Consider the following 113,426-nt stretch of genomic DNA (forward strand, 5'->3'; position numbering starts at 1 on the left):
ACATCACCGGTCCAGCGGCCACCGCGCGCGGCATCCTCGGCGTAGAGATAATAAAAGCGTGATTTGAGATCGCCTTCGATCAGCGTGGCACAGGTTGAGGCTGGAACCTGCCACCAGCCTTCGCTGACCCAGCCTTCCTGAGCGCGATAACCGATCGCCACGCCCACCAGATTCGGCGTTCCGTTGCAGACGCGAAAATCGGCCCGAGCGGGTTGAGCAAAGAGCAAAGGCGATGCCAAAAGACTGACAAACAGGGCGAAATACCGCATTGGAATACGCCTTGCTACGGAAGTGAGTGTTTTGCGAGTGTGCACGGCTTCCGACGAAACTCCATTTTTCTTGGGCTCTTTCTTGCGACGATGCCTGAAGAAAGTCAACGCAATCCTAATCGATTAACACCTCGTGATTATCCGTATCCAGTTTGTCTGAATGGTGACAGGGCTGGAACAAAACTGTGAATGCACACTTTTGGAGCGTAAATTGATCTGATGGAATGAGATCGGCGCTCTACAGCGCCGTGCGTTTTATAAACGCACAAAGGACGCTGTAGCACTTTAAATTTGCTGCATCATTTTCGCCTTAAATCTCACCCGATTGAAGGAATGATGCAGTAAGCCTTTCTTTTGATGCATAATCTTGATCGTCCTCATTGCACGCCGGTCGGATGGCGCTCCAACGGGATGCGTTTGCTTTTCCCATGCTCTGCTTTCTGCTTCAGGCCTTCACCATTGCGCCCTCACGCCATTGCCATTATGCCTTCTGGCAAAACGGTCAGTCCGTCGCCGTTACTCCGGTTTGTAGCGTCCGATGTGTCCCATGATGATCAGAAACGATGGATTACGCATGTCAGACTTCTCTCCCTTTGAATTGATTGGTGGCGATGAGACGAAGGGACTGGTTCTTCTGGCCGATCATGCCATGAACCGGCTGCCTCAGTCCTATGGGTCTCTTGGCCTGCCGGATCAGGCCTTTGCCCGTCATATTGCCTTTGATATCGGCATCGAAGGACTGACCCGCAAGCTTGCGGAGCGGCTTGGGGTTCCTGCCGTGCTGGGCTGTTTCTCGCGGCTTTTGATCGATCCCAATCGCGGTGAGGACGATCCGACGCTGGTGATGAAGATTTCCGATGGCGCCATCATTCCCGGCAATCATCCGATCACATCCGAAGAGTGGCAAAGGCGGATCGAGACCTATCATCGCCCCTATCATGAGGCTGTCGAGCGTGTGATCGGGGCGGTGGCCGCGGCCAGCGGCAAGGCGCCGCTGGTGCTGTCGCTTCATTCCTATACACCGGCGTGGAAGGGCGTGCCGCGCCCATGGCATGCCGCCGTTCTCTGGGATAGTGACGACCGTGCCGTTCTGCCGCTGCTTGCTGCCCTGCGTGCGCCCGGCGATCTGCTGATCGGCGACAATGAGCCCTATGATGGCGCGCTGAAGGGCGATACCATGTACCGGCATTGCATGGTCAAGGGTCTGCCGCACGCGCTTCTGGAGGTGCGGCAGGATCTGATTGGCGACGAGGCGGGCATCGAGGGCTGGGCTGAACGGCTTGCGCCGATATTTGAACGGTTGAATGCCGATCCTACCTTGCATGACTATCGGCTTTTTGCTTCTCGCACCGGCCCTTATGATCGCGGCTGACCGTAAAACCGGCGTATTCTGAGGCGAATTCCGGTCGTGTTCGCCTGTATTCGTCTTTGTCGGGAAGGATGATGGCGTGGGAAAGGATGATGGGATGACGAGTTTGACCCCTGATCAACAGACTGAGCTGGAAGCGGCAGCCTTTCGTCGTCTTTTGACGCATCTGCGGGATCGTACGGATGTGCAGAATATCGAATTGATGAACCTGGCCGGCTTCTGCCGCAATTGTCTTGCCAACTGGTATCAGGATGCCGCTGATAAAGCCGGTATCGAAATGACCAGGGATGAAGCGCGGCGTTTCGTCTATGGCATGGCCTATGAGGACTGGAAAGAGCGATATCAGCGCGAGGCCAGCGATGCGCAAAAGCAGGCTTTTACGGAAAACCGGCCTGAGGAATAGTGCGCTTTCACGCAAAAAGGCTTGACGGCGCGCCTGCTTCACGGCAGTTCAGGCAACCTTTTCATGGCAAGGCCGCAGGATGCGACAGCATCGGGGCCTTGGACTGCATCCTTGTGAACGGAGCGCCGATTTAACAAGGATGCAGCATTATGTCGTGTCACAGCGCGCCCCGTTCCTTCTGTGAAAGATAGGGTGCTCGAAGGGCGGTGTTGGTCAAAAGAGATTGGCCATGCCGTGGCAAATTTTGTTTTACGGGTTTTTGCACGATCAGATGATGCGGTCTGATGGCAGAATACCCAGTCAAGGAAAGTCAAGGAGACCCAAATGTCTGATGCTCATGGCGTCGCCCGTGACCAGCTTCGCGCTTTTGTCGAGCGTATTGAACGGCTGGAAGAAGAAAAGAAAACCATTGCCGACGACATCAAGGATGTCTACGGCGAAGCCAAAGGCATGGGCTTCGACACCAAGATCCTGAAAAAGGTGATTGCGCTGCGCAAGAAAGACGATCAGGAGCGCATGGAAGAGGATCTCATCCTTGACACCTATCTCCACGCGCTTGGCATGATCGAAACGCCGCCGGAAGGCTGAGCGTTTCACACGCACGGTGAATAAAAAAACCCGCATTATGCGGGTTTTTTTATGGATAAACGGTCATTTCGCTGCGGCAATCTCCTGATCGCCAGCATGAAACTGCAGCCGGGCAAGGCGGGCATAAAGGCCCCCCTGTTGCGACAGGCTTTGATGCGTACCTTGTTCGACGACATGGCCGTCGTCGATGACCACGATGCGGTCGGCTTTCAGCACCGTTGCCAGACGATGGGCAATGACGATCGTGGTGCGCGATTGCATCAACTCGTCGAGCGCCTTTTGCACAAGGGTTTCGCTTTCTGCATCGAGCGCGGAGGTTGCCTCGTCAAGCAGCAGGACCGGCGCATTTTTCAGGATGGCGCGGGCAATGGCAATGCGCTGGCGCTGGCCGCCGGACAGCGTCATGCCGCGTTCGCCGACCTCGGTATCATAGGACTGGTCCAGCCTGTCGATAAACTCTGCCGCCTGCGCAGCCTTCGCCGCGGCAATGACCTGCTCGCGGCTGGCGCCGGGACAGCCGAAGGCGATATTGTCATGAATGGTGCCGGAAAAGATCGTTACATCCTGTGGCACCACGGCAATCCTGTCGCGCAGGTCTTTGAGGCTGACCTGACGGATATCGGTGCCGTCCAGACAGATACGGCCGGTGCCGGGGTCGTAATAGCGCAGGATCAGGGAGAAGATCGTGCTTTTTCCGGCTCCAGAAGGGCCGACCAGCGCCACGGTTTCTCCCGCTTCTACGGCCAGGCTCAAACCTTTCAGGGCGGAACGGCCGGGGCGGCTCGGATATGCGAAATGCACGTCCTCGAACCAGACCTCGCCGCGCGTCGGAGCGGGCAGGGGTTCGGGCCTTTTCGGTGACTGTACGGCGGACACCTCGCGCAGCAGTTCGCCCATGCGGTCGGCAGCACCGCCTGCCTGCATCAACTCGCCCCAGACCTCGGAGAGCTGACCGAGAGAGGAGGCGGCCAGAACCGAATAGAGCACGAACTGGCCAAGCGTTCCGGCTGTCATCGTGCCTGCTAGCACATTCTGCGCGCCATACCACAGCACGGCGACAATGCTGCCGAAGACCAGTGTGATGGCGACGCCGGTGAGAAAGGAGCGTGAGCGGATGGCCATGCGGGCGGCATGATAGGCCTCTTCAACAGCAGCATCATAGCGGGCAATGGCGGCCTTTTCTCCGTTGAAGGCCTGCACGGTGCGGGCGGCGGCAATGCTTTCTCCGGCAAAGGCTGCTGCATCGGCCAGCCGGTCCTGAGCGGAGCGGGAGCGGCGGCGCACCTTGCGGCCAAAGGCAATCAGCGGAAAGACGATAACGGGAATGGCGACCAGAACCAGCACCGACAGGCGCGGACTGGTATAGATCATCATCGCCACCGCGCCGATGCACATGATGCTGTTGCGCAGCGCCACCGACGCGCTGGCGCCGACGGCCGATTTGATCTGGGTGGCATCGGCTGTCAGCCGCGAGACGATTTCACCCGAAAGCGTGCGGTCGAAAAAGGCGGCGGACAGGCCGCTGACATGGGCAAAGACCTCGCGGCGCAGATCGGCAACGATGCGTTCGCCGATTGTCACCACATAATAATAGCGCATGGCGCTTGAGACGGCGAGAACCACGGCCAGCACCACCAGCATGGCGAAATATTTGTTGATGAAACCGGCATCCGAGACGGCCAGTCCGTGATCGATCATCCGGCGCACCGCCAGCGGCAGGGCAAGCGTCGTTGCCGCCGCGACAATCAGAAAAAACAGCGCGGCCAGAACCATGCCACGATAACGGGCGAGATAGGGCCTGAGACGCGCCAGCGGTTTCAGCGAGCGGCGTTTTGTCTCGCTTGCCGTTTCTGTATCCGTCATGGTCATCTCCAGTCCGCTTTTCTTTCGTTTTCACTACGGGCGTTTTCGTTCCGCGTCTTGCCGGGTAGGGCGTGATTTTCGCTTTATTGCTCATGCCCTGATGGCGGCGCATTGGGCATCGGGCGAAACGTGGGAACCTGTTTTCGCCAACCCGATGCATCAAAAGCAATCCTGATCGTCCTCTCGAACCGCTTATCGCCTGACCCCGTTCTTCTTCATAGGCCTGCGTGGAGAATGAATAAATGCACTCAGCCGATAAAAACCGCTCACATCTGCGCGTTTGATGGCAAACAGGCCATTTTGCTCCTCAAGATCGATGCAGGCGGAAGGTTCCTTGAAATCCTGCCCGGGAGCGTGTCTCTTTGCTGTTCCGGCTCTTGTTATCCTGACAGGGTTCATGTATAGGCACCCCATCCAAATTATGAGCTAGGGACGAGGACGTTCCCATGGCTTGATCTAATGTAGCGGGCCGGCTGACGCAATTGCGGCAAATGGACCCTCCGGCACAGCAGGAACACGTTATGAAGTCTAATATTCATCCCGACTACCACAAGATCAAGGTGGTCATGACCGACGGCACCGAATACGAAACCTACTCCACCTGGGGTTCGGAAGGCGCTGTGATGAACCTCGAAATCGATTCCAAGTCGCATCCGGCATGGACAGGCGGCAACCAGCAGCTCGTTGACCGTGGCGGCCGCGTTTCCAAGTTCAACAAGCGTTTCGGCGGCCTTGGCCTCTGAGCATCGTTTGATGTCTGACAAAAAGCCCGGCTTTTGCCGGGCTTTTTTATTGTAGGCTTTGCTTCTCCTGAGGGCGGTCAGTTCTCGAAAAGCTCGTCGGCTATCTGGGCGTAGCTGATCAGGGCAAACAGGGCGGCGCCGCCGATGATATTACCGGCAAGGGCAGGCACGAAAAATTGCCAGAGCGCCTGGAAAACCCCAAGTTCTCCCTTAAAGACCAGCAGAAAGGCTTCCACCGAGCCGGCAACGATATGGGCAAGCCCGAACAGCGCGATCAGATAGGTGATCAGGGCGATGACCAGAAAGGAAGCGCTTTGGGCGGAAGGCAGGAGCCAGACAATGGTGGCGATCAGCCAGCCGGCCATGATGCCATGCATGAAGGTGGCCGATGCCGAATGGCTGGTGGTTTCACGGGCAATGGCAAGTGCGGCCTCCTGCACACCTGGGGCATAAAACAGATCGGTGGCAAGCGCCAGCCCGAACAGCGCCGTTCCCGCCATGTTGGCGAGAAAGACCAGGCACCATAAGCGCAGAACGCTCAGCCCGCCCGAAAGCCCTGGACGGGCAAGAAAGGGTAAAACCGCGCTCAGGGTGATTTCCGTAAAAAGCTGCTGGCGGGCGAGAATGACGATGATGAAGCCGACAGAATAACCCCAGCATTCCACCAGAGGCCGCCAGGGCGCATCCGGCAGATGGTCGCGCAGTGCAGCCTGCGTCAGGACCGAAAAGCCGATGGAAAGGCCTGCGGCAAAGCCGGACCAGATCAGGCTGCTGGTGGGGCGGGAAAGCTCGTCCTCGCCTTCCTTGCGCACAATTTCATACACGGCGACGGGCCGAAGCTTGGCCCTGTCTTCCACCTCCTCCTGATCCTTGCGGCTGAGGCCCGGACTTTTGCTTTGATGCGGCTTCTGCGCGCGCTGTGCCGAAGGCTTAAGGGCGGGTGTCGAAGATTTTTCAGAAGAAGACATGAAGGCGCAGCCGATCCTGATGATGTAAACCTCTCACACCAATGGTCGGCATGCGGTTTGGTTCCAGCGGCTGAACGCAGGATCAGGAATCGATTGTCATAATGGCTTGCGGGCCGGGTTTGCGGCAGAGCGTGTCGTTGTGCAGTCCTCGCCAAACAGTAAATGCCCGGCTGGATTGGTCCAACCGGGCATGTGAAAAAATGCAAAGGAAGATTCAGTTCAGGCCAAAGGCTGTACGCAGCAGATTCAACTGTGCCTGAACGCTGTTTTCATTGTCGGGCATGATTGCCGCTTCATTCGGGCGGTAGATCTCCCGGTCGAGCAGGGCAATGCGGTTTTGCAGCCGCAGCGACCGTTCGATCAGTTCACGAAAGGCTTCCGGCAGATCGTTCCAGCCTGGTGCGTTCTTGTCGACATTGAAGCCGTCGAGACGGACCTTGCTTTTTTCGGCAAGAACCTGATCGCGCGACATTTCGCCATTGTTGACGGCGCGCTGCAAAAGCAGCCATGAGGCCATCTGCATCAGCCGTGTTGTCAGTCGCATGGATTCAGCTGCATAAAGAACGGATGCCATGCGCGGCAACACCTTGGCGGCGGCGCGTCCGGGTCCGTCCAGATAGGCGGCGGTTTCTTCTACCAGTCCCATGCCTTCGGCATAGGTTGCCTTGAATTGCGGCGACGAGGCGGCACGCCCGGCAAAGCTGACCGTATTCAATCCGAGTTCCGACATCGACATTATCCCTGTCTTACGCATCACTTCTTAACTCGTGCGGCCTTCGACGATGTCCAGCCGCTTTTCATGGACATCACGATGCTATCATTAGCGCAGTTGCGCAAGTTGTTTCTTAAGGAAGGGTTAATTCCCACAGTTTTAGGTAAATGTTGAAGATCATAAAAAAAGAGCCGCAAAAGCGGCTCTCAAGGTAAAACAGGGAGAAAAATCAGACCAATTCGCCAGTTGGAGAAACCGCCTGAATCCAGAAGTACTGGATAACCCAGAGAATTTCATAGAATGCTTAATGAATGATTAATATTGCTTCAGACTGATATGGAAAAGCGCATGCAACTTCATCCTCAGTCATTCACGGGTTTTTTCTACATCCGATAGGGGCTTTAATATTTTGAATGACTTATCTGCGCTTTTTCCCGAGATCAGTGCAAGATTCCAGCTTTGAGCCATATTTGGCCTGTGGTTGCGGCCAAATGGGGACTTTTCTTGGCATGGCGCAAAGTGATTCGCTTGCCCGAAGCTTGCGCAGGCGGCAAGGACTCGTGCTCCGCAAGATGGTGCCAGACGGGGTTTTCGGGGCTTGCTGCCTCAGGAGGCGGCGCGCAGGGCCGTTTCGGCCTGCGTATCTGCCCGATCGGCACGCGGGTCGAGCTCGGCCGATTGCGGCGTAACCGTCAGGGTCGAAAGCGGCGCGTGGCTGGTGGAGAAGTTTTCCTTCTCGTCCTGTGAAGGGGCAGCCCGCACGCGGCTCCTTAAAATGGCGTAGATGACAATCAGCCCATGGGCGAAGGCCGTGACGGCAAAAAGCGCATAGGGGCCAAGAGCCGTCATCACCGGGCCGCCAAGCGTGGGGCCGATGATGGTGCCGATGCCGTAAAGCAGCAGCAGACCGCCGGAGACTTTGACGAAATCGCCGCTTTCGGCAAAGTCGTTGGCATGGGCGACGGCGATGGGATAGAGCGTGTTGGCGGCTGCGCCGTAAAGGGCGACCATCGGAATGAGCAGGGTGGCACCATGGGGTTGCAAAAGCAGCAGCAGCAGTGCCGCAACGAGGCAGAGCAGCGACAGGCCCGCCATCACAAACCGCCGGTCAATTCTGTCGGAGAGCCTGCCTGCGGGAAACTGCGCCAGCGCTCCGGCAAAGATGGTGATGCTCAGCATGCTGGCTATCGTTACATCGCTCAACCCCACTCGAGCGCCAAAGACGGCTGAAAGCGTACCATAAGCACCATTGGCGGTGCCGATCAGCAGAATGCCGATACAGGAAACAGGTGAGTTTTTGTAGAGATTAGGCAGGTCGAGCTTGACCGAACTCAAGGGTTGTGGCGAGGCGGCATTGGACATGGTCGTCGGCAGCATGGCCAGGCAATAGAGAATGCCGCAGATCATAAACAGCACCGGCGTGTGAACATCGGCGAAGGGCAGGATCATCTGGCCGCCGACGGCGCCGAACAGGGTCGAGGCGATATAGAAGGAAAAGATCGCGCCGCGGCTTTCATTGGTGGCGCGCTCGTTGAGCCAGCTTTCGATGATCATCGAGGTTCCGGCCGTGCAAAATCCGGTGATGGCGCGAAGTCCCACCCAGACATAGGGGTTGACGGCAAGGCCATTCAAAAGCGCAATAATGGCGATGACGGCAATGAAGCTGGAAAAGGCGCGGACATGGCCGATGCGCATGACCAGTTTCGGTGAGAAAAAACAGCCGAGAACAAAGCCGATGGCCCAGGATGTGCCAAGAAAGCCGAGAATTTCGTTGGAATATCCTTCCGCTGAACCGCGAACCGGAAGCAAGAGGCCGTAAAGGCCATTGCCGAGATAGAGGAACAGGGTGCCGAGCATGAGTGCAAGAACGGGAAGGATTTTACGCGCCATGGAGGATCACTTCAAATTCTGACTGTGGTTGGCTGCCGCTGCCTGGTTCCTCGCACACCGTTTAACGATCTGCCGGATGGGCCCTGCTCTCGGATCACGATATGAAGGCCCGGGATTGAGCCCACGGATGGAAGGGGATATGCGACACATGATCATTCTGTCGGCAAACGCATGTATAATGCATGTGTTCCCTGTCGCACACTTCTTCTAACGAAATTAGGGCAGCGGGTCTGAACACTTCATGAATAAACTGATTTCGCTGTTCCTGATTTTGATGATGGCGGTGCAGATCATGCGTCCGCTGAACCTTCCGGGTCTTAAAAGGCGGCAGGATTTCTGGAAGCTGGCTGTTGCCGCTTTCGTCATCTGGACGGTGACGATCCTGATCCGGCCCTGATCTGGCTCTGAAAAAGAAAAACCCCGCCGGATGGCGGGGTCTGCTGCATGATAGGCCGGGGATAATCAGGCGGCCCGTTCCAGATCTTCCTTCCAGGTGCCGAGAGCGGCAAGGCTGTTCATTCTGGCGCGATGGGTAAAGGCGCGCTGACCGGCAGCGACATTTTCCGGGCGTCCGCCCCAGGCCTTGAGAGCGCTGTCCTGCAGGCCGCGGCCATAGGAATAGGTCAGTTCCCAGGGCAGGTCGAAACCGGCATTCATGGCGGAAAGATGCGCGGTTGCCTCTTCCACGGTCTGACCGCCGGAGAGGAAGGCAATGCCTGGCACAGCGGAAGGCACCGTGGCTTTCAGCACCTGAACCGTGCGCTCGGCGACCTCTTCCACCGAAGCCTTGCGCAGATTCTTGCCGTCGATCACCATATTCGGCTTCAGGATCATGCCTTCGAGCGAAACGCGGGCGTCATAGAGATCGGTAAAGACGGTGCGCAGCACCCATTCGGTTACTTCAGCGCATTTGGCAATGTCATGCGTGCCGGGCGCGCCGTCCATCAGTACTTCCGGCTCGACGATCGGCACGATGCCAGCTTCCTGGCAGAGCGCGGCATAGCGGGCGAGTGCCTGTGAATTGGCCTTGATCGCGCCCCATGTCGGCAGGCCATCGGCAATGGCGATCACGCCGCGCCATTTGGCAAAGCGGGCACCCGCCTTGTAATAGCTGTCGAGGCGTTCGCGCAGGCCATCAAGGCCCTCGGTGATGGTTTCACCGGGGAAACCTGCCATCGGCTTTGCGCCGCAATCGACCTTGATGCCGGGAATGGAGCCAGCGGCTTTGATGACATCAACGAAAGGTGTGCCGTCGGCAGCTTTCTGAAACAGGGTTTCTTCGTAGAGAATCACACCGGAGATGTATTTTTTCATCGCCTCATCGGCGCGAAACAGCATTTCGCGATAGTCGCGACGGCTGGTTTCGGTGGATTCAAGCCCGATCGTGTCGAAACGTTTCTTGATGGTGGACGTGGATTCGTCCGCGGCCAGAAGCCCCTTGCCATTCGCCACCATGGCGACGGCGATGTCTTCAAGTCTCTCACGCATGTCCATTCTCCCGAAAACGTGACTGATCGTTATCGCCTAACAGAAGAATGTGTCAGGAGAAATAGGCACTTAAGTTATTGAAACGATTGAATTCATTTCAATCGTTTAAAAATTCGCAATTTTTTCTAAAAAAATTCAATCGCAATTTGGTTCCTTGTTGAAAACTATTTAATTTTGTTATGGGGTAAAATAAAAACGCACGTCCCGGCTGACCAGGGCGTGCGCTGCTACGGACAAAACTGTGGTCTCGCTATCAGGCTGTCTTGCTCAAAACGGCAACGCCGGGAAGTTCCTTGCCTTCCATCCATTCGAGAAAGGCACCGCCAGCGGTCGAGACATAGGAGAAGTCGTCGGCGACGCCGGCATGATTGAGGGCCGAGACCGTATCGCCGCCTCCGGCCACGGATACGAGCTTGCCCGTGCGGGTGCAGTCAGCGGCATGTTTGGCCGCGGCAACGGTGGCCGTATCGAAGGGGGTGATTTCAAACGCGCCGAGAGGGCCGTTCCACACCAGCGTTGCCGCCTTGCCAATCCACTGATTGACCTTATCGACGGATTTCGGCCCGACATCGAGCATCATCGCATCGGCGGGAATGGCCGAGACGGTCACGGTTTCATGGGCGGCATTGGCCTTGAATTCGCGTGCCACGACACCGTCTTCCGGCAGTACGATGGTGCAGCCTGCGGTTTCGGCTTCAATCATGATCTCGCGGGCGGTTGCGGCCAGATCATGCTCGCACAATGATTTACCGACATCGATGCCTTGCGCGGCGAGAAAGGTATTGGCCATGCCGCCGCCGATCACCAGGGCATCGACCTTTTTCACCAGATTGGTGAGCAGGTCGATCTTGGTCGAGACCTTGGCGCCGCCGACAATGGCGACCACCGGGCGGGCGGGGTTGCCAAGTCCCTTTTCCAGCGCCTCAAGCTCGGCCTGCATGGTGCGGCCGGCATAGGCGGGCAGGTGATGGGCGAGACCTTCCGTCGAAGCATGGGCGCGGTGGGCGGCGGAAAAGGCGTCGTTGACGTAGAGATCGCCGTTTTTCGCCAACTCGGCGGTGAAGGCAGCGTCGTTCTTTTCCTCGCCTTTGTGGAAGCGGGTGTTTTCCAGAAGCAGGATATCACCGCTGTTCATCCGGGCAATCGCGTCTTGCGCCCTCTCACCGATGCAATCGGCAGCGAAGGCGATGGCCTGATCCAGCACTTCCTCGACGGCTGGCACGATCTGGCCAAGCGACATATCGGCGACCGCTTCGCCCTTGGGGCGACCGAAATGGGCGAGAAGAATGACTTTTGCGCCTTTGGCCGACAGTTCCTTGATCGTCGGCGCAACGCGCTCAATGCGGGTCGCATCCGTGACCTTGCCTTCACTCACAGGCACATTGAGGTCAACGCGGACAAGCACGCGCTTGCCAGAGATATCATGAAGATCGTCGAGCGTCTTGAAAGCCGGCATGGTCACATTCCCGTTCTAAACCGATTGAAATAGATGCGCTGTTGCGTGCGGACCTTACACCGCTTGCGGTGCGAGGCAAGTTCTGTTGTCGATCAAACCCAGAAATCGGGCAGGGTTTCGGCAAGGCGCGGGCCAATCCTCAGCGGGGCGATTTTTTCAGCAAGGCCGGTCCTGTCGGAAATCTCGACGCCGACGCCGCAGAGCGTGGCCGGTCCATGGGCGGCTTCAAAACGGCCTTTCGGCATTTTCGAGATGAAGCGGTTGAGCGGCTCTTCCTTGTCCATGCCGAGCGAGGAATCGTAATCGCCGCACATGCCCGCATCCGACATATAGGCGGTGCCGCCATTCAATATCTGATGGTCTGCGGTTGGCACATGGGTGTGGGTGCCGACAACGAAGCTGGCTCTCCCATCGACGAAATGGCCGAAACATTGTTTTTCGCTGGTGGCTTCGGCATGAAAATCGAAGACGATGGCGTCGGCCTGCTCCTTTAGCGGGCAGGCGTCGAGAATGGCTTCCGCCGCCTTGAAGGGATCGTCCAGCTCCGGATGCATGAAGACCCGACCCATGACATTCGAGACGAGAACGCGCGCGCCGTTACGGGCATAATACAGCCCGGAGCCCTTGCCGGGCGTACCGGCGGGATAATTGACCGGCCGCAGGAACTGGTCATGACGGGTGGAAAAGGAAACGGCCTCTTTCTGGTCCCAGACATGGTTGCCGGTGGTGACGACATCGGCACCGGCATTCAGTGTTTCGAGAAAGATATCCTCGGTGATACCAAAGCCGCCAGCGGCATTTTCGCCATTGACGATGACGAAATCCAGTTTCAGATCGGCAATCAGGCCCGGCAGTTTCTCCCACACAGCCACCCGGCCCGTCTTGCCCACCATGTCACCCAGAAAAAGCAGCCGCATTCGATTGTCCTGTCACGCCTTAAACCTGCGATAGCCGCTTTCGGTGATGATCCCATTCAGGGCGACATCATGCGGCTCGAAGGGCACTTCTGCCACTTCCTGACAGTCGAATGCAATGCCGATCAGAAGCGGATTTCGATCTTTCTCATGTAATCGGGCAATGGCGCGGTCATAATGGCCGGCGCCATAGCCGATGCGATTGCCTTTCCCGTCGAAGGCGGCAAGCGGTATCAGCAGGATATCGGGATCGACCACTTCAGCCTCTGGACCCGGCCCCATTGTGCCGAAGCCGGTCTTCACCAGAGCCATATCCGGCATCCACAGCCGGAAGCAGATTGTCTGGCGGTCCAGCACCACCGGCAGGCAAAGGCGCGCTCTGGCGTCGGCAAGCCTTCTCATCAGCGGCATCACATCCACTTCCGAGCGAATAGGATAAAACCCGGAAACCACTGTGCCCGCGGCAAAATCAATTGCCGCCGCGCCATGACGGGCAATGGCCTGCGAATACAGGATATGCAACTCTGGGTTTATATTGTCGCGGCAGTCAAGGCTGGTCTTGCGTAATTCGGCTTTGGTCAGGGCATTGCACATTGGGCTGAACTCTTGGTCTTTATGGAGCAGGATAGGCACGTTACAGGTGCAAAAAACCCAATCTTAACATTTGGCAGCTAATTTCATTCTAAAGTTTAAGAGGTCTTTTCCTCATATCAACAATACCTGTCAGGAAAAGCAGACGGGTTCAAGCAATATTAATGGGGCGTTTGCTTCCTGTTTGGCGCAGACGATTTACAGAAAAAGGGTTGGCATCATGAAAATCCTGCCACGGTTCGGTCTCGTGCAAGCTGTCACAGTGATGGGCTCGCTCATTCTCATTTTCAGTCTTGCCGCGGTTGCCTGGACGATTTCCGGTATCATCGACCGCAAGGTCGCCAGTGACGCCGTTGCCAGCCAGAATGCCAGCCTCAGGGTTGCAGCCACGCTTTTGGAGCGGGATCTTCCCGGTGTGAAGGTGCGCTGGGCGGCCAATGGCGATGTTGACAGGATTACGGCGCCGTCACTGCCGAAAAGTTTCGCCAGTCATGACATGATCGACAGCATTGGCCGGATGACCGGTCAGACGGCAACGCTGTTCACGCTGGACGATGCCGGAACTGGCTTCATCCGCCGCACGACCAATATCGTCAAGCCGGATGGCAAGCGCGCCGTTGGAACCGCGCTTGATCCGAAAGGTGCCGTGTTGCCGGTCATTCAGGCAGGCAAAACCTATAGCGGCAAGGCCGTTATTCTCGGCACACCCTATTACACGATTTATCAGCCGATCTTCTCCGATACGGACAAGGTCATCGGCATTTTGTATGCGGGTGTGCGCCAGGCCGATATCGCCAGCATCGGCAATGATATCAGCTGGGCGATTGCCATGACCTCGATCGTGGCCTTGGTGCTGTCGGTCTGTCTTCTGGTGTTTCTGACCCGCAGGATCATGCGGCCCATTCCCAATTTGACGGCTGCGGCTGAGCGCCTTGCCGAGGGACATACGGAATTCGACATTCCCCATCTCGATCTGAAGAACGAGATTGGCAGTCTTGCCCACGCGCTCGAGGTCTTCCGGCATGATGCGATGAAAAAGCGCCAGCTGGAGCAGGAAGCACTGGCCGCGCAGGAACGCAACGAGGCAGAACGCAACCGCCGCGAGGCGGAAAAGGATGCCTATTCGGCGGAGCGCCGGCGTTGCGCCGATGCGCTGGCTGTGGCACTCAATCGGCTCAGCCAGGGCGATCTGACGGTACGGATCGATGAAGTCTTCATGCCGGAACTGGAAACCCTGCGTCAGGACTTCAACAATTCCGCCGTCAATCTCGGCCTTGCCTTTGCCCGTCTCCGCGCAGAGGCGACCAATGTGGATGCCAGCGGCCAGGAAATGCGCAGCGCCGCCAACGATCTGGCCAGCCGCACCGAACGTCAGGCGATTTCGCTGGAAAAAACCTCCTCCGCGCTGGAAGAGGTGACCGTGACAGTGCGCGCCACTGCCGAGCGCGCGCAGGAAGCCTCTACCCTTGCCGCCGAAGCCGAGCGCAGCACCAAGGGCTCGTCCGATGTCGTTTCCGCAGCCGTGGATGCCATGGGCCGGATCGAGCAGGCGTCGAGCGAAATTTCCAAGATCATCAATGTCATCGACGAGATTGCCTTTCAGACCAATCTTCTGGCGTTGAATGCAGGGGTGGAAGCTGCCCGTGCCGGAGAGGCGGGCAAGGGCTTTGCCGTCGTCGCCCAGGAGGTGCGCGAGCTTGCCCAGCGCTCAGCCAATGCCGCCAAGGATATCAAAGGTCTGATCACCAAATCCGGCGAGGAAGTGGCCGGCGGCGTCAAGCTGGTGCGCGAAACCGGCGATGCGCTCGGCTCGATTGCCGGGCAGGTGGCCCGTATCAACAGCCTGATCGCCGATATGGCGGCCTCTTCACGCAAACAGACCGACGGTTTGCAGGACATCAATGCCTCGGTCAACCAGATGGATCAGTTTACCCGTGAAAACGCTGCCATGGTCGAGGAAGCCAATGCCGTGACCCACAAACTGGCCGAAAGCGCCAGCGCGCTGGTCAACCTCATCGCGCAGTTCAGGATCGGGAAAGAGATGGCATCGCCCGCCGTCACGCAGCCCGCGCAACCGGCTTCTGCCGCCGCTGCATCCTCGATGCGCGCAACGCAGCCTGCCGCAAGGATCAAGCCAGCGGTCGAATCCACCCGCCCGGTTCACTCACCGGCCCGCTCGATGATGGGTCGTCTTGCCGGTGCTTTTGCCTCCAAGGGTGGAGTTGTCGCCTCCCAAAAGACTGATGAGGCAAACTGGGAAGAATTCTGAGGCTGATAAGCCGCAACGTGCTTTACAGCGCTGTGCGCCAAATATGGCGAACGGCGCTGTAACACTTTTTATCTGCTGCATCATTTTCACCTTCAATCTCACCCGATTTCAGGAATGATGCAGTAAGAGGTGATACGTCGGTCGCGGATGTTCGCACCGCCGTTTTATTTGGGCACCAAGGCCGCCATGATGGATGCTGACCCTGTGTCTTTTTCCAGCAAGCCGTTGCGCACGCCATCCCGGTCGGCCTCGTTGCGGTTCTGGCTGGCCTTCAGCTTGCCCTCGATAAGCGTGACATTGATTTCAATGCCGACAATGCCTTTGAGTTGGCCTGCCACATAGGGTTCCGGTGCATCTTCCAGCGCCCAGGGGCGAGGATGGTCAGCTTCCTGCTGGTCTGTCAGCAGTTTGACCTGATGCCGCAGCCAGTCACTGTCATGGTGGACACGCACATGGCCGCGCACCTGCACCAGCTGATAATTCCAGGTCGGGACGACCTTGCCGGTTTCCTGCTTGGTTCGATACCAGCCGGGTGAGATATAGTGATCGGGGCCCATAAACACGACAAGGGCTTCAACGTCCTTCTCCAGCGCCTGCCATTGCGGATTGGCCCTGGCAAGATGGGCAATAAGAGAGGTCTTGCCGTCAGGTTCGGATTTCAGGAAAAATGGAACGGGATTGGCCAGAAGGCCTGCCGTTCCGGAAGAAATCAGCAATCCAAGCGGATGCTGGCGGATGAATGCGTGGAGCGTATCGATCTCCGTCTGGCGAAAATGCGGCGGTTGATACATGCTGTGTCCTTCATCGAGAGCATCGGCGCTCTCACCTGTTCCTTTTGCAGCCCAGCTTTAGAGCATTGTCCCGAGAAAAGTGTGAAGCGCTCTAGCGGTCCTCGTTTCACCCGTCGGATTCTGCCGTAGAGACATCCCAAACGTCTTCTAGCCAAGGAAGCTGACGCATCGTCTATGTCTTGGTGTCACAGGGGGGCTGTCAGCGTCTTATAAACGCATGCGCTGCAAGAGCGAAAGCGGAATGAACCGGAAATGGCTGAGAAAGTGCGATCCACGGCAACCGATGGAAATAAGTACGATCCTGGGAGCCTACAAAGTAGGTGGGCGCCATATGGCCAGACCCACGGGCCTGGTCAGGGACAGCTCCCTCAAGATCGGGTATGGCCCCAGGGATTGTGAGTTCCTGTCGAGAGGCGCAGACCGCAACTAAGATATAGGATGAATGCCGCTTTTGCGCCAGAGGCGGCAACGGGCAAAAGACTATTTATTTCAGGGATGCTGCGGCTCATGAGGATTGCTGAGCCTGCCGGTCAGTTCGTTCAGCCGTTCGGTCAGCGTCAGGATGGCGTTGACAATGTCTTCCTCGCGTTGATCGGCATGTCCGTTCGACTGCTCGAGGTTGGCAAGGCGCCGTCGCATCTCCTGGAATTCGTCCATGATCATGATGGCCGCCATCACCGTCAGGCGCAGATCGCCGATTTCACCAAACTGGTGCTTCAAGTGGCCGACATAGCGGTCAAATTCGGTGGCAAGGCCGATCAGGTGCTGTTCCTGGCCTTCCTCGCAGGCCATGCGATAGGCCTTTCCGTCAATAGTAACCGTCACCTGTGCCATATGCGTCCGATTTTCTCACTTTCGTCACTTGCAGTATCGCAGGGTCTGGCACATTGCGATGCCATGGCCTGCCGATCAACGATCCAGAACGGCCCTGATGGTTTCCATGGCCGTGACCAGACGCCGGGAAACCTCACGATTGACCTCTTCCAGACGGTTGGCGCGAAACTGCGATTGGTCAAGCTCCTGGGCAAGGCGGGCGCGATCGGCATGAACGCGCCGCACTTCAAGCTCAATGTCCACTTTGACCCGGTCAACGTCGAGGCGCATCTCAACGGCGTTTTCCAGGTTGGTCATGGCCTGATGCAGGGCACTGATCGCCGCCGCCATTCTGTCCGTCGCCATTCTCATCCATTCCGGTTCCGGTTCATCCTGCCTGTTACAGCATCGTGCGCTTTGTCAAACCCGCATGAAAGGCTGCAACGCTTTCAATCCACTGCATAATCCTAAAAAACGTATCCGCTGGCCAGAATCATGCGTCAGGCAGGTATCCGTTGCAGTTTTAAGATCCCCGATTTTCAGCTTCATTCTATCGCGGAAGACTTATGCGAAGCCTGTCCGGACAGGTCGAATCGACGTTTCAAATTTTAATTGCCTCTTGACACTAAGCAGACTTTCTTTTGCAAGCCAATCTTTCATCAGCAAGGATTCTCGGGTTTTCCGCAGCTTCTCGTGGCAAACCTGTTTCACGCTTTTGCGTGTGGCCACGTCTGCAGCATCCTGGTTGGTCATCCCGCTATTGTCCGTTATGGCTGGCCGGTGGTTCGCAAACGCACGCTTTGGCCTTTGCCTATCATTCGGGATTTGCACATAAAAAAGGCGAAGTGCGAAAAATATTTCGCAAGCCGCTCAAAAACTCCGCCCTTTGTTGACTTGCCCGTGTCACCTGTTAAGGATTTTGGACTTCCAGTCGTTTGTCGTCTGGCAAACCTCGTTCAAGTCCCGGAACAGGCGGAATAGTCATGATTTCTCCCGAAAAACACAGCCGGATGGCCAATGCGATCCGCTTCTTGTCCATGGATGCGGTCGAAAAGGCCAATTCCGGCCATCCCGGCATGCCGATGGGCATGGCCGATGTCGCAACCGTGCTGTTCAGCCGCTATCTGAGCTTCGATCCCAAAGCGCCGAAATGGCCCAATCGCGACCGCTTCGTGCTGTCGGCCGGTCATGGCTCGATGCTGCTTTATTCGCTGCTCTATCTGACCGGCTATGATGACATCAGCATTGATGACATCAAGAATTTCCGCCAGCTTGGCGCCAAGACCGCGGGCCATCCGGAATATGGCCACGCAGACGGCATCGAAACCACGACCGGTCCGCTCGGCCAGGGCATCGCCACCTCTGTCGGCATGGCGATTGCCGAAAAGAAGCTGGCCCAGGAATTCGGCCACGACCTGATGGATCACTATACTTACGTGATCGCTGGCGACGGCTGCCTGATGGAAGGCATCAGCCAGGAGGCGATTTCGCTCGCCGGTCATCTGAAGCTCAACAAACTGATCGTCTTCTGGGACGATAACGGCATTTCCATCGATGGGGCCATATCGCTTGCCGACAGCACCGATCAACATGCCCGTTTCCGCGCTTCCGGCTGGAACACGCTGGCCGTTGACGGTCACGATCCGGAAGCGATTGCTGCGGCCATTGATGAGGCCCGTACGTCCGACAAGCCGACGATGATTGCCTGCAAGACGGTGATCGGTTTCGGTGCGCCCAACAAGGCCGGCACCCATAAGGTGCATGGCTCGCCGCTTGGCGCGGAAGAGATTGCCGCCACCCGCAAGGCGCTCGGCTGGGATGCAGAACCCTTCGTCGTGCCCGCCGATGTGCTCGACGCCTGGCGCGAGGCCGGCAAGCGCGGCGCGCCGGTGCGTGAGGCCTGGGAAAAGCAGCTTGACGCCTCGGCCAACAAGGTGGAATTCAACCGTCGTTTTGCCGGAAAGCTGCCTGAAGGCTTCGATGCCGCCATCGACGCCTACAAGAAGAAGCTCGCCGAGACGAAACCGACGCTTGCCACACGCAAATCCTCCGAGGATGCGCTGGAGGTGATCAATGGCATCGTTGCCGAGACGGTTGGCGGCTCCGCCGACCTGACCGGCTCGAACAACACCAAGACCAGCCAGACCAAGTCGATCACACCGACGGATTTCTCCGGCCGCTACATCCATTACGGCATTCGCGAACACGGCATGGCGGCGGCGATGAACGGCATTGCCCTGCATGGCGGTCTCATTCCCTATTCCGGCGGCTTTCTGATCTTTTCCGATTATTGCCGTCCGTCGATCCGCCTGGCGGCGCTGATGGGCATCCGCGTCATTCATGTTCTGACGCATGATTCGATCGGTCTTGGCGAGGATGGCCCGACCCACCAGCCGGTGGAGCAGATGGCGGCGCTGCGCGCCATTCCCAATCTGATGATGTTCCGTCCGGCCGATGCGACCGAGGTGGCGGAATGCTGGCAGATTGCCCTTGAACATCAGGACCGTCCCTCCGGTCTGGCGCTGACACGGCAGAATCTGATTGCCGCCCGCACCAGCTATTCGGCGGAAAACCTTTCCGCCAGAGGCGCTTACGAGCTCATCGGTGCTGAAAACGCCAAGGTTTCGATCTTTGCGACCGGTTCGGAAGTCGAGCTGGCGATTGGTGCGCAGAAGGCGCTCTCCGAGAAGGGCATTGCCGCCCGCGTCGTTTCCGTGCCGTGCTTCGAGCTGTTTTTTGAGCAGCCCGACGATTACCGCAAGGCGGTGATTGGTGACGCGCCGGTGAAGATTGGCGTCGAAGCGGCCATCCGTCAGGGCTGGGATGCGATCATCGGTTCCGATGGCGCCTTCATCGGCATGCATTCCTTCGGTGCCTCAGGCCCCTACAAGGAACTCTACAAACATTTCGGCATCACCGTCGAGGCGATTGTCGAGGCAGCCGAAACCCGTCTGGGTTGAGGTCGCCGGTCCGGCTGAGAGGCCGGACCATTCCCGGATTGCTCCGGCACGGGCTGTCGGAGCCGACACTGACCATCAGGAGTGATTTCTATGACTGTGAAAGTTGCCATCAACGGCTTCGGGCGTATTGGCCGCAATGTGCTGCGTGCCATCGTTGAATCGGGCCGTACCGATATCGAAGTCGTGGCCATCAATGATCTCGGCCCGGTCGAGACCAATGCCCATCTGTTGAAATATGACAGCGTCCATGGCCGTTTCCCGGTTGAAGTGCGTGTTGAGGGCGATTCCATCGTCGTCAACGGCAAGGCGATCAAGGTAACCGCGATCAAGGACCCGGCCACCCTGCCGCATGGCGAACTGGGTGTCGATATCGCCATGGAATGCACGGGCATCTTCACCGCCCGCGACAAGGCTGCCGCCCATCTGACGGCTGGCGCCAAGCGCGTGATCGTGTCTGCTCCGGCCGATGGTGCCGACCTGACCGTGGTTTACGGCGTCAACCATGACAAGCTGACCAAGGACCATATGGTCATCTCCAACGCCTCCTGCACCACCAACTGCCTTGCGCCGGTGGTCAAGGTGCTGAACGATGCGGTCGGCATCGATCACGGCTTCATGACGACGATCCATTCCTACACCAACGATCAGCCGTCGCTTGACCAGATGCACAAGGATCTCTACCGCGCCCGTGCTGCGGCGCTGTCGATGATCCCGACATCCACCGGTGCGGCCAAGGCTGTCGGCCTGGTTCTGCCGGAGCTGAAGGGCAAGCTGGATGGCACCTCCGTGCGCGTCCCGACCCCGAATGTCTCGGTCGTTGACCTGAAATTCGTCGCCAAGCGTGCCACCACGGTGGAAGAGATCAACGAAGCGATCAAGGCCGCTGCAAATGCTGGTCCGCTCAAGGGCGTTCTCGGCTATACCGAAGAAAAGCTCGTCTCGCGCGATTTCAACCACGATCCGCATTCCTCGATCTTCGCCATCGACCAGACCAAGGTTCTGGAAGGCACCTTTGTTCGTATCCTCACCTGGTACGACAATGAATGGGGCTTCTCCAACCGCATGAACGATACGGCTGTGGCCTTTGCCAAGCTGATCTGATCTGATCTGATCTGATCGATACAGATGCTTTTTCATGGACGGATCGGGAAACCGGTCCGTCCATTTTATTTTACCACTGCCCTAATAGGATCATGATTTCCTCTGTATATTCTTGTTCTCTTTTGAAATTTGCAGATGTGTGGTCCGCGAATGATCCGGCAGTAGACAGCCTCTAGAGCATTTCACTGTTTCACGGAAACAGTGAAATGCTCTAACTCTTTGTTTTTACGCATTTCCGGACGGAAAACCGTTTTACACTTTTCTCGGGATACTGCTCTAATGTGTCTGAAGGCCATAGCGCGACAGATTCCTATTGGGCGCATCGGGTTGGTGAAAAACCGGTAACCACTTTTCCCTGACAAACTCCAAGCGCTTTGGGCAGTCGGGCTGTTGGCCACATGAGCAAAAAAAATTCTATTGCTTTGGAAAAATTGCGCTTTCCAAAGTATTCCTTCATTGTTTTGCACCTTTTTCGTGGGTTAGATTCATGAAGGGCGACGCAGCATGAAAGCAGGTAAAAGGGGTTAGGGGTTGGAGCATTTCTATATCGTCACACTGGTCTTGACGGCCCTTATTCTGCTGGCGGCTTTTTCCAGTCTGATTGCGTTTCGCTTCGGCGCGCCCTTGTTGCTTCTGTTCCTGATCATCGGTCTTCTGGCGGGAGAGGATGGTCTCGGCCTGCATTTCAACAATCATTCGGTTGCCTATACCATCGGTTCGCTGGCGCTGGCGGTGATCCTGTTCGATTCCGGCTATCACACGCCCTTGCAGGCCTTTCGTCAGGCCGCGGGACCGTCGATCACCATGGCGACCTTCGGCGTGTTGCTGACGGCGGGCAGCTTCGGGCTTCTGGCAGCTTGGATCCTGAATTTTTCCCTGTTGCAGGGGCTGCTGCTCGGCTCCATCGTTGCCTCCACCGATGCGGCAGCGGTGTTTTTCCTGCTGCGTATCGGCGGCATTAACATTCGCGACAAGGTGCGATCATCGCTGGAAGTGGAATCGGGCACCAACGATCCCATGGCGATCTTTCTCACCATGGCGATTGCGGGCATGTTGTCGGCGGGCAAGGATCACGCCGGTTTCGATATCGGCGTGGTGCGGCTGTTTCTCGAGCAGATGGGGCTTGGCCTCATTCTCGGCCTGCTCGGTGGTGCTGCCATCGTGGTGATCGTCAAGAAAATTCCGATCGATCGCGGATTGTTGCCGATCATCGTGCTGGCGCTGTCCATGGTGGTGTTTTCCTATACAGGTGCCATCGGCGGCAGCGGCTTTCTCGCCGTCTATGTCGCAGGTATCTATGCTGGAAACCGCAAGATCCCCGGCAATGCCAGCATTACCCGGTTTCAGGAGGGTATGACCTGGCTGGCGCAGATCATCATGTTCCTGGTGCTTGGGCTTTTGGCCACACCGTCGCAGTTCATCGGCATTCTGGTGCCCGGTGTCGTGCTCGGCCTGTTTCTCGTCTTTGTCTCCCGTCCGCTGGCAACATGGCTCTGCCTGATACCTTTTGACTATACCCAGCAGGAAAAAAGCTTCATTTCCTGGGTGGGCCTGCGCGGCGCCGTTTCGATCCTTCTGGCCATCGTGCCGGTGCTCTCCGGGCTCAAGCACGCAGAAACCTATTTCAATATCACCTTTATCGTGGTGATGATTTCGCTGGTGCTGCAGGGCTGGACGATCAAGCCGATGGCGAAAAAGCTCGGCCTGATCATTCCGCCGCGCATTGGTGCCATCGACAAGGTGGAGCTCGATCTGCCCGGTGCCGCCCATCACGAGCTGCTCTCCTATCGCGTTGTCGCCGACAGTCCGGTGCTCAGGGGCGAGCGCATTCCGCGTTGGGCCATGCCCTCGCTGGTAATCCGTGATGGCAAATCCATGCGCTATCAATATGCCGGGCGGCTTCGCGAAAACGATCAGGTCTATCTCTTCATCGCGCCGGGCTATTCGCGGCTGCTTGACCGGCTCTTTGCCAGCAAGGCCCCGGTGGAGGAAGATGACAGCGAGTTCTTCGGTACATTTACTCTCTCGCCCAGCCGCTCGGCGGCAGAGCTTGATGCCGCTTACGGGCCGGGCCTGATCAGCGATGTGGAAAAGCAGAAATCCCTTGCCGAACTGATGGAAAGCCGTCTCAATGGCCGGGCCGAATATGCTGACCGCGTTCGGCTTGGCCATCTGATCCTGATTGTCCGCGATATCGACGAGAACGGCCATATTTCCGCCGTCGGCCTGTCGATGGAAGCGGTGGCGCCACGTGACAATGTGCCGACCTTCCTCAGCCTGACCCGGCTGCTGCAATGGCTGGCAAGCCTGCCCAAAAATGTGCGGAAGCAGTGGCAGGGTTAGAGCATTTTCAGGCAAAGTGCATAGCTGTTTTCCGTCCGGAAATGCGTAAACACAAAGAATTAGAGTATTTCACTGTTTCCGTGAAACAGTGAAATACTCTAGGATATAAAAGCAGGACGTAGGAGAGGGGGTAGCCATTCCCCCTCGGTCCCGTGTAGATTGCGCCTTAGGCAAAGGTCAGGTGATGATGTTCCCCGACATGGGGCAGCTTTTCCGGCTGCGTGTTGGCCTTGGCGATTTCCCAGCCGAATTTTAGCGGATTGCCGGTTGAGGCCCAGATTTCGGCATCATCGATATGGAGCGCCAGCATGGTCAGCGCCGGATCGTTCTTGCCCTCCTGAAACCATGCTTCCACGACAGAGCTCCAGTATTCATCGATCTTGCCCCGGTCATGGCGGATCTCGATTACGCCGGACAGACAGGCGTGATAATCGTGGTTCTTGCCGATGACACAGAACATCGCTCGGCTGCCGGGGCGAAGTGCCTCGGTCAATTCCCCATCGGTGCGGGTGAAAAACCAGATCGTATTGGTTTTCGGATCGCCGTAAGGCGCCATGGGCTGCATGGGCAGGGTGGAGCCGACAAGGCCCAGCATTCCGGCATGAATGTTGTCGATTTCCTTCCACAGCTGGGCGACGGGCTCTTCACGGGCTTCTGACAGACTGACCATGTTGCATGTCCTTTCTCTTGACTGTTCTTCTTGGAAAAGCAACGGCAGGAGCGCGGTATTGTTCCCGCAAAGGCGCGGTCGCATCCCGAGCCTTTCTGCTTGAATGGCGGGGGACAGGGCCTTATAAGAGCGCCACTTGCTTGCAGGCAAAAGGTCGGATCAGCTCCGTCCCGATCACCGCAGATGACAAGCGGAACCTGTGCCTGAGGGCGCGTTCCGGTTTTGAAAAGACGATAAACAGATATCGCAGGGGTGCCATGGCTGGCCATTCACAGTTTAAAAACATCATGCACCGCAAGGGAAAACAGGATTCCGTGCGGTCGAAAATGTTCTCCAAGCTCGCACGCGAAATCACCGTTGCGGCCAAGACGGGCATGCCCGATCCGACAATGAACCCGCGCCTGCGTCTGGCGATCCAGAACGCCAAGGCGCAGTCCATGCCGAAGGACAATATCGAGCGCGCCATCAAGAAGGCCGCCGGCAATGACGGTGAAAACTATGATGAGGTCCGTTACGAGGGCTATGGTCCGGGCGGTGTTGCCGTCATCGTCGAAGCGCTGACCGATAACCGCAACCGCACAGCCTCCAATGTCCGCTCGATCTTTTCCAAGGCCGGCGGTGCACTCGGGGAAACCGGCTCGGTGTCCTTCTCCTTCGACCGCGTCGGCGAAATCGTCTACAAGAGCGAAGCAGGCGATGCCGACAAGATCATGGAAGCCGCCATCGAGGCCGGCGCCGAAGACGTGATCAGCGATGAAAGCGGCCATACGGTGATCTGCGGTTTCGAGGATATGGGCGAGGTCTCCAAGGCGCTCGAAGCCGTACTTGGCGAGGCCGAATCGGTCAAGGCGATCTGGAAGCCGCAAAACACCGTGCCGGTGGATGAGGAAAAGGCCCAGTCGCTGATGAAGCTGATCGACAATCTCGAAGACGATGACGACGTGCAGAACGTCTATGCCAATTTCGAGGTTTCGGAAGAAGTCATGGCCAAGCTCTCGGCCTGATTTTTTCGGATATATGCGGAACAGAAAACCCGGCTGTGAGCATCACAGCCGGGTTTTGTTATTTGATAGTCTCGACGCCTATCATCCTCGGCTCCAGGCCGACGATGAGAAGGGGATAGGTATCAGGCCGCTTCATCACGGGCATTGGCGATGACGCCGACGAGATCGTTGACGATCTGTTCGATCTGGCTGCGGTCGTCGCCTTCGGCCATGACGCGGATCAGCGGCTCGGTGCCGGAGGGACGGATGACCAGACGGCCATTGCGCGCCAGCTGACTTTCAGCATCGGCAATCGCCTCCTTGACGCTTTTCATTTCCAGCGGCTTGCCGCCGGCAATGCGGACATTGCGTAACAGCTGCGGCACGGGTTCGAAACGGCGGCAGATCTGGCTGACGGTCTTGCCGGTGCGCTTGACGGCGGCGAGAATCTGCAAGGCGGCAACAAGGCCGTCGCCGGTGGTGCCGTAATCCGACAGCACGATATGGCCGGATTGTTCGCCGCCGACATTGAAGTCGTGATGGCGCATATGTTCGACCACATAGCGGTCGCCGACCTTGGTGCGTGCCAGCGTCAGGCCCTGATCGTTGAGGAAGCGCTCCAGCCCGAGATTGGACATGACAGTGGCGACAATGCCGCCGCCCTTTAAAAGCTTGTCATTGGCAAAGCTTTCGGCGATCACCGCCATCAGCTGGTCGCCATCGACGATGGCCCCGGTCTCATCGACGATGATCACCCGGTCGGCGTCGCCATCGAGTGCGATACCGATATCGGCGCGCACTTCATGCACCTTTTTCTGCAAGGCGGCGGGATGGGTGGAGCCGCAATCCAGATTGATGTTTGTTCCGTTTGGCGTGTTGCCGATGGTGACAACCTCGGCACCCAATTCCCACAGCGCGGCGGGGGCGACCTTGTAGGCTGCGCCATTGGCGCAATCAATGGCAATCCTTAGCCCGTTCAGCGTCACGTCGCGCGGCATGGTGCGTTTGACGAATTCAATATAGCGGTAGATGTCGCCATCGACGCGCTTGGCGCGTCCTATATCCTCAGCCTTGGCCAGCGGCAGCGGCTCGTCCTGATCGAGCAGGGCCTCGATACGCGCCTCGATCTCATCGGACAGCTTGTAGCCATCCGGTCCGAACAGCTTGATGCCGTTATCGGCAAAGGGATTGTGCGAGGCCGAGATCATGACGCCGATATCGGCGCGCAGTGAGCGCGTCAGCATTGCGACCGCCGGTGTCGGGATCGGCCCGAGCAGGAAGACATCGAGCCCGGCGGCGGTAAAGCCTGCCACCAGCGCCGTTTCGAGCATATAGCCGGAAAGCCGCGTATCCTTGCCGATCACCACCCGGTGACGATGATCGCCGCGCCGGAAAATCGTGCCGACGGCAATGCCGACCTTCATGGCCAGATCGGGTGTCATGGGAAAGACATTCGCTTGTCCTCGAATGCCATCGGTTCCGAAATAACGACGCGCCATTTCAACTCCAAATCCAGAACGTGTCCTTCAGACGGTGCATCTCGCTCAGTCTGTTTCACGCTCAATGCCACAAATGTCGGCAAACAGCACGTAAATTAACGTCAAAGCAGCTTATAAGCTGTGACTGGCGCCTTGAAAGCCAGTGTCGCTTTTATCCTGAAATGGAGCGGATGAATCTGCGTTTCAATTCCATTGAAACGGACCGGTATTTTCGCTTCTTTGGTGCGCAGTTTATCGCCCCTTGCCTTGTTCTGGTCGTATGCTGCCGCAAACAGGTATTCTATGGGGCTTCCCGAAATTCCTTCTTAAAGGATTTTCGTATCGGTCTCTAAAGCGCTTGTAGAGCTATAAATAATCATTTTAAAACCCCTGAAAATTGTTAGGATTTTTTGTTATTATTGCTCAATTTAAAATTAAATTTTGAAATTATGTTTTTGCAAGCTTCACGCGATTTTGTGTGTCTATATTTATACTGGATGATTCGTCATGGGGCCGAAGTCTGAATATTCAGGGGACGTTTATGTTTGAGCAGTATGAATATTATGAGAAAATCTCTGACCATATCGATAAGGTCATCGATTTTATAAATAGTATTCCGGAAAATAAAATTTACGATATAAATTATATCGAAAATTTCATTATTCATGAAATTGGATTGAATAATGAATATCTCGAGCAGCAGCCGCCGGAATTGGGAGATTATTTCGGAAAAGGCCTGCATTTGTGGCAATATCCACGTCAGCTTGCGCGTTACATGGTCTGGTTGTCCTACAACGCGCAAAATATGACGTCGTATTGTGAGATTGGCTGCCGTTGGGGTGGTACATTTATCGTCGTGAACGAGTGGCTGAAAAAGATCGGAGCGCCGATTGAGTTTTCACTTGCAATCGATCCTGTGCCAGCGACACCTTTCATCAAGCGCTATATGGAAATCTCGGACACACCGGTTCATTACATCCAGAACCTGTCGACCTCACGGGACGTCATTGATTATCTCACCTGTGCCAAGCCGTCGATGGTGTTCATTGATGGCGACCATTCCATGAATGGCGTCATGTTCGATCATCTGCTCGTCCGGAAGTTTGCCGATATCATCGTGCATCACGATGTTGCTTCGGATGCGTGTCCCGCAACGACGCTGTTCTGGAGTTATGTCAAACAAGCCGAGGATGGCTTCGAAGCAAGCGAGTTTACGCAGCAGTACGACTCTGTGCCCGGTAATTTCCTGGGTATTGGCGTGCTGAAAAGGCTTTAGCTCTTTGTGACAGAGCCGTGTCGCGAGAAAAGTGTGAAACGGTTTTCCGTCCGAAAATCTGTAACATCATAAGTGAGAGCGGTGCAAACAGGAAAGGGGTATTCACTTTACCTCGGACCAAACTCTCACGCGCGTTACAGTGATTCGCATTCTGTGCAACCGCTTGAGCAGGTTTAACAAAACATAAAGCCCTCGCCGGACTATGGCGAGGGCTTTTCGTTTTACAGAATGCGTAAAATCAATGCGGCTGCGGCTCCATGCCCCCTTCGGCTTCACCAGCTTTCGGGGTGTCTTTCTTGCCGGTTGAGGGAACAGCAGAGCCACGATTGTTTTGGCTGTCGTCACCACTGTCGCGGTTGGGCTTGTCCCCCTTGAGCAGCGCCCGGATTTCATCGCCGGACAGTGTTTCATATTCGAGCAGACCTTCGGCCAGCGTCACGAAGTCATCATGCCGGTCGGTGAGGATGCGACGTGCTTCGGTATAGGCTTCGTCGATCAGGCGCCGCACTTCATTGTCGATCTTCTGGGCGGTGGATTCCGAGACATTGCGGGTCTGTGATACGGAATGGCCAAGGAAGACCTCCTGCTGGTTTTCGCCGTAAGCGACCTGACCGAGCACATCGGAAAAGCCCCATTGCGTCACCATGGCCCGGGCAAGCTTGGTGGCCTGCTCGATATCGGATGAGGCGCCGGAGGTGATGTTTTCCTTGCCGAAGGTGATTTCTTCAGCGACGCGGCCGCCCATCATGATGACAAGGCGCGAGACCATCCACTTGTAGCTCATGGAATAACGGTCGCCTTCCGGCAGCTGCATCACCATGCCGAGCGCACGACCGCGCGGAATGATCGTTGCCTTGTGCAGCGGATCGGCCACCGGCACGTTGAGCGCGGTGATGGCGTGGCCAGCCTCGTGATAGGCCGTAAGCTTCTTTTCGGCCTCGGTCATGGCGGAGGAACGGCGTTCGGCCCCCATCATGATCTTGTCCTTGGCGTCTTCAAATTCCTGCATGGTGACGACGCGCTTGTTGCGCCGCGCCGCCATCAGGGCCGCCTCGTTGACGAGGTTCATCAGATCCGCGCCGGAAAAGCCCGGCGTACCGCGTGCCAGCGTCTTGAGATCGACATTGGGTGCCAGCGGCACATTGCGGGCGTGAACCTTCAGAATTCGCTCACGTCCGACGATGTCCGGGTTCGGCACCACGACCTGACGGTCGAAACGGCCGGGACGCAGCAAAGCGGGGTCGAGAACGTCGGGACGGTTGGTGGCGGCAATCAGAATGATGCCTTCATTGGCCTCGAAACCGTCCATCTCGACCAGCAGCTGGTTGAGCGTCTGTTCGCGCTCGTCATTGCCGCCACCCAAGCCTGCGCCGCGATGACGGCCAACAGCATCGATTTCGTCGATGAAGATGATGCAGGGAGCATTTTTCTTCGCCTGCTCGAACATGTCGCGCACACGGCTTGCACCGACGCCGACAAACATTTCGACGAAATCCGAACCGGAAATGGTGAAGAAGGGCACATTGGCTTCGCCGGCCACAGAGCGGGCGAGCAAGGTCTTACCCGTGCCGGGCGGACCGACGAGCAGCACGCCGCGCGGTATCTTGCCACCCAGGCGCTGGAACTTCTGCGGATCACGCAGGAATTCGACGATTTCCTCAAGGTCCTGCTTGGCTTCGTCAACGCCGGCAACATCATCAAATGTGACGCGGCCATGCGCCTCGGTCAGAAGCTTGGCCTTGGATTTGCCAAAGCCCATGGCGCCGCGCGAACCGCCCTGCATCTGTCGCATGAAAAACAGCCAGACGCCAAGGATCAGCAGCATTGGCAAAAGCGTGCCGAGATAGCTTAGGAAACCGGATGAGCCGTCGCTTTCGGGGCGCGCGACGATCATCACATTCTTGCTTTGCAGCTTGTTGAGCAATTGGTCGTCGATAACCGGCGCATAGGTCTGGAAGGCAGCACCGCTTTCGCCATAGCTGCCGACAATGCGGTTGCCGGTGACGGTAACGTCCCGCACACGGCCCGAATCCACTTCGCGGACAAACTGCGAATAGGGAATCTCGCGCGAGCTTGTCTGCGAGGGGGACGTCTGGAACATGCTGAACAAAGCCACCAGCAGCAAAGCGATGATCGCCCAGAGCGCCAGATTTCGTAAATTTGGGTTCATTGAACTCCCCGGAATATGCCCGGCGCGACTGCGCGCCGTAATGTCAGAGTATAACATAGGTTTGTCTGAACGCCTTGCCAAGGCAAAGCACGCATCATGGCTTTTTTTCCGTTGAATCTCCGGTGAAACAACCGGGTTTCAGGGGAGGGGCGGCAAAAAGATCGCAAAAAGCCATGGCAAGCTGCCTTTCAAAGCCTGGCAGAAAGTCATGATAGGGCGCAATTATCGGTTTTATTTCAAGAGTTGCGGTTGGCATGTGCGGATGAATATGAGGCTGCGTCCGCAGAGCCCGCTCCAGAAGCGAAGGTTCGTCCCCCTTTCTTGCCGCAGGACGGGTTTCTGCCGCGGCGCCAACAGTGACCGCTTTCTCCGATCGATTGGTGATTTCAAACCGTCCGTCCCAAAGGATCGTGCTGCCGGGATCAAGCTCAAGCCGTGGAAGATTGCGATCCTCGCGCAAAAGCAGCAGGCCGTCGCGATGCCGGTGCGCCAGGCAGCGCCCAACGGTCAACCGTGCGCCGGGGGCGGCTTTAAAGAGAGACAGCAGCGCCGTCATCTGCTCCCGGCCCGGGCCGTGCGGACGTCCGCCAAGGCAGGCGGTAAGCCTGCTGATGGCGTGGATATGTGCCGGCGCCGTGTCCTGATCAAGGCTGTCACAGCCCATGCCCGGATGAAGAAGGATCAGACCGGGTGCGATGGGCCTGATATGGTTGCGGATCAGTTCGGCTGCGATCTGGGACAGGCGGTGTCGTGCCTGCCCATCCGCCGTGGCCGGTTCGACCCCGGTAAGTCTGAGCTGTGCCCGCTCATAAGCCGGATTGCTGTTGCTGGGGTCATCGACCCAGCCGTAATTCCTGCTGCTCAGATAGGTTCGGATTGTATCGCGGCGCAGTGTCAGAAACGGGCGGTAGATCCAGACACGGTTGCGGTAGAGCACTGCATCGGCCATGCCGGACAGGCCGGGGGCTGTGGGATTGGATTGGCGGCGGCGTCGCATTTCGATGGTTTCGGCCTGATCGTCGGCGGTGTGGCCGGTGACGATGGCATCGGCTCCAGCGGCAGCAGCAGCTTCGCTCAACAGCCGATAGCGAGCGGCGCGGGCGGCGGCGGAAACACCGGTTTGTGGTTTGGCGCCTTCCCAGACCATGATGGAATGGTCGATGCCAAGTGAGCGGCACAGGTCTGCCGCCTGGCGGGCTTCTTGTGCGGAGGCGGCTCTCAGCCCATGATCCACCGTGGCTGCTGCGAGACTGACAGGAAAGGGCAGGGCAGACGCGGCCTTCACGGCATTGTGCAGGCCGATCAGCAGACCGGTGGAATCGCTGCCACCGGACAGGGCCACAAGAAGGCGAAGTGGCCGAACGGCCTTTTGCAGAAAATCCGCCAGCGCAATCTCAACGGTCGGACAGCAACTGGCATCGCGCGCATCCGTCATGACGTTTAAGGCAGCGTGGGTGTCGACGGCCGCATGGATCAGCAGGCCAGACGCTTCTGTTCGCTGGACGCCTTGTTCAAAATGGCCTTGGAGGCATTGGGATAGCGCCGTGGCACTTCACGCAGCGTGGCGCAGGCCGTATCCTTGTTGTCGAGGGCGGCAAGAGACATGCCGAGTTTCAACAGCATATCCGGGGCCTTGGCCGATTTGCCGTAATCCTGATAGGATTTCAGGAAGGTTTCAGCGGCATCGCGATAGCGGTTTTGCGAATATTGTGCTTCTCCGAGCCAAAAATGAGCGTCGGCGGCACGGGCGCTTTTCGGAAAGCGGCTGATATAATCCTTGAACTCAGCCTCGGCGGATTTGTAGTCGCCGGCCAGAACATGGTTGTAGGCGGTCTGATAGAGGTCTTTTTCACTTCCGCCAGTTGAAGCCTGGGCTGATGTGGCATTCGGTCCGCTGGCATTGTCGCCAAGGCTGCCGTCGATCACGGCGCCGACGGCATCGCCATTCTTGTTGACGTCGAGCGAACCGAGTGTGGTTTCACCCGGCGCGGTGTTGTCGCGCCGGGACGAGCTGGTGTCACCGCTTACCGGAGCGGAACCGGACTGGTTGGCTTGTGGCGCTGAGGCGACGTCCGGGCTGGCCGGTCCGCCTGCGTCACTTCTTTTTTTTTCCAGCTGCTGGAATCGGAACTCGTTGTCTTCCTGGGTTTTGCGCATCTGTTCCTGCATCTGCAGCAACTGATAGCTCATATCCTCGATGCGGCCATTGAGCTGACGCACCTGATCCTGCAATTGCTGGATCTGAACGAGTTCGTTCGACACCGTGTTGTCGATCTGCTGCTGGACCTGAACGACTGGCGCGCCACCCACCGGCTCGGGCGGCGTCAGCGGTTGCTGGCCAAACAGCGAAAACGCATAGGCGCTGGTGCTTGCTTCAGGGACGCAGAGGGCGCTCATTGCCACCAACGAGGCCACGAGAAGTCTCTTCATATCGTCCTTCCTGTTTCTTTCGATCCTTGGCCGAGGACTGAACCTGTCCCTGAATAGGAGGGAAAGGAATACGGTCCGGCTTGGCCGCAGCATTTTCCACTTGCACAAAAAATGCAAGCAAGGGACTGCGAGGAACGTCATGTCATGTGACAAGGGCGGCCATTGGACCGCCCTTGTCTTGCTGATTTCACGCAGAATTTATTACTTGGCCCCACCGAGAACGGTGACTGCGCGGCGGTTCTGCGACCAGCAGGACTCGTCGTCGCACGTGGCAACCGGGCGTTCCTTGCCGTAGGAGATGGTCTTGATCCGGCTGGCCGGGATGCCGCGCGAGGCGAGATAGGCCTTGACGGCGGCGGCACGGCGGGCGCCGATGGCAAGGTTGTATTCGCGCGTGCCGCGTTCGTCGGCATGGCCTTCGATGGTGATCGGATACTGCGAGTAACGCTGCAGCCACTGGGCCTGACGGTCAAGCGTCTGCTGGGCATCGGCGCGCAGCGTGTTGCTGTTGGTGTCGAAGAACACACGGTCGCCGACATTGACGGTGAAGTCCTGCTGCGAGCCGGGCGTGGCAGCGCCAGCGCCAAGGCCGAGTTCGGCGGCATTGTTCGGCAGACCCTTCTTCGAAGCGCAGCCGGCGAGCGCCAGCGTCATGGTCAGCGCGATCAGTGCCGGATGGGTGGCAAGCTTGTGCATACGGCTCATCGCCGGGGTAAAAGTGCGGCTCATCGCCGGTCTCCTTGCAGTGTCAATCATGGCAGTTGTTCAAGTCGCATGTCTTTATGGTTGCCGGACTTTAATCAGATCTGGTTAATCATCGTCAAACAGTTATGGTTAATGATAACTGAAGATTTCCGTCAAAGTCATATCCCCGGCTGGTGAAATCTGTCGGTGCTCTATCGCACCAGACAGATCCTCGTATTTTCTGTTTCGTCGGGAAACGGTTTCGTAATCCCTCGAAAACTCTTGGTAGCGGGCGTCCGGCAAAACTTCTATTCAAGAAGCGGTGACCAGGCAGGGTCCGATGCGAAGGCAGGCGTCTTCACCGTCAGTTCATTATAGCCGGTGAGGTCGATGGAATGCAAATAGGGTCCCGGAGCGCCGGCAGGCTCGCTGAAATACATCAGCACACGGCCATTCGGTGCCCAGGTCGGGCCTTCATTGTGGAAGCCGGTGGTCAAAAGCCGCTCGCCGGAGCCATCGGGTTTCATCACGCCGATGGAGAATTTGCCACCCGACAGTTTGGTAAAGGCGATGAGATCGCCGCGCGGCGACCAGACCGGAGTGGAATAGGCCCCTTGACCGAAGGAAATACGGTGCTGGTTGGAGCCGTCGGCATTCATCACATAGATTTCCTGCTGACCGCCGCGGTCACTTTCAAAGGTGATCTGGCGACCGTCCGGCGAGTAGGAGGGCGATGTGTCGATGGCGTTGGTGCTGGTGAGCCGCGTGGTCGTGCGCGAGCGCAGGTCCATGGTGTAGATATTGGCGTTACCGTTTTCCGACAGGCTCATGATCACCCGCTGGCCGTCCGGCGAAAAGCGCGGTGCAAAGGTCATGCCGGGGAAATTGCCGACCACTTCGCGCTGCCCGGTTTCGAGCTGCAGCAGATAGACGCGCGGCTGCCCACCCTCATAGGACATATAGGTGATTTCCTGCCGGTTCGGCGAAAAGCGCGGCGTCATCACGATGCTGGCATTGTTGGTCAGCATTCGCACATTGGCGCCGTCCTGGTCCATGATGGCAAGCTGGCGCTGACGGTTGTTTTTCGGACCGGTTTCGGAAACGAAGACGATACGGGTGTCGAAATAGCCCTTTTCGCCGGTGATGCGCTCATAAATCGCATCGGCGATGATATGAGCAACGCGGCGCCAGTTTTCCGGCTGGGTATAGAATTGCTGGCCCGCCATCTGCTGACCGGCATAGGTATCCCAGAGGCGGAATTCGGCGCGCAGACGCCCGTCGCCTTCTTGGGTGATCTTTCCAACCACCAGCGCCTGGGCGTTGAGCACCGTCCAGTTCTGCATGTTGGGGGCGGCATCCGGATTGACGTTCTTTTCGATAAAGGCTGAATGGCTGATCGGCGCAAACAGGCCTGACCGCTTCAAATCGGCTTCCACCACAGAGGAAATCTGCGCACCGATGCCATTGGTCGAGGCGAAATCGGTGATCGCGATCGGCATCGGGTTAACGTTGCCCTTGCTGATATTGATCTGCACAAGAGCCATGGCCGGGCTTGAAAATGCACACGCCGCTGCGGCAAGCACAAAGAGGAAGCGCAAGAGGGGAGGGATTTTCATAAGGGCAAGCCTTTCTTGAAACCTGGTCCGGGAAGAGCGCCGGGCTCCGTTCCCTTCGGATTTAAACGATCGATTAGCCGTGGTGTTTCTGCGGCGGTTCATACCACAACCTCTGTTATTCCATGAATTCACTTGGGTCGAAGGTCACCTCGACCTCAGACCATGCGTCGTATTTATCCCGAGGTAGATTCTTGAATGGGGCGGATTTGAGGATAGCGCGCCGCGCACTGTCTTCCAGCATAGTTTTGGTGCTGCCGCTGATGCCATTGGCCGTGATGGTGGGCTCGCCGACCAGGTTGCCCGATTCATCCAGATGGAAGCGCGCCGTGATCGTCGCCCCCTGCTGCAGCTGGGTACCGGGAATGATGTACCAATTGTTCTGGATCTGGCCTCGCAGGGCGTCGATCTCGCTTTGTGACAGCGTCGAGCCCTGGGTGGTCTTCTTGCCGCCCAATGCCGCCTGATCGGTGGAACGTTTTGCCCCTCCGCCTGCGGCATCGGTCTTGTTCAAAAGAGCGGCAATCTCGTCGGCGTTGAAATCGCTTTCCTTCGAGGCTTTCGACTTGGCCATTTTCTGGTTGTGGTCGGCCTTCTTCACGTTCGGTGCCTTGGCCTCTTCGGTCTTCGGCTTTTCTTCCGGCTTCGGCTTGGGATCGGGTTTTTTGGTTTCTTCCGGCTTGGGCGGCGTCGGCCTTACCGCAGGCAGCGGTACGCTGGATGGCAGCGGGGTGTCATCCTGCTTGGGCGCATCCTGAGGCTTGTCCTCGGGTTTTGCCTCTGCCTTGGCATCCGGTTTGGCTGCTGGTGCAGGTGCGGGCTTCGGCTCGGTTGTGGGGATCGGCACATCTTTCGGCACGGGAACGGTGTCTTTAGACGGGGCAATCGCCGTCTCTTCCTTGGCAATATCCTTGACGTCGTTGTTTTCGTTGTCCGGATTGGGCTTGACCTGATCGACCTTTTCCGGGGCTGCGGCAACATCGTCCTGCACCGGACGCTTGTTCGGCGTCGGTGGGGTTTTCAGATCCATCTGGTTGTCGCCGAGATTTTCCGCATTGGGTACGGTGGCCGGTTTTTTAGTCGGCGTAGGGGCGGATTTTTCCCGCTTGGGTGCTTTTTTGTCACCCTGCTGAATCTGGGTCAATTCACTGATCGGGACGAGATCGACCGGCAAGGCCTCGACATCGGCCACCTGCATCGGAGCAGGGGCGCTCAATGTCAAAAGCGCCAGCGCCAGAACGACGCCGTGCAGGATGGCTGATGTGACGAGACTGCCTTTCATCGCGAAAGATCACTTGTCCTGTTCTTGCTGGGTGACCAGGCCGATATTCTTGAAGCCGGCAGTGGAAATCTGCGCCATCACCTTCATCACAGTGCCATAGGCGGCGGTGGTGTCGCCGCGCACATAGATGCGCTCGTTATAGCCGGTCGTGGCGATGGCCTTCAGCTTGTCCACGACATCATTGACGTCGATCTTCTGGTCTTGAATATAAACGTCCCCTTCCTTGTTCACCGAAATGGTGATCGGCTGGGTGTCGGAATTCATCGGGCTGGCCTTGGTTTGCGGCAGGTCGATCGGCACGCCGACCGTCAGCATCGGGGCTGCGACCATGAAGATGATCAACAGCACCAGCATGACGTCGACGAGCGGTGTAACGTTGATTTCGCTGACAAGGCCGCGCTTGCCGCCACGGCTGCGCCTGCCGCGCCGTCCGCCTCCGCCCGCTCCGCCTGCTCCTGCCGACATGCCCATGTTCGTTCACCCTTGGTCCCGGTTCTTCAGCCGCCTTAAGCCCGGCTCGCAGCTGACAGCGCCATGCCATCCATAAAAGGACAAATGACGCTGTAACACTTTAAATTTGCTGCATAATTCCGCAAATTTATCCCGATTTGAGGCATTGTGCAGCGGGCTGGCCGACGCCAGCCTGTTTGCGAGGTCTACCTTATTCTGCCGCCTGCCGCGATTGCAGCTTCTCGTCGATCTGGCGCGAGAGTATGGCGGAAAATTCATCGGCAAAGCCTTCCATGCGGGCGCCGAGCTTGCCTGCCTCGCCGGAAAATTTGTTGTAGGCGATAACGGCGGGAATGGCCGCGACCAGACCGATGGCGGTGGCCAGCAGGGCTTCGGCGATACCGGGGGCGACGACGGCGAGGTTGGTCGATTTTGATCCGGCAATGGCCTGGAAGGAGGTCATGATACCGACAACGGTACCGAAGAGACCGATGAAAGGACCGGCAGAGCCGATGGTCGCAAGCGAGCTCAGTCGGGCTTCCAGCTGTTCGCTTTCACGCGCCATGGTCACGTCCATCGCCCGGTCAATGCGCATCTGCAGGCCGATGGGAGAGCGCGCGCCGCGCTCGAAACTTTTCTTCCATTCGCGCATCGCGGCGACGAAAACGGCAGCAAGGCCGCTGTTTTGCCGCTCGGCCAGCGTGCGATAGAGTTCTTCCAGCGACTGCCCCGACCAGAAGACCTGTTCGAACTGGTCATACTGGCGGCGTGCGCTTCTGAAGCGGACGACCTTGTCGAAGACGATCGCCCAGGTCCATACTGATGCTCCGAGAAGCCCGAGCATGACCAGCTTGACGATAAAGCCTGCCTGCATGAACAACGACCACAGCGTTACATCCTGCGTCGCGGCTGCCAATCCTACATGTTCCATCGCGTCGTTCCCGAAATCCCAAACACCCTGAGCCTATTCCTTTCGCTTGCCCGCCGGACAAACGAAAGGAATAGGCTTTGACAAAAGACCGTGATCATGTGTGTTTCCGCCTTTCGGCAGACATGATCGCGGTCACCAAGAAAAACAGCCCCGCTTTGCCGGCCGGGCCGGTTTTGCCCTTTCGGCACACCGAACAGACAAACGACCTCATGATCCCTTTGACGAAAGAAAGCGGCTTATCCCGCCATTTCCGCCCGCATGGCAAAAGCATCCATCGCTTTCAGCCTGTGCATAGGCCCTGTGACATGGTCCATGGCACGTTATAGTGTGTCATGGAATCCACGCCGCAAGCGGCGCAAACCATTCAGCAGCCCCAAACAACCCAATCCGCCTTTATGGCGTTAATTTTGGTCAAAGGAAGGCGTGCGGCGCACAATCATACCCGCTTCACTAAGACAATATTATAGTTAATAAAACCTTATTCCGGTGCTTTTCCGGCCAGGAACTTTTCCGCGATCGTTTCCGGCAGGCGGCGCGGACGACCCAGCCGGTTGACCACGGCAATTACCACCTTGGCCTCGATCAGGCGCCTTCCTGCCGTTTCTATCGTCTGGCGTAGCACCATTTTCGCGCCGCCCGCCTTTTCGGTGATCGTCTCGATGGTGAGAATATCGTCCATCCGCGCCGGGCTCTTGAAGTCGATTTCCATACGGTGGACGACGAACACAAGCCCTTCCTCGTCGACGCCGATCAATTCGCTCTGTTCGCAGCCGAGGCAGCGCAGATAATCGGTGCGGCCACGTTCGAGAAAATGCAGATAGCGGGCATGATAAACCAGTCCGGAAAAATCGGTGTCCTCATAATAGACACGCTGGTGCAGGCGGTGACCGCCTTCGATCAAATGTCCAGCGATATGAAACTGTTCGGTCATGATCGTATTCCGTTTATCTGGTAAGGCATTGAAGGATATCGTCCATGGGACACAATAAGATCAGGGCAAAGCTGATCTGCGTTACAGGAAGGGCAAGAGTTTGGCAAAAGCAATTCACAGCATGATCCGGGTTCTCGACGGTGAGCGCTCCGTTGATTTTTACCGTTCGGCTTTCGGCTTTGAGATCGCCGACCGTCTCGATTTCGACAGTTTCACCCTGATCTATCTGAAGAATGACGAGAGCGGTTTTGAACTGGAGCTGACGGTGAACAAGGGGCGCAGCGAGCCTTATGCGCTTGGCGATGGCTATGGCCATTTCGCCGTTTCGGTCGGTGATCTCGACGCCGAGCATAACCGGCTGGAAACGCTCGGCCTTGCACCCAACCGGATCGTCGAGTTCAAGCGGGACGAGGTGATGATCGCCCGGTTTTTCTTCATCACCGATCCGGATGGCTACAAGATCGAAGTGCTGGAGCGCAGTGGCCGGTTCCAGTCAATCTGACTGGCAAAGCCGACGGTCAAGGAGCCGGATCAAATCCCAGATCACGCTCATCCCAGCCGAGTGCCTGCATGACATCGGCCCGGTCAGGCGCATCGTAGCGGGTGATAAATTCATCGATCTGCGGCGGTTTGATGCTGGTGCCTGCCAGCATGGCGTGAACCTGACCGCGATGATGGGTCTGGTGCTGGAAAAGATGGGACAGAAGATCGTCCGTCCGCTCGATCTGCAGATGCTCGCCCCGGTGAATAGTCGTGGTCTGGGCAAGCCGCTCCATGGTAAGACCATCGCAAAAGGCAATGAGTCGCCGGTCCACGGCAGACTGGGCGTGTTGGAGAGCCGTTATGCTGTCGCAAGGCTCTTCATGCTCAAAAGCCTTGAAGCCGAGCGTGCCTCCTTCCAGAGCATCGACATAGAACCAGTCGACAATCAGAATGTGATTGAGTGTTGCCCTGAGCGAGGGGAAAAACCCTGTGCGCGGCGCTTCGAATGCGCCGGGCTGTAACTGTGCGCAGGCTTCAAGCAGGCGATGATTGGCAGCCGCATTGTTGCGCGCCAGCTTGCGAAAAACCCGGCAAGGATCGTGGGATATGCCGTCGATCATGGTCGGCTCTGTCCTTCGTGGACGATCAGATGCTCGACCCGTTCTGGAAGTCGTGTGATATAATTCGCCAGAAAGGCAGGGCGGATGTCATGCATGGCAAAGCTGTCCGCATGGGCCGGAACCCAGCGGAATAGCACCTCCGTCGGGCCGTCGATGACCCGGTGAACGATCTCTTGGCGGTGAAAGGGCAGAGGCGTCTTCAGGGTGAGGAGATAGTAGAAACCCAGCTCATGGGCGCGGTAATCGTCAAAGCTGAAGAAGTTTTCCACTGTGAGCAGCAGTCTGTCGATCCCGACCTCGCGGTCCAGTTCCTCGCGCATTTCCCGAATGATCGTCTCTTCTGTGCTTTCGCCGATTTCGGCGCGCCCGCCCGGAAACGCCCAATAGCGGTCGCCCGCGCCCTGCTGCACCAAAACATGTCCTTCCTGGAAAATCAGCCCCGCCACGCGAAAGGAAAAGAGCTGCGGCTTTTTATCAAGCCGTATCATATGGCGCTCGCTGGTCATTTCTCGTCCAGATTGCCGTCGTTCCATACCAGATGGCGCGGGCTCTCAGGCAGATTTTCGATTTCGTCCACGATGAAATAGGGGGGAATATCGAGGGCGGTCAAGGCTTGCCGTGTCGCACGCACCCATTTGAATTCCAGTGCATTGTCACCATCCTGAATGCGGTGGATGATCTCGCTTTCATGAAAGGCCAGCGTTTCGGGCAGGTCCATCAGGTAGTAAAGTCCAAGCTCGTGCCAGTCGCGACCTTCATAATGGAAGAAATTTTCAACGCTCCACAACAGCCGGTGGATGGTGGCTTCGACGCCCAGTTCCTCGATCATTTCGCGCTTCAGCGTCTCTTCCGAGGTTTCGCCGATTTCGGCACGCCCGCCGGGAAAGGTCCAGAAGGGTTCATGCGTGGCGCGATGCACCAGAACATGGCCATCACGGAAGGCAAGACCGGCAATCCGCATCTGGAAAATGCGGCCCGGCTGTTTGATACGGATGCGGTTGTCCGGTTGCTTAGCCAAGATCGATCACCACGACTTCGGGCGGGGCGTCGAAGCGGATTGGCGCGACCGACAGGCCAAGCCCGCCGGAGACGATGAGGTTGCGCCCGCCTTCCTCGACATGGCCATAGACATAGCGCGAACCGTAGCGCGAGGGCACGACCGGCGTCCAGCCGAACAGATTGACCTGACCGCCATGGGTGTGGCCCGACAGGGTCAGCGACACCCGCTCGGGCACTTTCGGAAAGATATCCGGCTCATGGGCGAGCAGAATGACGGGGGCATCATCCGTCACCTGGGCCAGCGTGCCGGGCAGATCGTCCAGCCCCTGAATATGGTGATTGACGTTCAGATAGGCCCATTGGTCCTCCAGACCGGCAACCCAGAAAGGATGGGCATCGCCACCGAGCCGGACCGCGGAATTGGACATGGCATTGATGCCGACGGCGCGCAGCACCCTGTGCGCAATGGTTTCCTTCAGTCGCAGCCTTTGCGCCTCCGGGTCCTGCCACCAGTCGTGATTGCCCATGACGGCATGGACGCCATAAGGGGCCTTGAGCACAGACAGCGCTTTCGCCCAGTCTTCCGGCGCGACCGTGCCGGTGACGAATTTCATCCCCGACATGTAATCGCCGACCAGCAACATGACATCGCCGCCGAGCGTATTGGCGTAATCGCAGATGCGGGCAATGCGTTCGGGCGTCATCCATGGATAGGAGGCATGAAAATCGGCAAGAACCACCAGACGCAGGTTTTGCCCCTTCGGCCATCCGGGCGGCGTCAGCCGATAGCGGGTGGTTTTCAGCGCCAGCATCGGTTCATAGCCGAAGGCATAACCGCCAAGAGACAGAACACCCGCAGCAGATGCGGCCATGAGTTTGATGAAGCTGCGGCGATTGATCACAATATCGGGCTCTGGACTTGATTGTGCATTGGGTTTTGAAAGATTTTTACGGTCGATGGAGGTTGTTATGCTGTAAAACCGCCGCCATCAAGCCTGACGATCATCGGTCTGTCCAATCAATCATCGTCAAGTGTGAGTCGGAACTGCGCCGCCTCGATGTCCTTTGGCGGCTGCATGCCGAGATGTTTCCAGGCAATCGCCGTCAACACCCGCCCGCGCGGCGTGCGCTGGATGAAACCCTGCTGGATCAGATAGGGTTCGATAATGTCCTCGATGGCGTCGCGCGGTTCGGACAGACCGGCGGCAATGGTTTCGATGCCAACAGGACCGCCGCCGAAATTGACCGCAATCATCGAGAGATAGCGGTTGTCGAGCTGGTCGAGACCCATGGAATCGACGAGAAGCCGGGTCAGGGCCGTATCGGCAATCTCGCGGGTCACGGCTTCGGCGCGGGCCACCTCGGCAAAATCGCGCACCCGGCGCAAAAGCCGTCCGGCGATGCGCGGCGTGCCACGGGCGCGACGGGCAATTTCGCGCGCGCCTTCCTCGGTCATGCCAAGCCCCATCAGCCGCGCGCCGCGCCGGACGATCAGCTCCAGTTCCGGCACGGTATAAAAGGACAGGCGCACCGGTATGCCGAAGCGGTCGCGCAGCGGCGTGGTCAACAGGCCAAGCCGGGTGGTGGCGGCAACAAGGGTGAATTTGGCCAGATCGATCTTCACCGAGCGCGCCGCCGGACCTTCACCGATGATCAGGTCGAGCTGGAAATCCTCCATGGCCGGATAGAGAATTTCCTCAACCGCCGGGTTGAGCCGGTGGATTTCGTCGATGAACAGCACGTCACGCTCTTCGAGATTGGTCAAAAGGGCGGCAAGATCGCCCGCCTTGGCGATGACAGGACCGGAGGTGGAACGGAAATTGACGCCAAGCTCCTTGGCCATGATCTGCGCCAGCGTCGTCTTGCCGAGCCCCGGCGGGCCGACGAACAGCACGTGATCCAAAGCCTCGCCACGATTTTTCGCCGCTTCGATGAAGATCTTCAGGTTGGCGCGGGCCTCCGCCTGACCGGTGAAATCATCGAGCGTTTGCGGGCGAAGTGCGGCATCGATGTCTTCGCCACGCCTTTCCGGCGTCAGAACGGGATTTTGCGTGCTCATGTCAGAAGTTCCATATGGGGCACGGTCCGCGCCGCTCGTCTGTCGAATGTCATTGTGGTCTGGCAGCCCAAGGCCCGGTTCTTGAGCGCGATGAAAATATCGGCAAATTCTTCTGCGCTTCGGGCCATTTCATCCAGTGTCTGTTCGATCAGGGCTTCATCTTCCAAAATCAGATCGTCCGAATCGAGCAATCCTGACAGGATGGCCTTCAACTCTTCTTTCGACATTTTGATGCGCCGCCGCGCTGTCCAGATAAATTCCAGAAGCACGCTGCTGTTGATGAAACCGGGCTCTTCTGCCGTCAGGCGCTTGGCGAGCGCCAGCGCCTGTTTTGACTGGATGCTGTCGTCCTGACAGGTCAGCCGCAGCAGAATATTGGTATCGATACCGATCATTCGCTGCGCATCACATGATCGACGATTGCCTCACCGATGGCCTCATCCATCTCGTCAAGAGAAAGCGGCGCCATGCCCGGACGATGGAGAATGCCAGCCAGATCAGCAAGACGCTTGTTCTTGGCCTTCAAGATCACGTCACCATCGCGCACGACATATCTGATCTTGTCGCCGGGTTTCAGATTCAACAGTTCACGTACCTCAGCCGGCACTGTCGTCTGACCTTTTGTGGTCATGGTTCCGTAAAATATGTCCATGGCGCCTCCTTACATTTTTACAATAGTAAGGAAGTCTTCAAAGATCAAGGAATTCACCGCGACAGCTCCTTCAGGCCGAGCCGGATCAGCCTGGCGCTATCGGCATCCTCGCCGCCGTTTTTCAAGGCTGCGGCCACGGCATTGGCCGCCTGATCGCGGGAATAGCCGAGATTTGTCAGGGCCGAGACGGCATCGGCGACAGGGGCGGAGGCCACTCCTTCGCCGATCTCCTGTTTGAGGCCGATGGTGGTGCCTGCTTCTCCAGCAAAGGCAGGGGCCTTGTTTTTCAGTTCAGTCAGGATGCGGATCGCCACTTTCGGCCCGACGCCGGGAGCACGGGAAACGGCGGCCTTGTCCTGCAGCGCAATGGCATTGGCGAGATCGGCGGGCGGCAGGGTGGATAAAACCGCCAGCGCCACCTTCGAGCCGACCCCCTGAACGCTTTGCAGCAACAGGAACCATTCCCGTTCCAGAGCCGTCAGAAAGCCGAACAGCTTCAACTGATCTTCGCGCACATAGGTTTCGATGAACAGCGTCACCCGCTCCCCGGCGGAACCGATCCTGGACAGCGTTCGGGCCGAACAATAGGCGACATAACAGACGCCCTGCACATCGATCAGCACATGGTCGTCGCCGATCTCGTCGATCAATCCTTTGAGTTTTCCGATCATGCTTTACCCTGCCATGATTTTGCGCAGGCGTTCACCGCCGCGATTGTGGGCGTGACAGATGGCGATCGCCAGCGCATCGGCGGCGTCATTGCCCTTGAATTCCGCCTTGGGCATCAGAATTTTCAGCATCATATGGATCTGCTGTTTATCACCGTGACCGACGCCGATCACGGATTTCTTCACCGCATTCGGCGCATATTCGGCGACCGGCAGACCGGCGCGGGCAGGGGCCAGCATGGCAACGCCGCGCGCCTGACCAAGCTTCAGCGTCGCCACGGCATCCTTGTTGACGAAGGTCTGTTCCACGGCGGCCTCGTCAGGCTGGTGGCGGTGAATGACATCGGCCAGCCCGTCATGCAACTGGCAAAGGCGCGACGCGAGATCCATGTCGCCATCGGAGGTGACCGTGCCTGAGGCGACGAAGCGCAGCGAATTGCCAAGCGTTTCAATCACGCCCCAGCCGGTGCGCCTGAGGCCCGGATCAATGCCGATAATGCGAATCAGTGCTGTCATGCCGTTCACTCTAGTGGTTTTTCTGCGAGTCCTGCCAGCAAATAGTGAACAAAACAAAAACATTTATGCGTGCATAGCTCTCATGCGAGGCTGGCATTCCAGGATCGACCTCTTATATGAGGGCTTCACGTCAGTCTGTGGAGCATGACCGATGCAGCCAGTGCCTTTTTCCGTTCTCGACCTGTCCCCTATCGGTGAAGGGCAAAGCGTCAGCGAAGCGCTCGATGCCACGCGCCGCATGGCACAAACGGCGGAAGCGCATGGCTATCGGCGTTTCTGGCTGGCAGAGCATCACGGCATGCCCGGCATTGCCAGCGCTGCTACCTCGATTGTCATTGCCCATGTCGGTGCCGCGACCAAGACAATCCGCATCGGCTCGGGCGGTATCATGCTGCCCAATCATGCACCGATGGTCATTGCCGAACAATTCGGTACACTTGCGGCGCTGTTTCCGGGCCGGGTCGATCTCGGTCTTGGTCGCGCACCCGGAACCGACATGCGCACGGCAAGACTGCTGCGGCGCGATCTTGAAGCGGGGGCCGAAACCTTTCCTCACGATATTCGCGAGCTGCAATTGCTACTTGGGCCGGTGCAGGAAGGGCAGACGGTGATGGCCGTGCCGGGGGTGGACAGCCATGTGCCGGTCTGGCTGCTTGGCTCCAGCCTTTATAGCGCCCATCTGGCCGCGGCCATGGGTCTTCCTTATGCCTTTGCCTCGCATTTTGCCCCCGATCAAGTCTTTGAGGCCATTTCAATCTATCGTGACCGGTTTCAGCCGTCTGAGATATTGCAAAAACCATATATGATGGTGGGCGTGATGGCTGCCGTTGCTGAAACCGACGCAAGGGCGGCCTATCTCTTCACCTCGGCCCAGCAACAATTCGTCAATCTGCGCCGGAATCTGCGCCAGGCCTTTCCACGACCGGTGGAGACGATGGAGGGGTGGTGGAGCGATATGGAACGGTTCGGGGTGGAGCATTCCTTGCAATATGCCATGGTCGGATCCCCGATGACGGTTGCCGGAAAACTCGCAGATTTTCTCAAGCAGACCGGTGCCGACGAACTGATCGTATCCACGCCTGTTTACGATATCGAAGAGCGGCTTTTGTCACTGAGGTTGATGGCGCAGGTCAAGCAGGATCTGTTCGCAGATGCCTAAGGTGTGTTGACATTGAGCTTTGAGCGGGCTGCAAATGGCAATTTTATGCGCATCCGGTGCTCATGTACTTCAGTACACTCCGCTCCGGTTCTCGAAAATCACCATTTTCGCCTCCCTCAAAGCTCAATGTCAAAACACCCTGGAGCATCGGCCGAAAAGTGGGAACCGGTTTTCGGAAACAACCGATGCGGACACACAATCTGAGAGCATCGTGCCTGCCCCGACTTTCGGCAGGATGCTCTAGGGTCAAAACTCAATCATGATGGTTGTTCTGCAAGGCGTATTTTGTGTCTGAGTAGAAGGAAAGGTGCAGGAAATGCTCCCCATTTTCAAACCTTTCCGACGCCCGCAGGCACAAAATACGCCTTGCCCAAAGGGTTGAACGGGATGGGCCGCCTGATTGCGAACAATGCTCGACAAGGCAAACCGGCCTTGTCTTGCGCTTGTTCGCTGCCATACAATCCCATCCCGTTCAACAGAACACCCATCCTGATTGAGTTTTGACCCTAAAGCATGCGGGACGTGAACGTGTCACTGCACGAGCAGTGCCAAAATCTCTATGGTTAAAAATCAGGATTAATGCCGCCTTAACTATTTCCCGTCAAAATAGCGGTTGCTTGATAAGAAAAATGAAGCCTGGGTCGCCGAAGGCGCGAGGGAGCAACCACGATGAAAATCTCTGTTTTGGCTGTCATGATGGCGGGCATGATTGCTGCGCCTGCACTCGGTGCCGATCTGGTGCAGCCGGATCCTGCTCCGCCCGCCTATGCGCCAGAAATCCGTGTCAGCGACAACCCGTCCGGCTGGTATCTGCGCGGTGATGTCGGTTACTCCTTCAATCATCTGCGCGGCGCCCATTACTATCAGGGTTCGAATGCCAGCCTGGTTGATTTCACCAAGGCAGACGTCAAGAACAGCTATATGGCTGGCGTTGGCGTCGGTTATCAGGTCAACAGTCGGCTGCGCACCGACCTGACCTTCGATTACACCGGAAAATCCGATTTCAATGGCTCGACGCAAGGGTCCTGCGGTGTGGCCTCGGCCTGCACCTCGCGCGACATTTCCAGCTGGCAGGCCTATACGCTGATGGCCAATGCCTATATCGACCTTGGCACCTATAACCATATCACGCCCTATGTCGGTGCGGGCATCGGCGGCTCCTACGTCAAATGGGACGCGCTGCACAATACGTCCTGCGACGACAGCAATTCCAGCAATTGCGATGCGACGGAAATTCATGATGGGCGCGGCAAATGGCGCTTCGCCTATCAGGTGATGGCCGGTGCCTCCATCGATCTGACCTGCAACTGGAAGGCCGATATCGGTTACCGCTTCCGCCAGATTCTCGGCGGTGACATGTTCGGCTACCGTGACAATGGCGGACCCGGCAGCGACAAGGGGTTCACGACCCAGACGGTGCAGATCGGCGCGCGCTATCAGTTTGGCGGCTGCCCTCAGCCAGTGGCCTATGAAGCGCCGCCGCAGGTGCCGCTGGTTTATAAGTAACCGGCATTTTCTCCTGGTTTTAAAGATTTTTCGCCCTGTTCCGACCGTGTTTGGAGCAGGGCTTTCGCTTTTAGAGCTTTTCCGTGTTTCCGCGAAACATTGAAAAGCGATAAAATTTGCGGCAGCGCTCAACGGTTTTCTGACGGAAAAGGCGCTTGACAGATTGCCGACATGCAGTGTTACTAAGATAAGTGTTGATTAGACTAATTCATCATTTAACGATAGCTGGTTTTCTCACGTCATGTTCCGTTGGGGGCGAGGCTGGCGTATCATATTGAATGCAAAACAAGACTCGTTTCTGAGCACTGGAAGCCATTATGACGTCATCGTTGAAATCGCTTTTGTCCCCGGCTGTCTGGCCGGGATTTTTTCTGGCAGGCATGGCGGCTTCCGCCTTTGCCTTTTCCAGCAGTCATCCATTGCTGGTCTTTGTCGGCTTTTATCTGGCTGGCGTGCTTGCGCTTGGCGCATTGGAAAAGCTTGTGCCGCATCAAGAGGACTGGCTACGCTCCGATGGCGAGGCCATGAACGATATCGCACACACGCTGCTCACCAAGGGAGCCGTCGAAGCCCTGTCGGCGATTGCCACGCTGACGCCGCTGATTTCGGCGAGCATTCTCCAGCCGATCCTGAACTTCAAACCGGGTCTTTGGCCGGAGCATTGGCCGCTGTTCTTTCAGGTCGTGCTGGCGCTGATCATCGCCGAATTCGGGCTTTACTGGGCCCATCGCATCGCCCATGAGCGGCTGTTTTTCTGGCGCTTTCATGCGCTGCATCACAGCGTGGAAAAGCTTTGGGTGGTCAATACCGGTCGCTTTCATGTGATGGACAGCCTGTTCAAGGTCTGCCTCAGCCAAGTGCCGCTTTATCTCATGGGCGCGCCTTTGTCGGTCTTTCTCTGGGTGGGGGCGGTCACTGCCTATATCGGCCTGCTCACCCATTGCAATATCAGGGTGAAGACCGGGCCTCTGGATTATGTGTTCAGCACGCCAAACCTGCATCGCTGGCATCATTCGCGCGAGATCTGGGAAAGCAACACGAATTACGGCGAAAACCTCGTCCTGTTCGACCTGATCTTTTCCACCTATTACAATCCGGCCAAGGCGCCACCGAAGGATATCGGCATCAGCGGTCGTGTCGCCAAAGGCTTTGTCGGTCAAATTTTGCAGCCTTTCAGCCAGCGAGGTGTCGCTGAAATTCTCGGCAAGCAGCCTATAGAGTCCAATCTGCCACATGAGGCCATTTCTGAGCAGAAAACTGCTTGACGGGTTCCGCCGCCTTCTATAAAAGCGGCGGCGGGACACCTCTCCCCAACGAGAGGCCAATTACCTGGAAGGGTATACATATGGCTGATATCATCGCCCCTGAAGTGCGTCCGGCTAACACGCATTTTTCTTCCGGCCCTTGCTCGAAGCGCCCCGGCTGGACCATCGAAGCACTCTCCAATGCTCCTCTCGGTCGCTCGCACCGTGCCAAGGTTGGCAAGGAAAAGCTGAAGCTTGCCATCGATCTTACCCGTGAAATTTTGCAGGTTCCTGCCGATTATCGTATCGGCATCGTTCCTGCCTCCGATACCGGCGCTGTCGAAATGGCGCTCTGGTCGCTGCTCGGTGAGCGCGGCGTTGACATGCTGGCCTGGGAAAGTTTTGGTGCCGGCTGGGTGACGGATGTCGTCAAGCAACTCAAGCTCAAGGATGTGCGCAAGTTCGAGGCCGATTACGGTCTCCTGCCCAACCTTGCCGAGGTCGATTTCGACCGCGATGTCGTCTTTACCTGGAATGGCACCACCTCCGGCGTGCGTGTTCCCAATGCCGATTTCATTCCCGCAGACCGCAAGGGTCTGACCATTTGCGATGCAACCTCTGCGGCTTTCGCGCAAAATCTCGATTTTGCCAAGCTCGATGTCGTCACCTTCTCCTGGCAGAAGGTGCTGGGCGGTGAGGGCGGTCACGGTATGCTGATTGTGTCCCCGCGCGCTGTGGCACGTCTGGAAAGCTATGTGCCTGCATGGCCGCTGCCGAAGATTTTCCGCATGACCAAGGGCGGCAAGCTGATCGAAGGCATCTTCACCGGCGAAACCATCAATACGCCCTCCATGCTCTGCGTCGAGGATTATATCGATGCGCTGCAATGGGCCAAGTCGCTCGGCGGTCTCGATGCGCTGATCGCGCGCGCCGACGCCAATGCCGGTGTCATTCATGATTTCGTCGCCGCCAATGGCTGGATCGCCAATCTGGCACAGGTGGACGAAACCCGTTCCAATACATCCGTCTGCCTGACGATTGCCGATCCTGAGGTTCTGGCGCTGCCTGCCGACCAGCAGGGCGCTTTCGCCAAGGGCATGGTCTCCATTCTGGAAAAACAGGGTGTGGCGCTCGATATCGGTGCCTATCGCGATGCGCCTGCGGGCCTGCGCATCTGGGCCGGTGCGACCATCGAAACGGCGGATATGAAAGCGCTGATGCCCTGGCTGACCTTTGCCTATCAGACGCAGAAGGCGACACTTGCCAAGGCTGCGGCCTGAGCCATTTACAGCATCGGACCGAAAAGTGGGAACCGGTTTTCGGAAAAATCCGATGCGAAGACAAGATTTGAGAGCATCGTAAAGAAGTCAATTTCGGCACGATGCTCGATGGCCCTGCGCATCGGCGGGGCCTTTCCATTCAGCATTGATCGTTTGAAACGAACTCTTATTCGGAGGCCTCGTCATGGCACCTCGCGTTCTCGTATCCGATGAATTGTCGGAAACCGCCGTCCAGATCTTCCGCGATCGCGGCGTGGAAGTGGATTTCCAGCCGAAACTCGGCAAGGACAAGGATAAACTTGCCGAAATCATCGGTAATTACGATGGTCTGGCCATTCGCTCGGCCACCAAGGCGACAGAAAAGCTGATTGCCGCCGCCACCAATCTGAAGGTGATCGGTCGCGCCGGGATTGGCGTCGACAATGTCGATATTCCGGCAGCCTCCAAACGCGGTATCATCGTGATGAACACGCCGTTCGGCAATTCCATCACCACCGCCGAACACGCCATTGCCCTGATGTTTGCCGTCGCCCGGCAATTGCCTGCCGCCGATGCCTCCACCCAGGCCGGCAAGTGGGAAAAGTCGAAATTCATGGGTGTCGAAATCACTGGCAAGACGCTCGGTGTCATCGGGGCCGGCAATATCGGTGGCATCGTCTGCAAGAAGGCCATCGGGCTCGGCATGCATGTTCTGGCCTATGATCCCTTCCTCTCCGTCGAGCGCGCTCAGGAAATGGGCGTGACCAAGGTGGAGCTTGACGAGCTTCTGGCCCAGGCCGATTTCATCACGCTGCATGTGCCGATGACCGACAAGACCCGCGGCATTCTCTCGCGCGAGGCGCTGGCCAAGACCAAGAAGGGTGTCCGTATCATCAACTGCGCCCGTGGCGGTCTCGTTGATGAGGCAGCCCTTGCCGATGCGATCAAGGCCGGTCATGTCGCCGGTGCCGGTTTCGACGTGTTCGAGGTCGAGCCTGCCACGGAAAGCCCGCTTTTCGGCCTGCCGAATGTCGTCTGCACCCCGCATCTGGGCGCCTCCACCACGGAAGCTCAGGAAAATGTGGCGCTTCAGGTGGCCGAGCAGATGTCGGATTATCTGGTTAAGGGCGCGGTGTCGAACGCCATCAATATGCCTTCGATCACGGCGGAAGAAGCCCCGATCCTGAAGCCCTTCATCAAGCTGGCCGATGTGCTTGGCGCTTTCGTCGGTCAGGTGAATGACAGCCCGATCAAGGAAATCGAAATCCTCTATGATGGCGACACGGCCAGCATGAACACTCGTGCGCTGACGTCTGCGCTGCTGGCCGGTCTCATTCGTCCGCAGGTGGCCGATGTCAACATGGTGTCGGCACCCATCATGGTGAAGGAAAAGGGCATTGTCCTCTCCGAGGTCAAGCGTGACAAGACCGGCGTTTATGACGGCTATATCAAGCTGACGGTGACCACGGAAAAGCAGACCCGTTCGGTGGCCGGTACCGTGTTCTCCGACGGCAAGCCGCGTTTCATCCAGATCAAGGGCATCAACATGGATGCTGATGTCGGCGCGCATATGATCTACATCACCAATACCGACGTTCCCGGCATGATCGGTTTCATGGGAACGACGCTGGGCGACGCCAAGGTCAACATTGCCAATTTCCAGCTCGGCCGCGACAAGGAAGGTGGCGATGCCATCGCCCTGCTTTATGTCGATGGACCTGTAGACCAGGTCGTTCTCGACAAGCTGACCGCCAATCCGGCAATCAAACAGGCCAAGCTGATGACATTTGCGGTTGAATAAGCTGTCCTGATACTTCGAGATGGTGTACCGGCGGGGTTTTTCCTCGCCGGTTTTTTTGTTTTACTATAAAACTTGATGAAATTACTCTTGTTTTTTCTTGTGACTGCGGTTAGAGCATCGGGCGAAAAAGTGGACACCGGTTTTTCGCGAACCCGATGCGCCCCCAAAAAAAGAATTGAGAGCGTGCAATTCTGTGCATGTTGATGAAGGAGCGGTTTTCGTGTCTGTGACCAAGTTAAAGTCTTTTGTGGCTGGCGCTTTGCTGTCGGTCCTGTCTGGTGCAGCAGCCTTTGCCCAGCCGACGCATTATCCGCTGACGCTGGAGAATTGCGGGGTGAAAGTCACCTTCGACAAGGCGCCGCAGCGGGCGGTGGCACTGGGCCAGAATACGGCGGAAATCCTTTTGATGCTGGGGCTTGAGGACCGGGTGAAGGCCAGCGCCTTCTGGCCGACCAAGGTGCTGCCGGAGCTTGAAAAAGCCAATGAGAAAGTCAAGCTGCTGACGGTCGAGATGCCGACGCTGGAATCGATCCTGGCGGAGAAGCCGGATTTTGTCGCCGCGCAATTGCCGATCCTGCTCGGTCCCGACAGCAAGGTGGCCAAGCGCGACGATCTCGCGCAGCTTGGCATTCCAAGCTATCTTTCACCTGGCGTCTGCGCCACGAAGAAGACGACCGGTGATGTCTATGGCAGCCGTGATGCGCTGTGGAACATGAACCTGCTCTATCAGGAAATCGATGAGCTGTCGCAGATATTCGATGTGGCCGATCGCGGACAGGCGCTGATTGCCAGCTTCAAGGCACGCGAAGCGGCTTTGAAAGAACGGGTGAAAGGCACGAAGGATCTCTCTTTCGTTTTCTGGTTCTCCAGCTCTTCACCATCGGCGGATGCCTATGTCGGCGGCAAGAACAGCGCTTCGGGTTACATTGCCCATCTTCTCGGCGGCCATAACGCCATCACCACCGAGGCCGAATGGCCGACAGTGAGCTGGGAAGGGATCATTTCCGCCAATCCCGAGGTCATCGTTGCCGCAAGCCTTGACCGCAATCGCTGGTCGCTCGACAAGGCCGAAAACAAGATCGCTTTCCTGAAGAGTGATCCGGCGGTCAGCCAGCTTCCGGCGGTGAAAGAGAACCATATCGTCGTCATGGACGGGCAGGCGATGAACCCGACGATCCGCACGATTTACGGAGCCGAACAGGTGGCCGATCAGCTGGCCAAACAGGGGCTGATCCAGTGAACCTGTCTTTTGCCATGGGACGGGCCGGTTTCGGCCTGTTCCTGCTTCTGGGGCTGATCGCACTCACCTTTGTCATTGCCTTGGGCGTCGGTGTGGGCGAGCTTGCCATTCCGCTGCAAACGACGTTTTTATCGATTTCCAATAAACTGGGCCTGACCCATGTGCCCCTCGACCGGATTCAGGAAACGGTGATCTGGGATTTTCGTCTGAGCCGGGCGCTGGTTGCCGCCTGTTGCGGGGCAGGGCTTGCGATCAGCGGTGCGGTGCTGCAATCGCTGCTGCGCAATGCGCTGGCAGAGCCCTATGTGCTCGGCGTTTCAGCGGGCGCTTCGACCGGTGCGGTCGCCATTGTCGTGGTCGGTATTGGCGCAGGCGCGGTGTCGCTCTCGGCGGGTGCATTCATCGGTGCGTTTCTTGCCTTTGTCTTCGTGGCGCTTTTAACCCATGGCGCGCGTGGCGGCGCGGACCGGACGATCCTTGCCGGTGTTGCCGCCTCGCAGCTCTTCAATGCACTCACCTCCTATATCATCAGTACCTCGGCGAATGCCCAGCAGGCCCGTGATGTGATGTTCTGGCTGCTCGGCAGTTTCAGCGGCGTGCGCTGGCCGGAATTTCAACTGATCGTCGTCGTGGTGTCGATCGGTCTCATCCTCTGTCTCATCCATGCCCGGGCGCTGGACGCCTTCACCTTCGGTGACGATGCCGCCGCCTCACTCGGTCTTGCGGTCGGGCGGGTGCGGGTTGTGCTCTTCATGGTTACGGCCTTCATGACGGCAGCGATTGTCAGCATGGCGGGTTCCATCGGCTTCGTCGGTCTGGTGGTGCCGCATGTGGCGCGCTTTGCCGTCGGGCCGCTGCACGGGCGGCTTTTGCCCGCTTCGGCCCTGATCGGGGCGATTTTCATGGTACTGGCCGATATCGTCGCGCGCATCGCCATTGCGCCGCAAAGCCTGCCGATCGGCGTGGTCACCGCCCTGATCGGCGTGCCGTTCTTTGCCGTCATTCTCTATCGCTCGCGGAGTGTGGCATGAGCATCGTGGCGGAAGACCTCGTCTGGAGCGCAGGCAAGAGCGTGATTGTCGATCATGTGTCGATGCGCGTCTCGCCGGGCAGGATTGTTGGCCTGCTTGGGCCGAACGGGTCGGGTAAGTCCTCGCTGCTGCGCCTGCTTTGCGGTCTGCGACGGCCCGATTCAGGCCGGGTTTTGCTGGATGGGGTGGATATGGCAGGGATGAGCCGCCGTGCCATTGCCCGGCGTCTGGCACTGGTCGAGCAACAGGCAGCAACCGAGGCACGGCTTTCAGTGGCCGATGTGGTTCGCCTTGGCCGCACGCCACATCGTTCGCCGATGTCCGGCTGGACTCATGAGGATGATCGGTGTGTGCGTGACGCCATCGACAAGGTCGGCATGGCACACAAGGCGAAGCAGGACTGGCAGAGCCTTTCCGGTGGTGAGCGCCAGCGCGCCCATATTGCTCGCGCTTTGGCACAGGCGCCCAAAGAAATCCTGCTCGACGAACCCACCAACCATCTCGACATCCAGCACCAGATCGAGCTGATGCGCCTCATTCGCTCGCTATCGCTAACCACGGTGATCGCGCTGCATGATCTCAACCATGCCGCCATGTTCTGCGATGAGCTGATGGTGATGCAGAAAGGCCGCATCGTTGCCACCGGCGCGCCGGAAAACGTCTTGACCGAGGATCTGCTGCGCGACGTGTTCAAGGTCGAGGCCCGGCTGGAAACCTCGCCCTATCACGGCAGGCCACATATCCATTTTCTCGTGTGATCTGAGAGCATCGTCCGAAAAGTGGGAACCGGTTTTCGGAACAATCCGATGTTCTATCTTTTCAGGCGGGATTGTTTTTGATCAGCTCTTTTTCCGGCTGTTGCCCTGCGCAATCTGTCACTGGGGCGGCATGTCGCATTGATCATTTATCAGATTGCCCTAATTTGATGTTTGTCAGATTTGCGGCATGATGATTCATCCTTGTCTCGTTTGAGATGGTCTCATGTGCCGATCGGGCAGGGAACGGTTATCCTGAAGAGGGTTTCACCAAGCTCAAGGAGGTGCCGCAGTCATGTTCGCCCATTTCGATCCGGTTTTGCTGGCGCGCATCCAGTTTGCCTTTACGGTCTCCTTCCACATCATCTTTCCGGCCTTTTCCATCGGGCTTGCCAGTTATCTGGCGGTGCTGAACGGGCTTTATCTCTGGAAGAAAGACAAGGTCTATTTCGAGCTTTTCAATTTCTGGAAGACGATTTTTGCCGTCGGTTTCGGCATGGGCGTCGTGTCGGGCATTGTCATGTCCTATCAGTTCGGCACCAACTGGAGCGTGTTTGCCGACAAGGCAGGTCCGGTTGTCGGGCCGTTGATGGGCTATGAGGTTCTGACGGCCTTTTTCCTGGAGGCCGGTTTTCTCGGCGTCATGCTTTTCGGCCGTGACAAGGTGGGGCCGAAGCTGCATTTTTTTGCAACGCTGATGGTGGCGCTCGGCACGCTGATCTCCGCCACATGGATTCTTGCCGTTAATTCCTGGATGCAGACGCCTTCCGGTTTTGCCATGAATGACAAGGGCCAGTTCATCCCGGTCGACTGGTGGGCTATCGTGTTCAATCCCTCTTTTCCCTATCGCTTCGTCCATATGGTGCTGGCGGCTTATCTCACCACGGCGCTGGTGGTCGGCGCGGTCGGGGCCTTTCATCTGCTGCGGCACACCGCGCCGCGCCGTGCTGGCAAGATGTTTTCCATGGCCATGGGCATGGTGGCGGTGGTGGCGCCCTTGCAGATTATCGCCGGTGACCAGCAGGGGCTGAACACGCTGGAACATCAGCCGGTGAAGATCATGGCGATGGAAGGCCATTTCGACAGCCATCCGCATGGCGCACCGCTCATTCTGTTCGGCATTCCCGATCAGGCCAATCAGCGCATGGATTATGCGGTTGAAATTCCAAAACTTTCCAGCCTGATCCTGAAACATGATCTGAATGCGCCCCTCGGCGGTCTGTCTTCGGTGCCGCGCGATCTGCAGCCGCCGGTCATGGTGGTGTTCTTCACCTTCCGGCTGATGGTGGCGCTGGGTTTTGCCATGCTGGGCTTGGGATTGTGGAGCCTGTGGTGCCGCTACAGGGATACGCTGTATAGAAACCGCTGGCTGCATCGGGCTGCCGTCGCCATGGGGCCTGCCGGTTTCGTTGCGGTGCTGGCCGGGTGGGTGACGACGGAAGTTGGCCGCCAGCCCTATACGGTCTACGGCCATCTTTTGACGGCGCAGTCCCATTCGCCGATCGATGCCGAGGCGGTCGGCGCATCGCTGATTGCCTTCATCCTCGTCTATTTCTTCGTTTTTGGCGCAGGCACTTTCTACATTCTGCGGCTGATGGGACGACTGCCGCGCGATCCCACGCCGGAAATCGGCGATGCACCGCTGCGCACCACCGGGATTACCCCCGGTCTACCGGTCAAGACACTGCAGACAGGAGGCTCCCATGGTCATTGATTATGCCTTCATCTGGGCGGCGATCATCGCCTTTGCCGTTCTGGCCTATGTCATTCTCGACGGCTTCGATCTTGGCGTCGGTATTCTGTTTCCCTTCTTCAAGACAAAGCATGACCGCGACCAGATGATGAATTCCGTCGCCCCGGTCTGGGACGGCAACGAGACCTGGCTGGTGCTGGGCGGCGGCGGGCTGTTTGCCGTCTTTCCGCTTGCCTATGCCACGATCATGCCGGCGCTTTACATGCCGATCATCCTGATGCTGCTCGGGCTGATCTTTCGCGGTGTCGCCTTTGAATATCGCTGGCGCACCAAACGCTGGCTCGGTGTCTGGGATGTCGCCTTTGCCGGCGGCTCGTTTGTGGCGACGTTCATGCAGGGCATTGCGCTTGGCGCGCTGGTGCAGGGTATTCCGGTGGCCAACCGGGCCTATTCCGGCGGCTGGTGGGACTGGCTCACTCCCTTTTCCATCGCCACCGGTATGGCCCTGGTGATCGGTTACGTGCTGCTCGGTTCCACCTGGCTGGTGTTTCGCACGCAAGGGGCGCTTCGGAGCCGGGCGCGGCGTTTTGCCGTGATCTCAGCCGTGCTGACCGTGCTGGCCATGGGCATTTTCAGCCTGTGGACGGTCATGCTGAAACCGCTCTATATCAATCGCTGGTTCGGCTATCCGAACATGTTCTTCAGTATCATTGTGCCGCTGCTTGTGCTGGGCTGTGCCTATCAGATCTATCGCGGATTAAGGGATGATCGCGACCATCTGCCCTTTGTCGCCGCCCTTGGCCTGTTCGTGCTCGGCTATATCGGCATCGGCATCAGCTTCTATCCCTATATCGTGCCGGACAGCGTGACGATCCAGGATGCGGCAGCCCCCGATTCCAGCCTGAAATTTCTTCTCGTCGGAACGGCCTTTCTCATTCCGATCATTCTCCTTTATACGGGATATGCCTACTGGGTGTTCAGGGGCAAGATCGATCCAGATGAAGGGTATCATTGATGACAAAGCGCAGCCTCCCCCAACGTATCCTCTGGTTCATGATTTTCTGGATCGCCGGTGTGGCCGTCATCGGTGCGGTGGCCGCGTCCATCCGGCTGGTGCTGATGTCGAACAATGGCATGATCCATTGAAGTGGAAGGGTCTCACGCGGCTGCATCCTGCTTTATCGGATAAATCGGTTGCTCTTGATGAGGCTTCTCTTTTACCGGCCGTCCTGCATCTCCATATAAGGCGCAGGATGTTGAGGATGAAAGGATGGGGATGGTCATGCGGCTTTTAGAGCGTAATCCGACCGGCGTGAAACGAGGACCGAAGAGTGCTCTCTGGAAAATAGCGGCTGTGGTCCTGTTGGGTCTGTCGGTTGCTCTGACGGCAACGGATTTTGCCGAGGCACGCAAGGCCAGCAGTTTCAGCGGGTTCGGCAGTCGCGGCAGCCGCACATGGTCGGCACCGTCCACCACCACGACGGCCCCCTCTACCGCAGCGCCGATCCAGCGCAGCACCACGCCGAATTACGGCGCGCAGCCCGGTATGGCACAGACGGGCAGGGGCGGCTTTTTCGGCGGTTCGCTGATCGGCGGTCTGCTGATGGGGGGTCTGTTCGGCATGATGCTCGGCCACGGCTTTTTCGGCGGCGGCGGTCTCATCAGTTTTCTGTTCCAGCTTCTGCTGATTGCCGGTGTCGTCATGCTGGTCAGGCGGCTTTTCTCGGCTTCGTCTGCCGCGCGCGGCGGGGCGGCCTCGATGCGCGGCATGGGTGGTGGGAATGGTTTTCCCATTCCGCCGATCGGTTCGGGCGCGCGTGCAGGCCCTGTGGCAGGAAGCGTTGCGCGCGGCGACGAGATCGGCATAACGCCGCAGGATCTCGATCATTTCGAAGCGCTGCTGAAGGAGATGCAGCGCGCCTACAGCGCTGAGGATTATAACGCCCTGCGCCGGATCACCACGCCGGAGGCGATGAACTGGCTGACGGAAGAGCTTCAGGAGACTGCCCGCCGCGGTCTTCGCAACGAGGTGTCCGGTGTGACGCTGTTACAGGGTGATGTTGCCGATGCCTGGCGCGAGGGTCAGGTTGATTATGCCACCGTGGCGATGCGCTATGAGGCCGTCGATGTCATGCGCGAGCGTGAGAGCGGTCGGGTGGTGGAGGGCGATCCTGCCCATGCGGGCCAGTCGGTCGAGGTCTGGACTTTCCTGCGACGAGCGGGTGCTCCATGGGTGATTTCGGCGATCCAGTCCTCGTGATCGAGACTGTTTCTGGCGAAAACACGAAAGCGCCGTTCGTTTTGTAAACCGCACGGCGTTCAAGAGATGCGTGAGAGGGCTGCGGCCCTCTCTCTGTTTATGGGCACTGCTGCATTTGTCTCGCATAAGTTTCGGTGATGGCGGCAAAACGTCTGGCGCCCTGTAGCGCTTCCGGACGGGCGCGATAGGCTGCCCGCAAATAACCATCCTGACCGGAATGATAGGCCAGATACAGATGATAGGCATCGCTATAGGGAATGCCGAGGCGCATATGGCTTTGATAGTGGTACCAGCCGATGAAGCGGACGGAATCGGCAAAATTGGTGCGGCTGGCAAACAGGCGTCCGGTTTCGCGCTTGTAGCGGTCCCAGGTGCCGTCCAGCGCCTGCGAATAGCCATAGGCTGTGGATATGCGCTTCCACGGAATGAAGCCCAGCAGATAGCGCCGCGGTGGGCGCGCGCGGGCACGGAAACCCGATTCGGTGTAGATTGTTGCCATCAGCACCGGCACCGGCACGCCATATTCGCGTGATGTGGCGCGGGCGGCCCGCTTCCAGTTGTCGAAAACCCCATCGCGTTGCTCGAAGATGGCGCAGGCATTGCGGGTATATCTGGGCGGCTGGGCACAGCTTGCAAGCGCCAGCAAAAGGGCGAGAATCAGGAACTTACGCATGACACCTGTCCCGAAATCGGCCTGAGGTCCGCATGACCGGCATCCACTCAGGCGCTCTTCGTTTTGCCTTACAGCCCCTTGCGCCATACATTGGCACAGGGTTTGGCTGTAAAACTCGTGCACTAGAGCCTATTCGTTAAAATTTAACGAAAAGTTTGCTTTTCTCCTGACACGGTTCAAAGCTGTGGACAGACACGTGTAAAGACTGGACGAACGGCAAATCTGCAAGCCTTTGCCATGGATTGCTGCAGGACCCGCTTGAGATGCGGCGGGCAAAGGGCTATTTGGTTGGAAAGACGGCAGACAGGTTATTTGGGAACGCAGTCCGATGAACAAGACAATGCATAATCGTCAGCGCTGCGCATATCTGGTTGCTGGCCGGGTTTCTGGCCTGAAAGCCTCGTTGAGCTGTGGTTTTGCCATACTGCTGGCGGCAGGGATTGGTCTTGCCTGCGCCCCGGCCATGGCAGAGACCAATGCGGCTAAGGGACCGCCGCCCATGGCCTTCATCAAGGGATTGAAGGCGCCGATCCTCGCCAATCGGCATCGGGTTGAGCCACATGCCGCCTTCCAGACGATCGTTTACCCGGATTCTGCCGGTAAAGGTGAAAATACGCTGACGATCGAGATCGGCCTTTCCGGTGGTCCGCGTTACAGTCAGGCGGCGGCCAGCAATGATGCGCCGGATGAAATGAAGAAAATGCTGCCCGGTGTCGATATGAAGATCGTTCCGGGGCTTCGGGAAAACAATTATGGCGTCTATGGCATTGCCACCGGCACGCTTGGTAAAAACGGCGGAGCCTGTGTTTTCGCCTGGCAGGCCATGGCCAGCACCACGACCTACCAGAATTACGATCCGGTCGGTGATCCCGGTTTCATGAACCTGCCGGTGCGCATCACGCTGCGTTATTGCGATGCCAAGGCAACGCCGAAGGAATTGATCGCGCTGATGGATCATCTTTCGCTGCGCACCATCACCAGCAGCAGGCTTGATCTGCTGCGCTAAAGCGTTGTCACGGTATCAAGTGTGACACCGTTTTTCGTCCTGATAGTCTTTGGACCCGCCTTTACAGCGCCGTGCGCCCAATATGGCGCACAAAGGTCGCTGTAACACTTTTAATCACCTGCATCATTTTCACCTTAAATCTCACCCGATTTCAGGAATGATGTCGTAGCTGTTATTCACTGCTCTGTCCGTGTTTGAGCGGGCAGAGAGCGCCGCAGCCGCCAATGCCGGGCAGGGCATAACGCAGGCAGCAGACGCGGCGCTGTTTCTGCATGGCGCCCGTTTGCGCATCGATCCTGTGCTGGACAAGTCCGTATAGTGGGTTTTTCGATCCGTCCGGTCGCAATGGCGGATCGAGCAGGCGGCGGCCTTGCGCCGTCAACTGCGGTCGGTCTGAGCCGCCGATCTCGTCGACGATCCAGTCGAGATAGCTTGCGGCATTGTTCCACAGCAGACGTTGCGACAGGCCGCAGGCTTTGGACATGGCCGGGATAAGACGGTCCAGATGACCGTGCAGCAGGCCCTCGAACGCCTCTTCGATCTCGACCTGAGGAGTAAACTGTCCCGCATTTTGCAGAAGAAACCCCTCTGGTCGCGCGGTTTGCGGATCGAGCAGCACCGACAATCGTTCAAGCCCGACCGGCAGGACCAGCCGCAGCTCCAGCCAGAAGAGCGTGGTGGCGATGACCAGTGTGCTGAGATAAATCTGCGACCAGAATGACAGAACAGCGCGCTGATCCGTGCCAGAAGGAAAGCTGTCGGCAAACGGCGCGATCGCCTGCATGAGCCGATCCCGATCGGCAAGATCGGCGCAGGGAAGGGGCGGGTGCTCCGGGCGAGGATTTTTCAGCAGGAAGCGCCCCTTGATAAAGGCATAGCGCTGGCCTGTTGCCTCGTCCAGCAGACCGGCGAGATCGGTTGGTGGTCCACCATTTATCTTCGCCCGCTCATTCACGGCCGTCTGTCGTTTCGGCGCAACTGTCACATCCGTCTCTCCTGACAGCATTTCAGGCATGCCTGATAAAAAGCAGGATGCTGTCGAACAGATGGTGACAGTATAAACTATTCTCTTTTGGTCAAGTTATTCTGCCGCCATTCACTTCAATGATGCACCAATGCTGACGGTGGCCGAAGTTCCGGCAATCAGGCGCAGCGAGGCGGGTGGCGCATCGAGATGGATGCGCACCGGCACGCGCTGGGCCAGACGCACCCAGTTGAAGGTCGGGTTGATGTTTGGCAAAAGCCCGGAGGACGAGGAGCGCTCGCTGTCCTGAATGCCGGCGGCAATGCTGTCGACATGGCCGGCAAGTGGGGTTGGATCATTCATCAGGAGAATGGTTGCCTTGTCTCCCTTGTGGATGCGGGTCAGTTTGTTTTCCTCGAAATAGGCTTCAATGCGCAGAGAATCACTGTCCACCAATGCGATTTTTGCTGTGCCGCGACTGACGAAATCGCCGGGTTTCAGCTCGAGATTGGTCACGGTGCCGTTGACGGTGGCGGTGACATCGCTGCGGTCGAGATCAAGCGCTGCCGTATCGCGTGCGGCCTTTGCATTGTCATAGGCGGCCTTGGCCTGAACTTCGGCGGCAGCGGCCTTTTCCTTGGCTTCGGCAGAGCCGGACGCGCCCAGTTTTTCCTGTCGCTGGCGTTCAAGAATGGCTTCGTCCCAGGCGGATTTTTTCTCCTGCAGGCTGGCTTCTGCTTCGGCCAGCGCCAGCTCGAAACGCTTGCGGTCAACACGAAAAAGCACCTGCCCCTTTTGGACCGTCTGATTGTCCTTGACCATGACATCGGTGACGAGGCCGCTGACATCGGGGGCGATGTTGACGATGTCGGCGCGCACACGGGCATCCTGCGTCCATGGTTCCTCCATGTAATAGGTCCAGAGGTGGCGACCGACAAGAACAGCGGCGGCAACGACAATCAGGGTGACGCCCATGCGGGCGAAAAGCTTCAGCATATTCATGATAGGAACCAGTGATTGAGAGAAAGGAGAGCGCCGACCAGAAGCACGTAAAGTGCCAGATCGAACAGGCCGCGATGCCAAACGAGCCGGTAGAACCCAAACCAGGCGAGAAGCCGGATGATGAGGCTGTTGAGGACAAGGGCGATCAGCATGGCAATCAGCAGACGCGGTACGTATAGTCCATAAATTTCGATAGGCATGGAGGCTTACTCGGCAGCAATGGCGAAAGAGGAGGCGTGGCGGGGATCGGCTTCTTGCGGCGGTGTCGCCGTGGGAAACAGCACCCGGCGGATGCCGACAAGAGCATCGATGACAGCGCGGCGGTCAGCGTTTTCATCCTGGACAGTGACAGATCCGGCCGGGTTGGAAGCCGGGAGATGAGGATCTGTACTCTGCAAGAGCGGTGAGGGGATTTGCCCGGTCCGGCTCGTGTGAAGGGCTGCATCGATCGATTGGCGCAGATCCTCCGGGGCGGACAGAGTCTTGGCGCTGCGTGCCTGCCGCTTGTAGTGTTCGGCAATGCCGTGCAGAACCGCGACCACATTGTCTTTGATCGTGGCCGGCAGGTGCGGGCGCATATCCTGAAGGATTGCCACATTGAGGCCGAGGCGCAGATCGGCAAAGCCGTCGACATCGGCAAGCTCACGGGCATTCATCGCGGCAAGGCGCGGCACGAGCTGGCCCAGCCGGTCGAGATTGCGGGTGGCCAGCCGATAGGTGCCACCGACAGCGGCACCCGAGGCCATATCCGCCAGATCCTGCCAGCCTGAGCGCAACAGTCGCCGCGCCGCCAGCTCGGCACCGAAGGGGTGGGTGAGGCGGTTCCAGGCCAGCGCAAACCCCAGACCCAGCACGGTGGCAAGCCCGCCATTGGCGAAATTGACCATATTGGCGCTGTAACGATCCTGAAAGCCGATCAGCGTGGCGACATTGACCGCCAGAAGCAGCCCCATCATGCCGGTCTGCGGATTTGTGATCGCCGTGCCGAGATAGAGAAAGAACGGAGCAAGCACCATCACCATGATCGGAAAGCTGGTGACCATGGGAAAGACGCCATAGACATAGACAAAGGCGACGGCAACGGAGAGCGCCGTCCAGAGCGTCATGGCGCGGATCATCGGCGCGGGTCTGTCCTGAGCGGCGAAAAACGAGCCGGCCACAGCAGCCATGGCGACAAAGCTCGATCCCTGCGCAAAGCCCAGCGCCAGCCAGACCATGAAGGAGGCAAAGGTACCGCCCACCACGACTGCGGCCTTGAGCAGCAGCAGAGCGCGGTCATGGTGGCGACCGGAGGAGACAGGTTGGTGGGTCAGAAGCGCGCTATCCGGCAGGGTGGCTTTGCCTGAGCCGATGGCGTTGGCCAGCACGATGCAATCGTGCCACAGGCTGATGATCTGGCGAAGGCGTGCGAGCAGGCTGGTATAGAGGAGGCCGCTCCATGTCTCATTCTGGCAGGTGGCTTCCAGAGCGCCAAGACGCTGAAGGAAAATCTCGGCTGTCGCGGGTGCGCCGCCGGATTTTTCTCCGATCCATTCGGCCACCTCGGAAAGCAGGGTGACCAGGGGAGCTGGCAGGTCGCCCTCCTGCTGCTTCAAGGCATGCAGGCGGTCGGCCAGCGACGACATCTGCGGCAGAAGCATCAGCAGGCGGCCGCGCAGGGCCTTTGCCTGCGCGCGGATATCGCGTGCGCCATGGTCATAGCCAAGCTGGCTGATGATCAGGTCAAGGCTGGTGACGTCGGAGGCCAGCGCCTGCCGCTTGATCGGTGTCAGTGGGCTTGCACCTTCGCCTTTCAGGATTTCGCCGGCCCATGCGGCCGTATCGGCCAGCCAGCCATCAATACGGTCCTTGAAAGGGCCGCTCAGGCTTGCCGGAAACAGCAGCGTGTTGACCAGACTGGCGCAGACGATGCCCAGAATGATTTCCTCGGAGCGCGAAAGCGCCGTGGCGAAGACCGTGGCGGGGCTGGTGACGGAAGACAGCGCCACCAGCGGCAGGGTATAGCCCGCCAGCATGAAGACATAGCTGCGGGCACGCCGCTCCAGCATGGAGAAAAACAAAAGCGTGCCGGTCCAGAGCGATACGGTGATCGCCAGCAGGATCGGCTTGTCGGCCAAAAGCGGCAGCAGAGCCACAGAGGCAGCCGCACCGATCACGGTGCCGAGCGCCCGATAAAGCGCCTTGGAGCGGGTTGCCCCGGAAAAGGGATTGGAGACGATGTATACGGCAGACAAGGCCCAGTAAGGCCGTTCCAGATCGAAGGACAGCGCCAGATAGAGCGCCAGCATGCCGGCGATGAAGGTCTTGAGAGAAAAGAGCCAGTCGCGTGTGGTTGGCAGTGTCATGGCCTAGTCCTTCTGTTCGGATCCGACGCGTTCAGCCGAGCAACGTTCCTGCATCTGGTCCAGAATCTTCAGGAACAGCGTCAGTTCCTCCGGGCTGATGCCAGACAAGACGGTTTCCCGTTCGTCATCGAACAGGGCTTCGATCCGCGCGGCCATGGTTTCGCCGGCCTCTGTCAGCCACAGGCCCTTGGCGCGGCGATCGTTCGGGTCATCGCGCCGCTCGACAAGGCCGCGGCCTTCCAGCTGATCGAGAAGACGCACCAGCGAGGGGCCTTCAATGCCGACATGTTCGGCCAGAGCAATCTGGCGAATGCCGCCGCCAAGGCGGCTGATCCAGATCAGCGGTGCGGCGCAGGCTTCCGAAAGCCCATGCTGCACCAGCGCCGCATCGATATGGCGGCGCCAAAGCCGGGCATTGGTCAACAGCCGGGCGGTGAAAAGACGGCGAAGGGATTTGATATCTGTCATGTCAGCTAGATAGGAGAAAAATAATTAGGATACAAATGATTTTGATGCTTATCATGCTGCATAGGCGAATATCGGCTATGCGAAAAAAGAAAGGCAGATTCATCGCGTGCCTGTTGATTGCATAATCCCTTAAACCTGACTCGAGTGAATAAGAAAATTATGCAGCAAATATAAATATTTACAGAAAATCTTTGTGCGCCATTTATGGCGCATGGCGCGTAGAGCTTTTCAAGGTTTCACGGAAACACGAAAAAGCTCTCACTCATTGTTTTTCCGCATTTCCGGACGGAAAACCGTTTCACACTTTTCTCGGGGCAATGCCCTAGCCTCAGATGCGCCCGGCTTGTCTGATAAGGGTTGACCAGCGGCCTGGAGTCATGCCGAAAGCCCGGCGGAAATGGCGGGTGAAATGGGCCTGATCGGCAAATCCGACGCTGAAGGCGATGTCTGCCAGGCTGAGGCCGTCGATGATCAGCGACTTGGCCCGTTCCAGACGCCGCATGATGACATAGCGGTGCGGGCTGGTTCCGGTCAGCCGGCGAAATTGTCGCGCCAGTTCATAACGATCAAGCCCGGTCGCCGCCTCAAGATCGGTGGATCGGACGAGGCGATCGGCATGGCTGTCGAGAAAATCGCGCGCCAGCTGTACAGCCTTTTGCGCCGAGGCCCGCAGGGGCCGTGACGGATGCTGGGCATGTGCCTCAAGCCGGGAAACGATGCGCATTGTCGCATCATCCATCAGCAAATCCGTCGGCTGCTGCTCGAGATCGCCAAGAAGGTCGGCCAACGCCTGCAGCAGCTGTTTGTCCTTGACGATGGGATCGGAAACGAAAGGCAGGCTGTTGCGGTGATGACTGGCGGAGCCAATCACATGCGGGGAAAGATAGACCATGCGATAGATCAGGCCAACCTCGGTTCCGGCTGCGCCGTCATGTACCTCATCGGGATGAAGGACAAGGATATTGCCGGGCTGGCTGAACCGCGACGAGCCCCTGTAGCGAAAGGTCTGGACCCCATGCAGCGTCAAGCCAAGGGCATAGGTATCATGCCGATGCGGGGAAAAACCATGGCCGTGAAAGCGCGCTTCCAGACGCTCCATGCCGCCCGGCGTCAGTGAAATGCGCATGCCGTCGTTCAATGGTCCGTTACACGAATGTTCAAGACCGCTGAAGGTGTCCGGCGATAGGAAGGCTTGATGTTGAAGACCGGTGAAGGAGTTGGCCTGCATGTTCGAAACCAAGATTGCCCTTGTCGTTCGCGATGATCTTGCTGTCTGGCAAAAGCTGAATGTAACCGCTTTTCTGACAAGCGGCGTCGTCTCGCAGGCGCCTGATATCATCGGTGAAGCTTACCGGGACGGTGCCGGGCATGTCTACAATGCCATGACAATTCAGCCGATTATTGTTCTTGTGGCCGGTCAGGCTCAGCTCAAAACCATTCTGAACCGGGCATTGGAGCGGCAGATCGTGACATCGGCCTATATAGAAGAGATGTTTGCCACAGGCCATGACGCGGCCAATCGCGACGTTTTTTCCCGGTTCACGCCGGACACGGCCAATCTCGTTGGACTGGGTTTACGCGCCGAGCGCAAGATCGTCGACAAGATCACCAAGGGCGCAAGAATGCATCCGTGACATTAAGGTTTTCACGGCAGGCATGGTTCAATCTCTGTTAAAATGGTAGCGGGAGGCGGACTTGAACCGCCGACCTTGGGGTTATGAATCCCACGCTCTAACCACCTGAGCTATCCCGCCATGCTTTCCTTGCAAAGGGCCGGTTGGTGCCCGCGAAAGCGATGGGCGGCTTATAAGGCGTGGTTCCCGGTAAAGTCAAGCGACTTTCACAGAAAAATGGGCCGTCGGGTCATGGGCCTTTCAAGTCTTTGTTTTTCATGCGGCAACTGGCTTCGCCAGCAGGCTTTGCAAGGCCGCTTCCGCATCGGCGCGTCGCTCGGAACGATCGATGAAACCGCCGCCGTAAACGCGGGCATCCTCGCCCGGTGCCGAATAGAGGACGCAGGCCTGACCTGGGGCAACACCGGCCTCGCCAATGGCGAGATCGACGTAAAAACCGTTTTCATCCCGATTGAGGCTGGCGGGAGCGGGCGGGCGGGTGGAGCGCACCTTGGCAAAGCAAGCAAAGCCGTTACGGGCGTCCTCCTCGATCGGGCGGTCGCCCAGCCAGTTGATGTCGCGCAGATAGACGCGCCGTGTTTCCAGTGCTTCTTTCGGGCCTACGATCACCCTTTTTGAGCGGGCATCGAGATAAATCACGTAAAGCGGCTCGCCAGTGGCGACCCCCAGACCTTTGCGCTGGCCGATGGTGTAATGCAAAATGCCCTCATGGCGACCGAGCACGCGCCCGTCGAGATGGACGATTTCGCCGCTCAGGGCCGCATTCGGCTTGAGCTTGGTGATGATGTCGGCATATTTGCCCTGCGGGACGAAACAGATGTCCTGGCTGTCGGCCTTTTGCGCCACCACCAGCCCCATCTCCTCGGCCAGCCTGCGGGTTTCGGCCTTGGACATGGCGCCCAGCGGAAAGCGCAGATAATCGATCTGCTCCTGCGTGGTGGCAAACAGGAAATAGCTCTGGTCGCGCTCGCTGTCGACCGGGCGAAACAGCGCCCTGTGGCCTGCATTGCCGGGAAGGGGCAAGGCCTTGGAGCGGATATAATGGCCGGTTGCCAAGGCATCTGCCCCCAGCTCCCTTGCCGTGGCCAGAAGATCGGCAAATTTGACCGTCTGATTGCAGGCCACGCAGGGGATCGGCGTTTCCCCGGCGATATAGCTGTCCATGAAGGGATTGATCACGGTGTCGCGGAAGCGCTGCTCGTAATCCAGCACGTAATGAGGAATGCCCAGCGTTTCGCAGACCCGGCGCGCATCGTCGATATCCTGACCGGCGCAGCAGGAACCCGCCCGGTGGACAGCGGCACCGTGATCGTAAAGCTGGAGCGTGATGCCGAGCACATCATAGCCCTCGCGTTTCAACAGTCCCGCAACAACGGAACTGTCAACGCCGCCCGACATGGCAACGACGACGCGGGTGTCTTCGGGCTTCTTGTCAAAATCCAGCGTGTTCACGGCTCTTGGTCTTTCGATGGGCTTTTTGTTTTGGCGCAGGGTCTCACCGCAAAACCGGGCCCTACTTTTCGGTCCCATGCTCCAAGCGTTATGGTGATGCAATGATCCTGTAAAGGCCATATAGGAAAGACGAGGGATTGACGCAAGTTTTGCGTCCTTTCACCCGTCCCGTCCGTCCTGTCGTCTCAACGCAGAAGAGATGGAAAGGCCTGCTCTCCATCTCTTCTTTGCAATCGTTTTATCCCTTCATGCCTGAGGCGTGTCGGGAGAACGGTCTCAGCGACCGCTGCGGGCGGCGCCGCCACCCTGCTGGCGCTGGCGGTTGCCGCTGCGGGCCGGGCGGTTGTTGCCGCCGGGCTTGCGGTTTCCGGGCTGGCCCTGGCGCTCGCCCTTGGCCTCGTCGCGCGGGCCGCGTCCGCCCTGCGGGCGACCGTCCTTGCGCGGCTGGCCACCATTGCTGTGATTACGGTTGTTGCCGCCACGGCGGGCCGGGCGGGCCGGACGTTCGAGGCTGGCATGGGGCTCACCGCTGGCAATGGCGATCTCAATGCCCATCAGCCGCTCGATATCGTGCAGCAGGCGGCCTTCATCAGGTCCGCAAAAGGCAATGGCAATGCCGTCGCGACCGGCGCGCGCGGTGCGGCCGATGCGATGCACATAGGCGTCCGGCACTTCCGGCAGGTCATAGTTGAACACATGGCTGACGGCGGGAATATCGATACCGCGGGCGGCGACATCGGTGGCGATCAGCGTCTTGATCGAGCCATCGCGAAAACCCTTCAGCGCCCGTTCACGCTGGCCCTGGCTCTTGTTGCCATGGATGGCGGCAACGGAATGGCCGGTCAGATCCAGATGCTTCGTCAGCTTTTCCGCACCATGCTTGGTACGCAGGAAAACGATGGCGCGGCTGTCGGGATTGTCGGCCAGCGCCTGTTTCAAAAGCTCGGTCTTGTGGTTCTGACCGTTGACGAAGTGCACATATTGCTCGATCTTATCGGCTGCCTTGCCGGGCGGTGTGACTTCGACGCGTGCGGGGTCGGTGAGAAAGCTTGCGGCCAGATCGGCAATTGCCTTCGGCATGGTGGCCGAAAACAAGAGCGTCTGGCGCTTGGCCGGCACCATCTTGGCGATCTTGCGCAGATCGTGGATGAAGCCGAGATCAAGCATCTGGTCGGCCTCGTCCAGTACCAGATGGGTGACGGCCTTGAGTGACAGCGCATTGCGGGCGATCAGATCGAGAAGACGACCGGGCGTTGCCACCAGAATATCGGTGCCGCGCTCCAACTGGAACTGCTGCTTGTTGATCGAGGCGCCACCGACGACCTGATTGATCTTGAGCGGCGTCTTGCGCAGGTAACTGCGCAGATTGTCGGCGATCTGGTTCACCAGTTCACGGGTAGGGGCGAGGATCAGCGTGCGCGTGGTGCGCGCTTGCGGCCGGATGTTTTCTTTCAGAAGCAGTTCGAGGATCGGCAGGCCGAAGGCAGCGGTCTTGCCGGTGCCGGTCTGGGCAAGGCCAATCAGGTCGCGGCCGGTCAGAACGATCGGGATCGCCTGTTCCTGAATGGGTGTGGGTGTTTCAAAGCCGAGTGCCACCAACGTGGCGACAATGGAATTCGACAGGCCAAGTTCGTTAAAACCGGTCACTTCATATACCTTTCGGGGCGCCGGAAGCCTTGATCCCGCGCCCGCCTTATTGCGGTCGCGTCTGCTTCTGGCGTCAAGAACCCCGCGTGAATTGGGAACTTGTCAGTTGGAAAAATGCTTTCAGGCGCAGCAGGTGACTTTCACCTTATGCAATTGCGCCTTTCTCTTCCTTGCATGATCTGAATGGCAGGGCGCGCTCACGCGGCGGCCGGAAGAAGGAAAGACTGGTGCGGCTTTTGCATGGAAAGCCGCAAAATGTCAAGCGCCCGCATCAGACTGCGGGCGTTTTTGCTCAGTTCGGGTCAATGAAAGCCTCGAAAGGCTCCCGACTATAATGATCAATCCGGGCACACCCGCACGCGGTAGCCATAGCCATAATAATCATGGCGCCATTCATAATGGCAGGCCGGTACATAGACCTGGCGATAGATAACACGTGGCGGCGGTGGCGGTGGCGGCGCATATTCGGGATAGTAATACACCGGCCGGTGATAGGTGTCATTGATGATGGCGCTGCCGATAATGCCGCCCAAAGCGCCGGCAGCAACACCGCCCCAGAAATGCGGGCGGGCATCGGCGGCAGAGGTGGAGGCAATCAGGGATACGCCAACCACGGTCGCAAGGAGGCCCGCAGACATGGTCTTATGCAATACGGACATGATGTTATCCTTTCAAAGCGTTTCTCCGAGGAGATGATGGTGATCCTCGTCCCCAAACTCGGCGCTTTAATGGTCACTTTGCGGCATAAAGATTAAATGCCGTTCATCTCCGGTTTAGGCTCAAACCCCAATCAGGATGGGCGTTCTGTCTGAGTTTTGACCTTGGCCGCGCTCTTGTGGCAATAAACTGCAGGCCGACGATGACGTGAGTGGCATGAATGCGTCGATCAACAAGACGTCGAAGCCATAACATCATTAAAATCAATAATATATATAAATTTTATTATAATTAAGTTTTTTAAAATATTTGCACCCTAGGGTGGAATGCGCGGCAACGTTTTCTGTGGCATTCCGGAGACATCTTATGACGGTGGCGGATCTTTCAATTGCTAAACGCATCCTTTTGGCCATGGCTCTGCCATTGGTCGCCGTCGTCTATCTGGCGGTCGGGCAGATGGCGCAGACATGGCGTCACTATGACATGATGAGCGGCATCGTGGTGATGACAGGGGCGCTCGATACGCTTGGCACAACCGTTCATGCGCTGCAGGTCGAGCGCGGATTGACGGCGGGTTTTCTCGGCTCAAAGGGTGGCTTGAACGCAGCCGAGCTGAAACAGGCGCGTCAGGAGACCGACCGCAGTCTTGCGCAGATTGCCCGGCTGGAAAGCCGCATGGCCGAGCTTGCGACGCCGCAGCTTCACCGCACGCTGATGCAACTGACAAAAAGCCTTTCCTCTCTTGCAACGATGCGCCAGTCGGTCGATGACCTCGTCAGCAGCGGGGCGGACAGTTTCGGCTATTACACCCGGACCATTACCGAGGCGCGGCAGGCAGAGCGCGCCATGCCGCTCGACGCCATGCCGTTTGCGACAGCCAGGGCGTTTCTTTCGCTCGATCATCTGGAAAACGCCAAGGAGGCTGCTGGACAGGAACGGGGCATGGGCAACGGCTTTATCGCGGCGGGCAAGATGGATCCGGCCCGGTTTTCCACGTTCGTGATGATGGCTGGCGCGCAACAGGCAAGCTTGAGCAGTTTTTTTGCTTTGCAGTCCGAGGCGAAGGCTGCGGCGGACAAGGAACGCCTTGATGTGGTTTCCAGAGATGTCATCGATATGCGTCAGGCACTCATGGCTGGTGGGGCTGCCGCTGACCTCTCTGCTCTCAAGGCAAAAGCATGGTTTGCCGCCACGACGCAGCGCATCAATGTGATGTACGAGATCGAACGCGGCCTGTTGCAGGAGGCCGGTCAGAGTGCGCGCACGGATGCGGCAAAGGCATATCGCAGCCTGGTCGTCATGGTGCTTGTCTGGAGCCTGGCGGGCGTGGCGATCCTGACCATTTCGGTTCTTCTGGGCCTGTCTCTGGTGCGTCCGCTCAAGGCATTGACCGGGTGGATGGCAAAGCTGGCCGAGGGCGATGTGTCGGTCCATGCGATCTCGGCGCGCAAGGACGAGATCGGGGATATGGAGCGTGCCGTCGAGATCTTCCGTCTTGCGGCCATTCGCAACCAGACACTGGAAGCAGAGGCTGAACAGGCGCGTGAGGCGGCAGAGCGCGAGCGTGCCGAGATCCAGCGTCTGGCTGAGGAAGAGGCCGAACGCCTTTTGCTGCAGGCGACCGGCACGCTGGCCGAAGCGCTGCAGCGTCTTGCCGCCGGCGATATGATGTGTGACATCGAAAAGCCGCTTGCTGCGCGGTTTGAAGGATTGCGGCGCGATTTCAATCAGTCGGTGCGGCAATTGCGTGAGACCCTGCTACAGGTCGACGGGTCCGTCTCCGCTGTCGATGGCGGTGCACAGGAGGTGTCCGCAGCCTCCGGCGATCTGTCGCAACGCTCCGAACTGCAGGCTGCCTCGCTGGAGGAAACCGCAGCCGCGCTCGATGAAATCACCGCCAATGTCGCCTCCACCTCCCGGCGCACGGCGGAAGCACGTGGCGTTGCCCATTCCGCCAGCCAGCAGGCGCTCCGTTCCGGCGAGATCGTCGGCAATGCGGTTTCCGCGATGGACCGGATCGAGCAGTCCGCCGAACAGATCACCAACATCATTTCCGTTATCGACGAGATCGCCTTCCAGACCAATCTTCTGGCGCTCAATGCCGGTGTTGAGGCCGCGCGTGCCGGAGAAGCCGGAAAGGGTTTTGCCGTCGTGGCCCAAGAGGTGCGGGAACTTGCCCAGCGATCGGCCAAGGCCGCCAAGGAAATCAATGCGCTGATCCGCAATTCGGCCGACGCCGTCAAGGACGGGGTCAAGCTGGTGGATGAAACCGGCGAGGGCCTGCGCATGATCGGCGATCTGGTCAAATCCTTTACCGGCCATATGGATGCGATTGCCGCCGCCACGCAGGAGCAGTCTGCCGGTCTGGCCGAGGTCAATTCGGCGATCAATACCATGGATCAGTCCACCCAGAAAAACGCCGCCATGGTCGAGGAAATGACGGCGGCGGCGGCAACGCTCGGGCGTGAAAGCAGCAATCTGAAACAGATGGTGTCCCGTTTCACCCTCCTGCATAATTCCTTAAATCAGGTAGGATTTAAGGAGAAAATTATGCAGCAGATTTAGAGCATCGTGCGATCAATATGATGCATTCTGTTTGCTCAAACTTGCCGTCCCACAAGGCGGATGGCGCAGCGCGATGCTATGTCATCGGGCAAGCCATCCAACGCAGTGGGGGGCAAGTTTCAGCAAACCCGAAGGGCCGCATGTCTTTACGTCCTGATCAAGATTTTTCCCTCGCACGTACCAAGCGGTATGCCCTTCGGCAAAAATCTTGATCAGCCCATAAATTCATTGCGGCAGAATGCGTCATATTGATCGCACGGTGCTCTAAAGTGCTACAGCGTCCTATGTGCGTTTTATAAAACGCACGGCGCTGTAGACGGAAAAACCGGCTCGCGCATGGCGCCTGGCGACTGGCAGGCGGCCTGATCGCCGTTTGCAGCCACTGGCCCCCTCAACGCAATGCGTTCAATTCCTGCCGGTGGCGCTGCATCAACAGGAACCGGGCATAATCCTGGTCATAAACCCTTTGACGGGCCGGATCAGGCTGTATGAGCCGGCTTTTCGGCCCCATGCGCTGTCCGGCGGTGGCCAGACCAGCATGAAGCCCGCAGGCGGCTGCGGCATTCATGGCGGTGCCAACCAGAACGGCATCCGTTTCGTCCGCGACCATCACGGAGCAGCCGGTAGCATCGGCATAAAGCTCAGTGAGCAGGGGGTTTTTGACATGGCCCCCGGTGAGATGCAGGCGGGGCAGGGGCGCATCTCCCACCATCATTTCGAGAATTTGCCTGAGGCCCAGCGCAATGCCCAGACAGGCCCGCCAATAGAGGCGGCACAGTCCGTCAAAAGAGGCATCCAGCGTCAGGCCGCTGATCACGCCCCTTAGGGCTGGATCGGCGAAGGGGGAGCGGTTGCCGTGAAAATCGGGCAGCACATCGAGGGTGGCTGCAAAGGGGTCGCCTTCTGCGGCGCGCAGGGTCTGTATGCGCTCAATCACGCGCCGATGCAGGGCTGTCACCGGTTCGCCACCTTGTGCATGAAGGCGCAGAATGTGGTTGAGCAGCGCGCCGGTTGCCGACTGGCCGGCTTCCACCAGCCACAGATCGGCAAAAATCGCGCCGTAATAGGGGCCCCAGAGGCTGTGGCGGAAGAGCGGCTGGTGCGAAAGCGAAATGAGGCAGCTCGATGTGCCGCCGATCAGCGCTACCTGTGCCTGTCTGTCATTGGAAAGATCGGTGGTCCCGAGAACACCGAGGGCTCCGGCATAGGCGTCGACCATGCCCGCCGCCACGACGACCTGTGTCGACAGGCCGAGCGCGTCGGCCACCTCCGGTGTCAGCGTACCGATGGCGGTGCCAACAGCTTGCCCCCGTTCGGGAAGTCCCGCCGTATCGATCAGATCGTCCAATCCGACGCGATTGAGGAAATCCTGCTGCCAGCCGGGACGGGTATGGCCAAAAAAGCTCCATTTCGACGCCAGCGTGCAGAGCGAGCGGGCCGTCGAACCGGTGGCGCGAAAGGTGAGGTAATCGGCAAGGTCGAAAAACAGGCCTCCTTCAGCCCAGAGATCCGGGCGATGCCGTTTCAGCCACATCAGCTTGGGAATTTCCGCCTCCGGCGACATGACATTGCCGGTATGTTTCAGCACCGGGTGATCGATCCGAGAGCATTCCAGCGCCTCAGCACGGGCGCGGTGATCAAGCCAGGCCAGTGTGTCAAAGCGGTGCGGACCTTCTTCCCGCAAGCTCAGAGGCGAACCGTCGCGCTGTCTCAGCACCAGCGAGCAGGTGGCATCAAAACCAAGGGCGGCAATCCTGTCAGGGCTTATGCCGGAGGCGGCAAGGGCTGCGCGGATGGCGTGGATGCAGGCGGCCCAGATCTCGTCGCCATCATGCTCGCCCAGATGATCACGCGGCCGCGATAGCGTGATCATCCGCTCTTCACGGGAGAGAAGAGTACCATCGTCCGACACCACGCCAGCGCGTGCGCTGCCGGTTCCGACATCCACCGCAATCACATAATCCCGCATGACGGTTTGTTTCCATCCCAGATTTTGACTGCATCATTGCTGAAAACGTCTTGAAGCACTGGGCGATTATGCAGTGCAAGGCGCTTTCTGCAGTCAGTTATGCTTGTTTCCGGTGGCCGGTATTTCCTTTTGGCAAATTTTTGTCATAAAAAAAAGCCCATCGGCAAAACCGACGGGCCTCAAGACTGGAGATCAAGCATTCAGCATTCATGATAGCGTCATGCTTGGATGGTATGATACATGTTTTTTGTTAAGAGGCCATTGCTTTTTTGAATTGTGTTTTATTTGTGGCACTCATCGTGACGGCCAGCGTCGCAAGGCGGCCTCTCACATTGGCGTTTTCACGGCAGTCACCTCCACTTCGACCAGAAATTCCGGTCGGGTGAAGCCATTGACGATGAGCAATGTCGAGACCGGTTTCGGGTCACGGATATAGCGATCCCGGACGGCCATATAGGCGGGAAAATCCTCCCGCTTCGTGACAAAGCCGCCAATGCGGATCACATCGGCAAAATCCATGCCCGCTTCGGCAAGGATGGCGCCAATCGCCTGGAAACACAGCTCCGCCTGCGCGGTGATGTCGGCGGGGATCGTATCATCGGGACTGATGCCGAGCTGGCCGGAGGTGACAAGCAGCGCCCCCGGCTCGGCAATCAGCAGACCGTGATTATACTGGCCAAAAGGTTTGCGCACCGACGGCGGGTTGATCGGTTGTCGTGTCATGCCTTGTCCCAGCCGATAATGCCTTTGATTTCGAGAAAATCATGGATCGCCCAATCGGCATATTCGCGACCATTGCCGGATTGCTTGTAGCCGCCGAAGGGGGCCATGGTGTCCCATTCCGGATAGTTGAGATAGACAGAGCCTGCCCGCATCCGCGCGGCAATGCGGCGGGCATGATCGATATCCTCAGACTGGATATAGGCCGCCAGCCCGTAAACCGTGTCATTGGCGATTGCGACCGCCTCTTCTTCATCTGTGTAAGGCAGGATGGAGAGAACCGGACCGAAAATCTCTTCGCGGGCAATGGTCATGTCATTGCGGACATGTCCGAAAATGGTCGGGCGGATATAATAGCCGCGATTAAGCCCCTCGGGACGGCCCGGACCACCGGTGACCAGTGTTGCGCCTTCCTTGATGCCCGCCTCGATCAGCCGCTGGATCTTGTCATACTGGATCTGGCTGACGACCGGACCGAGATCGGTCGCTTCGGAGCGCGGATCGCCGGTGACGAAGGTTTCCGCTTCGGCCCTGGCGTAGGTGAGCGCCTCGTCATGCCGGTCGGCAGGCACCAGCATCCGTGTCGGCGCATCGCAGGACTGGCCGGTATTGCCGAAACAACTGCGCACGCCCTGGCGCACGGCGGCTTCAAAATCGGCATCCGGCAAAATGATATTGGCTGATTTGCCGCCCAGTTCCTGTGCGACGCGCTTCACCGTATCGGCGGCGGTCTTGGCGACGATGATGCCCGCCCGGGTCGAGCCGGTAAAGGAGACCATATCGACATCCGGGTGACCGGCCATGATCTGGCCGACATCCGGCCCGGTGCCGTTGACCATATTGTAGACACCCTTCGGCACGCCTGCGGCGTCCATGATTTCGGAAAAGACAATGCCGCTCAACGGCGCGATTTCCGAGGGTTTCAGCACCACGGTACAGCCGGTGGCAATTGCGGGAGCAACCTTGCAGACGATCTGGTTGAGCGGCCAGTTCCACGGCGTGATCAGCGCCACCACGCCGATCGGCTCCTTGACCACCATGGTCGAGCCGCGCTTTTCCGTGAATGAAAACTGTTCCAGCCCCTTGATCGTCGCTTCCAGATGGGCGCGGCCTGCCCAGGCCTGGGCGTCACGGGCAAAGCTTATCGGTGCGCCCATTTCCCGGCTGACGGCCTGGGCAATATCCTCAAACCGGCGGTTATATTCGTCGAGAATGCGTTTCAGAAGCGCCAGACGCTCCGCCACCGGCCATTGCGAGAAGCTGGCAAAGGCGCTTTTGGCCGCCGCAACCGCCTTATCGACATCGGCCTTTGCGCCGACGGCAATTTCGGTGAAGGCTTCTTCCGTTGCCGGATCGATCACCTCCAGCGTGGCGGGGTGAACCGGATCGACCCAGGCACCGTCGATGAAGAATTTCAGGTGATTGCTCATAACGCCTCCGCTCATTTTTCTGAACAGAAGGTAACGGTAAAAACAGGCCGCCCGCAAGTCGCTTGCTGTCACGCCTGATCGGGATCCTCCGGCAATTGCCAGTCGATGGGGGTCTCGCCATGGCGTTCGAGATAGGCATTGGCCTTTGAAAACGGACGGCTGCCGAAAAAGCCGTTATGGGCCGAAAGCGGCGAGGGGTGGGCCGATTTCAGCACCAGATGCCGGTTTTGATCGACAAATGCCGCTTTTTTCTGCGCGTAAGCGCCCCAGAGAATGAAAACGACATGCTCGCGGGTTTCTGCCACGGCATGGATCACCCGGTCGGTGAAGCGCTCCCAGCCCTTGCCCTGATGCGAGGCGGCGCGGCCTGCCTCCACCGTCAGAACGCTGTTTAACAACAATACGCCCTGACGCGCCCAATGTTCGAGAAAGCCGTGACGGACCGGGGCAATGCCAAGATCGGCCTGCATTTCCTTGTAGATATTGACGAGCGAGGGCGGAATGCGCGTGCCGGGCCGCACGGAAAAGCACAGGCCATGCGCCTGTCCCGGTCCGTGATAGGGGTCCTGTCCCAGAATGACCACCCGCACCTTGTCGATCGGGGTGAGGTCGAGCGCGCGAAAATAATCCGCGCCCTTGGGAAAGATCGTGGCGCCCTTCTGCTTTTCCGCGAGCAGAAACTGTTTGAGATGCTGCATGTAGGGCTGGTCGAATTCCGGCCCGATCGCGTCTTTCCAGCTTTCATCCAGTTTCACATCTGCCATCGTCTCTTCCTTCGGATCAACGTCATTCACATCAGGCCGGGCATGAGATTGAAGAACAGTACCATGACCAGACCGACCACCGAGACGATGGACTGGATGATCGAAATCGTCATGGTTGCCTCACCCATGGTCATACCGAACGATTCCTTCACCAGCCAGAAACCGGCATGGTTGGCATAGTTGAAAAACAATGAGCCGCAGCCGATGGACAGCGCCAGAAGCGGCGCATTCATGGCCTGTGCTGCGGCAAGCGGTGCCAGCAGACCCGAGGCGCCGACAATGCCGACCGTTGCCGATCCTGTCGAAACGGACAGAAGCATGGAAATGATCCAGCCGAGGATCAGCGGTGAGAGCGAAAATTGCTGGCTGAGATGCATGATGGCATTGCCAACGCCAGCGGCGGTCAGCACATGTTGAAAGGCGCCGCCACCGGCAATGATCAGCAGCACATTGGCGACCGGCTTCACGCTGCCGGTCAGGGCAGAGCGCAGGTCGTCGGCGCGGTCATAGCCGCGGCTGCCCAGCACCGCCACGGCAAACAGCACGCCGATCAGCATGGCGATCATCGGATTGCCGAGGAAAGAAGTGATTGCCAGAATGGCCGCTCCCTTGGCAAAGGTCAGTTCGGCAATCGAATTGGCCAGCATCAGAATGGCTGGAAGCAGGGCGGTCAACAGGCTGAGCGCCAAACCGGGCGTGGCCTTTTCGGCGCGTGCACCCTTTGAAATCGCCGAAAACTGCTCGATCAGCGCGGATTCCGGCCGCACCTTCAGCCGGGGCGTCACCCAGGCGCCGTAAATCGGCCCGCCGAGCAGAATGGCGGGAATGGCGGCGAGAAAACCATAGAGCATGGTTGCGCCGACATTGGTCTTGAGCGCGGCAATGGCCGTCAGCGGTCCCGGATGCGGTGGCACCATGCCATGCATGGCGGCAAGGGCGGCAATGACCGGCACGCCGATATAGACATAGGCCGAGCCTTTGACGGCTTTTGCCTCATCCAGCTTGCGTGCAACCGAGAAAATCAGTGGCAGGAGCACGACCAGCCCGACCTCGAAAAACATCGGAATGCCGATGACGAAGGCGACACCGGCCATGGCCCAGGGCAGAAACCGGGTCGACACCCGGTTGACGATCGTCTGTGAAATGCCTTCGGTCACGCCGGTATCGGCAAGGATCTTGCCGAGCATCGCCCCCAGTGCCACGACGATGCCGACCGCGCCGAGCGTGCTGCCCGCACCGCCAATGATCGCCTTGGTCAGCTTGTCTTGCGGCATTCCCGCCAGAAACCCGACGGCAATCGCGGTGAGCAAAAGCGCCAGAAGAGGGTGCATTCTGATCTTGGACACGATCAGGGCAACGAGAAAGACAACCCCCGCAAGGGCGATTGCCAGCAATTGAACATCTGAAGACGACATCATTTCTCCCGCGCGGAACGCCGCGCCTTTCGTTTCAAAGACAGCGCAATCATAAGTCTCTCATCCTTATGTTCCGATGCTGAATCAAGAGCCGGATCAATAACCGCCGTCAGCCTTGCCATTTTCGCCGCGCAACTGCGCCAGATGGCGGGCGGCGGCAGATGCGAGAAGCCCGACATCGCTGGTCATGGAAAGAAAGCCAATACCTTCGTCTTGTGCCAGACGGGCAAGGGCGGCATCGCCGGTCATAATGCCGACCGGCTTACCAAGCGCTTTGACCCGGCAAATAATGTCTCGGATGGCATCCTGAAGTTGAGGCGCATCGACCCGGCCGGGAAAGCCGAGATCTGCGGCCAGATCGGCCGGGCCGATCAGCACGGCATCCACGCCTTCTGTCGTGACGATGTCCTCCAGATTCTCCATGGCCTTGCGACTTTCGATCTGGACGATCAGGCAGATTTCGTCATTGGCGGTGGCGACATAGTCGCCGATGCGTCCGAAATTCGAGGCGCGCCCCAGTCCGGCCCCGAGACCGCGAATGCCCTGTGGCGGATAAAGACAGGCTTTGGCCGCAGCCTTTGCCTCTTCGCCGCTGTTGACCATCGGGATCAGCAGGGTTTGCGCGCCGATATCGAGCGCCTGCTTGATCAGCCAGCTTTCATTGACCGGCAGGCGGACAATGGGATGGGTGTCGAAACGGGCGATTACGGCAAGCTGGGCAGCCAGAAGTGGGATGTCGTTCGGCCCGTGTTCGGCATCGAGCAGCAGCCAGTCAAACCCGGAACCGGCACAAAGCTCGGCCACATGCGCACTTGCCAGCGCCACCCAGAGACCGTGAAGACGTCGGCTCTGGTCTTTCAGCGCCTGTTTGAACCGATTGTGGGGAGCGGGCACGGGAAGCCTCCTGAGAATGATTGCTCTTTCTAAAGCACATTGCGGCTTATCAGCCTCATGCAATGTGCTTTAAGTCTCTGAAGTGTCGCATGTACGTTATCGTTTCATTGAAGACAATGAAACGCGACATGCTTTAGCCTCCTCTGTGGCCAAAACTCAAGGCCATCTCTCTTGCCGGCAGGATCGCGCCTCTTGACGGAGGGATTTCTTCGCGGCTACCTCTTCTTTCGGAGGCTGATCATGGCGCGCAAGGCAGGGTTCAATTCACGGCTGGATGACGCCGCCCGTGCGGGCTGGCTCTACTATGTCGCGGGCCGCACCCAGGATGACATTGCCGCCGCCATGAATATTTCCCGCCAGAGCGCCCAGCGGCTGGTGTCGCTGGCCGTGTCGGAAAAACTGGTCAAGGTCAGGATCGATCACCCGATTGCCGTCTGTCTGGAACTGGCCGAGGCGGTGAAGGAAAAATACGGTCTGAAACAGGTGGAGATCGTGCCGACCGATCCCGGCTCGGAAGCCGCCACCACCGGCATTGCCGAGGCGGGTGCCGAGGAGCTGGAGCGCTGGCTGAAACGGCCTGAGCCGCTGACGCTGGCCATGGGCACGGGCCGCACGCTGCGCGCCGTCATCGACCAGTTGCCGCCGATGGAGTGTCCGCAGCACAAGATCGTCTCGCTCACCGGCAATATCAGCCCGGATGGGTCGGCGGCCTATTTCAACGTCATCTTTTCCATGGCCGATGCGGTGAAAGCACCGCATTTTCCCATGCCGCTGCCGGTCATCGTCTCGTCGCGGCAGGAGCGCGATCTTCTGCATCGCCAACCGCTTGTTGCCCCGACCATCGCCCTTGGCCGTACTGCCGACGCCGCCTTTGTCGGCATTGGCGAAATGACCATGGCGGGGCCGCTGGTGGAGGACGGCTTTCTCAGCAATGGCGAAATGCAGGCCCTGCTCGATGCTGGTGCCACCGGCGAAATCTGCGGCTGGATTTTCGATGGGCACGGAAAGCTTCTCGACAATCCGGTCAATGAGCGCGTCGCCAGCCTGACCATTCCAGACCGCAGCACCGCCACTGTCATCGGCATGGCGCGTGGCAAGCGCAAACACGCCGCCATTCGCGCCGCCATCCTTGGCGGCCATATCAACGGTCTGATCACCGACGAACAAGCGGCCCATTTTCTTCTCACAGAATAAGAACGCCCGCTCTCCTGCGTCTACCTGCTCTTGCTTGTGTCTGAACCTTCCTTGCCGGATTTCAGACGAGAATGGTTACGTCTTTTTCCATTCATGAATAATATCTTAAACAGCATCTTTGCGATGCAGCAACGATTCCGGCTTGACAATCTGTGTATGAAAGTGAGTAATTGCCCACGAGCGAGGCGAATGCTCATTGTCGGGGAGTGATCCCCGGCAAGGAAACAGGTGGCGATGAGGATCGCCACTGACGGTATCTCGAACCGCATTCCGGGCTGGGGGCAGAGAGGCTTCTCCGGGATGACCAATCTTCTGGGAGGAAGATGATGACAATGAAGACCCTGTTGCTGGGCGCCGTTTCGGTGCTGGCGCTTTCCGGTATGGCGTCAGCGGAGACCCTGACCATTGCCACGGTCAATAATGGCGATATGATCCGTATGCAGAAGCTGACGGATGATTTCACCAAGGCCAATCCCGACATTCAGCTGAAATGGGTGACGCTGGAAGAAAATATCCTGCGTCAGAAGGTCACCACCGATGTCGCCACCAAGGGTGGCCAGTATGACATCATGACCATCGGCATTTACGAAGCGCCGATCTGGGGCAAGCAGGGCTGGCTGGTGCCGCTCGACAAGCTGACCGCCGACAAGAGCTATGACGCCAACGATCTTCTGCCGGCCATCCGCTCGGGGCTCACGGTCAACGGCAAGCTGTATGCTGCACCTTTTTATGGCGAAAGCTCTTTCGTCATGTATCGCAAGGACCTGTTCGAGAAGGCCGGGCTGAAAATGCCGGAAAAGCCGACCTGGGACTTCATCGCCGACGCTGCCCGCAAGATCACCGACAAGTCCAAGGAAGTCTATGGCATCTGCCTGCGCGGCAAGGCCGGCTGGGGCGAGAACATGGCGTTTCTCACCGCCATGTCCAATTCCTTCGGGGCGCGCTGGTTCAATGAAAAATGGCAGCCGCAGTTCAACACGCCGGAATGGAAAAAGACGCTCGACTTCTATGTCAAGCTGATGAAGGATGCCGGTCCTCCGGGCGCGTCCTCCAACGGGTTCAACGAAAATCTGGCGCTGTTCCAGACCGGCAAATGCGGCATGTGGATTGATGCCACCGTCGCCGCCTCCTTCGTGACCGATCCCAAGGCCTCGAAGGTTGCCAATGAGGTCGGCTTTGCCCTTGCCCCGGATAACGGGCTTGGCAAGCGCGGCAACTGGCTTTGGTCTTGGAACCTCGCCATTCCGGCAGGCTCGAAGAAGGTGGCTGCGGCAGAAAAATTCATCGAATGGGCCACCAGCAAGCATTACACCGATCTGGTGGCGGAGAAAGACGGCTGGGCCAATGTGCCGCCGGGAACCCGTACGTCTCTTTATGACAATCCGAACTATCTGAAGGCTGCTCCCTTCGCCAAGATGACGCTGGAGAGCATCGATTCGGCCGATCCCAAGCATCCGACCGTCAAGCCCGTGCCATATGAGGGCGTGCAATATGTGGCGATCCCGGAATTCCAGGCGATCGGCACCGCTGTCGGTCAGCAGTTTTCCGCAGCTCTTGCCGGTCAGGAAAGTGTCGATCAGGCGCTGAAGACTGCGCAGATGCTGACCGAACGCGAGATGAAGAAGGCCGGTTATCCGAAGAAGTAAAATGCTTCGGTGGGCCTGAGCCTAAAGCATGTCGCGTTTCATTGTCTTCAATGAAACGCGACATGCGAAAAAACACAGGCTTAGAACACGTTGACTGAGGCTGATAAGCCGCCACCTGCTTTAAATCTGCTGCATAATTTTCACCTTAAATCTCACCCGATCCAAGGAATTATGCAGGAGGCGGCCCATCCCCTCTGCCCGGTAGGCTGAGGGGATAAGCTCTCACGTGACACATAAACGATAAACACCGTATCCAAGAGGCGGGCTCCATGGCGACCACCCAGACCCACTCCGCAGCCAGAGCGATGATGGCCCCATCGGTCATCCTGTTGTTCATCTGGATGATCGTACCGCTTGGCATGACCATCTATTTCTCCGTGCTCAACTATAATCTGCTGATGCCGGGGGCGCATGATTTCGTCGGTTTTCTCAACTATCAGTATTTTCTGACCGACCCGGCCTTTTTCGCGGCCATTGTCAACACGCTTCTGCTTGTGGGGGGCGTGCTCTTGATTTCCGTCATCGGTGGCATTCTGATGGCGCTTCTGCTCGACCAGCCGATTTTCGGTCAGGGCATTGTCCGCATTCTGGTGATTTCGCCCTTCTTCATCATGCCGACGGTTGCCGCGCTGGTGTGGAAGAACATGCTGATGAACCCGGTGAATGGCTTGTTTGCCTGGGGTTTTCGCCTCCTCGGTCTGCAACCGGTGGATTTTCTCGCCACCATGCCGCTCACCTCGATCATCCTGATCGTTGCGTGGCAATGGCTGCCCTTTGCCACGCTCATCCTGCTCACTGCGCTGCAGTCGCTGGATGAAGAGCAGAAGGAAGCCGCCGAAATGGACGGGGCCGGGCCGATTGCGAAATTCATCTATATCATCCTGCCGCATATGGCGCGTGCCATCACCGTGGTGGTGTTGATCGAAACCATTTTCCTGCTTTCCGTTTTCGCCGAAATCCTTGTGACCACCAATGGCGGACCCGGAACGGACAGCACCAATCTGACCTATCTGGTCTATACCCAGGCGCTGTTGCAATTCGACGTGGGCGGTGCTTCCGCCGGTGGCATCGTTGCCGTGGTTCTGGCCAATATCGTCGCCCTTGTCCTCATCCGCCTCATCGGCAAGAACCTGGAGGCATAAGAGCCATGGCCCGCGCCGTTTCCACCCAACGAAAACTGACTTTCACCGCCATCGCCTGGCTGATCGGGCTAATCATCTTCTTCCCGATTCTCTGGACCTTTCTCACCAGTTTCAAGACGGAAGGCGAAGCGATTGCCTCACCGCCATCCTTCCTGTTTTTCCACTGGACCACGGAAAACTATGCCGAGGTGCAAAGCCGCTCGGATTATCTCAGCCACTTCATGAATTCCGTGGCGATTTCCTTCGGCTCGACACTGCTCGGTCTTGCCATCGCCATTCCCGCCGCCTGGGCCATGGCCTTTTCGCCGACCAAGCGCACCAAGGATGTTTTGATGTGGATGCTCTCCACCAAAATGATGCCGCCAGTCGGCGCGCTGATCCCGATCTATCTGCTGTTCAAGAATTTCGGCCTTCTCGACACCAGAAGCGGGCTGATTGTCGTGCTGATGCTGATGAACCTGCCGATCATCGTCTGGATGCTCTACACCTATTTCAAGGAGATCCCGGGCGAAATCCTTGAAGCGGCGCGCATGGACGGGGCAACGCTGATGAAGGAGATCGTCTATGTGCTCACCCCGATGGCGGTGCCGGGCATTGCCTCCACCGTGCTGCTCAACATCATTCTGTCGTGGAACGAGGCTTTCTGGACGCTGAACCTCACCACGTCGAATGCCGCGCCGCTCACCACCTTCATCGCCTCCTATTCAAGCCCCGAAGGACTGTTTTATGCCAAGCTTTCGGCGGCCTCGACCATGGCGATTGCGCCCATCGTCATTCTCGGCTGGTTCAGCCAGAAGCAGCTGGTGCGTGGTCTGACTTTTGGCGCGGTCAAGTAAACAAGCAATTCCAGCAAAAGTGGACGCCGGTTTTGCGTCCGGAATTGCGAAAAAAAACAAGCAATTCCAGCAAAAGTGGATGCCGGTTTTGCGTTCGGAATTGCGAAAAAAGGAATGTAACCCATGGGCAGCATTACCCTCAAAAATGTCTCCAAGACTTTCGGCGAAGCCAAGGTCATTCCGAATATCGATCTGGAGATCGACAATGGCGAGTTTGTCGTCTTTGTCGGTCCGTCCGGCTGCGGCAAATCCACGCTTTTGAGGCTGATTGCCGGGCTTGAGGATGTCTCCGGCGGCAAAATCATGATCGATGGCGCCGATGCCACCGAGAAAAAGCCCTCCGAGCGCGGCCTTGCCATGGTGTTCCAGTCCTATGCGCTCTATCCGCATATGAGCGTGCGCTCCAATATCGGCTTTCCCTTGAAAATGGCAGGCGTCGACAAGGCCGAGATCAACCGCAAGGTCGAGGATGCCGCCCGCATCCTGAACCTGACCGATTATCTGGAGCGCAAGCCGCGCGCACTGTCCGGCGGCCAGCGCCAGCGCGTCGCCATCGGTCGCGCCATCGTGCGTGCGCCGCGCTGCTTCCTCTTCGATGAGCCTTTGTCCAACCTCGATGCGGCACTGCGCGTCAATATGCGCCTCGAAATCTCCGAACTGCATCAGAAGCTCGGCGCAACCTCGATCTATGTCACCCATGATCAGGTGGAAGCCATGACCATGGCCGACAAGATCGTTGTGCTCAATCGCGGCCATATCGAGCAGGTCGGCTCGCCGATGGAGCTTTACCGAAATCCGGCCAATCTTTTTGTTGCGGGCTTTATCGGCTCGCCGAAGATGAACCTGATTTCCGGCGAGACGGCAAAACGGCATGGTGGCCACACCATCGGCATCCGTCCGGAACATGTGAAGCTCTCCACCACCGAAGGCGCGTGGAAGGGCCAGGTGGTGATTGCCGAACATCTGGGCTCCGACACCTTCCTGCATGTCGATGTCGATGGCATCGGCCAGATCACCGCCCGCACCGATGGCGACATTCCGGTTCGCCATGGCGAAACCGTGTTCATCACCCCGGATGAAAACCGACTCTACCGTTTCAACGAGAAGGGACTTGCCGCATGAGCCAGCGTCTTGACGGCAAATCGGCGCTGATCACCGGATCGGCGCGTGGCATTGGCCGGGCTTTCGCCGAAGCCTATGTGCGCGAGGGCGCAACCGTCGCCATTGCCGACATCAATCTGGAGCGCGCAGAGGAGACGGCACGCGAGATCGGCCCTCAGGCCTATGCCGTGCCTCTCGACGTGACCCGACAGGAGAGCATCGATGCGGCCATCCGCATGGTTGAAGACAAGACCGGCGGGCTCGACATTCTGATCAACAACGCCGCTCTTTTCGATCTCGCTCCCATCGTCGAGATCACCCGCGAGAGCTATGACCGGCTGTTTTCCATCAATGTCGCCGGGTCTCTCTTCATGCTGCAGGCGGCGGCGAAAAGCATGATATCCCGCGGCAAGGGCGGCAAGATCATCAATATGGCGAGCCAGGCAGGCCGTCGTGGCGAGGCGCTGGTGGCGGTCTATTGCGCCACCAAGGCGGCGATCATTTCGCTGACCCAGTCGGCAGGCCTCGATCTGATCAAGCACGGCATCAATGTCAACGCCATAGCGCCGGGCGTGGTCGATGGCGAGCACTGGGACGGCGTCGATGCCCTGTTTGCCAGGCATGAAAACCGCCCTCTCGGTGAAAAGAAAAAGCTGGTTGGCGAAGCCGTGCCCTATGGCCGCATGGGTCAGCCCCAAGACCTCACCGGCATGGCGATCTTCCTCGCCTCCGATGAAGCCGAATACATCGTCGCCCAGACCTACAATGTCGATGGCGGCAACTGGATGAGTTGATCATGGCACATGTTTCAGGCTGCCCTCTGCAACCCTCGCTGATTTCCCGAAATACTGTCAGGACATAATCCCATGACCGTCAAACTATCGCTTGCCTCGCTCAAAGACGCCGCCGCGAAGGCCGCCATTCCCGCTTATGCGCGTGAAAGCCTCACGCCCGGCATCCTCCATTTCGGCGTCGGTAATTTTCACCGCGCCCATCAGGCGATCTATCTGCATGAACTGTTCAATCAGGGCAAGAATCTCGACTTTGCCATCATCGGGGCAGGCGTGCTGGCCTCTGACGCGACGATGAAGCAAAAGCTTGCCGCGCAGGATTACCTGACCACGGTGGTCGAGCAGGATGTGGCGAAAAGTGCGGCCACCGTCACCGGGCCGATGGTGGATTTCATCGCGGCCCCCGATTTCGACGCTATCATCGCAAAGCTGGCCGATCCGGCGATCCGCATCGTGTCGATGACCATTACCGAAGGCGGCTATTTCATCGATCCGGCCACCGGCAAGTTCGATCCGAAACATCCGGCCATTCTCGCCGATGCGAAAAACCCCGATCAGCCGAAAACCGTGTTCGGCCTGATCATTGCCGGGCTGAAGCGCCGCCGTGCTGCGGGGCATGCCCCCTTCACCGTGATGTGCTGCGACAATATTCCCGGCAATGGCGAGGTGACGGAGGCGACCGTGACCGGGCTTGCCGCACTTTTTGACCCGGATTTTGCCCACTGGATTCACGACAACGTCGCCTTTCCCAATGCGATGGTCGATCGCATCACGCCTGCCACCGGCGCACGCGAGATCGACATCACCCGCGACACCTATGGCATTGAGGATCAATGGCCGGTCTTCTGCGAGGAGTTCAAGCAATGGGTGCTGGAAGACAATTTCCCACTTGGCCGTCCGGCTTTCGAGGAGGTCGGCGTGACCTTCGTGCCGGATGTCGCGCCTTACGAACTGATGAAGCTGCGCATTCTCAATGGTGGCCATGCGGCAATCGCCTATCCGGCGGCGCTGATGGATATTCATTACGTGCATGAGGCGATGGAAAACCCGCTGATCCGGGCCTTTCTCGCCAGGCTGACCCATGAGGAAATCATTCCCGTGGTGCCGCCGGTGCCCGATACCAGCCTTGAGGACTATGCCACGCTGATCGAGGCGCGTTTCTCCAATCCGAAGATCGGCGACACGATCCCGCGTCTGGCGCAGGATGGCTCCAACCGTCAGCCGAAATTCATCCTGCCATCGACGGCGGACCGCTTGGCCAAGGGGCTCGATGTGGTGGGGCTGGCGCTGGTCTCGGCGCTGTGGTGCCGCTATTTCGAGGGCACGTCCGACAGCGGCAAGGAGATCATCTTCAACGATGCCAGTGCCGAACGGCTGCAAAAGGCAGCGCTCGAAAGCCGCAAAGACCCGCTGATCTTCCTGGACCTGGATGACATTTTCGGCGCGGTCGGGAAGAACAGGCTGTTCCGGCAGCGCTTTGGCGAGGCCTTGACCGCGCTGCGCAGCCATGGCACGGCGGAAACATTGCAACGCTATCTCGATGGGGCGTTGGGCAACTGAACAAAGGGGTGGCCATGCACCAACCGGCAACAGGGCTGGTGATTTTCGATTGCGACGGCGTGCTGGTGGACAGCGAGCCGATGTCGGTCGAGGTTCTGGTGGCGGCCTTCAACAGGGCGGGTGTCGCAATCGATGACGCCTATGTTTATGAAAATTTCCTCGGCCGCAGCATGGCGACCGTGGTGGAGACGGCAAGAGAGGAATTTGCCCTCACCATCGATGAACGCTTTCTGGATGCGATGCGTCAGGATCTTTATCAGCGCTTTCGCAGCGGTCTGCGCGCCATAGAGGGGCTTACCGCAGCGCTTGACGATCTTGAGCGGGCCGGAATTGCCTTTTGCGTGGCGTCTTCTTCCAATCCCGAACGGATTGTGCTGTCGCTGTCCGTTACCGGGCTTCTGCACCGTTTTGAGCCGCATATTTTCAGCGCCACCATGGTGAAGAACGGCAAGCCCGCGCCGGATCTGTTTCTCCATGCGGCTGAGAGGATGGGGGTGGCGCCTGCTTGCTGTGCCGTGGTTGAGGACAGTCCTGCCGGTCTTGCCGCGGCAAAGGCTGCCGGAATGCGGGCTCTCGCCTTTTGCGGCGCCAGTCATGCCACCGGGCCACGCCATCATCAGGTCATTGACGCGCTTCGTCCGGATGTCAAATTCGATGCTATGGGTGATCTGCTTCACTGTCTGCGGGTTTGAGCAGGCACGGCGTCAGAAGCGGTCCATCTTTCGTTGCACCTTATCGAGAAAGGCCTGCCGCGTCTCCTCGGTGCAATTGTTCATGTCGTAATGCGCCAGAAAGGTGACCGGCGCGCCCAGCCGGATCTGGGCGCGCAGCACCCGTTTGACGATTTTTTTCGGCGGATCACCCGCCAGAAAGGCGCGAAGCGGGGTTGAACCGTAAGTGAAGACGGCGGCGAGCTTGCGGATATGGGAGAGTGTCGGTGTCAGCCGGCCATCCTCCAGCGCAAAACTCACGCCCGGCAGCCAGACCCGGTCGAAATAGCCTTTCAGCATGGCGGGAAAGCCGAAATTCCAGATCGGCGTGACAATCACCAGCGCCTCTGCCGCCTTCAGCCGTGCCACATGGTCCTGCACGGGCAGGGTGTTTTCCGGATAATCGTGATAGATGCGCCGTTCCTCGGCACTCATCACCGGATTGAAGCCTTCAGCATAAAGATCGCAGCCATCGACCTGATGCCCCGCCGTCTCAAGCGCATTGCAGGTTGTGCGATAGAGCGCCCGCCCATAGCTTTCCTCGACCGGATGCGAATGGAGAACCAGAACGCGCATGGATGGGCTCCTTCTGTCGTCAACGCTCCGCAGCCATCAGCCCCGGAAACAGGTAATTCTTGCCCGCCTTGAAATCGAAATCGGGATTGTCCCAGGCGATCATCTTGCCGGGATTGAGCAGGCCCTTCGGATCGGTTTCTTTCTTGAAGGCGAGCTGTACTTCGTCCGTCTGCTTCATGCCGCCTTCTTCCAGCGTATACCGATGCGGGTTGAAGACCGGGCAGCCGTTTTCCTCGTGCAGACGGATGATCTCTTCCAGCCGCTCCTTGCTGGTGAAGCGCACCAGCGGCAGGCCGGAGCACTGGATCTGGCCGTCGAATTTCAGAAATTCCAGATGGCCGATCACCTCGTCGCCGAAGAGGCGGGTCATGGTGTCCACCTTGGCGACATGATCCGGGCCCGGATATTGCACCTGAAGATAGGTGATCGCCGGATCGACCTTCAGCGCCCGAAGCGTCGTGTGGTTCCAGGCCAGTTCATAGGCATGGGGAATGCCCTTCATGCTTTCCACCCGGTCGGAGCGGAAACGGATATCGCCTTTCATTTTTTCGGCATAGGCGACGAAGGGTTCCATGGAGTGTGGCGCCACCATCAGCACCACCACGGACTGGCCTTCTTTCAGGAAGGGCTTGTGCCGGGTGAAATAATCATAGGGAATGGGGGCGGCAATCGGTGCCACTTCTTTCAGCAAAATGCCGTTGCGATGCGTCAGCCCGTCGGCAAAGCGCACCGCCTCCATGAATGTGTCATAGCCGACAATCACATCCACCCAGTCATAGGCAGGGGCAAGCGGCATTTCGATCTCGGTGATGATGCCATTGGTGCCATAGGCATGGCTGACCTTTTGCAGATCCCAGGCGGAAAGCTCGAGCACGCGCGGTTCCGCCTCCATGGTCACGACCCGGAGCCGCAGGATATTGCCGAGGTCGCGCAGGCCCCCCCAGGTGATCGAGCCGACACCGCCGGAACCACCGGCGATGAAGCCGCCCAGCGTTGCCGTCTGGGCGGTGGAGGGATGAAAGCGCAGCTCCTGACCGGAATGGGCCTTGGTCTGCCGGTCAAGCTCGGCCATGATGATGCCGGGTTCTGAAATCACCCGACCCGGCTTGATCTCCTTGATCCGGTTCATGTTGATCAGGTTCAGCACGATGCCGCCGGAAAGCGGCATGGCCTGACCGTAATTGCCGGTGCCGCCGCCGCGCGCCGTCACCGGCACGCCATGGGCAAAGGCCACTTTCAGCGTGCGGATCACCTCTTCTTCATTGGCGGGCGAAACGACGAGATCGGCGCTGACATGATCGAGTTCGGCCTTCAGCAGCGGCGAATACCAGTAGAAGTCGCGGGATTTCTGCTTGACCAGCGCCGGATGATCCTCGACGGCGATACCCTCCAGCTCTTGTTTGATTTTGGCGTAATCGGCCATAGGATAACCTTTCAAATGGTTTGAACCATCAGCGGGTCCAGCTCACGATAATCGGGCAGGCGTGTGTCAATCGCCTTGCCGTCACGCATGACGAGGCGGTCGCTTTGCGGACGCGAGAGAAATTCGCTCCATGTGCGGGCGGAAAAGGCGACCAGATTGGCGCAAAGCCCCGGCGCGATACGGCCATGATCGGCCCGACCCACAATATCGGCGGGGGTGCGGGTGACAATGCGGGCCGTTTCATCAAGCGGATGGTCGAGATGGACGATGCGGATTGCTTCCCGCAGTACCTCGACACAATCGAGATCGCCATAGGCATAGAAGGGATCGCGGGTATTGTCGGAGGCAACTGCCGTTTGCACCCCAGCCGCCGTCAATTCATGAAACAGCGTCACCCCGCGCTGGCGCGGTGTGCGGCCCGGATGCCGGTCCTGCAGATACATGTTGCACATGGGCAGCGAGACGACGGCAAGGCCGGCCTCGGCCACCCTGTCGATGGTGGCTTTGGCCACATCGTCGCTCTGCCGGGTGAGCGAGCAGCAATGACCGACCACGACCTTGCCGTCAAAGCGGTGGCGAAGCTTTGCCTCGGCAATGGCTTTGAGGGTCAGGACCGAGGCATCCTGGGTTTCATCGACATGCAGGTCGATATCGAGACCATGATCGGCGGCGGCGGCAAACAGCAGGTCCAGCCGGTGATCAAGATCGGGCACCATCTGCGTGACGCCGCCGAGAAGCCCGCCATGTTCTTTCAAAACAGCGAGAAGATCGGCGAAAAACACCGGATCGGTGATCTCGTCAAAAGGGAAGAGGGCGGCGGCCTGTAGATCGATCCGCCCCTGCCATGCGCGTTTCAGATCGGCAAAGACCTCGAAGGAAATGCGGTGTTGCGGGGCGCTGCTATCGAGATGGGTGCGGATCAGGCTGGTGCCGTGGGCATAGGCGCATTTCAGCGAAAATTCCATGCGGGCGCGCACATCCTCGGCCGTCCAGTTGGCTTCGCGGTCTTGCTTGACCGAAAACAGGGCACCGGTGAAATCGCCGGTTGGATTGGGCTGGCGCGGCCAGATATGGCCCTTGTCGAGATGGGTATGCATATCGACAAAACAGGGAAAGACCATGCCGTCATCCAGATCGAGCGTCGGCATGGGCATGGGCATGGGCATGGGCATGGGCATGGGCATGGTTGGGGCCTCGGCGCCCCTTGGCACAATCGCCTCGATCCGCCCGTCGGCGATGATCAGATCGGCCTCGATCAGCCCTTCGCGCGCTGGGGCAGAAAAGCCATCGACGGTGATGGTGGGCAGGCGCGCATTGCTCAGGCGATAGCGGGCGGCGTCAGGCAGGGTGGTCAAGCTTGCTTGCATCAGTTTTCTCGCTTCAGGCTGCTTTCATGCCAGCGATGCAGTGCTGCCCATGAGAGAAAGGAGGTGATGGCGAAAATCACCACGCCAAGACAGGAGAGCAGCACAAGGGCGGCAAAGAGGCGGGGAATGTTCAGCCGGTATTGTGCTTCAAGCAGCCGAAAGGCGAGCCCTGAGCCGGCGCCGGCGGAGCCTGCGGCAAATTCCGCCACCACGGCGGCAATCAGCGCCAGTCCGCCGCCGATACGAAGGCCGGTCATGAAATAGGGCAGGGCGGCGGGAATTTTCAGATAGATCAGCGTTTGCCAGCGGCTGGCGCCATAAAGATCGTAGAGATTGAGCAGATTATGATCGACGCTTTTCAGCCCCTGCACCATGTTGGAGAGAATGGGAAAGAAGGCGACGAGAAAGGCGCAGATCAACAGAGCGATCTGGGTTGTTGGCGCATAGATCAGAATCAGCGGCGAAATGGCGACGATGGGTGTCACCTGCAGGATGACGGCAATCGGATAGAAGGCGATCTCGATCCATTTCGACTGGACAAGGAAAATCGCCAGCCCGACGCCGCCGACAAGCGCCAGCCCCAGCGCCATCAGGGTGATCTTCGTCGTCACCCAGAGCGCGGGGCCGAGAATGCCCCAATCCTCATAGAGCGATTTTGCCACTGCCAGGGGGCCGGGCAGAATATATTGCGGCACGCCGGAAACGGTGACGCCGATATGCCAGACCAGAACCATCGCGATGACGACGCCAATTGGCACAACACTTCTGAGCAGCGTATCGCGCGAGACAAACAGCGGGCGGCTCATGCGTGTTCCTCCCCGCCCAGGGCCTCGATCAGACTGTTGGAGGTTTTTTCGCAGGCGCGACGATACTCCTCCGAGGTGCGGTAATGGGCGTCACGCGGGCGGGTGCGATCCAGGGTGAAATCGGCATGAACCCGGCCCGGCCGCGCCTTCATCACCACGATGCGGGTGGAAAGGTAAGCCGCCTCGAACACGGAATGGGTGACGAAGACCACGGTGATGCCGCTATTCGCCCAGAGTTTGAGCACATCATCATTGAGCTTTTGCCGGGTCATTTCGTCAAGAGCGGCGAAAGGCTCGTCCATCAGCAGCAGTTTTGGTCTGGTGACCAGCGCGCGGGCAATCGAGACCCGCATTTTCATGCCGCCGGACAGTTCACGCGGATAGGCCTTGGCGAAATCCTTGAGCCCCACCGTTTCCAGCGCGTCTTCGATGGAAGGCATTGCCTTGGGCTTTGCCATGCCTTGCAAACGCAAGGGCAGATAGACATTGCCCGCCACCGTCTGCCACGGCATCAGCGTCGGCTCCTGAAAGACGAAGCTGATATCGCCGTCCGGCAGGCCGCGGGCATTGATGCGCGAGCTTGGCCAGTCGATGCTGCCGGAGGAGGGCGCACCCAGTCCGGCTATGATCCGCAGCGCGGTGGACTTGCCGCAGCCGGAGGGGCCGAGCAGGCTGATGAATTCGCCCGGCTCCACCGTCATGGTCATGTCGGTCAGCGCCAGCGTGCCGGAAGAAAAGCTTTTCGATACGGATGAGAGCCGTACCAGCGGTCTCTGGCGGCTCTCATGATCGGCAGGCGAAGCGGAGGGCACAGCCGTCATTTCGCCGCCGTCATGCCGACGCCCTTGCAGACGAATTGCGGCGTGAAGGCTTTTTTGTAATCGAGCTTAGCATCGACAATGCCGATGGAGACCATTTCCTTGAAGAATTTCTGATAATGCGATTCGGTCATGCAGCCGATGCCCTTGTCCTTCGCCTCGCCGGAAACGACGATGCCATATTCCTTCATCTTGTCGATGGAATAGGCGATCTGCGCATCGGTCATTTCCGGGTTGTCTTTCTTGATCAAAGCATTGGCGGCTTTGTTGTCGCCGTAGAGATAGTGATACCAGCCTTCGATCGAGGCATTGACGAAACGTTGAACGACATCCGGTTTCTTGTCGATCATGCTCTCAGTGGTGGTGATCATCGTCGCATAGGGGCTGTAGCCATTATCGGCCAGCAGGAAGACCTTCGGCGTCCAGCCTGCCGCTTTTTCCACCGCGAAAGGCTCGGAGGTGACATAGCCCTGCTGGGCAGACGTCTTGTCGGCAATGAAGGGGGCCGGATTGAAGGTATAGGGCTTGTATTGTGCGTCGCTGAAGCCCTTGAAATTCTTCTTCATCCACTCGAAATAGGTGACGAAACCATCCTTGCCCATGAAAATGGTTTTTGCCTTGGCAAGATCGGCGAATCTATCGATACCCTGATCGGGATGGGCCATCAGCACCTGCGGGTCCTTCTGGAAAATTGCCGCGACATCAACCAGCGGAATGCCCTGCTTGACCGCATCCAGTTCCTGCAGCGGGCTACCCATGTAGAAATCGACCTTGCCGGCCATCAGCAGCGCCTGATTGGCCGCGTTTGGCCCGCCCTGAACGATGGTCACGTCCAGCCCGTATTTCTTGTAGGTGCCGTCGGCCACGGCCTGATAGAAACCGCCATGCTCGGCCTGCGCCAGCCAGTTGGTACCATAGCTCACCTTGTCCAGCGCCATGGCCGGAGTGGAAAGTGCTGCGGCCAAGGCCGCCACCGTCAGAAATAAGCGTTTCATCTGCTGTTCCCCTGTCGCCTCGGGCGCGGGCCCGATCATTTTTGCCTATTTCAATCAAGCTGCCGAGGCTTTGAAAAGCCCTAAAATATCAAGGAGACAAAGTCTTTTCATCGTTATCGCCGATCTGCCGGAAGATTGACCGGCCTGCCTAAAAAGCGGACACCCTCTGCTCGGTTCCGGTGCAGATCAGGCCGGAGAATAGAGCGCGGAAAGCGGGTAGGCCTTGATATCCTGCAACAATTCGATGAAGGCGCTGACCTGATGGGCGCAGATTGCCTTGCCCTTGTCCGCCGTGCCTTTCGAGGCATCGCCGACCACGCCCGCCGGATTGAGATCATGGGCAATCCAGGCCAGCGCATGGGGAGGCAGGGGTTGAAGAAACCGGCTGTGGTCGCTCATCCATTCTGCCCGCGAGACAAAATTGTCCGCCTTGTCCATGCGCACCAGTTCGGGGCGGAAGTGGAGCATCAGCGAGGTCTCGACCTCGCCGCCGTGAATGCCGTATTTCGCCTCATGATCGGAAATCATGCCGACCGGATGGCCGAAGCGGGCCCATTGCGTCGCCACCACCGCCATGTTGAAGCGCACCCTCAGTTCACGGGCGACGATGTTCATGATGTCGAGATTGCCGCCATGGGAATTGACGATCACCAGCTTGCGCAGCCCGGCCTCGGCGACTTTCTGGCCAATGGCCGTCCACATGGGAATGAGCAGGTCCGCGCCGAAGGAGAGCGTTCCCGGTCCATGAATATGTTCGTTGGCCTTGCCGATTTCCTGAAGCGGCAGCACGAGAATATCGAGATCGTCCGGGCAGGTCGCTTTCAGCTCGGCCAGCATGCCCTGCGCGATGGCGACATCGGTGGCCACCGGCAGATGCGGCCCGTGCTGCTCGGTCGAGGCAATCGGCAGGATGGCAATGGTGGTCTCCGCTGACAATGCGGCAAAGTCATGGGTGTTGAGCTCGTTCCAGTAAAAGGGTTTTGCCATGATCGTCTCCGCTTGATCGCTGCATTGTCCGGCTTACTGCATCATTCCTGAAATCGGCTGAGAGTTTGAGCATTTCCGGATGGAAAACCGCTATGCACTTTTCTCGGAACAATGCTCTAACGTGGAAATTATGCAGCAGATTTAAAGTGTTGCAGCATCGTGCGTTTGATAAAACGCACGATGCTGCAACATGCAAGAATGATGCCGGATGGTGCAGAGATCACTTGCCCGATCAGGACGCCGATGCCTGTTTCGGCTTGCCCTGTTCTGCCAAGGCAATGCCGCCCAGCACCAGTGCCAGTGCGATGAGGTGAAAGCCTTGCAGTTTTTCGCCGATGATGAGGACGGACAAAAGCGTGCCGAAGACCGGTACGAGATTGATGAACAGGCCTGCCCGGTTGGCGCCGATGACGCTGACACCTTTGATATAGAAGGTCTGGGAGACCAGAGAGGGCAAAAGACCGCAATAGGCGATCAAGGCATAGCCGCGGGCATCTGGCCAGACAAGGCTTGCCGTTGAGGCTTCCCACAGTGTCAGAGGAATGGCGGCCAGTGTCGCGCCGAGCGACAGAATGGTCATCAGGCTTTGCCAGTGAATGTCCGGTTTGAAGCGCAGCGCCAGCGTATAGATGCCATAACAGGCCACAGCCAGCAGCATCAGCGCATCGCCGGAATTGACCTTCAGCGAGAAAAGGGCAGCAAGATCGCCGTGTCCGGCGGTGAGCGCCACGCCGAGAAAGCTGACGAGGAAGCCGGCGATCTGCACCGGTGTGACGGCAATGCGGAACAGGATATAGTTAAGGATGAAAATGAAGACCGGCACGCCGCCCTGTTCGATGACGGCGTTGACGGTGGAGGTGTAATGCAGCGCCGAATAGAGGAAGCCGTTGAACAGGCTGAAACCGATGGCGCCCAGGCCGAGCAGCAGCGGCAGTTTCGGCCGGATTTTCGGCCAGTCGCGGCGCAGGGTCTCGCGCGACATCAGCGTCAGCACGATCACCGCCATGAACCAGCGGGAGAACGTCAGCAGCATCGGACTGATATGGCCGACAGCCAGCTTGCCGGCGACCGCATTGCCACCCCAGAACAGCGTGGCCAGGGCAAGATAGACATAGGCTTTGGCGGACAAGGCACGTCTCCTTTTGCGGGCATCTGCGGGGCGACATAGGCCCGCATCCGGGTTTTGTCACGCAAAAACCCGGATGAGCTGCGCATAAAGGGTCGCTTTTAAGAAAACAACACAGTATAGATGCGCGGGTTTGGGCAGCGTGGCCGTTTCCGCCGCGCCGCTTTTGTGCGTGAAAAACGCTTGCAGCACAGGATGTGGAAATGACGAACGTCGTGGTGGTTGGCTCCCAATGGGGCGACGAAGGCAAGGGCAAGATCGTGGACTGGCTCTCCGAGCGCGCCGATATCGTGGTGCGCTTCCAGGGTGGACACAATGCCGGCCATACCCTTGTGATCGATGGCGTTTCCTACAAATTGTCGCTGCTTCCCTCCGGCGTTGCCCGTCCGGGTAAAATGTCGGTGATCGGCAATGGTGTGGTGGTCGATCCCCATGCGCTGCTGGCGGAAATCGCCCGTCTCGGCGCGCAAGGTGTGCATGTCACGCCAGAGAATTTGCGTATCGCCGACAATGCCACGCTGATTCTGTCGCTGCACCGCGAGCTGGACGGCATGCGCGAGGACGATGCCGCCTCCAGCAACAGCGGTGCGAAAATCGGCACGACCCGGCGCGGCATCGGCCCGGCCTATGAAGACAAGGTCGGCCGTCGCGCGATCCGCCTGATGGATCTCGCTGACCCTGAAGGTCTTGCCGAAAAGGTGGCGCGCATTCTGCCGCATCACAATGCGCTTCGCCGCGGCTTCGGCGCGCCCGAAGTCGAGCATCAGACGATCATGGACGAGCTTCTGTCGGTGGCCGACAAGGTTCTGCCCTTCCGCGAAACGGTCTGGCTGATGCTGGACAAGGCGCGCCGCAAGGGTTCGCGCATCTTGTTCGAAGGGGCGCAGGGCTCGCTGCTCGATATCGATCACGGCACCTATCCCTTTGTGACGTCTTCCAATACGGTTGCGGGGCAGGCTGCGGCCGGTTCCGGCATGGGGCCGGGCGCGCTCGGCTATATTCTTGGCATCACCAAGGCCTATACGACCCGCGTTGGTGAAGGGCCGTTCCCGACGGAACTGACCGACGAGATTGGCCAGTTCCTCGGCGAAAAAGGCCATGAATTCGGCACTGTTACCGGGCGCAAGCGTCGCTGCGGCTGGTTCGATGCCGCTCTTGTGCGCCAGTCGGTCGCAACCAACGGCATTACCGGCATCGCATTGACCAAGCTCGACGTGCTTGACGGCCTTGATGAATTGAAAATCTGCGTTGGCTATAAGCTCGATGGCGAAGAGATTGATCATCTTCCGGCAAGCCAGGCGGCGCAAGCTCGCGTCGAGCCGGTTTACGTGACGCTGGAAGGCTGGAAGGAATCCACCGTCGGCGCGCGCAAATGGGCCGATCTGCCAGCGCAGGCAATCAAATATGTGCGGCAGGTGGAGGAGTTGATCGGCGCGCCCGTGGCCCTGTTGTCCACAAGCCCGGAACGCGACGATACCATACTTGTGACCGATCCCTTTGAGGATTAAGCTTGATGGTAAACAAATCCTAAGCGATATCGGCCCGCCGTGAGGCGACGGGCCGGGAACGGGCGGGAATAACAAGCTTTACGGTTATGGCGCCGATCGGTTCGATTGTCGCTTTACCTATGGGCTGGTGACCACGAGAAAGTTGGATGGCAGATTTCGTAGCAGTGATTCGGCGTGCCGTTGACGGTTTGTCGAACAATACCCCGGAAATGCGCGTAAAGGTCTATGAGAAGGCGCGCGGCGCGGTCACGCGGCAACTTCAGACCATGACGCCGAAACTCTCTGAGGACATGCTCAGCCGCCAGCTGGAAAAGCTTGAAGCGGCGATTGCCGAGGTCGAGTCGGATTATGCCGAGGCGCTGCCGCCCCTTGAGGAGGACGTGCCGCAGGACGTCTTTGCCGGTGCGCCGGAGCCAGAACCCGCAGCAGAGCCGGAGCGGGAACCCGAGCCAGAACCTGAAGCTGAGCCAGTGCATGAGCCGGTGCCACACGCGCCTGAGGCCTATGCGGGCGCATCGTCTCAGAGCGAAGCCTATCATCATGAAACCCATGCTGATGAGGAGGTCGAGCACGAGGCTGAGAGCCATCAGACGCAGTCCTATGCGCCAGTTCATACGCCTTTTGATGCGCCTTGGGCGGCCCCGGCATCGGAGCCTGAACACTATCGTGCCGATGAGCCGCATCATGCCACCCCGCTTCCTTTTCAGGACGAGCCTGAAGACCGGCATGATCCCCATGGCGATATCATGCCTGAACAGCCCCCTGTCGCTGCACCATGGATGCGGCATGAAGAGGTTCTGCATGCACCGGTTGAGGAGCCGGTTGTCTATGAGCCCTTATCGGAGCCGCAGGAGGAAAACGAGCCCCGCCATCCGATGGATGACTGGGTTCACAGCAATTTCGGTGCTGTAACACCGCCGCCGTCGCTGCGCCGGCCGGTCGATGACGAGGCCGCTGATGAGAGTGCCGGGTCTCGACAGGACGCGAACAGCGAAACGGATCTTCTGAGCGATTTCGATGCCTTCGTTCGCACCTCGACGGCGGACAAGGCTGAAGACCGTCGTGAGGCACGCTCCGAGACTGCGCATTGGGACAGCCCGATGCCAATGATCGAGCCCGGAAAACCGGGCGAACATGGCGGCGATCCGGCCTGGTTCAGCGATTTCTCCGGCGTGGCCGCAGCGTCCCAGCCAAAGCCGTCAGTTGATCCTGCACCCGATTTGCTTGCTGCCTCTGCGACGTTGCCGCCGCCCTTGCTGAAAAAAGGCCGTGGTCTTTCCGGCAAAAGGCCCTCTGCTGGTGCTTTGCGCCGGTACGGGGTAAGCCTTGCTGTTCTGCTCATTCTTGTCGGGGCAGCTTTCTTTGCCTATCAGCAGCGTGACCGGATCGGTTCCATGGTCGGTAGCCTGACCAGCACCGCCACCGATAAATCGGCGGCGACGACCAGCAAGGCACCAGCCCAGAGTCAGGCGGCAGCCGATGGCGCAGGTGCGGATGGTCAGAAATTTACCCAGCGTCTGATGCCGGACGGGTCTGAGGTCGATGCCGGTCAGGCACCGGCCAGTGCGGACACCGCCGAGGGTAAATCGGTCGCGCAGCAGAATGTCGCTGCCAATGTGCCGGCGGCACCATCCTCTCAGGATGGCGCCAAGCCGGTGCCCTTCACCATTCCGGCCAATGGTCAGAAGGCCTATCTTTATGAAGAACAGGTGGGGCAGGCCACCCCGACAACGCTTCAGGGTTATGTGGTCTGGAGTGCCCAGACCGAGCATAGCGACGACGGCAAGAGCCAGCCTGTCATTCAGGGCAAGCTGACCATTCCCGAACGGGGGCTGACGGCGCTGATTACCTTCAAGCGCAATACTGATCCGTCGCTTCCCGCCAGCCATCTGGCAGAACTGGTCTTTTCCGTGCCGAAGAGCTTTGATGGCGGCGGCATTGACAGCGTGCAGCGGATTGCAATGAAGGCGACCGAGCAGGATCGCGGCGACCCGATTGTGGCGGTTCCCGCCAAGATCACCGACGACACCTTCATGATTGCCTTCAACGACTTCCCCGACGTGGTCAAGCGCAATATCGATATGCTGCGCCAGCGCCAGTGGATCGATATTCCGATCAGCTATAACAACGGTCGCCGCGCTCTGATTACGCTCGATAAGGGCACGGTCGGTCAGCAGATTTTTGACAAGGTGATCAACGAGTGGGGTCCGATCCAGGACAAGAAGTAAGCCGCAATTGATCGTCTTTGAAATGGACCTGCCCGACGGAACTTGACCCGGGCAGGTTTTATTTTTGCCAGTATACAGCGACCTTTGTGCGCCAAATATGGCGCACAAAGGTCGCTGTAACACTTTTAATCTACTGCATAATTCCTGAAATCGATTCCGATTTAAGAAATTATGCAGTGGCGGCTGTTGTCGTCGGGCTCTTGATCCGGTCTGGCCGTTCCGGCGCCACCTGCTTGCGGTTGATCAGGAACAACACGAGCGCCAGGGCGGCAACGCCGCCATGAACGAAATAGGCAAGCGAATAGCCGCCCTTTTCCGTCAGCCAGCCGGCAACGATATTGCTGGAAGATGCGCCGATACCCTGTATGGTCATCACGGCGGCAAGTCCCAGATTGAAGCGACCCGACCCATGCAGAATACGCTCGGCGGCAATGGGCGTGGCGATGCCGATCAGGCCAGCGCCGACACCATCGAGGATCTGCACCGGATAAATCGCGGCAAAGCCTGAAAAACTGCCGGCGATCAGGCCGCGCAGCGGCAGTGCCACCAGCGCCACAACGAACATGGTGCTGAGACCGAAGCGTTTCAGAATAAAGGGTGACAGGGCTGCAACCGCAATCATCGACAATTGCGACACACCGGTGGTGATGGCGGTGGTCTTGAAGGGACTGTCCAGCTTGATGGAAAAATCCTGGGCGATCAGACGGCTGATCGGCGCATTGCCGAAGTGAAAGATCATCAGCATGATGGCCAGAATAATCAGCCCGCGATTGTGGGTGAGGACGCTCAGATGCGACGGGGCGGGATGATGATTGCCGTCCGGGTTAAAACCGCGTGCGGCATCCTGATCGATATCGGCGGCCCGGATCGAGAGTGTCGCGGCAATGGTTGCCGCCGCCGCGACGATCATCAGCCCGACGACGCCCGACTGGCCGAACCGGTCAGTCAGGACAAAAACGCCGGCGAGGGCGCAGACATTTCCGGCATGGTTCCAGATTTCATTACGCGACACCTGGGCGGAAAAGGCCTTTTCGCCAACAAGGCCAAGGGTCAGACCCATCAGCGCAGGACCGATCACGGCCCCAACCAGAGCGGTGGCCGACTGACCGCCGAAAACGGAGGCCGCATCGGGACTGGCCAGCGTCCATAAGGCCATGGCGGTGACCAGCAGAACGGGCAGAATGATCATGCTGCGCTTGTAGGGAAGGCTGTCGACAAGTGCACCGAACAACGGTGTGGCGATCATGCCGATCACCCCGCCAATGGTGGCGATCACGCCGAGTGTCATCGGCGTCCAGCCATGGGTTGCCAGAAATCCATCGAGAAAAGGACCAAGCCCGTCCCGCGCATCCGCGAGAAAGAAATTCAAGATAGCGAGCGCAATGAGAGAGCGCCGACTTGCAACAGTCAATTGCGGCGACATGGGCAATCTGATTCCAGAAATACATTATATTTTCCCTTAAATTCAGGGGGAATAAAATTGTTCCCTGAGGCTTGCGTTTATTTTTCCGCGGCCTACTTCCTCTCCCGGACCGGGGCGGGTAACGGTTGATCAGGTCATTTTTCCCTTGTGCGCAAGCCGACTTTTGAACAGGCCCAATTTTGACAGGAATGCCAATGACATCGATTTATATCACCTGGGCTGTCGCGGTTCTGGCGGTGCTGGGGGTGATCATCCGGCCTTTCTCCTTACCGGAGGCGGTTTTTGCCGTGGCGGGGGCGCTCATTCTCATGCTGCTGGGGCGTATCGATCTTGCCGATGCGCTGGCAGGCGTGGAAAAGGGAACGGATGTCTATCTTTTTCTGATTGGCATGATGCTTTTGTCGGAGCTTGCCCGGCGTGAAGGGCTGTTCGACTGGCTGGCGGCGCTGGCGACGGCGCGGGCGAAAGGATCACCGGTACGGTTGTTTGGGCTGGTCTATCTGGTCGGCATTGTGGTGACGGCGTTGTTGTCCAATGATGCAACAGCTGTGGTGCTGACACCGGCGGTTTATGCGGCAACACGGGCGGCAAGACTGAAAAATCCGATGCCCTATCTTTTGATCTGCGCCTTTATCGCCAATGCCGCCAGTTTCGTTCTGCCGATTTCCAATCCGGCCAATCTGGTGATTTTCAGTGGCGGGGTCATGCCGCCGCTGCCCGCCTGGTTTGCCACCTTTGCCCTGCCGTCGCTGGTCGCGATTGTTGTGACCTATGCCGCCCTGTTTTTCGTCTGCCGCCACGAGATCCGCACGGAGACGCTGGCGCGTGACAGTGTTATGCCGCCATTGAGCCGCAGCGCCAGCCTGGCGGGTGCGGGCTTGCTGCTTACCGCCGTGATTTTGATGGCAGCCTCGGCGCTGGGGTTCGACCTTGGCCTGCCGACCTTTATCACCGGCACTTTGACCACGCTTGTCGTGCTGCTACTGACCCGGCAAAGCCCGGTCGAAACGCTCAAAGGGGTGTCGTGGAGCGTCTTGCCGCTGGTTGCTGGCCTGTTCGTGCTGGTGGAGGCGCTGGACAAGACGGGTCTGACACAGATGCTGGCCGATGTGCTCAAGCAGCAGACGGTCGCGCATGGGACGCTCGCTCCATTTGGGGCCGGATTGGCCACCGGTTTTCTCGCCAATCTGGTCAATAATCTTCCGGCAGGGCTGGTGGCGGGCGCGACGGTGGCGGCGGCAAAGGCGGGTAGCGCTGTCTCCGGCGCGGTGCTGATCGGCATCGATCTGGGGCCGAACCTGTCGGTTACCGGCTCGCTCGCCACGATTTTATGGCTCACTGCGCTGCGCCGGGAAGGGCTGCATATGGGGGCCTGGGCTTTCCTGAAAATCGGGGCGGTGGTGATGATCCCGGCGCTGGTGCTGTCGCTTGCAACGCTCGTTGCCATCAGCGGCTGAGTGCCTAGAGAATTTCTAGGAAAACCGCTCTGCACTTTTCCGGGAAATGCTCTGGCAACAGGACACGCCAGATTTACGCAATGCAAAACAGCCGCAAACAGGGGTTGCGGCTGGCATGTTTCTGGATGGAATGACGTCTGATCAGAACTCTTCCCAGCTTTCGGCCGGTGCGTTTGCGCCCATGGCCTTGGCCAGCTTATTGACCATGCGGCGGGCCGGGGAGGGCTGCTGCTTGTGTGAGGCTGCAGCGGCTGCGGGTTTCGCCGAGGCAGCTCTCATGGCGGGTGCAGAAGAGGCCACTGCGGAAGAGGCAGGCATCGAGGCATGGCGGGCGGCGCCATCGAAGCGGAACTGGCTGATCAATTGGCGCAACCGGTCGGATTCGCTGGCAAGTGTCGAGCTGGCGGCCGTGGCTTCTTCCACCATGGCGGCGTTCTGCTGGGTCACCTGATCCATCTGGTTGACGGCGGTGTTCACCTCGGCCAGACCGACCGATTGTTCGCGGGCGCTGGTGGCAATGGCATCGAGCTGGGTGTTGATCGACACAACATGGCTCTCGATGATTTTCAGCGCCTCACCGGTGGCGGTGACCAGCTTGACCCCGCCTTCGACTTCCTGAGCCGAATTGCGGATCAGGTCCTTGATCTCCTTGGCAGCCTGGGCCGAGCGCTGGGCCAGTTCACGCACTTCCTGCGCGACAACGGCAAAGCCCTTGCCGGCTTCCCCGGCGCGTGCGGCTTCGACACCGGCGTTCAGCGCCAGAAGGTTGGTCTGGAAGGCGATTTCATCAATCACGCCGATGATGTTGGAGATCTGGCTGGAGGATGCCTCGATCCGCTGCATGGCATCGATAGCCTTGGAGACGACCTCACCGGACTGGCGGGCGGAGGTGTTGGCTTCCATCGCCACGGTGCGGGCCTCTTCCGTCCGCTTGGACGAGTTGGAGACATTGGTGGTGATCTGATCCAGCGCGGCTGCGGTTTCTTCCAGAGATGCCGCCTGCTGTTCTGTGCGTCTGGACAGATCGTTGGCGCTGCCGCTCAGTTCACGTGCACCGGAATCGATGGTTCCCGTGGCGTGGGAGACCTGCATCAGGGTTTCACGCAAGGTGTTGACGGTGGCGTTGAAATCGTTGCGAAGGCCTTCAAATTCCTGGGCGAACGGCTTGGAAAGGGTGAAAGTGAGATCGCCGTCGGACAATTGTTTCAAACCCTGAGCCAGACCGGATGTCGCCTCAGCCATATCCTCGGCGCGCTTGCGATCGATGTCGGCAATGCGGGCGCGTTCGCTTTCGTTCATCTGCCGGGTTTCGGCAGCCTGACGATCGCTTTCGATCTTGTCTATGGCCGTTTTGCGGAACACTTCCACACAGGCAGCCATTTCGCCCACTTCATCCTTGCGGCCCTGACCGGGGATGGTGATGTCATTGCGGCCTGCAGCCAGATCGAGCATGGCGCCGGTGATGCCGCGCAGAGGGCTGACCAGAGCCCGGTTGAGCAGGAAAAGGCCGATGGCTGCCGTCAGCAGCATAACGATCCCGCCGACAATCGATGTCGTCACGGAGAGGCTGGCTGCATTGTCAGCATCTGTCTTGCGCACACCGAGCAGAGAGGATTCTGCCTCGATCATCTGCTTGACGATGCCGCGAATGCCGTCCATCGAGGTCTTGCCAGCGCCGGAAATCTCGATCTGGCGTGCTTTGTCCCAGGTGGCCTGATTTTCCATGAACTGCATTTCGGGTCTTACGACTTTATCGTGCCAGTTTTGCGCGAAAGCATCGATGTCATCGAGGCGTTTCTGCTCGGAAGGATTATCGGAGGTAAGCTGTTTCAGCGCATCCCAATTTGTCTTATAGGCCTTCTCGCCAGCAATCTGCGGCTCGAGAAACTTTTTGTCTCCTGCCAAAAGATAGGCGCGCATGCCGGTTTCCTGGTCGACCATGGCCGCCATCATGGTATTGATATGGCCAATGACAAGATAGGTGTGATCGGTCCATCTGGAACTGTTGCTCTGAGTGGAGCTTGAGTTGTAGCTGACTGTCGAAACAATTAGGCTGACAGCAATCAGCACGCCCAGAATCAGTGATATTTTGGTAAGAGTTCGTGCATTTTGGAACATGACTGCCTGCTTCCCTATGGTCGCCGGAGGGCTGATCCTCCGGATTTTCGCTTCGCTGTGTTTTGCCTGCCGGGTATTCATTTTGAATTTTCTATGTATCGTTAATTACAAATATAAATTCAATTTATTAAGAATTTACTCATGTTGTAAATCCTGTTGATTCTTGGCAGAAATGCAGTCATGGATTGTAAAGACTGCTATTCACGCGCGTTTTCAAAATAATTTATTTTAAGTTGTGGCGAATTTTACTTTTATTCTCCGCTTACCGGATCCTTAGTCTTAAGGATTCATAAATCCTAATGGCTGTTGCGTTGATGGTTGTTACACTCAACGTTTGCTTGTGAACTTTATATAAATCACTAAATTATAAAATGTTCAAAAAATCCCTAGAATTTTAGGGTTGTATGTTTTTCTTCGAAAAAGAGGGGGAGAGACAGAGGTTTTGGGCAGATTTCAGCGGTTGCAATGCTGTTTTAGATGAAAACAAGGCCTTTGCAGTGCCGTGCGCCATATATGGCGCGCGCAGGTCGCTGTACCCCTATAAATCTACTGGATAACTTTCACCTTAATCCATTCCGGTTTAAGGTGAAAGTTATGCAGTACGTTGTCGATTAAAGCATGTCGCGTTTTATTGTCCTCAATAAAACGATAAAGAACATGCTAAAAAACAAAGGCTTAAAGCACGTTGACTGAGGATGATAAGCCCCAATGGGGTTGAGAGCGTTTCTGTGTTGAATGGAAACACAGAAACGCTCTCACTTTTTGTTATCAAATCGTATTTTTTCGAAAACCGGTTCCCGCTTTTCGGCTGATGCTCTCAAAGCTGAAAGAGATTTGCCGCTGTCTCGTTCTCAGGCATCCACCACGCGCAAGGCTTTTGCGCGTTCTTCCGCCTCTTTTTGAACGGCTTCCTGCACTTTTTCAAAGGCGCGAACCTCGATCTGGCGCACGCGCTCGCGGCTGATGTCGAATTCCGTTGAAAGATCCTCCAGCGTGACGGGGTCTTCTTTCAGGCGGCGCGCCTCGAAAATACGGCGCTCTCGATCATTCAGCACATCCAGGGCACGGGAGAGCATGGAACGGCGGGTTTCCAGTTCATCCTGTTCGATCAGGACCTCTTCCTGACTGTCATGCTCATCGACGAGCCAATCCTGCCACTGGCCGGATTCGCCTTCGCTTGCCCGAAGCGGGGCATTGAGAGAGGCGTCACCGGAGAGCCGCCGGTTCATCGATACGACTTCTTCCTCGCTGACATTCAGCTTGGTGGCGATTTCCTTCACCTGATCGGGTTTGAGATCGCCTTCGTCAATCGCCTGGATACGGCCCTTGAGGCGGCGCAGGTTGAAGAACAGCCGCTTCTGATTGGCGGTTGTGCCCATTTTAACCAATGACCACGAACGCAGGATATATTCCTGAATGGAGGCCTTGATCCACCACATGGCATAGGTGGCAAGACGGAAACCGCGCTCGGGATCGAATTTCTTCACCGCCTGCATCAGGCCGACATTGCCTTCGGAGACGACTTCGCCGATCGGCAGACCATAGCCGCGATAGCCCATGGCGATTTTCGCCACCAGCCGCAAATGGCTTGTCACCAGCCGGTGCGCGGCATCGCGGTCGCCATGCTCGGCATAGCGTTTCGCCAGCATATATTCTTCCTGCGGCTCCAGCATCGGAAACTTGCGGATCTCATCGAGATAACGGTTGAGACCGGCTTCGCCAGCGGTAATGGTCGGTAATGTATTGCGGGCCATTGAGCACCCCTTTCGTCGATGAACTCCCCTGGATCAAAAGGGCAAGTTCGCTCCTGCGGATCGCATGATCCCACACGAGTCCAGTTCAGAGATAAGAATGCTTTCGCCACAATTCAAGCATTTCAACCGCCATGTGGCCATAGCAAAGGCTGCTTTTGCAGCCGCATGTCTGAAACAATGATCCTGTCTCGGCTTAGTTCCCGTCCATTGTCTGCAAGGCGTCGATGATCACCTGCATATCCTCGGGCAGTGGCGCTTCGAAATGGAGCGTTTCGCCGGTTGAGGGATGCTCGAAGGCCAGAAGATAGGCGTGCAGCGCCTGGCGATGGAAATCCTTTACCAGGGTTTTTGCCGGTTCCGGCAGGCGGTTGGCCTTGGTCTTGAAGGCGGCGCCATAATCGGGATCGCCAAGGAGCGGATGGCCGATATGGGCCATATGCACGCGGATCTGGTGGGTGCGGCCGGTTTCCAGCCGGCATTCCACCAGCGAGGCAAGGCAGCTTGCATCGGGTTGCTGGCCGTAACGCTCCACCACCTCGTAATGGGTGATGGCCTCGCGGGCGTCGTCGCTGTCTTCATGTTTGACGGTGCGTTTGGTGCGGTCTCCGGCGCGGCCAAGGGCGGCGTCGATCGTGCCCCTCAGACTTTGTGGACGGCCCCAGACCACGGCCTGATAGGCGCGTTCCAGCGGGCCGGAGCGGCCATGATCGGCAAACTGCGCCGCCAGATGCCGGTGGGACAGATCATTCTTGGCCACGACCATGACACCGGAGGTTTCCTTGTCCAGCCGGTGGACGATGCCGGGACGGCGCACACCGCCAATGCCGGAGAGGCTGTCACCGCAATGATGGATCAGCGCATTGACCAGTGTGCCGGTCCAGTTGCCTGCACCCGGATGAACGACGAGGCCTGCGGGCTTGACGAGCACGATCAGATCGTCATCCTCATAAAGCACGTCGAGCGGAATATCTTCCCCTTTGGGCTCCGGGTCTTCCGGCTCCGGCATGGCAATCAGCAGATGCTCGCCCGGCCTGATCTTGCGCTTGGCCTCGTGCACCACCTGACCGTTGATCGAAATCGCGCCCTGTTCAATCAGGGCCTTGATGCGGCTGCGCGACAAGTCCCCCTCCAGCGTCAAAGCCAGCCAGGCATCGAGCCGCCCTTCGGCGTCATCGCCTGCAATCAGCTCTTTCCTCACTGCGTCGGCTTGTTTAAAGGGGGCAGTCATTGCGCGATCCTGTCATTCGGCTTTGGAGCGCTGTTCGATATGAGATAATCAGATCGAAACGCAGTCCAACGCAAGCCCGAGGGGGCGGATATGCGCCCGATCAGGAAAGGTGAAGTCTATGAGCCAATTCGACGCCGAGGACCAGCAGGAGGAAAAGCCTCTCGATCCTGTGCTCGAAAAAGTGCGACGCAAGATGGTGCGGTTGCAGCTTGTATCGGCGGGTGTGATGTTTGTCAGCCTTATGGCTGTCCTTGGCGCCGTTGTCTATAAGGTGCGGCATGTCTCCGCACCAGAAAAGCCGGAAATTGCCACGCCGTTTGCCGTGCCGTCCGATCAGCCTCTGGCGCTGACGGCGCAATTGCCGGACGGTTTTACCGTCACCTCGACCTCGCTATCAGGTGCTGAGATCCTGTTTTACGGCAAGACAGCTGACGGACAGGCACAGGCGCTGGTCTATGATCTGAAGACTGGCCGGATGGTGGCCGTGGTCACGCTGCGCTAAGGATCGGCAGTGCCAGATTTTCTTCCCATCACCGATCCGGACGATCCGCGCGTGTCAGCCTTTCGCCATATCCGCGAAAAGGATCTGGTCGGACGTCAGGGCCGGTTCATCGCTGAAGGCACGGTGGTTCTGCGGATGCTGCTTGCCGCCCATCGGGCAGGGCGAGGCATTGAGGCCGAGGCGCTGCTGCTTCTGGAAAACCGGGTTTCCGGTCTGGCAGACCTTTTGCAAGACTGGCCGCCGGATCTGCCGGTCTATGTCGCCAGTGCCGCTGTCATCGATGCGATTGCCGGGTTTCATCTACATCGCGGCGTACTGGCGCTGGGGCGGCGCAACAGCGCGGACACGCTTGAGGCGTTGATTTCCCGTCTGCCGGAAGATGCGCTCCTGCTCACCGGATGCGGCATTTCCAATCACGACAATGTCGGTGCCATGTTTCGCAATGCCGCAGCCTTTGGCGCCGATGCGGTTCTGCTGGATGAGGCAAGCTGCGATCCCCTTTATCGCAAGGCGCTCAGGGTTTCGGTCGGTTCGGTGCTGACGACGCCCTATCTGCGCCAGGATGACGGATTGGCGCTGCTTGCAGCCCTTGACCGGGCCGGTTTTCTGATCGCCGCACTCAGCCCCTCCGGCAGGCTGGAGATCAGTGCGCTTGGCAAGATGATGGCGACACGCAGGCGCGTGGCGCTGGTTCTCGGCACGGAAGGCGAGGGATTGCCGCAGACAGTGCTTGAGCGATTTCTCAGCGTACGCATTGCCCAGTCGCCAGCTCTCGACAGTCTCAATCTTGGAACGGCCAGCGGCATTGCGCTGCACAGTCTGGCCGTGGCCATGGGGCGGGTATAGCGGACGGTCAGGCTTTCCTGCCGATGCCGGCTTATGCCTTTTGCCTGAGCTTCTGCTGGATAAGCCCTTCGGGGCGCGCCGCGTCTGCGGGCAGCTCGGTCCTGTCTGCCAGCAGCGAGGCTAGAGCGGCAGTCTCCTGCCTGTCACAGGCGGTATAGATCAGCATGTCGGCGGCCAGATCGGCAATCGCCTCGCGCAGGCGGGCGCTTTCCGTGGGGTCGTCCAGCACCTGTCGGCTGCTGACCTTCAACTGTGTCTTGAGAGCGTTCGCCCGCTGCTGCAGGCTGTCCGTTGAGGGTGAGGTCCAAACGTCTCTGTCTCTGTCTGTCACGCTATGCTCTTTGGTTCGAGACCAGGATTGCCGGATGAGGTCAGAAGGGATTCCAGGTGGCTTGCGGGGTCAATTTCAGATAGCCGACATTGATGCCGAGACGGGCACCGATACCGGTGCGGATCGGGGCGATGACCATATTGTCGTTTTTCAGCACGGTCATGCCGAAACCCGCCACCACATAGGCTGAGCCGCTGACGCCGCCGAAACGGCTATAGAGACTATCCACCGAGGGCAGGTTATAGACCAGCATCATGGTGCGGTTGCCATCACCGCCGTAATCAAGGCCAAGAGACGGCCCCTGCCAGAACACCGGATGCTGACCGGCATTCTTGGTGTAAAGCGTACCCTCGCCATAGGTCAGCCCGGCGATGAAGGCGCCGGACCCTTCCTGACCCAGAATATAGCCGTTGGGAAGGCCGTATTGGGAAAAAGCCTTCTCGACCACTTTCGCCAGGGCGCCACTGGTTGAGCCAAAAAAGGAATGTCCTGCATCGACGACTTCCTGAATGGTGTATTGATCGTCCCGAGCCTGCTGGGCCTGAGCCGGAAGAACGGCGCCAAGGGTAACGGCCAGAACGGCCGCAATCATGATCCAGGCGCCTGAGAGGCCCCGATGAGCGGAAAAGCGCATTGTTTCCTCCTCGGAAATAAACAAACTGATGTTTTATAGACGTTGTCACTATCTTGATGGTTTGGTCTTAACAATCGGTTTACCAAATATGGTGTCATTATGACGGAGACACAGGATGGTCAAAACCCGGCCAACCTGCCATAAGGCTGTTCGTGCGACTTTGCCGCCGAGGGAGACATCGATGCTGAAAAACCCGAACCTGACGCTTGCTGGTCCTGATCTGGCGGCCTTGCTGTGCTCGCGTGTGTGCCATGATGTGATTTCTCCGGTGGGGGCCATCAATAACGGTCTTGAACTGCTGGATGAAGGCGGCGCCGATGCCGACGCGATGGATCTGATCCGCACCAGCGCGCTCAATGCTTCTGTCCGGCTGAAATTCGCCCGTCTGGCTTTTGGCGCATCCGGCTCTGTCGGCGCTTCAATCGATACCGGCGAAGCAGAAAAAGCGGCCAAGGATTTTGCCATTGCCGAAAAGAAGACCGAGGTGAGCTGGAGCGGTCCGCGCGCCATCATCGCCAAAAACCGGGTCAAGCTGCTGCTCAACCTGTTTCTTGTGGCCTATGGCGCCATTCCGCGTGGCGGTTCGCTGGATGTGACGCTGGAAAATCCGGAATTCGAAGCGAAATTCTCCATCGTCGCCAAGGGCCGGATGCTGCGCCTGCCGCAGAAATATGCCGAAATCCTCAATGGACATATGGAAGAGGCCGTCGATGCCCATTCCATCCAGCCCTATTATACCGTGTTGCTGGCCGAGGAATCCGGTATGGTGCTCAAATATGCCGTCAATGAAAACGACATCGTATTCACGGCAGAGACGTTGGACGCCGGGGCATAATCCTTTTGCCCGCACTGTCGTGGGGTATAGGCTCAAGCGAAGCAATGCCCCCTGACCCTTTGTCCAGCGTGTGCCATTTGCGCCGGTAATGCTTCATTAGGCTTCTTGTTTTACGCTTGTGGCAAGGGTCTGGGTGGTTTTGTGGCTGATTACGCGGCGTTGTTTGCCGTTGACTGTGCGTGGTTTGATCCGCTGGAATGAGATCGGTAGTCGCAGTCTTTGAATGAACGCATATCGTTATCGCAAACTGCTCCAAACTTCCTATGCTGATGCTTCCCTGTCTCAGGACATATCCTGCCTGACACCGGGGATGTAATGACCTTTTGGGCAGTATGCATCTGAACGGAGTTTGAGGCGCTGCATGGCGTTGTCGTTTCATTACGCACTATGGAACGCGACAGGAGTGGATGCATAATGTCTTGAGGCGGGATCGATTCAAGATAAAATTATGTAGAAGATTGAGAATGTTACAGCGTCCAAACTATGTTTTTTAAAAACGCGGGCGCTGTCGGGAGATGATGATGATCATGCACCTCCCGTGTGTGCCTATTGTGAGAGGAGATGAGCATGAAGCGACTTTTGATTGCGGATTCCTCGGACATTGTCCGGAAAGTCGGCCGCAAGATTCTCTCCGAACTGGGCTATGACATCAGCGAAGCGGCGGATGCCCGTGCTGCGCTTGTAAGTTGTGAAACAAGTCTGCCGAATTTCATGATCGTCGATTCCGGCCTTGATGGTGCGCTCGACCTGATCACCAATGTGCGAGCTATGCCGGATGGCAAGACCGTCCGGATTTTTTACTGCGTCATTGAGGCAGATCTGAAAACCATGATGCTTGGCAAGAGGGCAGGGGCCAGCGACTTTCTCCTCAAACCCTTTGATCGCAAGACCTTGACGGCTGCTTTCAGCAAGTCGGAAGGGGCGGCTGCCTAAAGCATGTCGCGTTTCATTGTCCTCAATGAAACGATAACGTTCATAAGAAAAATCAAAGACTTAAAGCGCGTTGCATAGGGCTGATAAGCCGCAGCATCCTTTAAACAAACAATACAAAAACCGGCAGGACCGCGCCTATCTCTTGGCGTGATCCTGCCGATTTATTGAATTTATAATCTGGACCTTGTGGCCGCACTGGATGATACGGCCAATCAGTATCCTCAAGCCTGCTTGCGATCAGGCCGTTTCCATATATTCGCTACCATCCGGCTCGCGCAGCACATAGCCGCGGCCCCAGACGGTTTCGATGTAATTGGCGCCGCCAGCCGCATTGGCCAGTTTTTTGCGCAATTTGCAGATGAAAACGTCAATGATCTTCAGTTCCGGCTCGTCCATGCCGCCATAGAGATGGTTGAGGAACATTTCCTTGGTCAATGTCGTGCCTTTGCGCAGCGACAATAGCTCAAGCATCTGATATTCCTTGCCTGTCAGATGCACACGCGTGCCGCCAACCTCAACCGTCTTGGCATCGAGATTGACGATCAGTTCGCCGGTGACGATGATCGACTGGG

At 58.2% G+C, this 113,426-nt stretch carries 105 protein-coding genes, 1 tRNA gene and 1 other RNA gene (2 of these 107 only partly in view); 42 read left to right on the forward strand and 65 right to left on the reverse strand.

From position 1 onward, the window contains the following. Nucleotides 1-269 carry the 5' portion of a DUF1036 domain-containing protein gene (locus tag NAC44_RS00930; protein ID WP_250936947.1) on the reverse strand. Its footprint begins 163 nt before the window's first position, so 269 of the gene's 432 nt are visible here — the first part of the coding sequence; the start codon lies at nucleotides 267-269; its stop codon lies off the left edge, out of view. A 574-nt stretch (nucleotides 270-843) separates the two neighbouring features. Here NAC44_RS00930 and NAC44_RS00935 point away from each other — a divergent pair. From NAC44_RS00935 to NAC44_RS00945, 3 genes are all read left to right on the forward strand, one after another. After that, nucleotides 844-1,641 (forward strand): N-formylglutamate amidohydrolase, encoded by a 798-nt coding sequence (locus tag NAC44_RS00935; RefSeq protein WP_250936948.1) that lies wholly within the window; start codon nucleotides 844-846, stop codon nucleotides 1,639-1,641. Nucleotides 1,642-1,735: 94 nt separating this feature from the next. Further along, nucleotides 1,736-2,041: a DUF1244 domain-containing protein gene (locus tag NAC44_RS00940; protein WP_250936949.1), complete on the forward strand. Its 306-nt coding sequence runs from the start codon at nucleotides 1,736-1,738 to the stop codon at nucleotides 2,039-2,041. Between the two features lie 324 nt (nucleotides 2,042-2,365). Beyond that, entirely contained in the window at nucleotides 2,366-2,629 is a 264-nt protein-coding gene (locus NAC44_RS00945) for a DUF2312 domain-containing protein (RefSeq protein ID WP_250936950.1), read from the forward strand. Nucleotides 2,630-2,692: 63 nt separating this feature from the next. On the opposite strand, the gene NAC44_RS00950 is transcribed toward NAC44_RS00945, so the two are convergent. Next, on the reverse strand, nucleotides 2,693-4,492 hold the full coding sequence (locus tag NAC44_RS00950; protein WP_250936951.1) for an ABC transporter transmembrane domain-containing protein: 1,800 nt from the start codon (nucleotides 4,490-4,492) through the stop codon (nucleotides 2,693-2,695). Nucleotides 4,493-5,013: 521 nt separating this feature from the next. On the opposite strand from NAC44_RS00950, the gene rpmE reads away from it, so the two are divergent. Further along, nucleotides 5,014-5,235: a 50S ribosomal protein L31 gene (gene rpmE / locus NAC44_RS00955; RefSeq protein ID WP_250936952.1), complete on the forward strand. Its 222-nt coding sequence runs from the start codon at nucleotides 5,014-5,016 to the stop codon at nucleotides 5,233-5,235. A 77-nt stretch (nucleotides 5,236-5,312) separates the two neighbouring features. Here the strand turns inward: rpmE and NAC44_RS00960 are convergent, their stop codons facing one another. From NAC44_RS00960 to NAC44_RS00970, 3 genes are all read right to left on the reverse strand, one after another. Next, nucleotides 5,313-6,203 (reverse strand): formate/nitrite transporter family protein, encoded by an 891-nt coding sequence (locus tag NAC44_RS00960; protein WP_250936953.1) that lies wholly within the window; start codon nucleotides 6,201-6,203, stop codon nucleotides 5,313-5,315. A 214-nt stretch (nucleotides 6,204-6,417) separates the two neighbouring features. Further along, entirely contained in the window at nucleotides 6,418-6,933 is a 516-nt protein-coding gene (gene rcdA / locus NAC44_RS00965) for a protease adaptor protein RcdA (protein WP_250936955.1), read from the reverse strand. A gap of 588 nt (nucleotides 6,934-7,521) precedes the next feature. Continuing rightward, nucleotides 7,522-8,805 carry an MFS transporter gene (locus tag NAC44_RS00970; RefSeq protein WP_250936956.1) on the reverse strand — a complete coding sequence of 428 codons (1,284 nt, stop codon included), beginning with the start codon at nucleotides 8,803-8,805 and terminating at the stop codon, nucleotides 7,522-7,524. A 241-nt stretch (nucleotides 8,806-9,046) separates the two neighbouring features. Here NAC44_RS00970 and NAC44_RS00975 point away from each other — a divergent pair, with 241 nt between their 5' ends. Next, entirely contained in the window at nucleotides 9,047-9,202 is a 156-nt protein-coding gene (locus tag NAC44_RS00975; RefSeq protein ID WP_250936957.1) for a hypothetical protein, read from the forward strand. A 65-nt stretch (nucleotides 9,203-9,267) separates the two neighbouring features. Here NAC44_RS00975 and NAC44_RS00980 read toward each other — a convergent pair whose 3' ends face one another. From NAC44_RS00980 to NAC44_RS00995, 4 genes are all read right to left on the reverse strand, one after another. Next, a complete protein-coding gene (locus NAC44_RS00980) occupies nucleotides 9,268-10,293 on the reverse strand; it encodes a class I fructose-bisphosphate aldolase (protein ID WP_250936958.1) in 1,026 nt (341 codons plus the stop codon). 253 nt (nucleotides 10,294-10,546) lie between these two features. Further along, a complete protein-coding gene (locus NAC44_RS00985; RefSeq protein WP_250936959.1) occupies nucleotides 10,547-11,749 on the reverse strand; it encodes a phosphoglycerate kinase in 1,203 nt (400 codons plus the stop codon). Nucleotides 11,750-11,841: 92 nt separating this feature from the next. Beyond that, nucleotides 11,842-12,666 carry a TIGR00282 family metallophosphoesterase gene (locus tag NAC44_RS00990; RefSeq protein WP_250936962.1) on the reverse strand — a complete coding sequence of 275 codons (825 nt, stop codon included), beginning with the start codon at nucleotides 12,664-12,666 and terminating at the stop codon, nucleotides 11,842-11,844. A 12-nt stretch (nucleotides 12,667-12,678) separates the two neighbouring features. Continuing rightward, nucleotides 12,679-13,257: a 5-formyltetrahydrofolate cyclo-ligase gene (locus NAC44_RS00995; RefSeq protein ID WP_250936964.1), complete on the reverse strand. Its 579-nt coding sequence runs from the start codon at nucleotides 13,255-13,257 to the stop codon at nucleotides 12,679-12,681. A gap of 217 nt (nucleotides 13,258-13,474) precedes the next feature. On the opposite strand from NAC44_RS00995, the gene NAC44_RS01000 reads away from it, so the two are divergent. Next, nucleotides 13,475-15,523, forward strand: coding sequence for a methyl-accepting chemotaxis protein (locus NAC44_RS01000; RefSeq protein WP_250936965.1), 2,049 nt, complete (start codon nucleotides 13,475-13,477; stop codon nucleotides 15,521-15,523). Between the two features lie 164 nt (nucleotides 15,524-15,687). Here the strand turns inward: NAC44_RS01000 and NAC44_RS01005 are convergent, their stop codons facing one another. The 4 genes from NAC44_RS01005 to NAC44_RS01020 form a co-directional block, all read right to left on the reverse strand. Further along, complete coding sequence (locus tag NAC44_RS01005; protein WP_250936967.1) at nucleotides 15,688-16,314, reverse strand: FMN-binding negative transcriptional regulator; 627 nt, start codon at nucleotides 16,312-16,314, stop codon at nucleotides 15,688-15,690. 264 nt (nucleotides 16,315-16,578) lie between these two features. Continuing rightward, nucleotides 16,579-16,739: non-coding RNA, 6S RNA (gene ssrS / locus NAC44_RS01010), on the reverse strand. A 64-nt stretch (nucleotides 16,740-16,803) separates the two neighbouring features. Next, complete coding sequence (locus NAC44_RS01015; RefSeq protein WP_250936969.1) at nucleotides 16,804-17,148, reverse strand: cell division protein ZapA; 345 nt, start codon at nucleotides 17,146-17,148, stop codon at nucleotides 16,804-16,806. 75 nt (nucleotides 17,149-17,223) lie between these two features. Next, a complete protein-coding gene (locus NAC44_RS01020; RefSeq protein ID WP_420839849.1) occupies nucleotides 17,224-17,478 on the reverse strand; it encodes a DUF4164 domain-containing protein in 255 nt (84 codons plus the stop codon). 632 nt (nucleotides 17,479-18,110) lie between these two features. On the opposite strand from NAC44_RS01020, the gene tkt reads away from it, so the two are divergent. The 3 genes from tkt to NAC44_RS01035 all read left to right on the forward strand — a co-directional run bounded on the left by tkt (nucleotide 18,111) and on the right by NAC44_RS01035 (nucleotide 23,531). Next, a complete protein-coding gene (tkt, locus tag NAC44_RS01025; protein WP_250936971.1) occupies nucleotides 18,111-20,087 on the forward strand; it encodes a transketolase in 1,977 nt (658 codons plus the stop codon). Nucleotides 20,088-20,177: 90 nt separating this feature from the next. Next, nucleotides 20,178-21,188, forward strand: coding sequence for a type I glyceraldehyde-3-phosphate dehydrogenase (gap, locus tag NAC44_RS01030; protein WP_250936972.1), 1,011 nt, complete (start codon nucleotides 20,178-20,180; stop codon nucleotides 21,186-21,188). 531 nt (nucleotides 21,189-21,719) lie between these two features. After that, nucleotides 21,720-23,531 (forward strand): potassium/proton antiporter, encoded by a 1,812-nt coding sequence (locus tag NAC44_RS01035; RefSeq protein ID WP_250936973.1) that lies wholly within the window; start codon nucleotides 21,720-21,722, stop codon nucleotides 23,529-23,531. A gap of 166 nt (nucleotides 23,532-23,697) precedes the next feature. Here NAC44_RS01035 and NAC44_RS01040 read toward each other — a convergent pair whose 3' ends face one another. Continuing rightward, nucleotides 23,698-24,201, reverse strand: a complete 504-nt coding sequence (locus NAC44_RS01040) for a pyridoxamine 5'-phosphate oxidase family protein (RefSeq protein ID WP_250936974.1) — start codon at nucleotides 24,199-24,201, stop codon at nucleotides 23,698-23,700. Nucleotides 24,202-24,458: 257 nt separating this feature from the next. Between NAC44_RS01040 and NAC44_RS01045 the strand changes: the two genes are divergently transcribed. Continuing rightward, nucleotides 24,459-25,205, forward strand: coding sequence for a YebC/PmpR family DNA-binding transcriptional regulator (locus NAC44_RS01045; protein WP_250936975.1), 747 nt, complete (start codon nucleotides 24,459-24,461; stop codon nucleotides 25,203-25,205). A 122-nt stretch (nucleotides 25,206-25,327) separates the two neighbouring features. Here the strand turns inward: NAC44_RS01045 and glmM are convergent, their stop codons facing one another. After that, on the reverse strand, nucleotides 25,328-26,683 hold the full coding sequence (glmM, locus tag NAC44_RS01050) for a phosphoglucosamine mutase (RefSeq protein WP_250936980.1): 1,356 nt from the start codon (nucleotides 26,681-26,683) through the stop codon (nucleotides 25,328-25,330). 520 nt (nucleotides 26,684-27,203) lie between these two features. Between glmM and NAC44_RS01055 the strand changes: the two genes are divergently transcribed. Next, the gene (locus tag NAC44_RS01055) at nucleotides 27,204-27,938 is read left to right on the forward strand and encodes a class I SAM-dependent methyltransferase (protein WP_250936982.1); all 735 of its coding nucleotides are present in this window, start codon (nucleotides 27,204-27,206) and stop codon (nucleotides 27,936-27,938) included. A 238-nt stretch (nucleotides 27,939-28,176) separates the two neighbouring features. On the opposite strand, the gene ftsH is transcribed toward NAC44_RS01055, so the two are convergent. The 9 genes from ftsH to ybgC form a co-directional block, all read right to left on the reverse strand. Further along, nucleotides 28,177-30,108 (reverse strand): ATP-dependent zinc metalloprotease FtsH, encoded by a 1,932-nt coding sequence (gene ftsH / locus NAC44_RS01060; protein ID WP_250936983.1) that lies wholly within the window; start codon nucleotides 30,106-30,108, stop codon nucleotides 28,177-28,179. Between the two features lie 94 nt (nucleotides 30,109-30,202). Further along, entirely contained in the window at nucleotides 30,203-31,543 is a 1,341-nt protein-coding gene (tilS, locus tag NAC44_RS01065; RefSeq protein ID WP_250936985.1) for a tRNA lysidine(34) synthetase TilS, read from the reverse strand. Between the two features lie 38 nt (nucleotides 31,544-31,581). Continuing rightward, on the reverse strand, nucleotides 31,582-32,538 hold the full coding sequence (ybgF, locus tag NAC44_RS01070; RefSeq protein ID WP_250936987.1) for a tol-pal system protein YbgF: 957 nt from the start codon (nucleotides 32,536-32,538) through the stop codon (nucleotides 31,582-31,584). 201 nt (nucleotides 32,539-32,739) lie between these two features. Next, nucleotides 32,740-33,267, reverse strand: coding sequence for a peptidoglycan-associated lipoprotein Pal (gene pal / locus NAC44_RS01075; protein WP_250936989.1), 528 nt, complete (start codon nucleotides 33,265-33,267; stop codon nucleotides 32,740-32,742). 263 nt (nucleotides 33,268-33,530) lie between these two features. Next, nucleotides 33,531-34,838: a Tol-Pal system beta propeller repeat protein TolB gene (gene tolB, locus NAC44_RS01080; RefSeq protein WP_250936991.1), complete on the reverse strand. Its 1,308-nt coding sequence runs from the start codon at nucleotides 34,836-34,838 to the stop codon at nucleotides 33,531-33,533. A gap of 115 nt (nucleotides 34,839-34,953) precedes the next feature. After that, nucleotides 34,954-36,117: a cell envelope integrity protein TolA gene (gene tolA / locus NAC44_RS01085; protein ID WP_250936992.1), complete on the reverse strand. Its 1,164-nt coding sequence runs from the start codon at nucleotides 36,115-36,117 to the stop codon at nucleotides 34,954-34,956. A gap of 9 nt (nucleotides 36,118-36,126) precedes the next feature. Next, on the reverse strand, nucleotides 36,127-36,588 hold the full coding sequence (gene tolR / locus NAC44_RS01090) for a protein TolR (protein ID WP_250936994.1): 462 nt from the start codon (nucleotides 36,586-36,588) through the stop codon (nucleotides 36,127-36,129). 190 nt (nucleotides 36,589-36,778) lie between these two features. Next, nucleotides 36,779-37,498, reverse strand: coding sequence for a protein TolQ (gene tolQ / locus NAC44_RS01095; RefSeq protein WP_250936996.1), 720 nt, complete (start codon nucleotides 37,496-37,498; stop codon nucleotides 36,779-36,781). 478 nt (nucleotides 37,499-37,976) lie between these two features. Continuing rightward, the gene (ybgC, locus tag NAC44_RS01100; protein ID WP_250936998.1) at nucleotides 37,977-38,429 is read right to left on the reverse strand and encodes a tol-pal system-associated acyl-CoA thioesterase; all 453 of its coding nucleotides are present in this window, start codon (nucleotides 38,427-38,429) and stop codon (nucleotides 37,977-37,979) included. 100 nt (nucleotides 38,430-38,529) lie between these two features. Here ybgC and NAC44_RS01105 point away from each other — a divergent pair, with 100 nt between their 5' ends. Next, complete coding sequence (locus tag NAC44_RS01105) at nucleotides 38,530-38,931, forward strand: VOC family protein (protein WP_250937000.1); 402 nt, start codon at nucleotides 38,530-38,532, stop codon at nucleotides 38,929-38,931. 16 nt (nucleotides 38,932-38,947) lie between these two features. On the opposite strand, the gene NAC44_RS01110 is transcribed toward NAC44_RS01105, so the two are convergent. The 9 genes from NAC44_RS01110 to ruvC all read right to left on the reverse strand — a co-directional run bounded on the left by NAC44_RS01110 (nucleotide 38,948) and on the right by ruvC (nucleotide 44,426). After that, nucleotides 38,948-39,532, reverse strand: a complete 585-nt coding sequence (locus tag NAC44_RS01110; protein WP_250937001.1) for a DinB family protein — start codon at nucleotides 39,530-39,532, stop codon at nucleotides 38,948-38,950. Beyond that, a complete protein-coding gene (locus NAC44_RS01115) occupies nucleotides 39,529-40,038 on the reverse strand; it encodes an NUDIX hydrolase (RefSeq protein WP_250937003.1) in 510 nt (169 codons plus the stop codon). Before NAC44_RS01115 ends, NAC44_RS01110 begins: the two co-directional genes overlap by 4 nt. Next, on the reverse strand, nucleotides 40,035-40,493 hold the full coding sequence (locus tag NAC44_RS01120; RefSeq protein ID WP_250937604.1) for an NUDIX hydrolase: 459 nt from the start codon (nucleotides 40,491-40,493) through the stop codon (nucleotides 40,035-40,037). The genes NAC44_RS01115 and NAC44_RS01120 overlap by 4 nt, the downstream gene beginning before the upstream one ends. A 49-nt stretch (nucleotides 40,494-40,542) precedes the next feature. After that, nucleotides 40,543-41,433, reverse strand: coding sequence for a metallophosphoesterase (locus NAC44_RS01125; protein ID WP_250937005.1), 891 nt, complete (start codon nucleotides 41,431-41,433; stop codon nucleotides 40,543-40,545). 116 nt (nucleotides 41,434-41,549) lie between these two features. Then, nucleotides 41,550-42,590: a Holliday junction branch migration DNA helicase RuvB gene (gene ruvB, locus NAC44_RS01130; protein WP_250937007.1), complete on the reverse strand. Its 1,041-nt coding sequence runs from the start codon at nucleotides 42,588-42,590 to the stop codon at nucleotides 41,550-41,552. Further along, complete coding sequence (locus NAC44_RS01135) at nucleotides 42,587-42,985, reverse strand: PIN domain-containing protein (protein ID WP_250937009.1); 399 nt, start codon at nucleotides 42,983-42,985, stop codon at nucleotides 42,587-42,589. Before NAC44_RS01135 ends, ruvB begins: the two co-directional genes overlap by 4 nt. Beyond that, a complete protein-coding gene (locus NAC44_RS01140) occupies nucleotides 42,982-43,242 on the reverse strand; it encodes an AbrB/MazE/SpoVT family DNA-binding domain-containing protein (RefSeq protein WP_250937011.1) in 261 nt (86 codons plus the stop codon). Before NAC44_RS01140 ends, NAC44_RS01135 begins: the two co-directional genes overlap by 4 nt. A 53-nt stretch (nucleotides 43,243-43,295) precedes the next feature. Beyond that, nucleotides 43,296-43,913, reverse strand: coding sequence for a Holliday junction branch migration protein RuvA (ruvA, locus tag NAC44_RS01145; protein WP_250937013.1), 618 nt, complete (start codon nucleotides 43,911-43,913; stop codon nucleotides 43,296-43,298). 3 nt (nucleotides 43,914-43,916) lie between these two features. Then, entirely contained in the window at nucleotides 43,917-44,426 is a 510-nt protein-coding gene (gene ruvC, locus NAC44_RS01150) for a crossover junction endodeoxyribonuclease RuvC (protein WP_250937015.1), read from the reverse strand. A 151-nt stretch (nucleotides 44,427-44,577) separates the two neighbouring features. Here ruvC and NAC44_RS01155 point away from each other — a divergent pair, with 151 nt between their 5' ends. From NAC44_RS01155 to NAC44_RS01205, 12 genes are all read left to right on the forward strand, one after another. Further along, nucleotides 44,578-45,585, forward strand: coding sequence for an LLM class flavin-dependent oxidoreductase (locus NAC44_RS01155; RefSeq protein WP_250937016.1), 1,008 nt, complete (start codon nucleotides 44,578-44,580; stop codon nucleotides 45,583-45,585). Nucleotides 45,586-46,254: 669 nt separating this feature from the next. Continuing rightward, a complete protein-coding gene (locus NAC44_RS01160; RefSeq protein WP_250937018.1) occupies nucleotides 46,255-47,091 on the forward strand; it encodes an outer membrane protein in 837 nt (278 codons plus the stop codon). A 317-nt stretch (nucleotides 47,092-47,408) separates the two neighbouring features. Then, nucleotides 47,409-48,356: an ornithine lipid hydroxylase OlsE gene (gene olsE / locus NAC44_RS01165; protein WP_250937025.1), complete on the forward strand. Its 948-nt coding sequence runs from the start codon at nucleotides 47,409-47,411 to the stop codon at nucleotides 48,354-48,356. A gap of 80 nt (nucleotides 48,357-48,436) precedes the next feature. Continuing rightward, complete coding sequence (locus NAC44_RS01170; RefSeq protein ID WP_250937027.1) at nucleotides 48,437-49,615, forward strand: phosphoserine transaminase; 1,179 nt, start codon at nucleotides 48,437-48,439, stop codon at nucleotides 49,613-49,615. A 184-nt stretch (nucleotides 49,616-49,799) separates the two neighbouring features. Next, nucleotides 49,800-51,395 carry a phosphoglycerate dehydrogenase gene (serA, locus tag NAC44_RS01175; RefSeq protein WP_250937029.1) on the forward strand — a complete coding sequence of 532 codons (1,596 nt, stop codon included), beginning with the start codon at nucleotides 49,800-49,802 and terminating at the stop codon, nucleotides 51,393-51,395. A gap of 226 nt (nucleotides 51,396-51,621) precedes the next feature. Further along, a complete protein-coding gene (locus tag NAC44_RS01180) occupies nucleotides 51,622-52,635 on the forward strand; it encodes an ABC transporter substrate-binding protein (RefSeq protein ID WP_250937605.1) in 1,014 nt (337 codons plus the stop codon). Between the two features lie 14 nt (nucleotides 52,636-52,649). Next, complete coding sequence (locus NAC44_RS01185; RefSeq protein WP_250937606.1) at nucleotides 52,650-53,666, forward strand: FecCD family ABC transporter permease; 1,017 nt, start codon at nucleotides 52,650-52,652, stop codon at nucleotides 53,664-53,666. Then, nucleotides 53,663-54,424: an ABC transporter ATP-binding protein gene (locus tag NAC44_RS01190; RefSeq protein WP_250937030.1), complete on the forward strand. Its 762-nt coding sequence runs from the start codon at nucleotides 53,663-53,665 to the stop codon at nucleotides 54,422-54,424. Before NAC44_RS01185 ends, NAC44_RS01190 begins: the two co-directional genes overlap by 4 nt. Nucleotides 54,425-54,716: 292 nt before the next feature. Beyond that, nucleotides 54,717-56,135 (forward strand): cytochrome ubiquinol oxidase subunit I, encoded by a 1,419-nt coding sequence (locus tag NAC44_RS01195; protein WP_250937032.1) that lies wholly within the window; start codon nucleotides 54,717-54,719, stop codon nucleotides 56,133-56,135. Beyond that, entirely contained in the window at nucleotides 56,125-57,129 is a 1,005-nt protein-coding gene (gene cydB / locus NAC44_RS01200) for a cytochrome d ubiquinol oxidase subunit II (RefSeq protein WP_250937034.1), read from the forward strand. The genes NAC44_RS01195 and cydB overlap by 11 nt, the downstream gene beginning before the upstream one ends. Then, the gene (locus NAC44_RS21190; RefSeq protein WP_274706741.1) at nucleotides 57,129-57,260 is read left to right on the forward strand and encodes a hypothetical protein; all 132 of its coding nucleotides are present in this window, start codon (nucleotides 57,129-57,131) and stop codon (nucleotides 57,258-57,260) included. Before cydB ends, NAC44_RS21190 begins: the two co-directional genes overlap by 1 nt. Before the next feature lie 136 nt (nucleotides 57,261-57,396). Continuing rightward, nucleotides 57,397-58,374, forward strand: coding sequence for a TIM44-like domain-containing protein (locus NAC44_RS01205; RefSeq protein WP_420839850.1), 978 nt, complete (start codon nucleotides 57,397-57,399; stop codon nucleotides 58,372-58,374). Between the two features lie 97 nt (nucleotides 58,375-58,471). On the opposite strand, the gene NAC44_RS01210 is transcribed toward NAC44_RS01205, so the two are convergent. Continuing rightward, the gene (locus NAC44_RS01210) at nucleotides 58,472-59,047 is read right to left on the reverse strand and encodes a transglycosylase SLT domain-containing protein (RefSeq protein ID WP_250937037.1); all 576 of its coding nucleotides are present in this window, start codon (nucleotides 59,045-59,047) and stop codon (nucleotides 58,472-58,474) included. A 328-nt stretch (nucleotides 59,048-59,375) separates the two neighbouring features. On the opposite strand from NAC44_RS01210, the gene bcsN reads away from it, so the two are divergent. Then, complete coding sequence (bcsN, locus tag NAC44_RS01215) at nucleotides 59,376-60,053, forward strand: cellulose biosynthesis protein BcsN (protein WP_250937038.1); 678 nt, start codon at nucleotides 59,376-59,378, stop codon at nucleotides 60,051-60,053. Nucleotides 60,054-60,225: 172 nt separating this feature from the next. On the opposite strand, the gene fhuF is transcribed toward bcsN, so the two are convergent. The 6 genes from fhuF to NAC44_RS01245 all read right to left on the reverse strand — a co-directional run bounded on the left by fhuF (nucleotide 60,226) and on the right by NAC44_RS01245 (nucleotide 65,958). Then, nucleotides 60,226-61,038, reverse strand: a complete 813-nt coding sequence (gene fhuF, locus NAC44_RS01220; RefSeq protein ID WP_250937040.1) for a siderophore-iron reductase FhuF — start codon at nucleotides 61,036-61,038, stop codon at nucleotides 60,226-60,228. 111 nt (nucleotides 61,039-61,149) lie between these two features. Continuing rightward, the gene (locus NAC44_RS01225) at nucleotides 61,150-62,019 is read right to left on the reverse strand and encodes an efflux RND transporter periplasmic adaptor subunit (protein WP_250937042.1); all 870 of its coding nucleotides are present in this window, start codon (nucleotides 62,017-62,019) and stop codon (nucleotides 61,150-61,152) included. Then, a complete protein-coding gene (locus NAC44_RS01230; protein WP_250937043.1) occupies nucleotides 62,016-62,219 on the reverse strand; it encodes a DUF1656 domain-containing protein in 204 nt (67 codons plus the stop codon). Before NAC44_RS01230 ends, NAC44_RS01225 begins: the two co-directional genes overlap by 4 nt. Nucleotides 62,220-62,225: 6 nt before the next feature. Beyond that, nucleotides 62,226-64,364 (reverse strand): FUSC family protein, encoded by a 2,139-nt coding sequence (locus tag NAC44_RS01235; RefSeq protein WP_250937044.1) that lies wholly within the window; start codon nucleotides 64,362-64,364, stop codon nucleotides 62,226-62,228. A 3-nt stretch (nucleotides 64,365-64,367) separates the two neighbouring features. Further along, nucleotides 64,368-64,832, reverse strand: a complete 465-nt coding sequence (locus tag NAC44_RS01240) for a MarR family winged helix-turn-helix transcriptional regulator (protein WP_250937045.1) — start codon at nucleotides 64,830-64,832, stop codon at nucleotides 64,368-64,370. Between the two features lie 328 nt (nucleotides 64,833-65,160). Then, complete coding sequence (locus NAC44_RS01245) at nucleotides 65,161-65,958, reverse strand: helix-turn-helix transcriptional regulator (protein ID WP_250937046.1); 798 nt, start codon at nucleotides 65,956-65,958, stop codon at nucleotides 65,161-65,163. Nucleotides 65,959-66,058: 100 nt separating this feature from the next. Here NAC44_RS01245 and NAC44_RS01250 point away from each other — a divergent pair, with 100 nt between their 5' ends. Beyond that, on the forward strand, nucleotides 66,059-66,466 hold the full coding sequence (locus NAC44_RS01250; RefSeq protein ID WP_250937047.1) for a DUF2000 family protein: 408 nt from the start codon (nucleotides 66,059-66,061) through the stop codon (nucleotides 66,464-66,466). A gap of 43 nt (nucleotides 66,467-66,509) precedes the next feature. On the opposite strand, the gene NAC44_RS01255 is transcribed toward NAC44_RS01250, so the two are convergent. The 4 genes from NAC44_RS01255 to NAC44_RS01270 all read right to left on the reverse strand — a co-directional run bounded on the left by NAC44_RS01255 (nucleotide 66,510) and on the right by NAC44_RS01270 (nucleotide 70,224). Then, a tRNA-Met gene (locus tag NAC44_RS01255) sits at nucleotides 66,510-66,586 on the reverse strand. Nucleotides 66,587-66,721: 135 nt separating this feature from the next. Next, the gene (mnmA, locus tag NAC44_RS01260; protein WP_250937048.1) at nucleotides 66,722-67,918 is read right to left on the reverse strand and encodes a tRNA 2-thiouridine(34) synthase MnmA; all 1,197 of its coding nucleotides are present in this window, start codon (nucleotides 67,916-67,918) and stop codon (nucleotides 66,722-66,724) included. A gap of 276 nt (nucleotides 67,919-68,194) precedes the next feature. Further along, nucleotides 68,195-69,565 (reverse strand): DEAD/DEAH box helicase, encoded by a 1,371-nt coding sequence (locus NAC44_RS01265; RefSeq protein WP_250937050.1) that lies wholly within the window; start codon nucleotides 69,563-69,565, stop codon nucleotides 68,195-68,197. A gap of 338 nt (nucleotides 69,566-69,903) precedes the next feature. Continuing rightward, nucleotides 69,904-70,224 carry a hypothetical protein gene (locus tag NAC44_RS01270; protein ID WP_250937052.1) on the reverse strand — a complete coding sequence of 107 codons (321 nt, stop codon included), beginning with the start codon at nucleotides 70,222-70,224 and terminating at the stop codon, nucleotides 69,904-69,906. A 409-nt stretch (nucleotides 70,225-70,633) separates the two neighbouring features. Between NAC44_RS01270 and NAC44_RS01275 the strand changes: the two genes are divergently transcribed. Continuing rightward, nucleotides 70,634-72,787, forward strand: coding sequence for a methyl-accepting chemotaxis protein (locus tag NAC44_RS01275; RefSeq protein WP_250937053.1), 2,154 nt, complete (start codon nucleotides 70,634-70,636; stop codon nucleotides 72,785-72,787). A gap of 391 nt (nucleotides 72,788-73,178) precedes the next feature. On the opposite strand, the gene NAC44_RS01280 is transcribed toward NAC44_RS01275, so the two are convergent. From NAC44_RS01280 to NAC44_RS01305, 6 genes are all read right to left on the reverse strand, one after another. Further along, on the reverse strand, nucleotides 73,179-74,756 hold the full coding sequence (locus NAC44_RS01280) for an FGGY-family carbohydrate kinase (protein WP_250937055.1): 1,578 nt from the start codon (nucleotides 74,754-74,756) through the stop codon (nucleotides 73,179-73,181). 327 nt (nucleotides 74,757-75,083) lie between these two features. Next, nucleotides 75,084-75,479 (reverse strand): RidA family protein, encoded by a 396-nt coding sequence (locus NAC44_RS01285; RefSeq protein ID WP_250937056.1) that lies wholly within the window; start codon nucleotides 75,477-75,479, stop codon nucleotides 75,084-75,086. Next, complete coding sequence (locus tag NAC44_RS01290) at nucleotides 75,476-76,906, reverse strand: aldehyde dehydrogenase family protein (RefSeq protein WP_250937057.1); 1,431 nt, start codon at nucleotides 76,904-76,906, stop codon at nucleotides 75,476-75,478. The genes NAC44_RS01285 and NAC44_RS01290 overlap by 4 nt, the downstream gene beginning before the upstream one ends. A 68-nt stretch (nucleotides 76,907-76,974) precedes the next feature. Next, nucleotides 76,975-77,670 (reverse strand): uracil-DNA glycosylase, encoded by a 696-nt coding sequence (gene ung / locus NAC44_RS01295; protein ID WP_250937058.1) that lies wholly within the window; start codon nucleotides 77,668-77,670, stop codon nucleotides 76,975-76,977. A gap of 26 nt (nucleotides 77,671-77,696) precedes the next feature. Continuing rightward, nucleotides 77,697-79,085: a GntP family permease gene (locus NAC44_RS01300; RefSeq protein WP_250937059.1), complete on the reverse strand. Its 1,389-nt coding sequence runs from the start codon at nucleotides 79,083-79,085 to the stop codon at nucleotides 77,697-77,699. A 96-nt stretch (nucleotides 79,086-79,181) separates the two neighbouring features. Then, nucleotides 79,182-79,979, reverse strand: coding sequence for an HpcH/HpaI aldolase family protein (locus tag NAC44_RS01305; RefSeq protein ID WP_250937060.1), 798 nt, complete (start codon nucleotides 79,977-79,979; stop codon nucleotides 79,182-79,184). A 240-nt stretch (nucleotides 79,980-80,219) separates the two neighbouring features. Here NAC44_RS01305 and NAC44_RS01310 point away from each other — a divergent pair, with 240 nt between their 5' ends. The 8 genes from NAC44_RS01310 to NAC44_RS01345 all read left to right on the forward strand — a co-directional run bounded on the left by NAC44_RS01310 (nucleotide 80,220) and on the right by NAC44_RS01345 (nucleotide 88,941). Next, entirely contained in the window at nucleotides 80,220-81,173 is a 954-nt protein-coding gene (locus NAC44_RS01310; RefSeq protein WP_250937061.1) for a sugar-binding transcriptional regulator, read from the forward strand. Nucleotides 81,174-81,499: 326 nt separating this feature from the next. Continuing rightward, complete coding sequence (locus NAC44_RS01315) at nucleotides 81,500-82,819, forward strand: ABC transporter substrate-binding protein (RefSeq protein WP_250937062.1); 1,320 nt, start codon at nucleotides 81,500-81,502, stop codon at nucleotides 82,817-82,819. Nucleotides 82,820-83,088: 269 nt separating this feature from the next. Next, the gene (locus NAC44_RS01320; RefSeq protein ID WP_250937063.1) at nucleotides 83,089-83,961 is read left to right on the forward strand and encodes a carbohydrate ABC transporter permease; all 873 of its coding nucleotides are present in this window, start codon (nucleotides 83,089-83,091) and stop codon (nucleotides 83,959-83,961) included. Between the two features lie 5 nt (nucleotides 83,962-83,966). Beyond that, the gene (locus NAC44_RS01325; protein ID WP_250937064.1) at nucleotides 83,967-84,797 is read left to right on the forward strand and encodes a carbohydrate ABC transporter permease; all 831 of its coding nucleotides are present in this window, start codon (nucleotides 83,967-83,969) and stop codon (nucleotides 84,795-84,797) included. A 123-nt stretch (nucleotides 84,798-84,920) separates the two neighbouring features. Beyond that, a complete protein-coding gene (locus NAC44_RS01330; RefSeq protein WP_250937066.1) occupies nucleotides 84,921-85,919 on the forward strand; it encodes an ABC transporter ATP-binding protein in 999 nt (332 codons plus the stop codon). Beyond that, complete coding sequence (locus tag NAC44_RS01335; protein WP_250937068.1) at nucleotides 85,916-86,692, forward strand: L-iditol 2-dehydrogenase; 777 nt, start codon at nucleotides 85,916-85,918, stop codon at nucleotides 86,690-86,692. Before NAC44_RS01330 ends, NAC44_RS01335 begins: the two co-directional genes overlap by 4 nt. Before the next feature lie 72 nt (nucleotides 86,693-86,764). Then, the gene (locus NAC44_RS01340) at nucleotides 86,765-88,249 is read left to right on the forward strand and encodes a mannitol dehydrogenase family protein (RefSeq protein WP_250937069.1); all 1,485 of its coding nucleotides are present in this window, start codon (nucleotides 86,765-86,767) and stop codon (nucleotides 88,247-88,249) included. A gap of 14 nt (nucleotides 88,250-88,263) precedes the next feature. Further along, nucleotides 88,264-88,941 (forward strand): HAD family hydrolase, encoded by a 678-nt coding sequence (locus NAC44_RS01345; RefSeq protein WP_250937607.1) that lies wholly within the window; start codon nucleotides 88,264-88,266, stop codon nucleotides 88,939-88,941. A 12-nt stretch (nucleotides 88,942-88,953) separates the two neighbouring features. Here NAC44_RS01345 and NAC44_RS01350 read toward each other — a convergent pair whose 3' ends face one another. The 8 genes from NAC44_RS01350 to NAC44_RS01385 all read right to left on the reverse strand — a co-directional run bounded on the left by NAC44_RS01350 (nucleotide 88,954) and on the right by NAC44_RS01385 (nucleotide 97,060). Next, nucleotides 88,954-89,535, reverse strand: a complete 582-nt coding sequence (locus NAC44_RS01350; RefSeq protein WP_250937071.1) for an NAD(P)H-dependent oxidoreductase — start codon at nucleotides 89,533-89,535, stop codon at nucleotides 88,954-88,956. A gap of 19 nt (nucleotides 89,536-89,554) precedes the next feature. Further along, nucleotides 89,555-90,958, reverse strand: coding sequence for an FAD-binding oxidoreductase (locus tag NAC44_RS01355; protein ID WP_250937078.1), 1,404 nt, complete (start codon nucleotides 90,956-90,958; stop codon nucleotides 89,555-89,557). 11 nt (nucleotides 90,959-90,969) lie between these two features. Beyond that, nucleotides 90,970-92,325 (reverse strand): cytosine deaminase, encoded by a 1,356-nt coding sequence (locus NAC44_RS01360; protein WP_250937080.1) that lies wholly within the window; start codon nucleotides 92,323-92,325, stop codon nucleotides 90,970-90,972. Then, nucleotides 92,325-93,131: an ABC transporter permease gene (locus NAC44_RS01365; RefSeq protein ID WP_250937081.1), complete on the reverse strand. Its 807-nt coding sequence runs from the start codon at nucleotides 93,129-93,131 to the stop codon at nucleotides 92,325-92,327. Before NAC44_RS01365 ends, NAC44_RS01360 begins: the two co-directional genes overlap by 1 nt. Further along, the gene (locus NAC44_RS01370; protein WP_250937083.1) at nucleotides 93,128-93,952 is read right to left on the reverse strand and encodes an ABC transporter ATP-binding protein; all 825 of its coding nucleotides are present in this window, start codon (nucleotides 93,950-93,952) and stop codon (nucleotides 93,128-93,130) included. The genes NAC44_RS01365 and NAC44_RS01370 overlap by 4 nt, the downstream gene beginning before the upstream one ends. Then, complete coding sequence (locus NAC44_RS01375) at nucleotides 93,949-94,944, reverse strand: ABC transporter substrate-binding protein (RefSeq protein ID WP_250937085.1); 996 nt, start codon at nucleotides 94,942-94,944, stop codon at nucleotides 93,949-93,951. Before NAC44_RS01375 ends, NAC44_RS01370 begins: the two co-directional genes overlap by 4 nt. Before the next feature lie 186 nt (nucleotides 94,945-95,130). Then, nucleotides 95,131-95,931: a creatininase family protein gene (locus NAC44_RS01380; RefSeq protein ID WP_250937086.1), complete on the reverse strand. Its 801-nt coding sequence runs from the start codon at nucleotides 95,929-95,931 to the stop codon at nucleotides 95,131-95,133. 232 nt (nucleotides 95,932-96,163) lie between these two features. Continuing rightward, the gene (locus NAC44_RS01385; protein WP_250937088.1) at nucleotides 96,164-97,060 is read right to left on the reverse strand and encodes a DMT family transporter; all 897 of its coding nucleotides are present in this window, start codon (nucleotides 97,058-97,060) and stop codon (nucleotides 96,164-96,166) included. 200 nt (nucleotides 97,061-97,260) lie between these two features. Between NAC44_RS01385 and NAC44_RS01390 the strand changes: the two genes are divergently transcribed. Together NAC44_RS01390 and NAC44_RS01395 are read left to right on the forward strand one after the other, a co-directional pair. Next, the gene (locus NAC44_RS01390) at nucleotides 97,261-98,565 is read left to right on the forward strand and encodes an adenylosuccinate synthase (RefSeq protein ID WP_250937090.1); all 1,305 of its coding nucleotides are present in this window, start codon (nucleotides 97,261-97,263) and stop codon (nucleotides 98,563-98,565) included. Between the two features lie 146 nt (nucleotides 98,566-98,711). Further along, entirely contained in the window at nucleotides 98,712-100,793 is a 2,082-nt protein-coding gene (locus NAC44_RS01395) for a hypothetical protein (RefSeq protein WP_250937091.1), read from the forward strand. Nucleotides 100,794-100,962: 169 nt separating this feature from the next. Here NAC44_RS01395 and NAC44_RS01400 read toward each other — a convergent pair whose 3' ends face one another. Next, complete coding sequence (locus NAC44_RS01400; RefSeq protein WP_250937093.1) at nucleotides 100,963-102,216, reverse strand: MFS transporter; 1,254 nt, start codon at nucleotides 102,214-102,216, stop codon at nucleotides 100,963-100,965. 194 nt (nucleotides 102,217-102,410) lie between these two features. On the opposite strand from NAC44_RS01400, the gene NAC44_RS01405 reads away from it, so the two are divergent. Further along, nucleotides 102,411-103,673, forward strand: a complete 1,263-nt coding sequence (locus NAC44_RS01405; protein WP_250937095.1) for an arsenic transporter — start codon at nucleotides 102,411-102,413, stop codon at nucleotides 103,671-103,673. A gap of 141 nt (nucleotides 103,674-103,814) precedes the next feature. Here the strand turns inward: NAC44_RS01405 and NAC44_RS01410 are convergent, their stop codons facing one another. From NAC44_RS01410 to NAC44_RS01420, 3 genes are all read right to left on the reverse strand, one after another. After that, nucleotides 103,815-105,791 (reverse strand): methyl-accepting chemotaxis protein, encoded by a 1,977-nt coding sequence (locus NAC44_RS01410; RefSeq protein WP_274706742.1) that lies wholly within the window; start codon nucleotides 105,789-105,791, stop codon nucleotides 103,815-103,817. A gap of 851 nt (nucleotides 105,792-106,642) precedes the next feature. Further along, nucleotides 106,643-107,545, reverse strand: coding sequence for an RNA polymerase sigma factor RpoH (gene rpoH / locus NAC44_RS01415; RefSeq protein WP_250937097.1), 903 nt, complete (start codon nucleotides 107,543-107,545; stop codon nucleotides 106,643-106,645). Nucleotides 107,546-107,738: 193 nt separating this feature from the next. Further along, nucleotides 107,739-108,773: an RluA family pseudouridine synthase gene (locus NAC44_RS01420; protein WP_250937098.1), complete on the reverse strand. Its 1,035-nt coding sequence runs from the start codon at nucleotides 108,771-108,773 to the stop codon at nucleotides 107,739-107,741. Between the two features lie 118 nt (nucleotides 108,774-108,891). Here NAC44_RS01420 and NAC44_RS01425 point away from each other — a divergent pair, with 118 nt between their 5' ends. Together NAC44_RS01425 and NAC44_RS01430 are read left to right on the forward strand one after the other, a co-directional pair. Then, nucleotides 108,892-109,275 (forward strand): hypothetical protein, encoded by a 384-nt coding sequence (locus NAC44_RS01425; RefSeq protein WP_250937099.1) that lies wholly within the window; start codon nucleotides 108,892-108,894, stop codon nucleotides 109,273-109,275. A gap of 9 nt (nucleotides 109,276-109,284) precedes the next feature. Continuing rightward, entirely contained in the window at nucleotides 109,285-110,121 is an 837-nt protein-coding gene (locus tag NAC44_RS01430; protein WP_250937100.1) for a TrmH family RNA methyltransferase, read from the forward strand. A 31-nt stretch (nucleotides 110,122-110,152) separates the two neighbouring features. On the opposite strand, the gene NAC44_RS01435 is transcribed toward NAC44_RS01430, so the two are convergent. Further along, entirely contained in the window at nucleotides 110,153-110,452 is a 300-nt protein-coding gene (locus NAC44_RS01435) for a hypothetical protein (RefSeq protein ID WP_250937101.1), read from the reverse strand. Between the two features lie 40 nt (nucleotides 110,453-110,492). Further along, on the reverse strand, nucleotides 110,493-111,044 hold the full coding sequence (locus NAC44_RS01440; RefSeq protein WP_420839851.1) for a DUF1134 domain-containing protein: 552 nt from the start codon (nucleotides 111,042-111,044) through the stop codon (nucleotides 110,493-110,495). Between the two features lie 223 nt (nucleotides 111,045-111,267). Here NAC44_RS01440 and chpT point away from each other — a divergent pair, with 223 nt between their 5' ends. Both chpT and NAC44_RS01450 read left to right on the forward strand, forming a co-directional pair. Beyond that, nucleotides 111,268-111,921: a histidine phosphotransferase ChpT gene (chpT, locus tag NAC44_RS01445; protein WP_250937103.1), complete on the forward strand. Its 654-nt coding sequence runs from the start codon at nucleotides 111,268-111,270 to the stop codon at nucleotides 111,919-111,921. A gap of 561 nt (nucleotides 111,922-112,482) precedes the next feature. After that, a complete protein-coding gene (locus tag NAC44_RS01450; protein WP_250937104.1) occupies nucleotides 112,483-112,854 on the forward strand; it encodes a response regulator in 372 nt (123 codons plus the stop codon). 237 nt (nucleotides 112,855-113,091) lie between these two features. Here the strand turns inward: NAC44_RS01450 and ctrA are convergent, their stop codons facing one another. Then, nucleotides 113,092-113,426, reverse strand: the 3' portion of a protein-coding gene (gene ctrA, locus NAC44_RS01455) for a response regulator transcription factor CtrA (RefSeq protein ID WP_250937108.1). It continues 367 nt past the right edge of the window; 335 of the gene's 702 nt are visible here — the last part of the coding sequence; the start codon falls outside the window, past its right edge; the stop codon is at nucleotides 113,092-113,094.

The organism is Allorhizobium sonneratiae (assembly GCF_023700755.1).
GTDB lineage: Bacteria > Pseudomonadota > Alphaproteobacteria > Rhizobiales > Rhizobiaceae > Allorhizobium > Allorhizobium sonneratiae.

What these genes read in the sequence shown, in the direction of transcription:
- NAC44_RS01160 (WP_250937018.1), top strand. Translation starts at nt 46,255, where the DNA reads ATGAAAATCTCTGTTTTGGCTGTCATGATGGCGGGCATGATTGCTGCG.
- NAC44_RS00990 (WP_250936962.1), bottom strand. Translation starts at nt 12,666, where the DNA reads ATGCGGCTGCTTTTTCTGGGTGACATGGTGGGCAAGACGGGCCGGGTG.
- NAC44_RS01365 (WP_250937081.1), bottom strand. Translation starts at nt 93,131, where the DNA reads ATGAGCCGCCCGCTGTTTGTCTCGCGCGATACGCTGCTCAGAAGTGTT.
- NAC44_RS01005 (WP_250936967.1), bottom strand. Translation starts at nt 16,314, where the DNA reads ATGTATCAACCGCCGCATTTTCGCCAGACGGAGATCGATACGCTCCAC.
- NAC44_RS01350 (WP_250937071.1), bottom strand. Translation starts at nt 89,535, where the DNA reads ATGCGCGTTCTGGTTCTCCATTCGCATCCGGTCGAGGAAAGCTATGGG.
- ruvA (WP_250937013.1), bottom strand. Translation starts at nt 43,913, where the DNA reads ATGATCGGAAAACTCAAAGGATTGATCGACGAGATCGGCGACGACCAT.
- NAC44_RS01245 (WP_250937046.1), bottom strand. Translation starts at nt 65,958, where the DNA reads ATGCGCATTTCACTGACGCCGGGCGGCATGGAGCGTCTGGAAGCGCGC.
- NAC44_RS01225 (WP_250937042.1), bottom strand. Translation starts at nt 62,019, where the DNA reads ATGAATATGCTGAAGCTTTTCGCCCGCATGGGCGTCACCCTGATTGTC.
- NAC44_RS01240 (WP_250937045.1), bottom strand. Translation starts at nt 64,832, where the DNA reads ATGACAGATATCAAATCCCTTCGCCGTCTTTTCACCGCCCGGCTGTTG.
- NAC44_RS01280 (WP_250937055.1), bottom strand. Translation starts at nt 74,756, where the DNA reads ATGCGGGATTATGTGATTGCGGTGGATGTCGGAACCGGCAGCGCACGC.
- ybgC (WP_250936998.1), bottom strand. Translation starts at nt 38,429, where the DNA reads ATGACCGAACAGTTTCATATCGCTGGACATTTGATCGAAGGCGGTCAC.
- chpT (WP_250937103.1), top strand. Translation starts at nt 111,268, where the DNA reads ATGCTGAAAAACCCGAACCTGACGCTTGCTGGTCCTGATCTGGCGGCC.
- NAC44_RS00995 (WP_250936964.1), bottom strand. Translation starts at nt 13,257, where the DNA reads ATGTGCAATGCCCTGACCAAAGCCGAATTACGCAAGACCAGCCTTGAC.
- NAC44_RS00950 (WP_250936951.1), bottom strand. Translation starts at nt 4,492, where the DNA reads ATGACGGATACAGAAACGGCAAGCGAGACAAAACGCCGCTCGCTGAAA.
- NAC44_RS00945 (WP_250936950.1), top strand. Translation starts at nt 2,366, where the DNA reads ATGTCTGATGCTCATGGCGTCGCCCGTGACCAGCTTCGCGCTTTTGTC.
- NAC44_RS01320 (WP_250937063.1), top strand. Translation starts at nt 83,089, where the DNA reads ATGGCGACCACCCAGACCCACTCCGCAGCCAGAGCGATGATGGCCCCA.
- NAC44_RS01390 (WP_250937090.1), top strand. Translation starts at nt 97,261, where the DNA reads ATGACGAACGTCGTGGTGGTTGGCTCCCAATGGGGCGACGAAGGCAAG.
- NAC44_RS01015 (WP_250936969.1), bottom strand. Translation starts at nt 17,148, where the DNA reads ATGGCACAGGTGACGGTTACTATTGACGGAAAGGCCTATCGCATGGCC.
- NAC44_RS01440 (WP_420839851.1), bottom strand. Translation starts at nt 111,044, where the DNA reads ATGATTGCGGCCGTTCTGGCCGTTACCCTTGGCGCCGTTCTTCCGGCT.
- pal (WP_250936989.1), bottom strand. Translation starts at nt 33,267, where the DNA reads ATGAGCCGCACTTTTACCCCGGCGATGAGCCGTATGCACAAGCTTGCC.
- NAC44_RS01205 (WP_420839850.1), top strand. Translation starts at nt 57,397, where the DNA reads ATGCGGCTTTTAGAGCGTAATCCGACCGGCGTGAAACGAGGACCGAAG.
- NAC44_RS00980 (WP_250936958.1), bottom strand. Translation starts at nt 10,293, where the DNA reads ATGCGTGAGAGACTTGAAGACATCGCCGTCGCCATGGTGGCGAATGGC.
- rpmE (WP_250936952.1), top strand. Translation starts at nt 5,014, where the DNA reads ATGAAGTCTAATATTCATCCCGACTACCACAAGATCAAGGTGGTCATG.
- ruvC (WP_250937015.1), bottom strand. Translation starts at nt 44,426, where the DNA reads ATGACAGCACTGATTCGCATTATCGGCATTGATCCGGGCCTCAGGCGC.
- tolR (WP_250936994.1), bottom strand. Translation starts at nt 36,588, where the DNA reads ATGGGCATGTCGGCAGGAGCAGGCGGAGCGGGCGGAGGCGGACGGCGC.
- NAC44_RS01370 (WP_250937083.1), bottom strand. Translation starts at nt 93,952, where the DNA reads ATGACGGCTGTGCCCTCCGCTTCGCCTGCCGATCATGAGAGCCGCCAG.
- NAC44_RS01140 (WP_250937011.1), bottom strand. Translation starts at nt 43,242, where the DNA reads ATGGACATATTTTACGGAACCATGACCACAAAAGGTCAGACGACAGTG.
- NAC44_RS01400 (WP_250937093.1), bottom strand. Translation starts at nt 102,216, where the DNA reads ATGTCGCCGCAATTGACTGTTGCAAGTCGGCGCTCTCTCATTGCGCTC.
- NAC44_RS01230 (WP_250937043.1), bottom strand. Translation starts at nt 62,219, where the DNA reads ATGCCTATCGAAATTTATGGACTATACGTACCGCGTCTGCTGATTGCC.
- bcsN (WP_250937038.1), top strand. Translation starts at nt 59,376, where the DNA reads ATGAACAAGACAATGCATAATCGTCAGCGCTGCGCATATCTGGTTGCT.
- NAC44_RS00970 (WP_250936956.1), bottom strand. Translation starts at nt 8,805, where the DNA reads ATGGCGCGTAAAATCCTTCCCGTTCTTGCACTCATGCTCGGCACCCTG.
- tilS (WP_250936985.1), bottom strand. Translation starts at nt 31,543, where the DNA reads ATGACGGATGCGCGCGATGCCAGTTGCTGTCCGACCGTTGAGATTGCG.
- NAC44_RS00940 (WP_250936949.1), top strand. Translation starts at nt 1,736, where the DNA reads ATGACGAGTTTGACCCCTGATCAACAGACTGAGCTGGAAGCGGCAGCC.
- NAC44_RS01250 (WP_250937047.1), top strand. Translation starts at nt 66,059, where the DNA reads ATGTTCGAAACCAAGATTGCCCTTGTCGTTCGCGATGATCTTGCTGTC.
- NAC44_RS01110 (WP_250937001.1), bottom strand. Translation starts at nt 39,532, where the DNA reads ATGATCGACGGCATATCCCACGATCCTTGCCGGGTTTTTCGCAAGCTG.
- tkt (WP_250936971.1), top strand. Translation starts at nt 18,111, where the DNA reads ATGATTTCTCCCGAAAAACACAGCCGGATGGCCAATGCGATCCGCTTC.
- NAC44_RS01375 (WP_250937085.1), bottom strand. Translation starts at nt 94,944, where the DNA reads ATGAAACGCTTATTTCTGACGGTGGCGGCCTTGGCCGCAGCACTTTCC.
- NAC44_RS00960 (WP_250936953.1), bottom strand. Translation starts at nt 6,203, where the DNA reads ATGTCTTCTTCTGAAAAATCTTCGACACCCGCCCTTAAGCCTTCGGCA.
- NAC44_RS01285 (WP_250937056.1), bottom strand. Translation starts at nt 75,479, where the DNA reads ATGACACGACAACCGATCAACCCGCCGTCGGTGCGCAAACCTTTTGGC.
- NAC44_RS01405 (WP_250937095.1), top strand. Translation starts at nt 102,411, where the DNA reads ATGACATCGATTTATATCACCTGGGCTGTCGCGGTTCTGGCGGTGCTG.
- NAC44_RS01315 (WP_250937062.1), top strand. Translation starts at nt 81,500, where the DNA reads ATGACAATGAAGACCCTGTTGCTGGGCGCCGTTTCGGTGCTGGCGCTT.
- tolQ (WP_250936996.1), bottom strand. Translation starts at nt 37,498, where the DNA reads ATGGAACATGTAGGATTGGCAGCCGCGACGCAGGATGTAACGCTGTGG.
- NAC44_RS01210 (WP_250937037.1), bottom strand. Translation starts at nt 59,047, where the DNA reads ATGCGTAAGTTCCTGATTCTCGCCCTTTTGCTGGCGCTTGCAAGCTGT.
- NAC44_RS01235 (WP_250937044.1), bottom strand. Translation starts at nt 64,364, where the DNA reads ATGACACTGCCAACCACACGCGACTGGCTCTTTTCTCTCAAGACCTTC.
- NAC44_RS01120 (WP_250937604.1), bottom strand. Translation starts at nt 40,493, where the DNA reads ATGCGGATTGCCGGTCTTGCCTTCCGTGATGGCCATGTTCTGGTGCAT.
- NAC44_RS01020 (WP_420839849.1), bottom strand. Translation starts at nt 17,478, where the DNA reads ATGGCGGCGGCGATCAGTGCCCTGCATCAGGCCATGACCAACCTGGAA.
- NAC44_RS00985 (WP_250936959.1), bottom strand. Translation starts at nt 11,749, where the DNA reads ATGCCGGCTTTCAAGACGCTCGACGATCTTCATGATATCTCTGGCAAG.
- NAC44_RS01115 (WP_250937003.1), bottom strand. Translation starts at nt 40,038, where the DNA reads ATGACCAGCGAGCGCCATATGATACGGCTTGATAAAAAGCCGCAGCTC.
- NAC44_RS01195 (WP_250937032.1), top strand. Translation starts at nt 54,717, where the DNA reads ATGTTCGCCCATTTCGATCCGGTTTTGCTGGCGCGCATCCAGTTTGCC.
- NAC44_RS01040 (WP_250936974.1), bottom strand. Translation starts at nt 24,201, where the DNA reads ATGGTCAGTCTGTCAGAAGCCCGTGAAGAGCCCGTCGCCCAGCTGTGG.
- NAC44_RS21190 (WP_274706741.1), top strand. Translation starts at nt 57,129, where the DNA reads ATGACAAAGCGCAGCCTCCCCCAACGTATCCTCTGGTTCATGATTTTC.
- NAC44_RS01170 (WP_250937027.1), top strand. Translation starts at nt 48,437, where the DNA reads ATGGCTGATATCATCGCCCCTGAAGTGCGTCCGGCTAACACGCATTTT.
- NAC44_RS01300 (WP_250937059.1), bottom strand. Translation starts at nt 79,085, where the DNA reads ATGTCGTCTTCAGATGTTCAATTGCTGGCAATCGCCCTTGCGGGGGTT.
- NAC44_RS01310 (WP_250937061.1), top strand. Translation starts at nt 80,220, where the DNA reads ATGGCGCGCAAGGCAGGGTTCAATTCACGGCTGGATGACGCCGCCCGT.
- ftsH (WP_250936983.1), bottom strand. Translation starts at nt 30,108, where the DNA reads ATGAACCCAAATTTACGAAATCTGGCGCTCTGGGCGATCATCGCTTTG.
- gap (WP_250936972.1), top strand. Translation starts at nt 20,178, where the DNA reads ATGACTGTGAAAGTTGCCATCAACGGCTTCGGGCGTATTGGCCGCAAT.
- NAC44_RS01045 (WP_250936975.1), top strand. Translation starts at nt 24,459, where the DNA reads ATGGCTGGCCATTCACAGTTTAAAAACATCATGCACCGCAAGGGAAAA.
- cydB (WP_250937034.1), top strand. Translation starts at nt 56,125, where the DNA reads ATGGTCATTGATTATGCCTTCATCTGGGCGGCGATCATCGCCTTTGCC.
- olsE (WP_250937025.1), top strand. Translation starts at nt 47,409, where the DNA reads ATGACGTCATCGTTGAAATCGCTTTTGTCCCCGGCTGTCTGGCCGGGA.
- NAC44_RS01345 (WP_250937607.1), top strand. Translation starts at nt 88,264, where the DNA reads ATGCACCAACCGGCAACAGGGCTGGTGATTTTCGATTGCGACGGCGTG.
- NAC44_RS01290 (WP_250937057.1), bottom strand. Translation starts at nt 76,906, where the DNA reads ATGAGCAATCACCTGAAATTCTTCATCGACGGTGCCTGGGTCGATCCG.
- rpoH (WP_250937097.1), bottom strand. Translation starts at nt 107,545, where the DNA reads ATGGCCCGCAATACATTACCGACCATTACCGCTGGCGAAGCCGGTCTC.
- NAC44_RS01275 (WP_250937053.1), top strand. Translation starts at nt 70,634, where the DNA reads ATGGCTCTGCCATTGGTCGCCGTCGTCTATCTGGCGGTCGGGCAGATG.
- NAC44_RS01325 (WP_250937064.1), top strand. Translation starts at nt 83,967, where the DNA reads ATGGCCCGCGCCGTTTCCACCCAACGAAAACTGACTTTCACCGCCATC.
- NAC44_RS01330 (WP_250937066.1), top strand. Translation starts at nt 84,921, where the DNA reads ATGGGCAGCATTACCCTCAAAAATGTCTCCAAGACTTTCGGCGAAGCC.
- tolB (WP_250936991.1), bottom strand. Translation starts at nt 34,838, where the DNA reads ATGAAAATCCCTCCCCTCTTGCGCTTCCTCTTTGTGCTTGCCGCAGCG.
- NAC44_RS01190 (WP_250937030.1), top strand. Translation starts at nt 53,663, where the DNA reads ATGAGCATCGTGGCGGAAGACCTCGTCTGGAGCGCAGGCAAGAGCGTG.
- serA (WP_250937029.1), top strand. Translation starts at nt 49,800, where the DNA reads ATGGCACCTCGCGTTCTCGTATCCGATGAATTGTCGGAAACCGCCGTC.
- NAC44_RS01135 (WP_250937009.1), bottom strand. Translation starts at nt 42,985, where the DNA reads ATGATCGGTATCGATACCAATATTCTGCTGCGGCTGACCTGTCAGGAC.
- NAC44_RS01185 (WP_250937606.1), top strand. Translation starts at nt 52,650, where the DNA reads ATGGGACGGGCCGGTTTCGGCCTGTTCCTGCTTCTGGGGCTGATCGCA.
- NAC44_RS01000 (WP_250936965.1), top strand. Translation starts at nt 13,475, where the DNA reads ATGAAAATCCTGCCACGGTTCGGTCTCGTGCAAGCTGTCACAGTGATG.
- tolA (WP_250936992.1), bottom strand. Translation starts at nt 36,117, where the DNA reads ATGAAAGGCAGTCTCGTCACATCAGCCATCCTGCACGGCGTCGTTCTG.
- rcdA (WP_250936955.1), bottom strand. Translation starts at nt 6,933, where the DNA reads ATGTCGGAACTCGGATTGAATACGGTCAGCTTTGCCGGGCGTGCCGCC.
- NAC44_RS00935 (WP_250936948.1), top strand. Translation starts at nt 844, where the DNA reads ATGTCAGACTTCTCTCCCTTTGAATTGATTGGTGGCGATGAGACGAAG.
- NAC44_RS00975 (WP_250936957.1), top strand. Translation starts at nt 9,047, where the DNA reads ATGAATAAACTGATTTCGCTGTTCCTGATTTTGATGATGGCGGTGCAG.
- NAC44_RS01355 (WP_250937078.1), bottom strand. Translation starts at nt 90,958, where the DNA reads ATGGCCGATTACGCCAAAATCAAACAAGAGCTGGAGGGTATCGCCGTC.
- NAC44_RS01425 (WP_250937099.1), top strand. Translation starts at nt 108,892, where the DNA reads ATGAGCCAATTCGACGCCGAGGACCAGCAGGAGGAAAAGCCTCTCGAT.
- NAC44_RS01380 (WP_250937086.1), bottom strand. Translation starts at nt 95,931, where the DNA reads ATGGCAAAACCCTTTTACTGGAACGAGCTCAACACCCATGACTTTGCC.
- NAC44_RS01055 (WP_250936982.1), top strand. Translation starts at nt 27,204, where the DNA reads ATGTTTGAGCAGTATGAATATTATGAGAAAATCTCTGACCATATCGAT.
- NAC44_RS01410 (WP_274706742.1), bottom strand. Translation starts at nt 105,791, where the DNA reads ATGTTCCAAAATGCACGAACTCTTACCAAAATATCACTGATTCTGGGC.
- glmM (WP_250936980.1), bottom strand. Translation starts at nt 26,683, where the DNA reads ATGGCGCGTCGTTATTTCGGAACCGATGGCATTCGAGGACAAGCGAAT.
- NAC44_RS01335 (WP_250937068.1), top strand. Translation starts at nt 85,916, where the DNA reads ATGAGCCAGCGTCTTGACGGCAAATCGGCGCTGATCACCGGATCGGCG.
- ung (WP_250937058.1), bottom strand. Translation starts at nt 77,670, where the DNA reads ATGGCAGATGTGAAACTGGATGAAAGCTGGAAAGACGCGATCGGGCCG.
- ruvB (WP_250937007.1), bottom strand. Translation starts at nt 42,590, where the DNA reads ATGAGCACGCAAAATCCCGTTCTGACGCCGGAAAGGCGTGGCGAAGAC.
- NAC44_RS01270 (WP_250937052.1), bottom strand. Translation starts at nt 70,224, where the DNA reads ATGTCCGTATTGCATAAGACCATGTCTGCGGGCCTCCTTGCGACCGTG.
- NAC44_RS01420 (WP_250937098.1), bottom strand. Translation starts at nt 108,773, where the DNA reads ATGACTGCCCCCTTTAAACAAGCCGACGCAGTGAGGAAAGAGCTGATT.
- ybgF (WP_250936987.1), bottom strand. Translation starts at nt 32,538, where the DNA reads ATGAAGAGACTTCTCGTGGCCTCGTTGGTGGCAATGAGCGCCCTCTGC.
- NAC44_RS01395 (WP_250937091.1), top strand. Translation starts at nt 98,712, where the DNA reads ATGGCAGATTTCGTAGCAGTGATTCGGCGTGCCGTTGACGGTTTGTCG.
- NAC44_RS01360 (WP_250937080.1), bottom strand. Translation starts at nt 92,325, where the DNA reads ATGCAAGCAAGCTTGACCACCCTGCCTGACGCCGCCCGCTATCGCCTG.
- NAC44_RS01155 (WP_250937016.1), top strand. Translation starts at nt 44,578, where the DNA reads ATGCAGCCAGTGCCTTTTTCCGTTCTCGACCTGTCCCCTATCGGTGAA.
- NAC44_RS01340 (WP_250937069.1), top strand. Translation starts at nt 86,765, where the DNA reads ATGACCGTCAAACTATCGCTTGCCTCGCTCAAAGACGCCGCCGCGAAG.
- NAC44_RS01450 (WP_250937104.1), top strand. Translation starts at nt 112,483, where the DNA reads ATGAGCATGAAGCGACTTTTGATTGCGGATTCCTCGGACATTGTCCGG.